Genomic DNA, 96958 nt, shown 5'->3' with positions numbered 1-96958 from the left:
GCCCAGAGCATCTACTTCCAAAACTCTCGCGACACGCGAGAAATAGCGGTGTGTTGCAAGACAAGATCATTCGTCTCGTTGGAAACAACGCCAGTGATCTTCCCATCGAACTGCGATTGGTCGTGTACAGAGACCCTGAAACTGGGATAACATATGAGTACCTGACAAATATCATTCACCTCTCAGCACTAACAATTGCGAAGATCTACAAATCACGATGGAACATTGAAACATTCTTCAAATGGATCAAGCAGAATTTGAGAATCAAAACTTTCATAGGTACCACCGAAAATGCCGTGCGGACTCAAATCTGGATCGCAATGATCACCTATCTCTTACTGTCTTATCTCAAATACAAAACCAGATGTCAGTTCACATTGCTCAAGATGCAGCGGTACATCCGCGAAAATGTCTTTGCGCGTGTTAGCCTCAATAGTATTCTACTCTCGGACTCGCGTGAAAGGATGCTTAGACGTTGCAGTCGACCAGCAGACCACAACCAAGTATGTCTGCAGCTCTAACCCAACTAAACCGGACAGCACTGACTTGAGATGTGATGTTAGTGAATTAGAGAAACGAGTTTTGAGCGATTCACGGATCAGAATGGGAAAAGTAAGGAGCGTTGAAGGGCTGCATAAAAACCTAGAAAGATGGAATTGTGCGGCGGTTCCGCGGGACAACTGTGTAACAGTCATAACAGACGGAAAAACAGCTTCGGAATGTGCGGAAGAAATAATTGGTTTGCTACACTTGAGCAAATAACAAAGGGTTCGGCCCGATAGGCGGCCATAGTGACAGGCATTCACATACCGGCGCAACCTAACATCTCGTTCAAGCCGAGGCTGAACTCTGTTGTTAGCAAAATTTGAGCGAAAGGAGTTTGGGCAAATAGGAAAGTGTCGTGAAGTTCAGAAAGATAACGTGGCTCGGTAGAAAGTAAAGTATTGTGAAGCGCTGGAAGACGGCATCGAGGTAGAAAAATGACTATCGTGAAAATCCGAACGTTTTTCATCCCCATTTTAAAAGCCGCAAGAAGGAAAGTGCAGAATGCCCATAACTATCACTCTCGAACAGGACGAAGCGCTGGTTCTATTTGAACTTCTTGCCTCAGAAAAACTTAAGGCATTAGTAGATACGCCAGAGAGAAATGCACTCTGGGCGCTGGAGGCGTTGCTTGAGAAACAACTTACCGAGCCGTTTTCGCCAGACTACTCACAGTTGTTAGAGAAGGCTCGTCATTCGCTGCTTGAGCGTTATGGACAGTAGCTTTTTGAGATCAAAAGATGTTCATTGAAGCAAGAAAGGATCGTGAAGTGCCGAAGGATAAAACGAGTCGGTAGAAATAAAATATCGTGAAGCCCAGAAGATAAAGCGGCTCGATAAAAAATAAAGTATTGTGAAGTGCTGAAAGCTTTTCACCCCATTTCAAAAACCATAAAAAACAAGGTGCGTGCAACGAACAATAGCGCGAATTGGTAGGAAATAAAATTAGTGAAGAATACAAAGCGTGAAAGAGAAAAAAGCAAAATCGTCGAAGAAAAACAAAAGTTGTACTGAAATTCGGACCAAAGTATCGTGGTAAATGCCAAACTATTTTTGCTAACATCGTTTCCAGCGGCTGCGGGGCAGTGGCATGAATTTCATATCGTGCGAGTTTCAACGCCTCGTCTTCGATCAAACTCTTTCTCGCCCCGCAGCCGCTGAAACTGGTGTTAGCAGCTACATGTCATTCACAGAAGATCGGGGGAGGGGTTCTTTGTTGCAATTGCTCTCCACAATGTTTACATTCGAATAGCTTTTAAAAGCGCGACCACTAAATTCCTGTCACCCGCTCACTGGGTTTTACTTTTTGCATGAAAACGATCGAAGAAATACACAAACATTTGGAGTCTGGCCAATTCGAGTTTAGTTTTCACGCATTCAAACGGACAGTTGAGCGTAACATAAGCGAAAGCGAAATACGTGAAATTGCAGAGAACGCAGAAATTATAGAGGACTATCCCGAGGATAAATATGCGCCGAGTTGCCTCTTGTTGGGATTCACGAAGTCGGGGCGACCTATTCATATACAAGTCACACGAATAGAGACTGACGAAGGATTGATAAAAATTATCACGATTTATCAACCTGAAGAAGATGAATGGATCAATAACTACTCTATGCGGAGATGATCATGTTTCATTGTCATATTTGCGGTTCAAACGAGACCCGCGAGGAAATCGTTGATGAAGTATTTAAACTCAACGGAAAGCACGTTTTGGTGGAGGGTATTCCAGCTAAAGTCTGTGCACGGTGTGGGGACAAAACTTTTAGCCGCGAGACGACAGAGAGAATTCGACGAATCGTGCATGGCCAGATGCACCCGGCGAAATCAGTTCCTATGGATGTGTTTGAATATGCGTAACATTCAAATTGAGCGAGGCGGCTGGCTCGAGCTATAAAGGCTGGCGCTAACGAGACAAGAATTCGTGCGGCGCGATAACCAGCACAGACCTCCGGAATGAGCACAGCGTGAGCCGCCGCATAATTCTGCGTTGAACTTATTTCTTCTTTGTAATGCCTGCTCGCCAGGCGAATAGGGCGCAGGGACATGCCCCGGGTGCGCAGAGAGCAGTCACACAGCGGCACGTTCCACAGCGCTGGTCGTATTCCCAAAAGGGTCTAACCGCAGGAAGGAGGAATCGTGAATCCAACTCTCAGAAATGTATTGGCGGTTATCGCCGGGGTGATAATCGGAAGCGCGGTGAACATGAGCCTGATTGCGATCAGCGGCAAGGTCATCCCACCTCCGGCCGGCGTCGAGGTGACGGATTCTGAGAGCTTGAAAGCTTCGCTGCATTTGTTTGAACCCAAGCATTTCATTTTCCCCTTCCTGGCACATGCGTTGGGAACCTTGGTGGGGGCTTTTGCCGCCGGTAAATTCGCGGCAAGCCACAAAATGAAATTCGCACTGGGAATAGGCGCGTTCTTCCTGATCGGCGGCATCGCAAGTGTTTTCATGCTTTCTTCGCCGGTCTGGTTTGCCGTCCTGGACTTGGTTGGTGCCTACCTGCCCATGGCATGGCTGGGCGGCAAATTGGCTGAGAGGCTCGGCACGACATAGAATCACAGGAACCGTGCGAGCAGGCTTTTGAGACCGCATCCGCCATCAACCCGAAAGCATTGGCCGCGGGCGGACGCTTACAACCGGAGCTCCGGCTGCACCGAAAGGCAGTTGCAATGAACAAGACCAAAGCAACCGAGGCCAGCGTGGAAGCGCATATCGCCGCAATCGCAAACGCAGAGCAACGCAAGGACTGCGAGTCTCTCGTCATACTCCTGCGGAGAATCACCAAGCAGGAGCCGAAAATGTGGGGTCCGACCATCGTCGGTTTCGGCATGTATCACTACCAGTACGAAAGCGGGCGAGAAGGCGACTCATGCCTGACCGGCTTCGCGGCCCGGGGGAAGGAAGTCGTTGTCTATTTGACGGCAAGTAGCCCAGAACAGCAAGCCCTGCTGGCCAGGCTCGGCAAGCACAGAATGGGCAAGGCCTGCTTGTATTTTCGCCGGCTTAGCGAGATCGATATATCCATCCTCGAGAAGTTGGTGAAAAACTCTCTGGCAGAGATCAAGCGACGCTATCGCTAAGCCCCAAATCACGCTTGCCATCACCCAAGCCGCATCTCCGCAGCGCTGCAGATAGGGATTCATAAGCAAGCCCACGTAACGTTTGAACCTCCGGCAAGACGGCCGGAAACGATTTGATTGCGCGTACAAGCTGCCGACGATCCTCATGAAAGCAGCTTTTTCTTTTTCCAGTCAGGGGTGGAATCATGAAACAAAGCCCGGCAAGGGACTTTCTGATCGCCCTCATGAACAATAAACGGGATTTTGGGATCGCTCGCGAGCAACACTGGTATCGCATTCCGGTGAAGCCCAAGCAGGTTCCCAAAAGTGTGATCGACGGAACCCTGAAGCATATAGTCAATTGAGTGGCTTGACCAGAAGATTTATCGCTGTTTGGATGACGGTTCACCGCAATTGCGGCTCTTTTGATTGCAAGTGCAGCAATCCATTTGAAAAGAAAGGTAATGACCAATCGCAGAAAGGAAAAGCGGATGGGCAAAACCGCAGGGCGCACAAAGGGCAAGGGTCTGAAGGAAGTCACGGCCCCTCGTTCCGTTTCGGGCATGGCAGCAAGACCGGAACTGTCGCCAGGACAACGCCAGGAACTACTCAGCGTGCTGCAAATCCGTTTTGAAAGGAATATGAACCGTCATGAAGGCCTGGCGTGGGCCAAAGTACAGGCCAGGCTGGAAGCGAATCCCGCGAAATTGTGGTCTCTCCACGAAATGGAAAGAACCGGCGGCGAACCGGATGTTGTTGGTTATGACAATAAGACGGACGAGTTCGTTTTTTATGATTGTGCCGCGGAGAGTCCCCAAGGCCGCAGAAGCGTTTGTTACGACCGGGAAGCGCTGGAGTCAAGGAAGGAACATAAACCAAAGGCCAGCGCCTTGAGCATGGCTGCCGGCATGGGCATCGAGCTTTTGACCGAAGAGCAGTATCGCGCGTTGCAGCAACTCGGCAAGTTCGATACGAAAACGTCGAGTTGGGTGCGGACGCCCGCTGATATTCGCGAACTCGGCGGTGCCCTCTTTTGTGATCGCCGTTACGGCCATGTTTTTGTATATCACAATGGCGCGGAATCTTACTATGCCGCCCGGGGGTTTCGTGGCGTGCTGAAGGTTTGAATAGTGAATGCCTGCAATTCCCCTCTCTTGCAAGGAGAGGGGGCAGTTGGTTCCTACAAAACAAAATAGGTGCATCAGAAGCAAAGAAGAATTCCAACTGATAGAAACGACCCAACTGATAAAACCCTTTTCCATCGGTTGGTTTGTGTCTATCAGTTGGCGATTTTTTTGAGTTGCAACTTATTGGCGGAACGCTGTGAGTTTTCCAACTTGGCATTGTCACGCTGAATATGAATCTCAATAATCCGCGCAGGATTCGCAATCAACCGCGCGCCGCCCGCAACTCACGTCAACCAGAGAAACTCGCCATTTAGCAGGAGGACAGCAGAAGATGGCAAAACACGCGTTGTGCATCGGCATCAACAATTACCCTGGCACCAGCAGCGACCTCAACGGTTGCGTCAATGACGCGAACGATTGGGCCAAGGAATTGACCAAGCGCGGCTTTGCGGTGACGAAGCTGCTGGACAAGCAAGCGACCGGGAAAGCCATGCGCGCGGCGATTCAGACAACCGTCGGCAAGGCGAAATTCGGCGATCTGATCGTGGTGCAGTATTCCGGCCATGGCTCATTCGTGCCCGATGAAAACGGTGATGAGCCGGACGGCACGGACGAGTGCTTGTGTCCCTACGATATCGGCAGAAACGGGCCCATTACCGACGATGAACTCTTCGACTTGTTCAGCGAACGGCCGCGCGGCGTCAAAATTCTCATGATCTCGGATTCATGCCACTCAGGAACAGTGGCGCGCTTTGCGCCGATAACGACACCGCCGACGACCACGGGCAAGCACGCGCCGCAGCGCAAAGTGCGTTTTCTGCCGCCGGCCGTCTTTCTCTCCAGGAGCGAGACCGCCAAGCTGGGGGTGCGGCGCGCGCTCCGCAGCTCCAGCCCGCCGGGCCGCTATGCCGCCTTGCTGCTCGCCGGCTGCCAGGATACCGAATACAGCTTTGATGCCTATTTCCGAGGCCGCCCGAACGGCGCCTTTACGTTCGTTGCGCTGCGGGCATTGTCAGGGCTGCCGGCGCAGGCAACCTATGCCGACTGGTTCAAGGCCATTCGCACGGCGCTGCCCTCGCAGCAATATCCGCAAGCGCCGAATCTCTATGGCTCGAGCAGCATGAAGAAGTGGAAGTTGTTCGCTTGAGGCGGCGGCCTGATGAAGTGGGCCGGCGGCGGGAAGCGGAGCCGCCTGCCTTGATCATTCGCCACCGCCGAGCGAGGCGAGTTTCTCAGAAACGAATTGCAGCTCGATGGTGCTGCGAGGCATCGTGCCCAGCGACCTCCCAACATTGACATGAGCATCCCCGTCATTCATCAAACCGATCTGTTTCGCCCGCCCAATGACCCTGATGATCATTGGGATGTGGCCTGCCTCTACGCGCTCGCCGCGGCGGGGGACATCGAGTTGAAGGGCATTGTCATCGACTATCCTCCGCCCCACCATCGCGGCGACCCAGATATCGTGGCGCTCGCACAGATGAACTATCTCACCGGCTTGCATGTGCCGTGCAGTATTGGCTCTCCCCTGGCGATGGCGTCTGCACGAGATTGCAAGCAAACGCCTCCGGGCGATGACGACGGAGCCGTGAGCATGATTGTCGAATTGCTCAAGAACGCCGCCACGCCGGTGGTCATTCACATCGCGGGTTCCTGCCGGGAGGTGGCGCGCGCAGGGACGCTGTTTCCCGAATTGTTTCGCGAGAAATGCGCCGGCATTTATCTGAACGCCGGGACGGGAAGCCGTCAGCTGGCGCGAAACGCAGAACTGGAGTACAATGTCAGACTCGATCCAATTGCATTCCAGGCGATTTGGAGGATACCGTGTCCGGTTTATTGGCTGCCCTGCTTCGAGGAGATCAACAATCAAGTTCAGGTGAGCGCATTCGGTTCCTGGTATGATTTCCTGCAGGCGGATATTCTCCCGCATTTGAGTGACAAAGCGCAACGTTACTTTGCCTGCGCGCTCGGCAAGATTGAGCAGACGAACTGGCTGGCTTATCTGCTGCGCGCCAGCGATGAGGAGTTGCTGAACGCGCAGGCGCGGCTGCGCCGCAACATGTGGTGTACCGCCGGGTTTTTCCATGCTGCCGGTCAATCCATTACGCCCGAGGGTGAGATCATCCCGCGCGATCACAGCGGCGGGAAGCAAGTCTTTACGTTTGATCCGATAGAAGTGCAATGCGACGCAAATTCCATCACAAGCTGGTCCTTTGCTGTCGCGACCACTGACCGGTCTATTTTGCACGTTCAGGATGCCAAGAACTATGACGCGGCCATGACCGCTGCCATGCGATCACTCCTGACCGGCGCGTTCCCCCGCGCACTGGGCTGAAAATGAAAACGCCTGCCGCAAGGTTCCTTGCGACAGGCGTCATGATGATGCGGAAGCCGGCTATTTCACCGCGCTCACTCTCGCCTTTTGCGCAGCCGCGCGGTGGGCCGCGATGCTGCGCAGCGTGTGGCGCATCATGTGATTGCCGTACAACTCCTGCAATTCCGGCAGCAGATGGTCGCTGCCGCGAATGATGCCGCGGCAATTGGCAGCACCGCAGCCGCACACCAACATGAAGCTGTCGTCGATTTCGCTGGTGGCATAGTCATAAGTGATTTCTTCACCGGGCGTGATGTCGCGACGCGCGGTCATGGCGTTGTCATCGACGAACCAGGTGTTGGGGTCACAACTGTGGTTGGTGAAGTCGGCCGGGTCCTGCGGCACCGTATCGCGCGGGCCGTAGTAGACACCGGCATCGATTTGATAGGCGTATTTGAGAAAATTGCGTTGCTTTTCTTCCGGCCAGGTTTCGATTTCCCGGCGGCTCACAATGAAGCGCCGGGCTTGTTCTTCGGCGGTTTCCCACCACACCATCTCGCCTGCTTCGATAAACTCCCTGGCGAAAATACCCAGGCCTTGAATACCGCTTTGTTTCAACTCCACCTTCGAATTCAACATTGGGAATTCCTTCCTCCATGGGTGAGGTACTTTTTTCTGCCCGGCCGCGGGAGGCCTCAAGTATCGGCGGATAACGTGACGTTGCCAGCTTGTCGGCCGGCAGGATGCCCACGCTCCCACACGCACCTAAAGCGTTACCCTGCCGCGGCAGGACGCGGATGAGAACAACATCACAGCCAAAATGGTGGCCGCGAACACGGCCAAAATCGCAAGCGGCGATTGCAGCTCTAAGGCCTGGCCCAGCTTGCGTCGCCCAGCAACAAGTCGCGGACGGGCACACCTTCCAGACCGAAGCTTTGCCAGGTTTGGCCGCCGTCGGTGCTGCGAAACACGCCCTGGTCATAGGTGCCGACAAAAACGAGCTGTTGTTCCGGTAGCGGCAAAATGCAAAACACCGTGCCCAGCCTTTGGCTGCCGGCAACCGGTTCCCACAATTCTCCCGGCGAAGAGGCGCGATAGAGGCCTTGGGCAAACAACCCGGCGTAAATGGGTTCGTTGGCGCCGCCGCCGGCGAGCGCATAGACCGAACTGCTGTCGTCATCCATGTCGACTTTGGCAAAGGTTTTGGCGCCGTCGAAACTCTCATAGAGGCCGTGGTATTCCGTGCCGACCCAGAAGATGCCGGGCCACGATTCCTTCTCGCGCAACAGCGCGCGCACGGCGATGCCTTCGAGTGCGAGCAGCCGCCAGTCCTGGCCGCCGTTGAGTGATTCATACAAACCGGCTTCGGTTGCGGCAAACAAACGGCCGGCTTGCTGCGGATCGACCAAGAGCTGGCTGACGAACGTGCTCGCCAAGCCCTGGCTGCGGGACTGCCACTCCTGGCCATTGTCCGTCGACACAAAGATGCCGTTGGCAGTGGCGGCATAGATCGTGCGCGGCGCCAGCGGATCGACTTCGACGTCGAGCACTTCAGTCAATTGCCAATCGGTGAGCAAGCGCCAGCCGGTGGGGTTGGTGAAAGGCCGCAAGAGGCCGGCTGGTCCGCCGACGATCAGTTTGGGTGAGCCACCGGCATTGGATGGGCTGAGGCAGCGGCCGGGCAGGCCCGGCCATGTGAGCATTTGCCATTGCGGGTGATTGAGCGGCGTCAGCAGCAGACCCATACTCTCCGTGGCGACGTCTTCCGCGCTGTTCATGTTTTTCGCCACCGCGGCGAACAACCGCTGAGCGCGCTGCGCAAAACCGGCGTCGGGAAAAAGCTGAGGCAGGGCAAGAATGAGAAGGAACAATCCGTGCTTCATGGCTGTGCGTCCGTTTGAAATGATCTTCCAAAGTCCTTTTGAAAATGGCGGCGCTGGCGTGCTCTCAGGGATTCGAAGGCCGCAGATCGATCTCGCTGATCATGGAGCGCTGTGGCAGTTTGAGCGCACACAGAATGGCCTCGACAATATCCTCCGGAAGGATGATGTCGCGCTGCGGCGGGCGCGGGGTGGCGCGACCGGAGCCGAATTCCGTGTCCACCGAACCGGGACAAATGGTGAGCACGCGCAGCCCGTGCTTGCGCTCTTCCAGCATCAGGCACTGGCTAAAGGCGCGCAAGCCCCACTTGGTGGCGGTGTAGCCGCCGCCGTTGACGAAGGTGTTCTTGCCGGCGAGCGAGGCCACATTCACGACAAAGCTCTCGCCGGCCCGGCGCAAATGCGGCAGGGCCGCGCGCGTGGCGAGAAAAACCGCGCGCAGATTGACGGCGAACATTTCGTCCCATTCGGCAGTGGTCAGATCTGCGACCGGTTTCAAATAGCCCAAGCCGGCGTTGTTGACCAGAATCTCGAGGCGGCCAAAGCGTTCGAGGGCGGTGCCGATCACCTTGGTGATCTCCTTCTCCTCGCGCAGATCAGCGCGCACGATTGCGGCTTCGACGCCATGCTGGCGCGCTTGTTCGGCGACTTGCTGCAACAAAGGCTCCTGGCGCGCAGCCAGTACCAAATGCGCGCCTGCGCGCGCCAGCCCCAGCGCGATCGCGCGGCCGATACCGCGGCTGGCGCCGGTGACAATTGCGACTTTGCCGGTCAGGTCCATAGCGACACTCCTCGAGTTAGGTAGCGATCAACCGAATCTTTCTTTGGCCAGGATCATGGCGCCGAGGCATTCGGGATTTTCCCGGATCATCGCCGGCACGATTTGCACGCCGGCGGCGCAGCCCGGCAACATGCGCTGGCCGGCATCACGCACAACCTGCTGGAAGAATTCAGGGCGCAGATAAATCGGCGCGCCGGTGATGACGACTTTCTGCGGATTGAGCAGATTCACCGCGCTGGCGAGGCCGGCGCCGAGATCAAAGGCAACGTCATCGAGCACCGCGGCCGCGATGGCATGCTGCTTCTGGCTGAGCGCAAACACCGCCTCTGCCGTCTCCGGCATGTCGCCCTCCTCCAGCTCGATCTCCGCGGCTTCCGCGGCGGCGAAGAAGCGATCCAAAATCGCATCTGTCGAGGCGCTCGCCTCCAGGCAGCCGAGATGGCCGCAGGAGCAGGGCAAATCGCTGTTGCCGGTGGCAAGGTGGCCGAGGTTGCCGAAGAATCCCTGCGCGCCGCGCACAAAGTTGCCGTGATGCCAGTAAGCCGCCTGGATGGTGGCGTCGATCTTCACGACCAACACTTCGCTTGCACCGCGGGCCGCGCCGACTTTCAGCTCGGCCATGGCCGCGGCAATGATTTCGGATTCCACCGCCACGGGCAGACCGAGTTCCTGCTGCAGCCAGCCCGCCACCTGCAAGCCTTCCCACATGGCATTGCGCTCGGTCGAGAGCGTCAAGCTGCCGTGCGCGGGATGGACATGCGCCGGCACCGCCAGGCCGGCCGCGACCAGGGGGCTGGTGAGATCGGCTGCGATCATGCGCGCACTTTCCAAAATCTGCCGCAGCGCCTGCAAGACTTCTTGCGCGCTGTCGACGTTGTCCAGCGGAATCCCGAGATCGCTCAATGAAATTTGAAAGCCGTCTCCCAACCCGGCTTGCAGGGCAGAGGCTTGCAGGTTGAGGCCGAGATAGAGCGGTGAGGAGGAAACTGCGTCCGTGCGTGTCAGTGTCATGGGCCGAATCGAATAAGGCAAGCGTTCAAACCGCAGGGCGCGCAGCGTTTTTGCATCAAAAAGGTCTGGATCGGCGTTCTCTGCGACTCTGCGGTTTCGGTGTTGACTTCGTGTAATTTCGTAGTGCTGCAAAGCAGTTGGGTGCACTGCTGCCCGCCGGGCTGCAGATCTCAGCTTATCTAAAATCTGGCGTAGGCGGTAAGGCGCTCAAAGTTAGAATAGAACTTTGAAAGATTCTTGACCACAAAGCAACCGCCGGCACCGCGGTGAGTGCGGAGTTCTAGAATCAAGAGAGTCCTTCTCCGCGTGCTTCACGTCGAGCTTCTGAGGTGAATGGCACGGGAGGGCGCCCAAATCTTCACGAGATCCTTACTGGATGACAGTGGTGGTTGCATCGTGCCATGCACGAATCGGGCTTATGGCTGCCCGCTGGCTTCAGGTTTCAGCTTCTCTGAAAGCCGGCGTCGATATTACATGTCACTCACAACCAGTTTAAACTCGGTATTCAATCGCCTCAGTTCAACATATCCGCGACCAGCAGGACCGGCGAGTCGGCGGTGGATTGCTGCAGCTCATGCCCGCCGAGCGAGACGATTTGGCTGACACTGACCAAGCCGGAGAAATCCACCAGCCGCGGCCCGATCGCCAAATGAATGCCGGGCAGCCACGCGCCGCTGTCACCATAGTGCGTGCATCTCTCCAGGAAATCCCGCAAGCGTTGGCGGCCCTCGCCGGCGGTCATTTCCATGAGTTCCGCGCGCTCGAAAGTGAGCCGCACCACGCCGTGCTGATCGACGATCACCACCGGTTGGCGCTTGCTTTTGAACAGGCCAAAGAAGCGGGGAATGGTTTTGACCGCGGAATAGGCGGTAAAGAAACCGGTATGCGCCAGCGTTTGAATATCCTCGATCTCGGTATCCAGCGCGCCGGCGGCCACGCTCACCCGTTGGTTGGCGGGAACCGGCCGGCGGATTCTCTCCAGCAGGCGGGCGTCGGTGGCGCCGGTGGCAATCGCGCGCACGAGATTGTGGCGCGTGTCCACTTCGATTTTAACCTCGACGCTTTCCATCGAGGCGCCCATGGCCAGCACGACGCGCTCCGCTTCCTGGCGCAGGCTGAGCAAATCTTCTTCGGTGGGATCGACCAGGCTGCGCTCGATGGTCTCCCGAATCATCGCGAGTGCCACCCCGATCGCCGAGAAAATGGCGCTGTTCAACACCACGGTGAAGGGCAGATTGAGCAGCTTGGCGACATAGGGCACCACCGTGGCAGCGCCGCCACCTGCGCCCAGCAGCCGGAGACTCTCGCGCGGCAGCTCGTTGCTGCTCATCAGGCTGCGCACTGCTTCGGCAATCTTCCGGCAGCCGGCTTGCATCACCGCTTCCGCGACCTTGTCCGGCGCTTGATCGAGCAACCGTCCGAGCTTGGCATAGCTCATCCCGACGTTTTTCTGGCCGCCGCGCGCATAATCATGGTCCGGGACATAGCCCAAGAAATTGGCGGCGCCGGTGAGCGTGAGGGCAAACTTTTTTTCCTGATGTTGCAGGAAGACGTAATCGCCGGGATCGCCGCTGCTGGGCGCGCCAAGCGTCGGCTCGGCGTCGTGGAGATCGGTGATCAGGCTGAAGGCTTCATAGGGCATCTTGGCAATGTGCGCGCTGCGCGGGCCGACGTCGTGAATCTGGCCGTGCTGCAGCCGAATCATGCTGCCGCCGGCCACGCCCACGGTGCGGGTATCGAGCGCCTTCACATAAAGCTGGTGCGGCCCGATGCGCGCCGTGCGCACCGCCACCTGGCCGCGATGAATCAGACTGAGGTCCGTGCTGGTGCCGCCGACTTCCAGAAAAATGCCTTCGAACAGCGAAGCGTACATCAAGGCGCCGGCAATACCCGCGGCCGGACCGGAGAGCAACGTCAGTACCGGGCGCTCGCGCATGCCCTTGACATCCATCACGCCGCCGTCCGAACGCATGATCATCAACGGCGCCTGAATGCCGGCTTCGCGCAGGCTGCGCTCCATCACGTCGGTGGTGGCGAGCATCACCGGCAGAATGCTGGCGTTGAGGACGGCAGTGCGGGTGCGCATGCGCAGACCGTACAACTGCGAGACCTGCTGGGTGGCCGTGGCAGGCAGGCCCATTGCGCGGGCGCAATCCAACACTTGCTGTTCGTAGCGGGGATTTTCGACGGAGAAGGCCTCGGCGGCGACAATCGCTTTTGCGCCCTCGGCCTGCAGATCGCGCAGGGCTTGCCGGATCACTTCATCGGAGAAATTCTGGCGCGTGTCGAGGAAGCGATGGCAGGTGGGCAGCGTTTTGCCCGGCGCCAGCTCCAGGTCTTTGATGTTGGTCTCGCGCCGCACCCGCCGCGCTTTCAAGCCGGTGCCCATACCGATGATTCCCACCTTCACCACGTCGCCCTCCAGCAGGGCGTTGGTGGCCTGGGTGGTGCTGTGCGCCACCAGAATGATTTCACCGGGATCGATTTCGCCTTTGCGCAGCAGTTTGCGCAACGCCGTAAGAATGCCGTATGCCACGCCGCTTTCGGCGTGATGCGTGGTGTGCGTCTTCGTGTGCGCAATGATGCTGAAACTCGAGGTATCGAGGGCAACGGCGTTGGTAAACGTTCCGCCGACGTCAATGCCGATGCGGATACGTCTCATGGTTTGTGCTCACCCGGCATGGTCAGGACTCGGTTTGCTTCTGCTCCACCAGTTCGATCAACACGCCCGCCGCGCTGCGCGGATGCAAAAAGGCAACCCGGCTGCCGCCCGCGCCGGCCGCGCCCGCGCCCGGCACCACCTCCATGCCGCCGGCCTGCACGTGCGCCAACGCGGCAGCAAGATCATCGACTTTGAAGCAAATGTGATGCATGCCTTCCCCGCGCTTGTCGAGAAACTTGGCAATCGCCGATTCCGGCGAGGTGGCGGCAAGCAGTTCGACGCGCGACGCGCCCACCGTGAACATCGCCACTTTCACCTGCTGCGAGGGAACTTCTTCCACGTGCGCCGGCGGCGCCGCCATCAACAGCGTGTAGCGCTTGACGGCCTCCTCCAGATCCCGCACCGCAATGCCGATGTGATCGATTTTTTCCAACACGAGCGACAACCTCCTGTAGATCAGCGCCTCCGTAATCAAATCGGGGCGAAAATACCAAAGGCAGGATTGAATTGCAAGGATTACCACGCCGCGGCAGTATCGCCGGAGTGACAGCGGGCAGCGCAGATGTCCGGTCTGCGGCAGGCGAGACGCCGGCGCTGGATTTGCCGCCGCGGCCGGGAGGATAGCCGTGACGCCGGCAATTGCGCGGCATTCTCAAAGGCGCGGGGGTGAGGCGGCCGGCCGCCGCGCCGAGGAGGCGACCTGCTTCCGCTGGGCAGCGGCTGCGCGGATTTTGGTGCCGGAATGAATGGAAATGCAACCGAACATCAAAGTCTCGAAACGGGCGTGATGCAGGCCGGCATCTTCCAGCCGCACGCGCAACTCTTCGGGCGTGATGAACACGGATACGGAATGCGGCAGATAACTGTAGGCTTCCTGCGCGCCAGAGATGAGTGCGCCCAGGCGCGGCACGATCGCACCAAAATACCAGGAAAAGAAACTGCGAAACCAGCGGCCGCGCGGCCGGGTGATTTCGAGGCTGGCGACCTTGCCGCCCTGTTTGGTCACGCGCACCATTTCGCGCAGGAAGGCGTCGAGGTTGGCGACATTGCGCAGCGAGAAGCCGGTGACCACCGCATCGAAGGTGTCATCCGGAAAGGGCAGCTTCAAGCCGTCTGCCACCGCGAGAAGGAGGCGGCGGTTGCCTTTGCGCGTTTTGTGGCGGGCATAGCCGAGCATCTCGCGGCTGAAGTCCGCGCCCACCACCTGACGCGCCCCGGCTGCTTGCGCCACCAGCGCGAGGTCGCCGGTACCGGTGGCGATATCCAGCACCACGGCATTCGCCGAGACTCCGGCGCGGCGAATCAGGCGCCGGCGCCAGGCTTGGTCCCGCCCAAACGTCATGATCCGATTCATCAGATCATAACGCGGGGCGATGCGATCGAACATCTCTTGAACGTAGGAGGATTTTTGATTGGGCGTGTCGAAGCGGAAATCTCGAACCGGCATAAAGAATGGTCTGTTGGAAGTGCTGATGATCTTGCTGCTGCCGCGGCTGTCTCCGGCACCAGCGCAAAGCCACAGGCAGCAGAGCAGGCGGATACAAGAGGCGGCGCTCGCTTAACGCGAACACGCTGCGCCCGACAAAGAAACAACCGCACCTGTGTGCGAAGCGACGCGAATGAAGAACCTCGACGTTGTTTGGCGTTTGACACGGCCTGCCGCGACCGCAAAAGACGCGCGCGTAACAACAACCTGACGGCCGACCAGCAGCGCAAGTTTTGGCCGCGCTTCTGCAGAATACAGCCGCGCCTCCGCTTTTGCGGAGAAGAAAGAACCTCACCGCGAAGTCAGCGGCATTGGGCGGGGTGCGCGTTTCACGGCTGCTCTTGTTCCGGCGGCGGCGGCTCAGGCGGCTGCTGTTCCGGCGGCTGAGCTTCGGGCTTTTGCTGTTCTGCCTGCGGCTCAGCCGGGCGCAGCTTTTTCTCCAGCTCTTCGACGAGCTGCAAGCGGCGTTGCACTTGCTTGTGCAGCTCCTGCACCTGGCGAAACTGCTGTCCCAGAGTCTTTTCGTATTCGTTGAGGCGGGCTTCGCGCTCGGACAGCTCGCGCATGCGGTCGGCGTAGTCCTTTTCGAATTCCGCGCGGTTCCAAAAGCCGCGGCGCTCGAAATAGCCCTTGAATAGCCAGTTGTGTTTGAGGGCCTCCATGTTTTCCGCAAAACTGAAGGCGCCGGCGCGGGCGAGACGGCTGAGTTCCATCAGCTCATCGTGCAGACGCGCGAGATTGCGCACGGAGGTGTCGAGCTCGGCCGCGAGCGTCTCATCGGAGATCACCTTGCCCAGCAGCCCGCGACCGCGCCGCATGTCGTGCAGCAATGCTTGCAGGGAGTCCTGGGTGGCGCTGACGGTCGCGTAAGTGAGATCGTAAAGATCATCTTTGTAGACCAGCGCGCCCAACGTGCCCTGACCGCTCTCCACGCGCTTGATCACGGAATCCACCGAGGTGGAAACTTTGGTGAGCAAATCGCCCAGCCGCCGGGTTTCGGCAAAAGCCGCGGCAAAAGTGGAGTCGCTGCGCTCGGTCATCAGAATCAAATTCTGGTAGAACTCTTCATCATAAACGAGCTTGCCGATGGTGCCCTCGCCGCTGCGGATTTTGGAGGTAATGCCGTCCAAGCTGGCGGTGACCAGCCGCATGTAGCGCGCGGTTTCATCGAAGCTGTCGAGAATGGCGGAGAGATCGACGGGGCTGCGGCTTCGGATGGAATCCTCGTCCGCGACGTGCGCCAGTTGCACGGATCCGCCTTTGATCGCGACGATCTTGTTGCCGACCAGGCCTTCGGTTTCGATCACGGTATAGGCATCGCGGCGGATGAGATGCTGCGCCGCCTCATCCAGCCGCATGGTCACCACCACTTTGCCGCCGGGTCTGGCCGGCAGGGCAATGGTTTCCACCACGCCAATGTCAATGCCGGAGAGGCGCACCGGTGAGCCTTCCCGCAAACCAGCGACGGTTTCGAACGGCGAGTGCAAATGAAATGTTTGCTCGAAGATTTTCTTCTTCGTGCCCAGCAGGAAGATGCCCCACACCAGCAGAATCATTCCACCGAAGGAAAACAGTCCCAGCCAGAAGAGTTTGTTTCTTTTCATGTGAACCTCACCCCGTGCGGGCATGAGCGAAGTATTGTTGGACGAACGGATGCGCGCAGTCACACAGCTCGCGGAAGGTGCCGCTGGCGACGATCCGGCCTTCGGACAGTACGGCAATCACATCCGCGGTGCGGCGGGCGCTTTCCAGGTTGTGCGTGATGGCGATCGAAGTAACGCCGGTTTCCCGATTCAAGCGAATCGCCAGTTCGTCGATCTCGGCCGCGGTCAAAGGATCAAGGCCGGTAATCGGTTCATCATACAGCAAGATTTCCGGAGAGAGCACCAGCGCGCGCGCCAGCCCCACGCGCTTTTGCATGCCACCGGAAAGCTCGGCGGGATACTTGTTCCAGGCTTCCGCCATGCCCACGAAGCGCAACTTCTCCAAAACGATGCGGCGGCGTTCCGCGGCGGGCAGTGCCGCCTGCCGGTCGAGATGGAAAGCCAGATTTTCTTCCACGGTCATGGAATCATAGAGCGCGGCGTTTTGAAAGACGTAACCGATGCGCCGGCGCAGGGCATTGAGCCTGCCCGTCGGCAGCCCCACCACTTCCTCCCCGTCGATCTTGATGCTGCCGCGATCGGGCGTAATCAAACCCACGAGGCACTTCAGCAACACGCTCTTGCCGCTGCCGCTGCGGCCGAGCACCACCAGCATCTGGCCGCGCGCCACGGCAAGTTGCACGCCGCGCAAAACCGGTTGCGTGCCGAAGGCTTTGTGCAAATCGGTGATCTCGATCATGTTCATCCCGGCCGCTCCTGCGCGCCGCTCCTATCCGAAAAAGATGAGGGTGAGCTTTACCAAAATCACGTCGGCCACGATGATGAGCAGCGAGGCGAGCACCACCGCCAGCATCGCGCTGCGGCCCACGCCGTGCGTGCCGCCGGAAGCGTGATAGCCCAGAAAAGTGGCGATCGCGCCGATGAGAAAGCCGAACACCGCGGTTTTGGCGAGCGCCGGCAGCACCGTGCGAAAGTCGAGAAAGCGGATGGCGGAATCGAAGTAAAGTTTGAGCGAGATGCTTTCTTCCACCCGCATGGCCAGAAACCCGCCGAACAGCGCCAGGGCATTGGCATAGACGGTGAGCAGCGGCAGCATCAAGATCGTCGCCAGCAGGCGCGTCGCGACGAGATAACGAAACGGATCGAGCGCGGCGACTTCCATGGCATCGATTTGCTCGGTGACCCGCATCGCTCCCAGTTCCGCGCCGATGCCGGCGCCCACGCGGCCGGCCACCACCAGTGCGGTGATCATCGGGCCGATCTCGCGCAGTACTGCCACCGCGATCATGCTGGGCAGCAGGCTCTGCCCGCCAAAGCGCGCCAACGTGCTGCTGGTTTGCATCGCCAGCACCATGCCGATGGCCAGCCCGGCCACGCCCACCAGCAAAATCGATTTGGCGCCGATTTCGTACATCTGCCGCAGCGTTTCGCGCCAGTCTTCCCGCGTGCGCCACAAGCAGCCGAAGAAACGGCCGCAAAACAGCACGAACCGGGCGATGTTCTCGAAAAACCTCTTCATTGAAATAGCAGGTCCGAGTTGGTGCGGCGACGCGAACGGCGAGACAAGCGGTGGGTCAACTGACTCCTTTGCGACACGTCACAGGGGCAGGCTTGTTTCATGAATGAATCAAATACCTCATCAAACTTTTCCGAACAACAGCATTTGGGTCAACGTGGGAGTGGCGCTGCCGCCGCGCGGTTCGCGCGTCACGGCAAACGCGGACAACGCGGCATCAGCGGCCGGCAGATTGCGGACTTCGAGCGCCGCGTAACCGGCCTCATCCACTTCAAAAACGCCGCCATCGACCGGGCCGGCATTGCCGATATGCCAGAGTTGATAATCGTACTCCTCCGCCAGCGGCGGCAGATCGAGCGCGACGAAATAGGCGCGCTGTTCTTCCCGATCAAGCAATACCGTGGCCTGGCCGGGTTGATTCGGCTGCGGGGAATGCAACGTCACGAGCAGCACCCGCGGCCGGTGTAATGCCCGCGCGAGATCATGATGCAGCGCCAGCGACAGTTTGAGTTGCGCCAGCTCTGCTTCTTTTTGCTGAATCTCCTGGCGCAAAGTGGCGGTCTCGCGGCGCAAGGCTTGCAACGCCTGTCGTTGCAGCAGCCAGGAGGCGGCGCCCAGTGCCACAACCAGAAAACCCGCGGCCAGCGCGAGCGTGCGCCGGGCAGGCGCAGAGATTCTGCGCACCGGCAGGCTGCGAACTGTTGCGTTGGTTGCCGCGGCCGCGACAGCTTGCAGCATCCGTTGCTTCAGCCCGGGAGGCGTTGGCTGCGCCGGCGAGGCAAAAGGCAGTGCCGCCACCACGCGCTGCGCTTGGGCAAGCGCGTCCGCGGCAGAGGCATCACCTGCGGCGAGCCGCCGGCTGAATTCCGCGGCCTCGGCCGGCTCCAACGCACCGAGCACGTAGGCATCGGCCAGAGCTTGTGTTCTTTCGTCAGGCATGAGGGCTGTTCGAGGTGGCGAAGGACGGCGGAGCCGATGCCATTGGCTTGGTGAACTTCATGCGCGTCACTTCGCCAAAACTTCACGCTGGTGCTGGGCGCGCAAGCGCAATCGCCGCGCCGCGGCCGCGCTTTCCGTCTGTACGAACGAAAGCATGCCTCAGTTTTTGTGCGCCGCGGCCCGTCCGGCAGCTTGCCCGGCCACATTGATTCGGCGGAGCCGAGCGCGCCGCCGCTATCGTTTCATGGAATCAGCTCGTCTGCCAAGGACGAAACGATAAACAGCAAGCATCCGCCGGCCGTACTTTGAATGCCGTGCGTCGATCCGCCTTCGGCGCGCTGATAATCGCCGGCGCGCAGCACCGTGTCCCCCACGTGCAGATCGCCCTGCAACACGTAGCACTCTTCGAAGCCCGCGTGGCGGTGGCCGGGATAGGAAGTGCCGGCGGCCATGCGCACGAGCATGGTGGCGTAGCTGCGGCTTTGGTCCACGAACAGCTTTTTGACTTCGACGCCGGGGACGGCCGTGGCTTCCCACTCACCTTCCTGGGCACGCTGCAGATAAAGCTCCGTCTGGCTCGCCGGCGCGGCCCACTTTTTCCAAACTTGCACACCGGGCTGCGGCGCGGCAGAACGGTTTGCGGCTTCGCCGGCGTCTTCCGCTGCCAGCGCGGCGAGCACGCGATCTTTGAGGCTGGGCGGCGGCGGCACTTGCGCCAGACTGTACGCCATGCCGGTGATGACACGAGCCCACTCAGCCATCGTGCCGGCAGCAGCGTCGCTGGACAGCAGGCCCGGCACGGCCTTTTGTTCCGGCTCGTCCAGTGCGCCCAGGGCATAAGCGCCCAACATTTCAGTGTAGTCGGTCGTCATCTTGCTTCACGAGTCATGGTGTTCTTGTCTCCTCTACCCTGCCACCCGCCCCGCTTGCTGCAGCGCCTCGCGCAGTTTGGACATGGCCTGACGCGTGCGCGTCTTCACCGTTCCCAGCGGCGTTTTCGTTTGCTCGGCGATTTCCGACTGGCTCAAACCGCGGAAATAGGCCAGCTCGATCACCTCGCGCTGCTCCGCAGGCAGCCGCGCCATGGCCTCTTGCAGCAAGCGGCCGTCTTCGAGCGCGAGCGCCAGATCATCAGGATTCTGGCCCGGCGCGATCAGCCTTTCGCCCACTGCCTCCAGTTCCACGTGGCGCGAGGCGAGGCGCATTTGGGCGCGATAATGATCGATCGCGAGATTGCGGCACAGAACAATCAGCCAGGTGCGCACACTGCCGCGCTTTTGTGAATACAATTCAGCCTTGCGCCACGCGGTGAGGAAAGCCTCCTGCACCACGTCCTGTGCCGGCGCCGTCCCGCCCAACACTTTGAGAGCCAGCGTATACAGCACGCCGGAATAGCGATCGTACAACTCGGCGAGCGCCCCGTGTTCGCGCCTGGCCATCGCCCGGAGCAGCTCATCATCCGAGCGAACGCTGACGGTCTGCTGCCCGGTTCCTGCGGCAGTCTCGACGTTTTGATTCATACTGAATTCCGTGTATTCCACTGCAAGGCGTAATGGACTTGGTGCGAACAGCCGAAAAAAGTGACGAAAATTGCCATAATTGCGCCACAAATGCAAGGTCATTTTCAGCGAGGGAGGCGACGGAAGGCGGAATGGCGGCAGGCGTTGGCAGGATGCCGGCAGCGTCGACACACGACGGCCAGCAGGCCGGAAAACAAGCCCCTAACCGAGCAATTGGGAAAGCCAATACATGACATTCAGCAAAAAGCGATAATTCTGCGGCGCTCGCGGCGAGTTCATGCCGACGGGCTGGCGGTTCGGACCGGCGAGCTGCGCGGAGAACATCGCGGCTTCGCCAAATACGGCGACGCGGCCTTTGCCGAATTTCAAAGTCGCGCCTTGCAGCCAGCCGGTCGCCGGGAGGCGCGGCGTTTCCGGCTTGAATTGCCAGGCGGTATCGGGCATGAGCAAAACCTGCGACGAATCGAGCACAAACAAAGGTTGTGCGCCGGCTTCCATTTGAAACGCCGATCCGGTAAACGTCATTACGGAATCGATGCGCTCCGCGGCGTTTCTGCCGTTGCTGATCGGATGTTGGATAAGCGTACCACCCGAACGGTGAAAAGCGAAGTTCGCGCCTCGGGATTGCTCGGCGAACGTTGCAAAGCAATTGCTGAAACGAATGCCGAATGCCGCCGCCAGCTTTTCTGCGGCGCCGGCAAACGGCATGTGATCCGCGATCAACAACAGCGCGCCCCCTTCCCGCACCCAATCGCGCACCGCGGCGATTTCATCATCCGCGAATGCCGAGGGATTGGGCAGCGACCAATTTCCCTGGCTGTTGATCTCGGCGAGTGCATTGGCGATGACGAGAATTTTCCCGCGTTGCAGGCTTTCTTTGTTGAAGCGTGAAGTAGAGGCTTGCACGATATAACCATCCCGGCGCAGCAATTGCGCAAAGGGCAGATAGCGCCCGGTCGCGGTGTGAAAATTGAAATGCGCCTCGTCCAGCATGACGACTGGGCCGGCGCCGCTGGCGTATGCCGGTTTCGCAATGGGAGGATTGAACGTAGTGTCGGCAACTTGTTGTGCCCGACTCGATGCGAGCAAAATCAAGATGGAAAAACACAGCACTCTTTGGATCATAGGAAATTCTCGGTGAATGGTTTCAAAATATCGCATTGGAATTCTGCGCCTCGTGGGATGCTGCTGGAACACGAAATTCGTTGCTTCGACGGCCGCCCAGAAGCGGCGGGGACTACGAATAAGCACTCTATTGTGGCGCGGCGTTGGAATCATGAAAAGCCACGCGCTGCCAGCGGCCTTCCCGTTTCACCCAGACGTTGGTGAAGCGCAAGTTCATTTTCCATGCCTTGCCGTCGCGCACACCGATGGTGGTGTTTCGTCCTGTCACGACGGCGGTGTTGCCATAGACTCGAATGCGGAGATCATCATTGCGATAGGTATCGATCCTTGCTTTTCCGGATTGCAAATCCTCGTGGCGGGTTTGGGCGAAAGCGAGCCAGCGCGTTTTATCGAGCACGCCGCCGTCGGCATTGGTGTGAACGTAATCATCTGCGAGCAGGCTGGTGAGCACGGCGGTGTCGGCTTTTACATAAGCATCGGCAAACCGTGAGAAAGCGTCGTGGACTTCCTGCTCCTGCGGTGAACTCTCACTTGGTGCTTGACCGCGCATTTGCGCCGGGCCGGCAGAAGGCGGCATGAACGCGATGATGGCAAAAAGGATGATTCTTCGCATGATTCGAAAATCCTGTTTCGCAAAATTGATTCACGGCACAATTCCAGCGTCGGGCATGCTGCCTCGTTTCACTTGCCTTGTCAATGGCCGTTATCTACTCGTTGACGAGGCGCACAAAATGCAACGCGTAGCCATTTGCTGCCGTCCCACTCCCACGTATCGCCGAAGACTCGTTCGCCGTCGTGGCCGCCAAAGAGCACGAGGCGCCGGCGTTTCGCTTCATAAACCAGCGCGCTGTGATTGCGCGCTTCCGGCCCGGCAACGTTGAGTTGTTGCCAAGCCGTTCCATCGAAGCTCCATGTGTCATCAATGCGAGTTTTGCCATTCCAGCCGCCGAAGCGCAGCACTTGCTGGCGCGCTTCATCATAGGCCATCACGCTGTTGAAGCGGCCTGGCGTAACGGCGGGCTTCACTTCACGCCAACTCTTGCCGTCCCACGTCCAGGTTTCGCCCGAAGGGCCGTTGCCACCAAAAAGAAGAACACGCCGGCGAATGGGATCATAAGTCATCGTCGCGCCGTTGCGAGGGGATGGTCCGCTCGTGCTGACTTGCAGCCAAATTCTGCCATCCCATTCCCACGTGTCGCCAAAACGAGTTCTTTTTCCGGCAACAACACTATGTCCTCCAAACAAAACGAGGCGGCGACGCGCGTTGTCATAAACCATGCACGCTTCCGCGCGGGCGGGAGGTGTCATGGTTTTAATTTCGTGCCACCTCGCGCCGTCCCATTCCCACATGTCCGCGAGAAAAGTGTCTTTGTCGTTTTCCGTTCCAAACAAAACCCGATTGCCGCCAAAAAGAACGAGGCGCTTGCGATCGCGATCATAAGCCATCGCCGGAAAAGTTCTCGGTGCCGGTCCGCTTGCTGACATTTTGCGCCAAACTTTGCCGTCCCATTCCCACAAGTCTCCCAGTACGCGGCGCTCATCAGCGCCGCCGAAGAGCATCACTTTGGCGCGGTCGCTGTCATAAGCCATGGCGTGGGCGTTTCTGACTGTCAAGGAATCAGTTTCCCCCGCCTGATTCCAATCACATTTTGATGCGGATGGGATGGTCAGATTCAGGAACAGAGCGAAGATCCCCGCGCGTGTGGAAAAGCTCCGGATTGAAAACATGCTCCGCTCTTCAATATTGAATCTGCATGCCGTTCATATCCTCGATGGCAGCGACAACGCCCCAGCCGCCGAAATTTTCCGAAACCGCCAGCCACAGCTCGTTGCGGCCTTTCTTCAACGGCAGATAAAGCGCGTCCCACAAGCCGACCGTGCCCAGAAAGCGATAATCGCGGGAGATATAGTTATCGTTTCCCGCGTAGAGCAAATGATCATTGAGATAGACGCGCACGCGATCGCTGAAGCCGAATTTGATTTCTTTGATCTGTTCGCGGTCTGAGTTGATGATGAGGCGCGCGAATGTCGTGTTGCTCTGCTCTCCGAGTGCGACCAAGCGCGAGAGATTGGCGATGCCGCTCGCTTCGCATTCCAATTTCTTCCAAGCCAATCCGGCTTTATCAGATTCGCCCAGTTGAAATTTGCCCTGCAAATTCTTTTCCGGGAAACCATTTGAAACCGACCACGCCGTGATCAAGCCCTGTGGCACGGGCTGCGGCGGCTTGGCCTTGCCTTTGAGCACCGGCGCGTCCAGCGAGGTGAATGAAAAATTCGAATAATGTGCCGGGTTATTGCTTCCGGCACTCAAACCGACCTGGCCGGATGCCGGCTCAAACTTCAGCTCGGGAATAAAGAGCGCGGGCGTTTCCATGTCCATGATGTAAACTTCCGCTTGCTTGCCGGCGACAACGATTTTGACGTGCATCCATTCATTGAAGCGATAGCGGGTCGGCGTCGCATAATCTTCACCATAGTAAAGCTGCCAGCCGGCATTATCATTGAAAACCGGCGTGTATTGATTGGCATCGGGATTGCCGGATTGATGCGGCCGGAAATAAAACTGTTCGTAGTTCTGCTTGTCCTGCACGCGCCAGATGGCGCCGACAAAAGTGCGGTCCGGTGAAAAAGCGATGTCGAACTCGATCACGCCGTTGAGAAATTTCGCATCTTTGACCAGCGCTAATCCGCCTTTGAGAAAGAGGCTTTGCCGGCCGAGATATTCTTCGACGCGGCTCTCTTTGGCGTCGATCTCCCAGCGCTTTGATTCAAAGGGAATCGTTTGCGCCTGCAAAGGCAAAGCAAAGCAGAACATCAACGCGGCGGCAAGAATTCGTCTGTGCATATTTTTTTCCAGTCATTGTTTCTTTCTGGCAAAAACGCGCTTGCTTGCAGCGGTGGATTCAGCGGTGTATTGTGAATTGATTTCAACACGCGCCAGAGCCGGCCTCAACCGCACGGCTGCCGGAGCAGATGCAACACCGGGAGCGCGGCGCAACGCCTTGGCCGGCACTGGCGCGTACAGGACTGGCCGGCGCTTACCAAATCCTGGCCAGCTTCTCTGCCGGCAGATACATGGCCTGTTCCGGCTTCACGTTGAAGGCCGCATGAAATTCGGGCATGTTGGAAAGCGGGCCGAGCACGCGGAAGTTGCCGGGCGCGTGCACGTTGGTGAGCACCTGCAGCCGCAGGCTTTCCGGACGGTAGTTGATACGCCAAACCTGCGCCCAATTGAGAAAGAAGCGCTGCTCGGGCGTGAAGCCGTCGATCAGCGGCCGTGGCTTGCCGGCGAGCGCCCTTTGCAGGCCGTCGTAGGCGATGCACAATCCGCCCAGGTCGGCGATGTTCTCGCCCAGTGTCAGCTTGCCGTTCACGTGCAGCGTGTCGATCGCCACGTAGCCGTTGAAATGCTCGACCAGCCGCTGCGCCCGCGCTTCGAATTGCTTGCGCACCGCCGGCGACCACCAGGATCTCAGGTTGCCTTCTGCATCATACTTGCTGCCTTCATCATCGAAGCCGTGGGTGATTTCATGACCGATCACTGCGCCGATGCCGCCGTAATTGACCGCCGCATCGGCGCTGGCCTCGAAGAACGGCGGCTGCAGAATGCCGGCGGGAAAAACGATTTCATTGCGCGTGGGACGATAGTAGGCATTCACGGTGGGCGGCGACATCTCCCACTCGCTGCGGTCGATGGGCTTGCCGATCTTGCCGAGCTGCCGGCGCCGTTCGAACTGCACGGCGCGTTTCAAATTCTCGAAGTATGAGGAACGATCGATTGCCAGCGCGGAATAGTCGCGCCAGACCTCGGGGTAGCCGATCTTCACGCCGAAGGTGGAGAGCTTCTTGAGCGCCGCCTGCCGCGTGGCGTCGTCCATCCAATCGAGCTTGCGCAGGCGTTCGCCATATGCCGCGAGCAGGGTGTCCACCATCGCCTGGGCGCGGGTTTTCGCTTCCGGACTGAAGCGCCGCGCGACATACAGCTCGCCGAGCGCCTCCCCCATCAGATTGTCGATCACCTCCTTCACGCGGCGCCAGCGCGGCCGCAACTCCTTGGCGCCGGTCAGCGTCGTGCCGTAGAATTCGAAGTTCTCATTCACAAAGGCCGCGCTCAGAGCCGGTGCCGCCTCAGCGAGCAGATGCCAGCGCAAGTAGGTTTTCCAATCGGAGAGCGCCACGGAATCGAGCAGCGCGGCTGCCCCCGACAAAAACTTGGGTTGGCCGACGTTGATTTCACCAGGCTCTGGAATGCCCAATTCGGTGAAGTAGCTCTGCCAATCAAAAGCAGGCGCAAGCGTTGCCAGTTTTTCCGCGGAGAATTTGTTATAGTTCTTCTCCGAATCGCGCAGCTCGACATTGGTCGAGGAGAATTTCGCCAGGCGGGTTTCGATCGCCATCACCGCCTGCGCGCCCGCAGCCGCAGTCGCGGAGTCATCGCCTGCCAGACGCAACATGGCGGCGACGTGTTGCACATAGGCCGCGCGGATCTGCCGCGTGCGCTCATCCTGATTGAAGTAATAGTCACGGTCGGGCAGGCCCAAGCCGCCTTGATAGATTTGCGCGATCACTTGTGTGCTATTCTTGTCGTCATCGCCGGAATCGAAAACAAACAGGGCCGGCACTGCCTGCAGATGAAACCAGGCCAGCTCGCGCTCCAGCTCCTGGCGTGATTGCAGGGCTGCCAGCCGCGCCAAGTCCGCGGCAATTGGCTGCAGCCCCTGGGCTTCGATTTTTGTGGAGTCCATGCCGGTGGCGTAAAAATCGCCGATCTTCTGCAGATTACTGCCGCGCGGCGCGTTGGTGTTTTTGGCCGCCTCTGCCAAAATCTCGTGCAACACTTGTTCGTTCTTCAAATTCAGCTCATGAAAACTCGTCCAGGAGCCGTAGGCTGCCGGCACGGGGTTCTGGTCCAGCCACTTGCCGTTGGCATAACGAAAGAAATCCTGCCCCGGCGCAACCGTGGTATCGAGGTTGGCCGGGTCGACCGGCTTGGCCGGAAGCGTCGCGGCTTCATGTTGCGCCTGCCGGCACGCCGCCATCATCATCATCATTGCCAACAACACTGCGCCGGCTTTCATCCCTGTCTTGCGTCGCATCATTTCACACCTTCTCCGTTTGGTTCGTTGCTGCAACGTGAAATCGTTGTTTCAAAATCAAAGCCTTCTTCAACAGATCGACACAACCCAACTGACAAAGAGCATTTTCATCTCTTGGGCCATGGGGCGCGCAGAATCAGAATAAGATTCTCAAAGGTTCTTGACCACAAAGCAAACGCTTGCACCGCGGAGCGGCGGAGAGCGCGGAGCTTTAGAATCAAGTGAGTCTTCTCGGCGTTCTCCGCGTCGCGGCGGTGAACTTTTGAGGTGAATGGCGCGGGCGTGTGCCTCAATCTTCACAGGATCCTTGCTGGATGACAGCCGGATGACAGTGGTGGATACCTCGTGCGAGACAATAGTGTGCGAATCGGCCTTATTGCTGCCCGCGGGCTTCAGGTTTCAGCTTGTCTGAAACCTGGCGTAGCCTAGTGACTGTGAAAACGGGCAAGTGTTCATTCAAAAAAGAAGGAACGCAGGAGAGTCATCGTGGGGAAAGAAACCGTCCGGGTGGCGTGCTGCGAGTGAGACAGGTTGAATGGACGAGCACCCTGAGGCTGAGGCTCCACCCGGACGGTGTTTTATTGCAGGAAGAGAGAAGAGTGTCCTGGCCGGCATGATCCTGATCGCTGGCTGGGCGGCGCGGCAATGGGAAGAGCGCGGGCCGATTTTTCTTTCACACTGCACTCACCGCGACCTGCTGCTGAGGCGCCGGCAAAGGGCGCGGTCGCAGCGCCGCGGTGAATTTCTGCCATGCCTGCTGCAGCTTGAAGGTCAATCGCCGTTTGACATCCGCCAGAAAAGGCATGGGATCAGACCAGGCGAAGTCGGCGTAGGTTTTGGGCCCACGCACCGACTGCCACCACTGCCGCAGCGTCAGATCGCCGCGCCGCCAATAGATGCGCGCCGAGCGCAGATCTTCCAGCAAGCACATCCATTTCATGCCGGTGTAGTGCTGCTGCCGCGCCGCGGGCAGAGGCAGGCCGAGCAAATCACAATACATGGTGTAGAGCAGCTCGACGCCACTGGCTTCCGCGAGCGCAGAGCGGCCCGTGGGCCGGCCAATATTCGGCTCGATGATGAAGTGCTTGCCGTTGCGTTCGTCGCGTTTCATCTCCAAATAGCCGAGGCCGTGCCACTGTTCCCGGCCAAACAGCGCGAGCGCGGCGTGCAGGACTTCATCGTTGCGGCATTCCTCGCCCAAGCTGGTGCTGCCGGTCTCCGGCGGCCATTGGCGCAGCTTGCGCGCCGTGAAAGTCACCAACGGCTCGGCCTCGCGATTGTAGTAGCAATTGCAGGAATAGAGATTGGAATCCGGTCCGGGAATCCACTCCTGCGCGATCAGCAGCTCTGCCCAGCCGGCGCACTGATCGTAGAGGCGCAAAAACTCCGCGGCTGAGGCGACTTTGTACGCCTTGCTGGTGGTGTGCTGTTCCCAGGCAACCGTCTTCATCGGCGGCTTCAGAATGCAGGGGAAACTCAAGGCGCGGCTGGCCTGTTCGGCATCGCGGCGGTGGCGCAACAAAAACGTCTTGGGGATGGGCAGATTCTCCTGCAACGCATACTCGAGAAAGCTGAGCTTGTTCATCAGCTTCTCCACCACCGCCGCCTCCGGCAAAGCCAGATGATAGTACGGCGCCAACTGCTCACGATGCCGGGAAACCTGCAGCACGCACAGATCCGTGCTGGGAAAAAGCACGGCCTTTTGCTTGAACAACCGGCCCAGCGCGGCCAGTCCTTGAATGAATTCTTCACGATCCGTGTTCAGGTAGACGATGTCCTGACAGGCGTTGGTGCGGCAGAACCACATGTGGCGATGGCGCGCAACGCCGATCACCGGAATGCCGCGCTGCGCCAGCAGCCGCGCCGTCTGCAAACCCGGATAATCATCGAGGCCGGCAACCACGGCGTAAGGCAGGGTATGATCAATGGCAACAGATTTCATGGAGGCACCTTCGAACGAATGTTAGTCGATTTCCCGCGGGGCGGCGCTAGCCTCGCCGCCCCGATTGTTCATGCGGCTTTGGGCATGGCCGGCTTGACGGGCAGGTAACGCTCTTCGGCGCTTTTCAACTCGGCGGCATTCTGCAGCCGGAAGATTTCCTTCACCGTCACGATTTCCTCTTCCACGGCCAGCAGGCCGCGCTCGGCGAAGATGCGGGCCGCGGTTTGTTGCATCGCGCGGATGCCAGTGCGCAGCATGTGATTCGCCCAAATCACCAGCCGGATGCCGGCCTCTTCGAAGCGCACCGTCGGCGTCTTGTAGTACATCGTGGGCACGATCACCAGCGGGCAGCGGTTTTGCCATTCCGCGGCAAACGCCAAGATCTCGTCGGCATTCGCTTTCTTGCTGTGGATGAGAATCGCGTCCGCGCCGGCTTGCTGATAGGCTGTCGCGCGCTTGAGCGCCTCGGCCAGGCCCCACCCCGCGATGAGCGCTTCCACGCGCGCCACCACGCAGAAATCGGGATCCTGCTGCGTGTCTTTTGCCGCTTTGATCTTGCCGCAGAATTCTTCGAGGTCCGCCAATTCCTGGTCTTCGCCGTTGATGAAGGAGTTGGTCTTGGGGAAGACTTTGTCCTCCAGGCACATGGCCGCGATTTGGCGCTGTTCCAGCTTGCGCACGAGACGGCGCACGTTGTTGAAATTACCGTAGCCGGTGTCGGCATCCAGAAGAATGGGGATGCTCACCGCGTCGCTCATGAACTCGATGACTTCCAGCACTTGCGTCCAGCTCGCTTCGTTGTTGTCGCGCACGCCCAACGCCGCGGAGATCGACAGGCCGCTGGCCCAGATACCCTTGAAGCCGGCCTCTTCCACGATTTTTGCACTCAGGCCGTTGTGCGCTTCCAGCAGAAACTCGGTGTTCGGCGAGCGCAACAGCCGCTTGAACTGCTCGGTTTTCCTCATCATGATCAACCATCCTGTTTTTCTCATCACAGCCAGCGAGGCGCGTGGGATTAGTGAGTTGCAACAGCAGCCTGCCGGAGCGGGATGACATGAGTATCCTAAAAGGCGAAACATTTGATCGGGCCAAAGCACACGCCGGCGCCGGCCAGTGTGCCCAACGGCCGGCTGGCGCGCAGCGGAGAGGACCCAAAGCGCGCCGGTGAAGGCGCCGGCCGCACCGGCGGCCGCTGCTCGGGTTGCGGCCGCTGCGCCGCCACGATTGCCACAATGCGCTCGCCGATCTCGCGCTGCGAGTCGATGGTTTGCGCGCCCACGTGCGGCGTGAGAATTACGTTCGGCAGGGCCGCCAGCGGCGACACCTGGCCCTCTTTTTCGTTTTGATGAACATCGAGGCCCGCGCCGCGCAGCGTCGTGCCGGCCAGCAGGGCTGCATACAGCGCCTGCTCCTCCACCACGCCGCCGCGCGCCATATTGATCAAATACGATCCGGGCTTCATGGCAGCGAGGACGTTGGCGTTGATCAAATGCCGCGTCGCCGGAGTGAGCGGCACATGCAGACTGAGAAAATCCGCATTGGCCACCACTTCTTCGAAAGTGGCGAGTTGCACGCCTTTCTGCGCCAGGGCGGCGGCCACTGCCGCGGATGGATGCGCCACGCAGCCGAGCACTTTCATGCCCCAGGCCGCGGCCATCTCGCCGGTGAGCGAGCCGATGTTGCCCGCGCCCACGATGCCGAGGACTTTGCCGCGCAGCAAATATCCGCTCAACTCATGCTTGGCGAAGTGGCCCTGCCGCAACAGCCGATCGGCCTGCAGCAGATGGCGCGCGAGGCCGAGCATCATCGCAAAGGCCAGCTCAGCCACGGCTTTGGCGCCGGGCTCGGGAATGCGCTCGAGGCGAATGCCATGCTGGCGCACGTAGTCCATGTCGATGTTGTCGGTGCCGGAGCCGGCACGGATGATGAGCTGGAGTTGCGGAGCGCTGGCCATGACGGCGGCGGAGATCGTCACGCCGCTGCGGCAGATGAGCATTTCACGGTCAGCCACCAGGGCTTTGAGCTTTTCCTCCGGCGCATTGAAGGCGCAAACCACATCGTGTTGGGTGCGCAGGCGGTCAATGGCCTCCGGGGCGATGGAACTGGCAATCAGAATACGCATGGCTACTTCCTTTCAGTGAGCGGGGCGCCGGAAACGGGTTGCACCGCCGCGACTTGGTTCGAATGAAAATTGAAACCGGTTTGTTCGAGATAATCGGCAAAGGCGGCGGAAAATTTCCGGGCGCCGGCATAGCAGAGATGATCACCGTCGAGAAAGTCTTCGTCCTGGAAATCCGCGAGCAGCAGGCTGTGGTCGCGATTGAACACCGGAACGCGGTACGTCCTGGCCATATTCTCCAGCTCCCGCTGGAATTCCTGATAAGCCGGTTTGGCTTGCATGCCGGCCAGGAATTGCGGATGCATCGGCAGATTGGCGATCACGCACGGAATGTTGCGCTCGGCCAAATAGGCCAGCGTTTTGTGGAAGAATTCCGTTTGTTGCGCGACCAGCGTCTCGCTGAAGAAGCCGCGATCCTTGTCGCAATCGAACTGGCTGGCGTCGGAGTAATGTTTGGGATTCTGCAGATAGCCGTTTTCCACGAGCTGAATCTGGCGCCGCGTTTCGCCGGGGACCTGGCCGGTGACGGCCCAGCGCAGCAGGCCGGGGAACAAGTACTTCTTGCGGCCGGCTTCGGTCAGCGCGCCGAGATTGCTGCTTTCGAAGAACAACGGAATCAGATTGACGGGCGAGGTGATGAACAGCGGCGCGTATTTGCCGTCGGCCACACGATAGCGAAACATCTGCGCATCGGTGCCGAGCACCACCAGCGCCGGCGGCTGTTCCAGCCGGTCGACCAAATCGCGCAACAGGTAGTACCCTTCGAAAGGCGAGAGCTGATAGACGCCGAAGTTGAAGGCGGAAGCGCCCAGGCGCTCGCGGAACACCGCGGGCACGAAACCATCGGCGGTCTGCGAGTCACCAAGGAACAGAATGTCGAGCTGCGTTAGGCGGTCGAACTCGCGCTTGCTGTCGACGAAGGCGGCGTAATCGGCGGGCCGGCCGCGGTCCAGCAGATACGACCAGCCGGCGTCAATCAGGAAAATGAGGGCGGCGAACAGGCCCAGCTTGCAGGCGAAGCGTTTCATGACCAATGACCTCTCCGGAACGTGCCAGGGTTGACGTGATTCAGAATTGAAAGTAAATGAACTGTTGCGCCGTCGCAGCGCCGAGGTAGAGAATGGCCAGCGTCAAGAGCACGTAGGCGGGCCAGCGCACCAGCGCCGGGCGGTGGGCAAACGTGCGGATGAACTCCTTGTCGGTCTCGCAGGAGTGCGCCAGCTCCAGCACTGCAATCAAAGCCAGATTCAGCAGCAACGTGCCGGGTGTGATAGTCTCGAACAGCGCGTGCAACGGCTCGAACACGAACAGGTTGTGCAGCAGCGTCAGCGCGTCAGCGAGATTGTTGGCGCGGAAGAACAGCCAGCCGATCAGCACCAACACGAAGGTCGTCAGCAGGCGGCCGGTTTGCAGCAGCGCCGGATGGCGCGTCAGCCCGGTCCGCGCAATCAGCCAATCCCGCTGCGGCCGCGAGATTAATGCGAACACCAGGTAGAAGCCGTGCAACGCGCCCCAAATCACGAACGTCCAGTTGGCGCCGTGCCACAACCCGCTGATCAGAAAGGTGATGAAGAGGTTGTAATACCACCGCCAGCGCACCACGCGATTGCCGCCCAGCGGAATGTAAACGTAATCTTTGAACCAGGTCGAGAGTGAGATGTGCCAGCGCCGCCAGAACTCCGAGATCGAGGTGGAGGAATAGGGCCTGTCGAAGTTCTTCATCAGATTCACGCCCAGCACGCGCGCGGCGCCGATGGCGATGTCGGAATATCCGGAGAAATCGCAGAAGATCTGAAACGCGAAGAACACGGTGGCGAGCGCGATCTCCAGGCCCTGGTATTCGGCGGGATGGTTGTAGACCGTGTTGACGTAAACCGCCAGCCGGTCCGCGATCACCACCTTCTTGAAGAAGCCCCACGCCATCAACCGCATGCCGTCGACCACGCGCTCATAGTCGAAAGCGCAGCGCAAGCTCTGCAACTGCGGCAGCAGATTGCCCGAGCGTTCGATCGGACCGGCCACCAACTGGGGAAAGAACGTCACATAGAGCGCAAATTTGCCGAAGTGCCGTTCGGGCGCGATTGCGCCGCGGTAAACATCGATGGTATAGCTCAAGGTTTGGAAGGTGTAGAAGGAGATGCCCACCGGCAGCAGCAGATCGAACGCCGGCACGCCGTAGAACAGATCGAACCGGTCGAACAGGGCGCGCAGGCTTTCATTGAAGAAGTTGAAATACTTGAAAGAGAACAACAGGCCCAGGTTCGACAGCAGGCTCAGCCAGAGGTAGCCTTTGCGCCGGCCGGAGTCGACGGTGGCGCTCATCCTGAGCGCCGAGAAATAATCGATCACCGTCGAAATCAAGATAAGAATGATGTACTCCGGTTTCCAGCACATGTAAAAGTAGCAGCTCGCCGCCAGCAACAGCAGCCAGCGCCAGCGGTAGGGCGTGGCGAAATAGAACAGGACCACCGCCGGGAAGAAGAGCAGAAACTGGAACGAATTGAACAGCATGGTGACACCTCAGCCTCGATGGATTTCGAATTCCTGTCTCTCGATTTCACGCCGCCAGCGCCAGCGCCGGGCGGGCGTACATGGGCAGCTCGCGTTTTTCGCGCACCGGGGCGGCGCGGCGCACAAAGAGTTGATACCAGTGCTCGACGGTCAACAGCCGGCCGATGATCTCGGCGTAATCGCCCTGCCGCTGCAGATGCGCCTGCAGCAAGTCCGCCAGCGCGCGCGGATCGAACAACCCGGAAGCCTGCGCGGCGCTGCCCACCAGTGTGCTGTGAATCTGCTCCTGCAGCAGCGGCGAGGTGCGAATCATTTCGTCGTAGTCGATCATATGGCCCCGGCGGCAGCCGCGACCGGGGCGGCGCCAGTATTTGCCCGCGAGGGTTCCCACTTTGCGTTGCAGCATGCGCGCCGCCCGCCGGGATTGCATTTGCCAGGGGCCGGCAGTCAACGGCAGGCCGTTGCGTTCCCAGGGCACCGCTGCCAGCGCCGGGGAGAGTTGCTGCACCGCGTGGCGTTGCAGCGGCTTGTCGGTGCTGCGCTGCCGCGGGGAAAGCCGGCCGATGAAGGCCAGCATGCGCTTGTCAAAAAACGGGCAGCGCACTTCCACCGCGCTGCGCAGAATCTGCGGGCCGTGGGCATAGAACCGATGCTGAAACTCTTCCAGCCAGAACAGATCAACCACGGCGGTTTCGCTGCCGACCAGCGGCCGGTTGCGCAGCACGAATTCCTGCACAAAATCATGCTGGAGCGCCGGCGTGAAGCGCGGCAGGGCCTCGGGATGAAGCAGATTGAGAGTCGCGCCAGTGCCGAGCGCAAAACGGTCAACCGGCTGCGCGCCGACTTCTTTGCGCAACCATTGCGTCGCTTCCGTGCGATGCAGGCGGGCGTGCCACCACAGGTCTTCGGGATCATAAAGCCCGTCCATGGCATTGATGCCGTCGAACACCAAACTCGCGCTCTCCACCAGGCTGGGCAGCAGCCGGCGGACGTTGGTATGCACGCAATTGAACAACCCGTCGGTGAGATAAACCGCGCGCTCCAGGCCGTGGGCCACTTCCTGCGCCACCACTGGACTGAAGAGATTCGAGCAGCTCGCCTTCTCCGCCAATTCATGCGCCAGCGTGGCATCACAGCAGCCGGGCTCACCCATGGTGAAGGTGAACACTTCTTTTTTCTCGGCCATCAGCGCCGCGAGAATCACGCGCGAATCCACACCGCCGCTGAGCGGCAAACCCAGACGGAAATTGCCCGCGGCTTGATCGCGCATCACCTCGACCCAGGTCTGCAGAAACTGCTCGTTGCTTTCCCGCTCCGAAAGTTCCGCCTGCTCGGTAAAGCGCATGCGCCAATAGCGTTGAATCTCCAAACGGCCGCCGCAAAAGCGGGCGTAACTGCCGGGCGGCAACACCCGCACGTTCGCAAAAAAAGTACGGCCGCCCAGCGGCAGGCCGTGGCGCAGGAAGCTCAGCAAGCCGTCATAATCGAGATTGCGCTTGACCCAGGGCAGCGCCAGCAACGCCTTCACTTCCGTTGCGAAAGCAAATTGCTCCGCCGCTTGGCAATAGTAAATCGGCCGCAAGCCACCGGGATCACACGCCACCACCAGTGCCTGCTCCGCCTCGTTCCACCACGCAATTTGAAAAAGGCCGTTGCAGCGCTCGAAGGCCGCCACGCCCCAGCGCCGCAGCGCGTGCAAAACGAGCGCGGCATGACTGGCAGCATCATTGCCGCCCGCCGCGAGGTTGAGCTGCTGCCGCAATTCCTGCGCATTGTGCAGCTCACCTTCAAACGCGACGATATGCAGGCCGTCACTGCTGGTCACGCAGCGGGGGTTGCGCGCCAAGCCGCCCAAGCTCACCAGACCCAAACTCACGCCGGTGGACTGCGCCGCCGCGCAGCGATACCACGGAAAATGCAGCAGCGGCTGCATCATGTCTTGCACCGCTCTGGCCCCTTTTTCCGGCGCCATCCCAGCACGAACGATTCCCAATATTCCAGGCATGTCTTCCTCGACCTTGCGCTTTAGCGGTTATTGGCTGCGGGTGAACCGATTGGCTTTCGGAACCCATGAGTAAATGACGCCTTCAGCTCAAGCAAGGACGGTGCCAGTGAGCGCGACTGGAATCAGCGGCCGCTGCAGCTTGAAATGACGGCGTTTAGACTCCCTTTTCCGGCCACACCGGCCAAATCGCAACGTTTTGTTGCACGCTCGCCGCTGCACAAAATCGCGCTGTGTAATGGAACGTATCGCCGCCGCCGCACGAGCAGGCGCTGTTTTGCAGGGGCAAAATCGGTTGTGAAAATGGTGGCGCTGGGAATGGCACAGGGATCAACAAAAATGCCCAGCACGCGTGCTCATCGCTTGGAAAGATGAGCAGCATGCCGGGCATCAACAAAAGCAAAAGGCAAAATGAACCCGACTGTTCTTGAACGCCACCACTCACACACTGCCGGCGCCGGAACCGCCGAGTCGTAGCGAACGCGGAGAAAGGTCTTTGTCTTGCACCCGTGCGCTAGGCGGGTCTGTGCGCCGGCCGGCACCACCATCCGGCCATGCGCTCGCGCATGAAGCGCAACTGGCCGCAGGCAATGGGAAACATGTTGAAGTAATTGAAGAACGCCGCCAGCCAGCTCATCGCACGCTTGCCGGTGGCGCGGTGGTAGTACCAAACCTTCTTGCAGAAAAAGATGGCCGGCAACACGAAAACGGCGGCCAACTCGCCGGCGGTGGGATGCAAAATCACGTGCAGCAACAGGCTGGCAAAGGCGAGCAACTGCACGTTCATTTTCCAGATGTACTCTTGCGGCAGCGGCCACGACCAGTGGAAATAGCGGGTGATCATCTCCATTTCCCAGTAGCCGTCACGCACGCCGCGCCGCCAAAACTGCCGCAGCGATTGCATGCCGATGTCATGGCGGGCCATGAGATGAGAAATCCGCAGGGTTTTGAGATTGCGGGCGCGCAGGCGGTAGCCCAGATCGATTTCTTCCGCGCCGAACAACGTGTCATCATAGCCGCCCAACTCGCGCAGCCGGTCGGTGCGAAACAGACCGCCGCCGCCGGGCGCGCCGATTTCGCCGAGCGGCGCGGTTTCCCACCCCAGATCAAAGAAACGGTTGTAGAGACTCTCCTGCGGCCGCACCTCGCGCAGCCGTCCCACCACTGCCACGACGCGCTCATCCGCGAATGCCGGTAACGCGGCAACGAGCCAATCGGGGTCCATGGTCATGTCACCGTCAATGAAGTGGACGAACTCGCCGGTGGCCGCCTGCAATCCCGCATTGCGCGCCAGGCCCGGCGTGGAGCGGGCCTGCTTGAGCGCAAGCGTGCGGATCGGAAACCGGCGCGCGATTGCGAGCGAACGATCGCTGGAATCATTGTCCACATAGATGATTTCCAGCTTGTCGCCTGGATAGCGCAGGTGTTGCAGCGAACGGATGCAATCGGCGAGATGTTCTTCTTCATTCCGGCCGATGATCACCACGGACACGCGGGGTTGCGTCTTCATGCCAATTCTCCCACAGGTTGCTTTCCCAAACAGTGCAGCGCGCGCCGGTCACCACTGTCGAACGGCCGCAACAGCAAATAGGTGACGGCATAGCTCGCCGCCGCCAGCAGGGTCTGAAGCAAGAGCGGCCAGCCGCTGGTCAACTCCAGGGCCGCCAGCAGGGCGAGCGCGGCCAGCGCAGGTTTGATGATGGGCGCCAGCGACCAGCGCAACGGCGCAACGGCACGCAGGTAGTAAATCTGCAGAACCACCGACGCGGCCAAAGACAGCAGCAGCGCCCAGCAGGCGCCCAACATGCCGAACTTCATGATCAACACGTAGCTCAACACCGCATTGGCCGCCAGCCGGTAGAGATTCACGCGCAGATCGAGATTTTGGCGGCCGGCAATCACCAGGCCGTTGGCAAACAGTTTGGCAAGCGTCAACGGCAGCGTGGCCCAGGTGAGCAGCCGCAGGCCGTCCACCGCGGGAGCGAAATCCGGTCCGAAGAACAACGCGATGATTTGGGGACTCAATTCGTGTACCATCACCGCGATCGGCAGATAGCCGGCGAGCGCATACTGCACGCCCTTGTCCAGCAACAGCCGGAAGTCTTCGCGAAAGTGATGAAAGAGGCGGGTCATGGCGGGATAGGTCGCCGTGAGAATGCTGCCGCCGGCAAAGGCGATCAAATCCATCAAGCGATAGCCGGCGCTGTAATGGCCCACGGCCTCGGCGCCGCTCAGCCGCGAAAGCAGTACGATGTTGAGACGCCAATAGACCGCGGCCAAAATGGCCATGGCGCCGAAGGTGGGCGTGGCGGCCAGTAAATCGCGAAACACGCGGCGATCCCACTGCCGGCCCGGCCAACCCAGGCGCCGGATTTGCGCCCAGCCGGCCACGAGCGCCGCAACCAACCGGCTCATAACGAAACTGGCCAGCAGCCAGTTCATTCCCAAATCCAGATAGACGATCAGCAAGCCGGCGGCCGTACGCACCACTGTTTCGATCACGAACGAGGCACTCGCCCAGGTCATTTCATCGAACGCATAGAGGAATGACACGGAGAGATAATGCAGCAGGCCGGGCAGCAGCGCAAAGCTGACGATGAACAAGCCGGCCACGGTTTCCTGGTCGTAGCCGACGGCGTGCGCGAACAGCAACATGGCAAGCTGCGCGAGCAGCGCGGCCGCCACGCCGAGGACGAGCGCGCTGTTGAGCAGCGCCCGCCACTCGCCGGGATTTCTGCCGATTTCCCGGATCAGATACTCACGCACGCCCAAACCGGCAATGTTCTCGAAGATCAACACCAGCGACAGCGCAAAGGTGTAGGCGCCCAGCCCCAGCGCGCCATCGAGACGCGCCAGCGCGATGACGAACACCATGCCCAACAGCGGATTGAGAACCTGCACCAGCAGCAGCGCCGAGGCATTTTTCAAGATTTTTCCCAACACAGAAATTGGCTCCCACGGTTAAGCGAGTTGAGGACAATGGCCATACTCACAGCACAGGCATGCCAGGATCAGCCGGCTGCCGGCCACGGTCACGCGGCGGATTCGCGGCCAACCGCGTCGGACCGGCAGTGGCGCGTGCGGCCGCGCGATACTGGCCGGCCAGCGCCGCCAGCAAGCCGATTTGAAACCACAGAATCGGGATGCGGGCGATTTCTTCATAATCCACCAGACCGTGAATGCTGAAAGCGAGCAACCCACCGGCGATGCCGATCGCCACCATGGCCGCATCCGGCGGCAAACGGCGGGAGAGTGACAGGCTCGTGGTGAAGACAAACGCCAGCAGCGCGAGAAACACGATCAAGCTCACCACGCCCAGCTCGGCGGCGACGAGCAAATAGACGCTGTGCACTTTCGCCTGAAAAGTAAACGGCACGGCCGGATCGCCGTACTTGGGCAGCCACAGGCGATAATTGCCGAAGCCCACGCCCCAGGGATGATCCGCGATGATCTGCAGGGCGATGTTCGCCATCGGCGCGCGCGTGGCAAAGGAGCCGGCATCCTGCGTGGTGAAGCGCGCGACAATGGTGTTGAGGTTGACCAGCACGAACAGCGTCACCGCGGCGAGCACCGCCCACAGACTGCGCATGGCGCGCACGCGCAGTGCCGGCCGCCGGATGAGCATGGCAAACACCAGCGCACTGCCCAGGGTCACGCCGATCCAGGCGGCGCGCGACAACGTCACCACCAGGGCGCCGCCGCCGATCAGCAGCGCGGCGCCGGCGAGCAGGCGATACTTGCGGCGCTCGCCGCCGATGGTCACCGCCAGTGCCAGCGGCAGCACCAAACCGAGGAAGCGCGCGAATTGATTGGCGTGGTTGAAAGTGCCGCCCACGCGGATCGCCGTGCCGCCGTTCAACTCCTGCGTGAGCACGTGCTCCGGCTCGCCGATCAACTTGATGCCGAGCTGGCCGCCGGAAATTCTCTGGGCATAGCCGAGCAAGCCTTCGGCGATGGTCATGAGAAAAAGAACCATGATCACGCGGTTCAAGCTCTCCCCCTCTTGCACGCACTTCGCCACCACCAGGGCGAGCACGATCATGCGGCCGAGGCGGATCAACTCAAACATCGTGAGCCTGGGCTCTTGCGCGAAATTCAAAGAGACCAGCCCCAGCGCGAACAAGGCCGCCATCAACACCGCCAGCTCGCGCGGCTGCAGGGCGCGGCGTTGCCCCGCCGGCCGGGTGAGCACATACTCGCCGGCGAGCGCCAGCAGCGCAAAATCGAGCAAGCTCGCGGCGATGCGGTGATCGCCGCCGAGCTTCTCGTTGTAATAGAGGCTGAAGTCGAAACCCACCAGCGGAATCGCGACCACCAGCGCGGTGAGCAGCAGTTGCCGGCTCTTGCCCATCCACAACAAACCGATGACCGCCAGCAGCAGACCCGCTGCCGCGCCGAGCCAGTTGTCCGGCAATTGCATCACCTGGTAGGCGATGCCGGCATAGAGCGCGAGCAACAGCCCGGCAAACAAGTGCCGCAGCGAAAGTGAAGCAGGAAGCCAGGAGTTTGCGTGCATGACGTCGATTTCGGTTTGTGGTTTGGCATTCGGTTGCATGCGAATGGCCTGGCGGCAGGGCTCCAGGGTGCAGTCGGTTGCGGTCCGGTCAGGGATCCGAGCAATTGATCAACGGACTTCCGGCCGTGCCGCGCCAGGCGCATTCGAGCAAGATCCGGCAACCGCGCTCAATAGGCGCCCGAGCCGAGCAGCACATTGAACGGGGTTTTGAACAGGATCTTCAAATCCAACAGCAAGCTTTGATGCATGGCGTAATACTTGTCCATCGCGACCCAGTCGCGGAAGGAGGAATCGCTGCGGCCGCTGACCTGCCACAAGCCGGTGAGGCCGGGCTTCACTTGCAGCCGGGTTTCCGACCAGGACGGCTCATACTTCAGCTCTTTGTAAGCCAGAGGCCGCGGGCCGACAAAGCTCATCTCGCCGCGCATAATGTTGAACAGTTGCGGAAACTCATCCAGGCTGAGCTTGCGCAGAATTTTGCCTACGCGCGTCATGCGTGGATCATTTTCGATCTTGAAGATCGGGCCATCGACTTGGTTGAGATGGCGCAGTTGATCCTGCCGGTGCGCGGCATCCTGCACCATCGAACGAAACTTCATCATCCAGAACTCGCGGCCGCCCAAGCCGGCCCGGCGCTGCCGGAAAAAGACCGGGCCCGGGCTGTCGAACTTGATGGCGAGCGCGACGAGCAGCATCACCGGCGCGAGCAGAATCACCAGCAGCAGCGAGAGCACGATGTCCATGACCCGCTTGCTGAAATCGAACAAGCGGCGGCGTTGCGGCCCCGGCAGCACCGTGGTGGCCGCGGAGGAGGCAATGGTGGTGATGTTGTAGTTTTTCGCCAGCAGATTCACCGCGGCCGGCCGCAATTGTTCCTTGACCACCACCGCGCCCTGCAGGCGCTGGCGCGGCCCCACCACGCCGTCGCGCGTGATCACCGTGCGTTCGATCCAATTGCCCTCCGCGATGCGGCACCGATTCCACACCGCGCATTCGCGCAGCACCGAGCCTTTGCCCACGAAGCAATCCGCGCCGATCACCGTGCCGCCCACGATCTGCACATCATCATCGATGATGGTGTTGTCGCCGATCACCACCGGCGGAATGAGATTGACGCGATTGCCCAGCCGCACGTTCTGGCCGATCCACACGTTGGGAGAAATTTGGTGTTGATAGGAGATGCTGCCCAACTGGCCGGCCAGCACGGTGTCATTGAGTTTCAAATAATCTTCCAGCGTGAAAAGGTACTGCCACTCGCCCGGGAGTTGATGGGCGATGACCGGCCGGCCGTTTTCCATCATGCGCTGCAACAGTTGCTCTTTGATGTCGAGAAAACTCTCGCCCTTGCGGAAAAAGTCGAACACTGAAGGCTGAAAACAGTAGACGCCCACCGGAAAGAAGCGAAAATCCGTGCGCGCCGTCTCGCCGCGATGCACGCGACCAATGCTGCCGTCCTCATTCACTTCCACGATTTCATGGCGGCCGGAGTCATAAGCGGCCGGCAATTTCGAAACCAGCACCGTGGCCTCGGCGCGGGAGCGCACATGTTGTTTCACCAAATCACGCAGATTGAAGTTGAACAGCACATTGCAGCCCATCACCAGGAAGGTGTCATTGGACAGGAGGGGCGCAAGCTGGCCGAGCGCGCCGGCGGTGCCGGAGGGGCGATCTTCGACCACGTAGCGGATCACCATGTCCCAGGGATCGCCGTTGCCCAACACCTCCATCAGCGCCGTTTGATCTTTGCTGATGCAAAAGATCAGATCCGTGAAGCCGCAGCGTTTGAGGTGTTGCACGAGATGAAGGGCCAGCGGCGTGTTCGCCACCGGCAACAACGGTTTCGGCGTAATCTGGGTAAGCGGCAGCAGCCGTGCCCCGCCTGCGCCTGCAAGGATTACAACTTTCATAATGCCAGTCTCCTTCTGGTAACAGCGGAAAACCACGTCCTCGTTTATATATCGACAATGAATCTCGTCGTCGGTCCGGCGGCCGAAGCCGGTTCAAAAGTGCATCGGCGCGGGATTCTTGGCTCGCAACGCAACCGGCGCGGCGGCGCGTTCCGGCGTCACAGCAGCGCCCGGCGGCAGGGCCGGCTTGCTCTGCAGAGCTGCCGCTGCTCGCGGCGCACCGGCGTGAAAGCCACGGCCGTTAATTCCGTTTTTCACAACGCCGTTGGCAGCATTGCCGTTGGCATGCGTGTCATGGGTCTGCAAATGGACGGCCTGCCGGCGGCGCGCCACCTCGGTTTGCAGCCGCAGATCAACGGTCACCTCCGCCATGGGCGCATCTCCGGCCGTGGTTAGGTCTTCGAGCAATTCTTCGATCGGGGTGGCACGCTTGATGCGCGCGGGCGGCAGCACCACGGTCTCGGGCATCACCGGCGGCTGCCACGCCGCGGCGGTGGTTTCAACCGTCACGCGTTCCGCCGCACGCGCCGGGCGCGCCGGTGTCGGCGTGCCGCGCAAGGCTTGGCCAGCCTGCTCACGCACGAAGGCGCCGGCAACTCCGGCCAGCAGGCCGAGCAGGATTCCCATGGCCAGATTGCGACCTTTGCGCGGGCTGACAGGTTCGAACGGCACACCCGCGGGACTGATGATCGCGATGCGCGACAGGCGCCGATCGGCGGCTTTCTCCACACTCATTTCTTCGCGCCGCGTCACCAACAGGGAATAGATCTTGCGGGTGTTCTCCGTGGCCAGTTCCAGCTCGCTCAACACCCGCTCCTTGGCCGGCAGGTTCTGCAAATCCGCTTTGACATTCTCCACCTTGCGGGACATCACGGCAATCTGCTCCTGCAGCGAGCGCCGGCGTTCTTCCTCCAGCCCGATGAGGCGGTCGATTTCGCTCACCAATTCCTTTTGCACGCCGGCGATTTGGCTGGCGAGATCGCGCATGTGGCGATGATTGCGCGTGTATTTGCCCAGCGCCGCGCGGTATTCCAGCCGCAAATCCGTGAGCCGGCTGTAAAGCTGGCGGATGGCCGGATGGGCATCCATGTCGGCATCAGGCACGATGAGCGAGTCGCGCGTGGCGTGCAGGCGGCGCAGCCGCGTGATCTTGGCCGTAAGCGTTTCCGCTTCTTCGCGCAAGCGCAGGATCTCGTAATCGGTCGAGCGATACTTCTCCAGCACGATGGCAACCTGTTTGTCATAGTCCACCAGGCCGCTGCTCATGCGGAAGGCATAGAGCGCCTGTTCCAGACTGTCCAGCCGGGTGCGGGCACTGCCGATGTGTTCGCTGAGAAAATTCTCGATCTCCGCGCCGCCGTGCACCTGGGCGTTGTAGGCGGCATAGGCATTGGCAAGCGCATTGGCATACCAGGCGGCGCGTTCCGCTTCCGTGTCTTCAAAACTGATGGTGATGACGTTGGCGCCGGTGACCGCTTCGACGGTGATACGGCGGCGCATGCGTTCGAGCGCCGGTTCCATCAAATCATCGCCGGCCTGCCAGGCCGCCGCATTCGCTTCCGAGCGCGTGCCGTCGGCCGCCGCCACCAGACGCTGCCGGCCGTTGACCAGTGCCTGCAATGCTTGCACTGACTCGGAATTCAACCCGTGAAACGGCCGCCGGCTCGCCAGAGCTTCACGCAACACATTCTCCAGAACAGGACGGCAGGTGGCGATTTCCAGCTCCGAGCGAATGTCCTCTTCCTGATTGAGGCGCGAGAAGTAGGGATTCAAGGCGCCCGGTTTTTCCTCGCGGCGCACCAGCACTTTGGCGGTGGCGCGGAACTGTTGGGCGGCGGTGAACGTGGCCACGGCCACCGGAATCACCGTGAGCAAGAACAACGTGATGACCAGGCCGCGATGCCGGGCAATCACTTCCACCCCGGCTTTCAATCGCAACATTGCGGTGCTTTCTTCCAACATGACTCTCTCCTGCGCACTGATTGAGGACTCATCCCTTTTGTTTCAATGATGCCCGTACCCGCTTGGCGCGGACCGTCCGGGCGCGGCGGCTTCATCTGCCGACCAACGTGTAAAGCCAGGCAAAGCCCGACAGCGTGCCCACGGGCAACAGTCCATCGATGTATTGATCCACGAATTGGTTGGCGCGGGCAATGCCCGATTTCGGGACATAGACGATGTCGAACGGATACAGTTCGACGTTGGCGGCGGCAAGGCGGCCGCGCAACGCACCGCGCACGTCATAGACCAGCGTGGCAACACTGCCGTTGCGAGGATTGCGGCGCAACACGACGATGGCCGAAGACTTGGCGGAAGATCTGAATCCACCGGCTTGAAAGACCGCGCTCATGATGGTCAAGCCGTTGTCGTAAGGCACCAGGCCGGGCGATTCCACTTCGCCGCCGACAAAGACTTTTTGCGAGGCCGAGCTTTTCACGATCACCGCCACTTCCGGATCCACCAAACGCTGGCGATAGCGCATTTGCAGCAGCGTGTCCAGAATCGCCGGCGTCAGGCCGCTGACTTTGATTTCTCCCACCAGCTCCAGCGAAATGTGGCCATCCGGCCGCACCCACACTTCGGTGTTCAGCTCGGGATGATAGTAGAGCCGGATGACGAGATTGTCGCCGGGCGCGATGCGATATTCCTGCTCATGATAAGCCGGCACGCGCGGCCGCAGCGGTGCAGCGGTTCGCTGCGTACCGGCGCAAGCCTGCAACAACAGCGCGGCAAGACCGGTGAGCAGCACCCGGGCCGCAAGCGCACGGCTGCCGGCGGGCCGTTGCATTTGATTCAAAGCAGATTGCGGTGGCAGCGAACAGCGTGACATGATGGCATCACCTGATTGGGTTTGATCTGACCGTGATTGATTGCTGCCGATCTCAAGACAAAGGCCATACCACGGTTCGGGCAGGAGCAAACGGCGGGGACGCCGGCGATCGCGGCAGAAGCAAAACAAAGGTTTGAAGGAAGTGAAAGAGAAATTGTGCGGCAGGCCTGCCGCGCGCAGGCGAGGTTTAGCAATGTTTTGTTGCACTCGGGCGCCGTACGATTTGATCGGAACGGCGTATTTCGTTACACCATTGATTTCGATTCCAAGCCAGGCTCACGTTTCCATCACTGCCGGCGCGGGCCGCTGCGCAGCCGCAGGCCTGGCTTTGCGCGCCGCCGCCGCCAGCGCGATTTGGCGCAGACTCGCCAGCGCTTGTTTCGCCATCAATTCGACCCAACCCACCGCAGCCTGCTTGCCGGTGATGACAATCAAAATCAAGCGGCCCGCGAAACTGAAGACGTAGCTGTTGTGCTGCCAGCCTTCCAGCAGCAAGGAGCGCACACCTTGGGTCTCGCCGAGTTGGCGGAACAGGGCGGCCGCTGCCGCCATGTGACTGGCTGCCAGCCGGCCGAGGGCCGCCGCGCCGGAACTCTCCGGCAGCTCCGGCGGCACATTTCCCACCTGCACGACCGGCCTGCCGTCTTGATCACACAGCATGACCACCTGCGCATGCGTGCGGTGCGCGAGCTGCTGCAAAACGACTCTCACTTCCGGCCAACCGCTGCCGGATGGGCTGCGCTGCGGCAGCACCGCGGGCTGTGCTGGTGGCGTCACCGGCACAGTGACTTCCGGCTGCCGTGGCGGTGAAGAACTCGTTGCCACCGCCGGCGGAGCCGGGCACGGCATAGCGGGCAGTTCGGCAGGCTGCGGACGATGCCACTGCCGCCGGGCGCGCAGATTGCTGATCTTTTGACGCAGCCCATGAACCAACGGCGCGACCGTCCAAGGGCCGCGGCCAACCTGCCACAGCGCCGCCAAGCCCAGCCCGCCAAGCAACAGGTTGGCGGACCACATGGCCAGCAGCGGCGGGAGACGCTCACGATCCGCCAGGCGCTCGCCGCCGATCATGCACGCCCAATAGATCAAAAAGAAGATCAGGCTGAGGCCCGAGCTGGTGGCAAAACCACCCTGCCGCGCCAGCACGCCCAGCGGCGCACCAATGAGCACGAAAACCACGCACGCCGCCGGAAAGGCGTACTTCTTGTGAATTTCAACCAGCAGGCTGTGCACGCGCTGCTGCAGTTCCTGCTGCCGCGACGACCAAACCTGCAGGAAGCCGCGCAAGCGATCGCGGCGCTCAGCCGGCAAATCGGCAGGCAGCGCGGTCAGCAGGGTTTCCCGCGGCGCGCCGCCCGGAGGCGCGGGCAGCTCGAGGCCTTCGCCGGCAAACACGGCGTGCAGCCGCTGCTGCAACTGCGCCAGCGCCGCCTCACTGGCGCTCACCTCCTGCCGCATTTGTGCCAGGGTTTGTTCGCGATCGGTGCGCGCCGTTGCAAGCAAGCCGGCAGTGCTGTCTTCCCAAAAAATGACGAACTCGTGCTTGATGAAACTCAGCCGCCGCAATTCCTCCAGCTCATTGAAATCGATTTCCTGAATTTCGCCGTCGAACAAAGTCAACGTCACCCGGCGGGCGGCGGAATCGGTTTGCATCAGGCCGGCGCGCGCCGCGATCATGCGCTGCACCTGCGGCGCGGAGAGATCCTGCACCAGCAGATTGGTCAATTTCGTCACGGCCAGGCTTTCTGCCACGGCGGTGGCCAGCAGGCGGTAATTGGGCAAATCGCCAAACCACACGCCGGGTTCGAGGCGAATGGCGGGTTTGTGCAGGGTGATGGCAGTGGCGAGGCGGCGCGCGCGGTAGTTGAATTCCGGCAGCACGCGATCGGTGAACCAAAACAGCATGAGCGCAAGCGCGGCGGCGGCGGCCAACACCGGCGCCACCAGGCGCCGCAGACTGAGGCCGGCGGCGTGCAGGGCGGTGATTTCCTCATCCGCGGCCAGCCGGCCAAACGCCATCAGCGTGGCCGTGAGCACGGCCATCGGCACGGCCGTGGCCATCATCCAGGCGAGGTTGCAGCCGAAAAATTCCAGGATGGTGGTGACCGGCAGGCCTTTGCTCAGCAGCCGGTTGAGCTGGCGAAACAACAGATCGAGCACGAATACAAAGGTGAGCACCGCAAAGCTGAAGCAGAACGGCCCGGTGTGTTCGCGCAGGAGATAACGTGTCAGGATGAATTTGCGCATGATTGAATGCGGCGGATGATGGCGCGGTTGCAAATGACCCTGCCAAACGCGGTGCGGAAGCAAGACCTGGCGTGCTCGCTCGGCGAGTCCCAATTGCCTGAATTATAAAACACTTTCCCGGCAGATGCGGAATCAATTTGGCTTTTGCGCAATACCTTTCCGCATCCGCCGTGAATGCCCTTATATTCGTGCATTGAATCGCGTTCACGAGGGACAGGCTGTGTGGCGCGGCGCAGGCTCTGAGGATGGGCTGTTCTCGAATGGCTTTGGTTTCTGCGGGGTCTTAGCTCTCGTACGGCCGTTTGGCCCAACCACATCCTCATCCGGCCATGACCGGCGCGGAAAATCGCCCCCAGGCAGGCGAGATTCCGCCTCCTTCCGAGATGCTGCCACCTCACACCAGGACGATTACCGACAGCAGCGGAACTCCCCCACATCAGACCTTCTCAACAAACCTCACAGTACCGACAGACTACTTGGATAACTCCCATGCTCTCACACTTGAACATGTGGCTCACCCGCCGCGGCCGGCTTGGGCTGGTCCTGCTGGCAGTTATGGCCTTCCTCAGTTGCAGCCAGCAGTCCGGACACCAACTGCCGCAAACCGCGGTGATCGGCCTCAGCAGCGATTTCGACACGTTGCTGGAGCTGGGAACCGCCAACGCCGACGCGCTGCACGTGATTGAAGAGATGCTGTTCTTGACCTTGTGCGAGCTGGACAGCTCGCTGGCCATGCAGCCGCGGCTGGCGCGCACCTGGGAAACCAGTGCCGCAGGCAGAGAGGTGACGTTTCATTTGCGTGACGACGTGTACTGGTCCGACGGCCAGCCCACCACGGCAGAAGACGTGATCTTCACCCATCAACTGGCGGTCAATCCGGCAACGGCTTATACCGGCCGTGACCGCTTCGCCGAGGTTGACTCCGTGGCTGCGCTCGATGCTTATACTGTCCGCTTCACCTTCAAGCGCGCCTATCCGGATGCCATGTTGGATATTCAAATTCCAATTCTGCCCAAGCACGTGCTCGCCAGCGTGCCGCCGGCGGAATTGCGGCGGGCGTCCTTCAATCGCATGCCGGTGAGCAATGGGCCGTTCCTGCTCCAAGAATGGCGGCCGAATGATCGCATCATCTTTGCCGCCAATCCGCGTTACTATGGCGGCAAACCGAAGCTCGACCACATCGTGTTTCGCATCGTGCCGGAGGAGAATACCCTGGTGGCCAACCTGCAGGCCGGCGAGATCGACTTGTTACCCTATGTTTCCGCCAACAAACTCGGCGAGTTGAGCCAACAGCCGCAACTGCGCGTGCTGACGTATCCCGATCGCGGCTACAGTTTTCTTGCCTTCAACTTGCAGCGGCCGATTTTTCAGGAGGTCGCGGTGCGCCAGGCCATCACCCAGGCCATCAATCGCCAAAACCTGATCGCAGTGCTGCTCAACGGCCGCGGCCGCGTCGTGCCCGGCCCGATCCCGCCGTACTTCTGGGCCTATGATGATTCGCTCGCCACCGAGCTTTACGATCCGGCGCAGGCGGCCACCCTGCTGCAACAGGCCGGCTGGGAGGATCACGATGGTGACGGCGTGCGCGACCGGCGCGGCCAGGCGCTGGCTTTCACCATGAAGACCAATGCCGACAACAAAATGCGCAGCGACGCGCTGGTCATGATACAGGCGGATTTGCAGAAAATCGGCGTGCAGGCCCAGCCCGAGTTGCTGGAATTCGGCCGGCTGGTGGAGGACGTGTTGCAAAAGCGCGATTTTGACACCGTGCTGCTCTCCTGGAAAACCGGATACTCCGTCAATCCCTCCCAGGTTTGGCATTCCGAGGCGATTGCAGACGGATACAATCTCACCTCCTATCACAATCCGCGGGTGGACTCGCTGCTGGTGGCCGGCCGCCAGGAGAATGACCGCGAGCGCAGCCGCCGGATTTGGCGTGCGTTTCAGCGCCTGGTCGCCGCCGATTGCCCATATGTCTTTCTCTACATGCAGGAGAATCCCGCGGTGGTGCATCAGCGGCTGCAGCAGGTCAAAATGGATGTGCGCGGCTATCTGATCAACGTCGAGGAGTGGACGCTGGCAGCGCCCGCCCCATGATTGGCATCGCCGCTCCTCCGCGGCGGTGCGCGAGCGCGGAAAATAGTTCTCTTTGATTTACGGCAGCACAGAGTTTTGCGAGTATAGTCAGGTGGATTCTCTGCGAGGCACTGTCCGTTCTGGCAGTTTGAGATGACAAGGACGTGCTCGTTTGCACGGCGGGCGGCCATGGCCGGCCCCCGTGCCGGGAGATTCAACAGAACGTCGATTCGGGCCGGAGATCGTCCCGCAAGAAGAGGCGTAATCGCAACACTCAGGAAAACCGGTGCACAGGAGTGTTACGATTGCGCCTTTCTTTTTGTCAGGGCGTCCTGGCATGATATTGCAGGGAGCAGTGGTGGCACGCCCCTGTGCGAATGTGCAGAGGGATTCGGCATATTTGAACTCGGGGCAGGGGGCAGCCCCAAACCGATCGCACAGGAGAACATCTATGCAAGGAGAAAGACTTGAAATTCCAAGTTCTCGTGGCCGGCGGCCGTGAGCTGCAAAACGCCGTGGCAACTTGTTTCGCCGAAAACCCTGAAGCCGCCCTGTGGCAGTGCAGCACGGAAGAAAAGCTGAAAGAGGCGCTGGCACGCACGCACGCACCGGACTTGATTCTGATCGACTTCGATCTGCAACAGCTCAAGCCGCTCAAGCTGCTTTCCCAGTTGCTGGCCACGGGAGAAAAACGCAATGTGGTGCTGGTGGCGGCCGCGCCCGCCATTGAAGACGTGGTAAAGTGCCTGCACTTGGGCGCCAGTGATTTCCTGCAGTATCCCAAGGAAAAGGTCAAGCTCCACACCGCCCTGCGTGACTACTATGCCCGTTGGGAAAAAAATCAAAAAGGCGCGGCCTTTGGCGCGCAGTTGCATGATCGTTTCGATGTGCAGGGCTTGATCGGCGAAAGCCCGCAGATGCAGCAGGTGGTGCTGACCATCAAAAAAATCACACACCGCCGCTGGGTGACCGTGTTGATTCGCGGCGAAACCGGCACGGGCAAGGAGCTGGTGGCGCGCGCGATTCACTATGGCAGCGCCGAAACGCCCGCCAATGCGCCCTTCGTCGAAGTCAACTGCACCGCCATTCCGGAGAATTTGCTGGAAGCGGAGTTGTTCGGCTATGAAAAAGGCGCATTCACCGACGCCAAATTCAGCAAGAAAGGGTTGTTCGAGATTGCCGAAGGCGGCACGCTGTTTCTCGATGAAATCGGCGACATGAGTCTGCTGTTGCAGGCCAAACTGTTGAAGGCCATCGAAGAAAAACGCATTCGCCGGCTGGGCGGCACGCAAAGTCTGGAAGTCAAGACGCGCATCATGGCGGGCACGCATGCCCATCTGGAGAAGGCCATCGAAGAAACGCGCTTTCGCCGGGATTTGTACTACCGCCTGAACGTCATCACGCTCACGCTGCCGCCGTTGCGCGAGCGCGGCCGGGACATTCTCGTGCTGGCGCACCATTTTCTTGCGGCCTATGCCCGCGAATATCAAACGCCGGCGCAAAAACTCACGCCCGCCGCCGAACAAGCTTTGATGCAATACGACTGGCCCGGCAACGTGCGCGAGCTGAAACACGTGCTCGAGCGCGCCGTGCTGCTCAGCGAAAACGCGGCCATCGACGTTGCCGATATTCACGAAGCCCTGGGCGTGGAACCTCAGCCGCGGGCCGCCTCGCCCCGGCCGGCCGAAGGCGCGCTCCCGTGGAGCCGTGCCATCGAAATCCCGCCGGAAGGCTTGTCCTTGCGCGACGGCGAATGCCGGTTGATCGAGGAAGTCCTGCGCCTGACGAAATGGAACAAGACGCGCGCTTCGCAAATCCTGGGCATCTCGCGGCCCCGGCTGGCGCGCAAAATCGAAGAGTATAAAATTCAGGCGCAACCTCGGAAGGCTTTTGAGCTCACCGCAGTCTAAGGCACTGTTCCCAGGGCAGCATGGCGCTTGATCAACCACTCGAAATCGTGATTGCCGGCGAAAGCCAGTTCCAGCAGCGCCTGGCACAGGCGCTGCCGGCCGACAGCTTTGCCTGCCGCACAACCGCCGGCACAGCGGAGATGATCGACTTGCTCGCCGAACGGCCGGCGCGCGTCGTTCTTCTGCAATTCGATGCGCCGGAAGCCGATCCGCTGCAAATCCTCGAACGGCTGCAGCAGGAACAGGAGGACCTGGCCGTTATCATGCTGGCGCAAGACCCGCCGACCGAGGCGGTCGTGCGCTGCCTGAAGCGCGGGGTGCGTGACTTTCTGAAATTTCCAGAAGACCTGAGCCGGCTGCCGGAGTTGATACACAAAATAAGCCATTCCTCCGGTCCGGAAGAGGTGCCGGCCGCAACCGATGCCGGCCCGCTCGGGCGGGATGGCATGCTCGGCGCCTGCCCGCAGTTGCAGCAAATCCGTAAACGCATCCAGCGCCTCAGCCGGGTCAAGTGGGTCACGGTTTTGATTCTCGGGGAGACCGGCACCGGCAAGGAAGTGGTGGCGCGCGCGATTCACAACGCCTCCACCGTGCTCTCACACGAGGGCAACTTCATCGAAGTGAATTGCACCGCCCTGCCGGCAAACCTGCTGGAAGCCGAGTTATTTGGCTATGAACGGGGCGCCTTCACCGACGCCAAGACGCGCAAGCAGGGATTGTTCGAGCTGGCGGAAGGCGGCACGCTCTTTCTCGATGAAATCGGCGACCTGAGCCTGCTGCTGCAGGCCAAACTGTTGAAGGCGATCGAAGAGAAGCGATTCCGGCGGCTGGGCGGCACGGTCGACTTGCAGGTAAATACCCGCATCATCGCCGGCACCAACGCCGATTTGCGGCGGGCAGTGGCAGCAGGCCAGTTTCGCCAGGATTTGTTTTACCGCTTGAACGTCGTCAACCTCGAGCTGCCGCCTTTGCGCGAACGGGGCGCGGACATCTTGCTGCTCGCCCGGCATTTCTTGCGGCAATTCCGGCAAAGTTATGAAATCGCCGTAAACGGCTTCAGCCCGGAGGCGGAGGATTACCTGCTGGGATATCCCTGGCCGGGGAACGTACGCGAATTGAAGCACGCCGTCGAGCGCGCGGTCTTGTTGGGCGAAGGCGGGGAAATCACGCTGGCGGACTTGCGCTCGGCGTTGGGATTGGCGCCGCCGATGCAGCCGGTCAGCCCTCAGGCTTTTCTGCCAACCACTGATCCGCTCGCGATTCCAACCGATGGTTTGAGTTTGAAGGAAGGTGAGCGCCGGTTGATCGAGGAGATTTTGAGGCTCACCAAGTGGAATCGCACCAAGGCCGCGGAAATCCTGGGGATTTCGCGGCCGCGCTTGAAGCGCAAGATGGAGGAATATCGCCTCGGCAATCCGCACGAGGAAGCAGAGTTTTAGTCACTAAATAGTAAACTCGTTGCAATAAAAGCAAAGACTTGTTCGGTGGCTGCTATCTTGATCTGTATTCATGCGGGTTTCGTATCACTTCTGAAAATCTCCGGCTTTTTCCACTTTGGGCGAAAAAATCACGCAGAGACGCAAAGGTTCGCAAAGATTTCCTAATCATTTGTTGCTCGCAATCACCAAAGACAAAACTCGAATCGTTTCTTTGCGTGCCTTTGCGTCTCCGCGTCTTTGCGAGCGCTTTTGCCTTCTTTGGTTCCGGCTCGTTCGGGTTGGGACGCGGCGAGGAAACCGCCCGCCCATGCGGCGGCGAGGCCTCCTCCCGTTTATTACCCCAAAAGAATCTCGCCTGTCGCGGCAACCACCGGCCGGCATCACACCGCCGTCATTCCTCCTCTTTGAGCAGGCCGCCTTGGCCTTTCACGACGCGTTTCAATTTCAAACGCAACACATCCAGTTCCTCGGAGGGAAAAACATGCTTGATTCGTTCCAGCACGGAGATGGCCTCGAAAATCACATCCACCAGTTCCATGTAACGGGTGGTGCTGCTCTTGTGACCATCGTCCTGCTCCAGACTGCGGACCGCCAGGGTTTCGACCATGTGCTTCATATCGGCGAGGTGATGCACGATCATGCGAAAGGTTTGCGTCATGAATGCGTCGATGCCGGGCAGTGCAGTTTCCCCCGCGGTTTGGCTGATCATCCGGCGCACGCTGCCCAGTTCCAGCCGCCAATCCTGCACGTGCGCCGGCGCGCCGGCCACCGCGCGATAGGTGCGGGAATATTCCACCGAGATTTTGGCCTGCTCCAGCAACTGGTCGAAATCGACCGGCTTCACCAGATAGGCCACCACCGGCAGTTCAATGGACTGCGCCGCTGATTCCAGCGAGGGGTAGCCGGTTACCATGATCACCGGCATGCCGGGCGCGACCTGCGGCAAAGATTTGATCAACTCGAGATCGGTGTTGCCCGGCATCTTGATATCGGCAATCATCAAGTCATACTGCTGGCTGCGCAGCTTGGCAAGCGCGCCGGGGGCGTCGTTCACGCAATCGCATTCGAAACCGCGGCGGCGCAACAAGGCCGCAGTGGATTGCAGAAAAGTCTCCTCATCATCAGCCATCAAAATTCTGCCCAAAGGCTCCATGGCGGTCTCCGTATTGGGATTTCAAGACGTTGTTGTAAAAATGGCGGTACCGGCGCGGCCCGCTGCCGGCGCGGTTCAATTGTCTTCAGACCGGGTTGGTGCGCTGCCCGCGAGCGGCAGCAGAATGTGAAACGTAGTGCCCAGCCCCTGCTTGCTTTCAAAGCGAATTGCGCCGCCCGAAGCCTCCGCCAGGTTTTTGGAAATGGAGAGGCCGAGGCCCAGCCCGCCCGTTGCCGATCCGCTCTTGGTGGTGAAAAACGGCTCGAACACTTGTGACTGAATCGCCTCCGGAATGCCGCAGCCCTGATCCGCCACGATGAGGTTCAGCCAGCCGTCGCGCGCCGCGGCCTGCACCATGATCGCACTGCCGCGCGCTGACGCTTCGATGGCATTGCGCAGCAGATTGAACAGCACCTGGCGCAAGGTTCCTTCGGAATTCACCCGCGCCTGGCCGGCCTGCTCGATGGCAACCGTGATCGTGACGCCGGCCTCCTGGGCGCCGGATCTGGCCAGCGCCACCACGTCGCGGATGGCTTCGCTGGCGGGATATTCCTTGGTCATATTACGATCCGGCCGGTAGAGCGTGAACATCTGCTGCACGATGCCGGCAATGCGGTCGATCTCCCGTTCCAGCCGCGGCACGAATTCATAGTCCGGATGATCGCGCGGCACGTGATCTTTGATCAGCAGAAAAGAATTTTTGATGCCGGCGAGCGGATTGTTGATCTCATGCGCGATGCGCGCCGCCATGCGGCCGGTGGCCGCGAGTTTCTCATTCTCCAGGCGCTGGCGTTCGAGCTGCTGCAGCCGCGCGGTGCGCACCCGCACCAATTCCTCCAGTTGTTCGTTGTAGCGGCGAATCTGATCTTCCGCCTGCTTGCGCTCGCTTACATCGCGGAAGACCAGCACCACGCCGATGATGTTGCCGCGCTCGTCGCGAATGGGCGCGGCGCTGTCATCGATGGGAAATTCGCGGCCGTCCTGGGCGAGCAAAATCGTGTGATTGGCCAGGCCGGTAATCACGCCTTCGCGCAGTGCGCGGAGCGCCGGGTTTTCCGCGGGCTGGCGCGTGGTCTCATTCACGATGCGAAACACCGCGTTCAGTTCCACGCCCACGGCGGCTGACTCCGGCCAGCCGGTGAGCGCCTGCGCCACTGCATTCATGAACACGACGATGCCCTTTTCGTCGGTGGCAATGACGGCGTCGCCGATGCACTTCAGCGTGGTGGCAAACCATTGCCGGCTTTCCTTGATTTCGCGCTCCAGTTTGTGCCGGTAAAGCCCCATTTCGATGTTGGAATGCAGCTCGCGCTCTTCAAAGGGCTTCAACACATAGCCGTAAGGCTCGGTGAGCTTGGCCGCTTGCAGTGTTTTCTCATCGGCATAGGCGGTCAAAAAGATCACCGGCAAGTCGTAGCGGCTGCGAATTTGCTCTGCAGTTTTGATGCCATCCAACTCGCCCGCCAGCATGATGTCCATCAAAATCAAATCAGGCAGCACGGCGGGCACCTGCGCCAGGGCTTCCTCGCCGCTGGAACAAACCGCCACGACCTCGTAACCGAACTTCCGCAATCGGCTTTGAATGTCAAGCGCGACGATCGTTTCATCTTCGACAACCATGATTTTCGTAGCCGGACTCTGATTCATGTGACTACTTTCTCTTACCTGGCATGTCAATTCCTGAGGGCGGCAAACTGCGTGCGGCCGTTATTGTTTCTCTCGCTGCCGGGCCTCGCGTGCGAAACCCGGCGACTGCGCAAATCCGGAAGCTGCACGGCAGACTTCTGCGCAGCCCGGAGGGCGTTCTCATTCAATCACCTTGGCCAGCTTCAACAATTGCGAGCTGAACTCCACACCCTCGGCTTTGGCGGCGGACAAATTCACGATGACGCGGGGATTCTCGCCCTTGCTGCCGATGCCCACGGTCAGCCCGGCCTCGACATAAGCGGGCACGCCGGTAAACGTGAGAATCTTGCGGTTGCGGCTGACGGCGGTAATGGTTTTCAATTCGACGGCGCGCAAGGGCGCCACATAGAAAATGTCGATGCTGTTGCGGGCAGCGGCCTCCGCCAGATTGATATCGTCAGTGAGCGCAATCGGCACATGCCGGATCGGCAAGTCCACCAGCTTGTCGATCTGCGATTCTGCCATCACCGCGACGAAGTCATCCTTGCAGGAGAGCGAACTGCGAAAGGCGGTTTGATACAAGATGCCAATGACCAACTCGCTGCCGGCCCGCGCCTTCAGGTTGCGATCGAAAGCCAGAATCTTGTGCAGCAAGGCGTATTGCACCTCGGCAGGCACTTCCATCTCCTGGGCCTGGCCCAAAGGGGTCGCCAGCAGAAACAAGCCGATCACAAGCAGCAGGGTTCGCATGGTGGGCAGTCGTCCGGGATCTAGAGCTTGACGCGCAATTCCGCCTGGTAATTCCGCCGGTTCTGTGTAATGCCCGCCTGGCGGTGCTCGACGCCGCCCGGCGTCTGATAACTGGCGTCGAAAACATTGTTGATCGCCACGGCCGCATGCACGCGGCGCAGCCATGCCGGTGCGGCCGCACCGGCGCGCGAGCTGAGGCGCAGATTGGCGAGCAGATAGCCAGGCGTGCGCGAACGGTAAACCGTGAGCCGCGAGGTTTCATATTGCATTTCCAGCGCGGTTTCGAGAGGCCGCGGCACCGGACAGACCAGGCCGAGCTTGGCCAGGTGGCGCGGTGAATTGGTCAGGAACTTCCGGGTGCGGCTGTCGTCGCGCGCGCTTTGATAAGAGTAGCTGGCAGAGCCGCGCGGCCCGTTTTGCGGCCGCAGACTCACTTCGAACTCGGCGCCATGGGCTTGGGCGCGGCTGACATTGCGAAATTGTGCCAGGCCGTCGAGCGGATCAACCACCGGGTCGATCAAATCCCGCATGAGGTATTGATAAAGCGAAACCGTACCAAACCACGCCGCGGTCAGGCGCTGTTCGCCGACCAGTTCGATTGTGGTGATGTGCTCGGGAGCAACCGCAGGATTGGATTTGTAGGAAACCCCATCATCGGTGTTCACTTCCCAGGGCGAAGGCGCACGAAAGGCTGCGCCATAGAGCAGCTTGAGGGTCGTGCTTTTATGGGGATGAAAAACCAATGCGGCGCGCGGCGCCTGCGCGCTGCCCACGGTGGAATAGCGATCCCAGCGCAGCCCCAGCGTGAGCGCGAGATTCGCGGCAGCTTGCCACTCATCCTGCCAATACCAGGACATGAGGTGAAAGGGAAAGTCACCGTCGAAAAACGTCTGGTGCCGGTCCCACGCGCGATAGCGGGCTTGCAAGTGCTGTTGATATTCCACGCCGGCGGTCACGCGGTTGTTGGCACCGGTGTCCCACAGCAATTGTGCTTCGCTGCCCACCCAGGTGCCGCGCGAGAGATCACGGTAGGTTGTCGCATAGGGATATTTTCCGGCATAGGCATAGTGATCGTAGTAGCCGCGCAGCAGGAAACTCTTGTTGCCGTCAAAGCTGCCGTTCCATTTGAGCTCGAGGAAGCGCCGGCCGTCAGAGGTTTGGGCTTCGCGGTTGAACACAATGGCGTAGGCACCGGTCGGAATGCCCTTGTCGCGGCCGGTGAACAGGCCGGAAAACCCGAGGTTTTTGTAAGCCAGCGCGGCAAACAGACTGCGGTATTTGTCCCAGTCCAGATTTTCAGCAATGCCGTTGTTGGTCGCGGGATCATCATATTCGAGATAGTAAAGATTCCGGCCGTCGCTCTCGGCCCACTGGCCGGCAACAAACAGATCCAAGCCGTTGGCGAATTCCTTGCCGAAGCGCAGGCCGGCGCGGCGCCTGCCCAGGCTGCCGAACGCCGTGGTCAGCTCGCCGCCCTCCACTGCTTTGCCCGGCTTGGGCACGAGATTGATCACGGCGAACATGGCATTGGTGCCATATAAGGCCGAGCCGGGGCCGCGCACGATTTCGACGCGCTCGAGCGCGGCGAGATCGAGCGCCAGTTCGGTGCCGATCATCGCCGAACCGTAGAAATTCTCGTTAAGCGTGTGTCCGTCGAGCAACAACAGGATGCGATTGTTGTAGTCCGTTGGCCGGCTGAAGCCGCGCACGCCCACATAGCTGTAATTGCGGTCATTGCTCACATAGAACCCGCGCACGCTGCGCAGTAATTGTTCCAGCGTTTCGAAGCCATAGGCCTTGATTTCGGCGGCGGTGAGGATGGTGACCGCGGCCGGTGCTTCGCTGGCGGTTTGCTCATATTTGGCGGCGGTATTGATCCTGATGTTGAGCAATTCATCGAGCGAGCGGCCGAGCAGCTCGTCCGGCTCCTGCGCCAACGCCGGTACGGCGAGCAGGAGGAGGCTGCCCAACCAGCAACGCGGCCGGTGTTTCTGTGAGAGTTTCATCATGCTGGAAAAACCAGTTGGAATTCCGTGCCCGCTTCCGCGCGGCAAGTGAGCGTGCCCTTGAGCTGCTTGGTGAGCATCTGCACCAGCTTCAGCCCCAGGGATTTGGTGTTCTGAATATCCAGGCCCGGCGGCAGGCCGACGCCGTTATCGCGCACGATCAACACCAGCTCGCTCGCGGTCAAGCGCGTGAGCCGAAGGCTGATCTCGCCGCGCCGGCCGTGGGGAAAGGCGTATTTGAGCGAATTGGACACCAGCTCGTTGAGCAGCAAGCCGCAGGGAATGGCGGTATCGACATTGAGATGCAAGTCTTCCACTGCGAGCTGGAGCTTGATCAAGCTGGCATTGACGACATAGGAGCGGTACAAGTGATTGGTCAGGTTGCGCACATACTCGGCAAAGTCGATGCGGGCAAGATCTTTGGATTGATACAGCTTCTCATGGATGAGCGCCATGGATTTGATGCGATTCTGGCTTTCGGTGAACATCGCGGCCACCGCCGGCTCGGTGAGCGAGGCGGATTGCAGATTGAGCAGGCTCGAAATCACCTGCAGATTGTTCTTCACGCGGTGGTGAATCTCCTTGAGCAGCACTTCCTTCTCGCGCAGCGAGGCCTTGAGCGCCTCGTCCTGCTCGTGAATCTGCGCCAGCATCTCGTTGAAGCTGTCGATCAACAAGCCCAGTTCGTCGTGGCTCTCCTTGCGGGCGCGCACGGAATAATCCTTTTGCTCGGAAACCGCGCGCGCCGTCGCCACCAAATGCAGAATCGGCCGGGAGATCACGTGCTGCAACTGCGAGGAGAGCAAAAAGGCGGCGATCGAGGAGGCCAGCAGCACGGCGAGCATGATGCCGGCATAGCGCTGCAGCCGTTCGTCCATCGCGCGCAGGTCACTCTGCAGCAAAATCGTACCGATGGGCTGCTTCGCCATGAGGATGGGACGGGCCAGCAACAAGTGGTTTTGCCAGAAGAGATGGCCGTTGTGCAGCACGATCATGGGCAGCAGGGACTGGTCGCCGGCCCGCGTGTAGCGGGCGAAGGCAGCGGGCGCATCCTTGCGATAGATCACAGCCGCGATAATGTGCGCCTCGGCAGCCAGCGCGGCCATGGTTTCCTCGGCGGCTTTTGGGTCGTTGAACACCAGCGCGGCCGTCGAGTTGGCGCCGATGACGTCCGCCAGGATCGACACGTTCTGCACGATGGTGCTGCGAAAGGTGATCAGCTCATAGCCGAGAAAGGCGGCGCACGCCAGCATCAGCGCCACGGTGCTCGTCAGCATGATGATCAGGGTCAGTTTCCGCTTGATCGAGAGATGGGCCAGCAAGTTCATGACGAGCTCAGGTTGTCCCGCAATGTGGCAGGGCTTTGATTGCTATAACTACCATGCAAATTGCCGGACGCGGAAACCATTGCGGCGCGGCACCGAAAGTCCGCCGTGGTGCAAATTCCGGACATTTCAACACGCCGGCAGCGTTCGGCGGCCACAAACGCAGGATTGATATACGGCTGCGCAGCGACGCAGTCCGGCAAACCAGGGCGGCCGGCAAACCGCTCTGCAACGAAACGTTCCGCTGCGCTCATGCCGTCGCTGGCCGGCGCAACAAAACGTTGCAGTCCAGCCCGCGCCCTCACCCGGCGGCGGCCATGCTAAAGCCCGTTTTTTCAGCCTCGCCCTGCCGGTGCAGCATGCGGGCGGCGCATGGCATGGCGGTTGCCGAAACGTGGGCATTGTCATGCCGAGACCAGCGACGGTCTCCACCTCATGCTGCGTCACTTTCCGTTCTTCTCACCTTCCTGTTGCTTCGAGATCCGGCTGAACTCGAAACACTCAAATCAATCATGGATGAATCGGGCACTGTGTGAACAGAACTGGCTCGGAGGAGCTGCAATGAAGCGGTTGCGTGTTGGAAACTCATCCTTCTGGAAGGCCATCTTTCTCGCCGGCATTGTCATGACGGTGGGCTGCGAGCAAGGGCCTGCCCCTGCCGGCCTCTCGCCCCTGCAACCCGCCCATCCTGCTACGCTGGCAAAAGGCGGAAATGGCATTCCTGCAAACGGCAGGATGAACCTGAATGGCAAGGCTGACAAGCGCATCAAGAGAAAAGACAAGAGCTGCACCGGTACGGTAAGCAAAAGAATGGGGCCGTCCGGCGGCTTTCTCGAGCACTGCGACTATCGCATGGATGTGCCGGCGGGCGCGCTTGCCGAAGTGCGGGAGATGTCGATCACGATTCTCGCAACGGACGGCGATTTCTACGACGCCAAATTCCAGGCGGTTGATTTTGGCGCCGACGGCTGGTTCCTCAAACCGGTCAAGATCACCATTTGGTATGACCGGGCTGATCTCACCGGCGTGAATCCCGGCGACTTGATCATTGTGTGGTACAACGAAGAGACCGGCGAGTGGGAAGAGGTCGAGACCATAGTCGATTTTCATGCGCAAAAAGTAGTGGCGCATGTCTGGCATTTCACCCAGTACAGCCTGGCCGCGCGCTGAGCGCCGGCTGCCGGCAAGATCTCAGCCATGTTGCAGAGATTTCTCACGCCCGCCCACGCCGCGATGATGCGGGTGGTGGCGAAAGTCCAACTGAACAGGAGCGAAATCATGTTTAAACACGGAATGATTTGGGGCGCACTGGCCGCGTTGGCGGTTATGGCAATCGGTTGCGGCGAAGTGCCTGCTCCTGCGCCGCTCTCGCCGGTCACCGCTCCAGAAGTCAAGTCGCTGGCCAAGCCCGGGAACACGGATCCGACGCCGACAACAACCATCACGCCGGTGTCGAGAAGGACACGCAGCGTCAACGGTTTTGGCGGCACGGCTTCGAAGGTCATGACCTCGAGCTCCGGCGGTTCGCTATCCTACATGGGCCACAGCCTGGAGGTTTCGAAATATTCCTTCAGCGAACAGCAGAAGGAATTCTACATTACGGATGTGAGCAGCAACTACATTCAGGCCAACTATGGACCCGACGGCTGGTTTCTTGTGCCCATCAAAGTCACGATTTCCTTTGCCGACGCCAATCTCAAAAAAGGTGAAATCAACCGTTTGACCATCGCGTGGTATGATGAGACTTTGGACAGATGGGTCGATGCCGGCGGCATCGTCGACCAAGTGAGCCAGACGATCACGACCTATGTCTGGCATTTCACCCAATACACCCTCTCCGTAAAATGAGCTTGCAGTAGGTCGCCAAGGCGATAGTGAATAGTACGACTGGAGCGTGTCATGCGGCATAAATTCTCCTCCACTTCGGTCCGGCTGCTGCTGATGGGTTTTCTCGTGGCGGTGCTGATGAGCAGCGGTTGCAGTGATGATCAGACGCCTTCCCCGGTTGGTGCGGAGCAAGCGCCGGCCGTGGCCTCCGGGCACAGCCTAAACAAGCCGGTGGCTTCAGCTCCCGATTCCCGGGTGGCCCGCGAATCCACTCTGGCGCTCGCGCTCTGGGAGAGTTGGTCAGTCTCCCGCCTGATTCGTGCCAGCGAAGGCGGCAGCGTCAGTATTGATGCCTTCTCCATCAATATTCCAGCGGGCGCGCTCGCCCAAGACACGGAAATCAGCATCACCTGTGACAGTGACACCTATTTGCAGGGCGAATTTGGTCCGGACGGCACGCAATTCAAAATTCCTGCCCGGGTCACCATCAGCTACACCAACGCCAAACTCAATGGTATCAAACTTTCGAATCTTTCCATAAGCTGGTTTGATCCGGCGAGCAACAAGTGGGTCAATCTCGGCGGCACGATCGATACCAACACCAAAACCGTGTCGGTGCCGGTTTGGCATTTCACGCAATACGCCCTGTCCAGCAGATGATCTGGAGTCATTGCAGGAAGGCTTCTGCAAAGCCGCTTCACCAAACCAAGACATAAACAACAAACCATTCATCCACTCCCGCAGGAGGCCCATCATGACGCGCATGAAAAGGTTGTCTAGGCTGGCGACCCTGGCTGGCGCAATCAGCTTCGCACTGCTCATCGTCGGCTGCAATGAGAAACCGATTTCACCGATCGGAAACAGCGATCCGGTATTGCCGGAACAGGCGAGCCAGATCAGCCGGCAGACCCGCAAAGTTCTCGATCCCAGTCGCATGAAGCTGCTCCGGCCCAAAGCGCCGAGGGCGCTGCAGAAGGGCCATGTGTGCAGCGGCACGAAATCCAAGTTGATCAAGCCCGACCGCAAGGACAATATTGATCTGTGCCACGAAAAGCTCGAGTTCCCGGCCGGCGCGGTCAATCAAGAGACCGAGATATCCTTCGTGGCCGTGAACGACCATCTCGTCGAGCTGGAGATCGGCCCGAACGTCACATTCAACGCCGCGGCAACTTTGACCCTGCATCTAAAAGTGGTCAACCTGATCGACGTCAACATGGCGGCCCTGACCATCAGCCGTTACGATGCGGCCTCCGACAACTGGATCGATCTGCCCAGCAGCATCGATGACAAGCAGGAAAACATCTCCGCGAACATTACGCAGGCCGGCCGCTATGCGCTGACCTGGAACGTCACGCCGGAGGAGAAGGAATTCATCGCCTGGCAGGGTGAGAACTGGGGCGGCAGCCGTGCAAAAAAGATGCACCGGTCGAAAGGCGGGCGCCTGGAGTTTCGCGGCCATGAAATGGAAATCCCCACTTTCGCTTTGCGCGGCGACTTCAAGATGGTGATTACCGAAGTCGACAAGGAAGCCGCCCAGGTTGATTTTGGCCCCAGCGGACACTTCGATCAGCCGGTGAAAGTGACGATTTGTTACAAGAATCTCGACACCACCGGTCTGGATCCCAGCACCTTTACCGTTACCTGGTTTGATCCGGTCACGCGCCAGTGGATCGACGTGGGCGGTACGGTCGATGAGAAGGGCAAGAAGATTTGGGTCTACGTCTGGCACTTCACGCAATACAGCCTGGCGAGCCGGTAACAGAAGTCCGGCGCGCTGAAGGAATTGTCATGTGATCGCACGTGGACGTGCGGGCTGTAACGTAACATTACGATTCCGGCGGGCAGCGCAGCCGATCCTGCGCGTGAATGCCCGAGGTCTGCAGCAAAACCGTTGATTTGATTAACCCAACGCCAGGTCATCCGACGTGGTATGCCACTTGCAGTTGTGCAATGGTAGGTAGGTCATATGCCGAAGAAGAAAAGGACAGAGAGCCGCAAGCCCCGGGAGCAATACCGGGCGCTGGCCAACAACCTCGCGGCTTTCATCAAAATGACGGAACACGGCGGCCAATCCGATTCCGAGACCTTTGTTGACCTGAGCTATAGCATGGAAAAGCTGGCGCGCAGACTCCAGACCGAAGACGACAAGGCCAAGAGTGCAGCCTATTTCAAGCTGGCGGTGGAGCACCTCAAACAGCACGCGCAAATCAAGCAGGACCAGGCCCAGGAACTCACCCTCTGTTACAGCGCCGGGCAAACCTACGCGCTGCTGGGGCTGGTCGAGGAAGCGATTCAGAACTACGAACAGGCGCTCAAGCTGAGCACGCTGCTGCAGGATTACAAGCTCCAAGCCCGCACCTTGCGCCAAATCGGCAATCTGAAGCTGCGGCAGAGCCGGTGGAAAGAGGCTCATGCGCTTTTCGAGCGCAGCCGCAAAATCTGCCTGGAGCACGGCGAAGCGCTGGAAGAAGCCTATGCGTTGAACAGCCTGGCCACCGGCTATTTTCAGGCCGCGGCCTGGCGCAAAATGGAGACCGCCTGCGAGCACGCCCGCGCGATCGCCGAGCGCATGAACGACGACGAACTCACCGCCTGCGTCTACAACAACCTGGGCGCGATGTACAACCTGCAGGGGCACAGTGACAAGGCCCTCGCCGCGCTGCAGAAGAGCCTGCCGTTGTTCGAGAAGCTGGGAGACCTGCGCGGCCTGGCGGAAACCTACAACAACCTCGCCACCGCTTATCGCGACAAGGAGTATTGGAACGAGGCCGGGAAGTACTATGCCAAGAGCCTGCAACTCGCCCGCGAGATCGGCGACGCCGTGGTCGAAGCCCAGGCCAGCCTGAATCGCGTCGAGCTTTATTTGTTGATGCATGATCTGGAAATGGCCGAGAAGCAGTGCCAGATCGCGCTGCGCGTGTTTCATGGCTTGGAGCACAAGTCCGGCGAAGCGGATGCCTGCCGTATCATGGGCGTGGTCTACACCCGGCAGGAGAACTGGGGCCTGGCCCTCAGATACCTCGACGAAGCGCTGGCGCTCGGCAGCCAGTACGATCTGCGACTGGTGCTGGCTGAGACGCACCGCAGCTTCATCGAGTATTGGCTCGCCAAAGGCGACCGGAAGAATGCCACCAAGCACTTGCAAGAATCCCTGGAGCATTATCGCCAGCTCAAGGCCAGCCGCGAGATTCGCAAGCTGGAAAAGCTGTTGCTCGACCTGCGGACGCAAAGGTAAAGCACGCCGCCGCGTGCTGCTCCCGCCGGTTGCGGCGGAGCAACGCAACGGCGTGCCTTTTCTTTCTGCCGCCGCTGCCGGGCGGCACTACTTCTAAAAACTCCACCGCTCATGCTCACCTTTTTGGCGCGCCGCATGTTGCAGGCGCTCTTGCTCGTTTGGGGCGTGTTGACCCTCACTTTTTTCCTCATGCATGCCAGCCCCGGCGATCCTACCGCGCGCTTCCTTTCACCACAAATTTCACCGCCAACGCTGGCACTGTTGCGGCAGCAATTCGGCTTCGATCAGCCGCTGCACTGGCAATACCTCAAGTGGCTCAGGCAATGCCTCGCCGGTGAATGGGGATATTCACTCACGCAAGGCCAGCCGGTGTCCGCCATTCTGGCCGAGGCCATTCCCGCGACGCTGCAGTTGACCATTCCCGCTCTCCTGCTCATTTTTGTTTTGGGAATCACGCTGGGCACGCTCGGCGCCCACTATCGCCAGCGCTGGCCCGACGTGTTCATCAATCACGCCGGCCTGGCATTCTACTGCATGCCGAGTTTCTGGCTGGGATTGCTGCTGCTCTCGCTCTTCGCGCTGAAGCTGGGTTGGCTGCCCACTTCGCACGCCGCTACGCTGCGGTTGGCAGAAGCAGGCTTCTGGGAAACCTGCCGGGATCGCCTGGCGCATCTGGTGCTGCCGGTCTTGACGCTCGCGCTGCCCGGCGCCACCGCCACCGCGCGCTACGTGCGGGAGAATTTGGTGAATGCCATGGACTCGACTTTCATTCGGCTGGCGCAGGCCAAAGGCCTGCCGCCCTGGCGCATCATGATCCGGCACGCGTTGCCGCACGCCCGGCTGCCGCTGCTCTCGCTGCTGGGCTTGAGCTTTCCCTTCCTCTTGGGCGGCGCCTTTCTCACGGAAACCGTCTTCGCCTGGCCCGGCATGGGCCGCGTCACGTTGGAAGCCATCTTTGCGCGCGACTATCCGGTGATTCTGGCCGCCACGGCGCTGTCCGCAATCATGGTCATCGCCGGTAACCTCATCACGGATGTTTGTTACCGGCTGGCGGATCCGAGAATCAAAGCACCGGCATGAGCGTGAATTCCCCTGCCCTCGCCTTCTGCTCTCCTGTCCCAGTCGCGGCCCGCCGGCGCGGCAGAAAATGAAAAACTCGCGGGCTTTCCCGCAGGACTTGCGCATGCCGAGTTTCCTGCAAAACTTCTTCCGCCACAAGCTGGCGTGGACCGGTGCGATGGTGGTGTGCGGCTGGCTGCTGGCCGGCGCACTGGCGCCGCGGCTGGTGCCGCATGATCCTTTGGTGCAGGTGATTGCGCAGCGTTATCACCCACCCAGTTGGCAGTATCCGCTCGGCACCGATCAATTCGGCCGCGACGTGTTGAGCCGGCTGATCCTGGGCGCGCGCGTCTCCCTCACGCTCGGCTTCTCCGTCACGGCTCTCGCTTTGCTGTTGGGCGCAACCCTGGGCGCGCTCGCCGGTTATGCCGGCGGCCGCCTCGACGGCGTGATCATGCGGCTGGTGGAATTGCTGCTCGCCTTTCCCGTGGTTTATCTGCTCACCGGTTGTGTCGCGCTGTTCGGCACGGACTGGCGCAAGCTCGTGCTGGTGATGGCGGCCACCATGTGGATGGACATTGCCCGGCTGCTGCGCGCTGAAGTCATGTCGCTCAAGCAACGGGATTTCATCAAAGCCGCGCAAGTGCTGGGGCTGAGCCGCGGTCGCATCATCCTGCGCCACCTCCTGCCCAACGCACTGCCGCCGGTCATTGCTTTGATGGCGCTGCGGCTGGCGGATGTCATTCTCATCGAATCGAGCCTGAGCTTTTTGGGATTGGGCGTGCAGCCGCCGGAAGTGAGTTGGGGCAGCATCATCCGCGATGGCCGCGACGTGCTGGCTTCGGCGTGGTGGATCGTGACGTTTCCCGGCCTGGCCATTACGCTCACTGCCATTGGCCTGCATTGGATCGGGGAGGGCTTGCGCCAAGCCTTCACGCCTTGACCGCGGCACGCCGCAAGAAACAAACCGCGTCCGCTGGCGCTGTTCAATTCATCAAAATCGCACTGGCGCTTTGTTACTCTGATTGGCATGGGTGACTCCGCAGGTCATTCGTCAGGAATCTTGTGAGGTACATGGCATGGTGCTCTAATCTTCACGGGATCCTACAGGATGACATGGGTGGCAGCCAGTGTCAGTTCAGCAATGAAGAAGCCGCCCGGACGGCGGTGTTTGGGACAGGCACCAGTGATGCAATTCCACAATAACACACCAATCGGAATGAACCAGCCGGAATTGCTCAGAATCGAAAATTTGGAAATTCGCTTTCAGCGGAAGGACGGGGCCGCGGCGACGGTGGTTCGCGGTTTCAATCTGTCGCTCTTTCCCGGAGAAACGCTGGCGCTGGTGGGAGAATCCGGCTGCGGGAAGACCACGGTTGCGCTGGCGGTTCCCCGGCTAATCGCAGCGCCGGGGCAGATTACCGCTGGAAGAATTCTGTTTGCCGGCGAGAATCTATTGCAGGCCTCGGAGCAACGGCTGCGGCAAATCCGCTGGCGGGAGATCGCTTTGATCTTTCAAGATCCGGCGGCGGCATTGAATCCCTTGCGCCGGGTGGGCAGCCAGGTGGCGGAAGTGCAGCGCCTGCATCTCGGCTTGGGGCGCAAAGCGGCACGGCAGCGCACGCTGGCGCTTTTCGAAGCGGCCCGCCTGCCGGAAGTCGAACGTTGTTATGCGGCTTATCCGCACGAGCTGAGCAGCGGCATGCGGCAACGCGCGTTGATCGCCATGGCCATGGCCTGCCGGCCGCGCTTGATCATCGCGGATGAGCCGACGACTGCGCTGGATGTTGCAACTCGCGATGAGGTGCTGGCCTGCCTGCTGCGGCTGCAGCAGGAACTGGGCGTGAGCCTGCTGTTCATCAGCCATGATTTGGCGCTGGTGGCGGGTTTTTGCGATCGCGTTGCCATCATGCATGCCGGCGGCATCGTGGAATGCGGCGAGACGCGGCGAGTCTTGCGCGCGCCGCAGCATGTGCAAACCCGGCAACTGCTGGCCGCAGCCCAACGCTTTGCGCCGCAGGGCTGGGAATCGAGTCCTGCAGTCAGGGACGGCAAAGCCATTTGGACTGAGAAGATGGATTGGAAAGAGACGAACACGGGCATTTGAATCATTCCGACACTGATTCTCTCAGCATTTGGAATTTCGGTTCTTGGAGTCTTCTCGTGAATCTGCCCCCGCCCAATCTTGACCCTGCGCTGTTTGCCGCGACCGATCTCGAGCTGCACTTTCCCGCCCGTGCCTTCGGCCAGCAACCGGTCCGCGCCCTCGCCGGCGTCACGTTCAGCATCTTTCCAGGCGAAACGGTCGCGCTGGTGGGTGAATCCGGTTGCGGCAAGACCACCCTGCTGCACTGCCTGTTCGGACTGCTCACGCCCACCAGCGGCAGTGTGCGCTTTCGCGGGCAGGAGATTTCCGCGCTGCGCGGCGCGGCTGAGCGGCGCTTCCGGCGACAAGCCCAGCTCGTTTTCCAGGATGCCGGGGCGGCGCTCAATCCGCGGCTCCGCATGCGCGAGGCGATCAGCGAGCCGCTGCTGGCCCATGGCCTGCTGGCTCGCGACGCCGCACACTGCCGCGCGCAAGAATTGCTGGACATGGTCGAAATTCCGCGGCGCGAGCATGAGGCGCTGCCCTCCCAGCTTAGCGAGGGCCAGCGCCATCGCGTGGTGCTGGCGCGCGCGCTCGCGCTCGCACCGGTTTTTCTGGCTGCCGATGAGCCGCTGTCGTCACTGGATGTTCTCACCAAAAGCCGCATGCTCGATCTGCTCCTCCGCCTGCGCGAACAGCAGCGTCTGACGATGCTGATCGTCTCGCACGATCTCGCGTTGGTGCGTCAATTCTGCACCCGCACGCTGGTGATGGCCGCCGGCAGACTCGTGACGGCCCAGCCGTGAACCCGGCAACGGCAAACGCCCCGCCGTAATGCCCCAGCTATTGGTGGGGATGATCCGCCACGGTTGTGCCGTGGCGTCACGACGCCCGGCTCCGGGCGCCAAAAGCAACGGTGCAACCGTTGCTGATCAATATGACACCACCGGTAACCGAGGGATTCCGCCCGGCCGAGCTTCGATCTTGACTTTGGCGCGGTTTGGTAGCATACTCCAGCAGCATTGCATTTCATCAGCAACTTGCCGAACCCGAACGCTTCGCCAGGATCAAACATGTCAGAGCGCCGCCCTGTTGCCCCGCACACGCTGTATCTCATTCATCACTCCCACACCGACATTGGCTATACCGAATTTCAGGCGCGCATCGAGCGCTGGCAAGTGGACTTCATCCGCCAGGCTCTGCGCATTCTGCGGGATTCCCGCCACCGCCGCAATCAGCATTTCGACGGCTTCAAATGGACTTGTGAGACCTTTTGGCCGGTGGAGAAATTTCTCCAGCAGGCCGGCCGCGAGGACATACAAGCCTTCGAGCAGGCGCTGCAAGCCGGCGATTTTGGCCTCTCTGCCAGCTTTTTGAATTTGACCGAATTGCTGGACCACGAGGTGCTGTGCAGCATGATCCGGCGCGCAGCCGATTACGGCAGAAAAATCGGCGTGCGCATCGACAGCGCCATGACTGCCGACATCAACGGCTACAGTTGGGGCTTTGCCCAGGCGCTGCTCGACAACGGCGTCGAAAATCTCTTCAGTTGCGTGCACACCCATCACGGCATGTTTCCCGCCGGCCGCAAGCAATTTCCGTTCTGGTGGGAAACGCCGCAAGGCGGGCGCGTGCTGGTGTGGAACGGCGAGCATTACCACTTCGGCAATGATCTCGGTCTGGCGCCGGGCGCAGCCTCGACGTATCTCATCAAAGATGAATTGCCGCTGGCTGCGATGTATGAAGACGTCTGGCCGATCGCCACCACGCGCATTCCGCGCTACTTTGCCAGGCTGCGCGACGAGGGTTATCCTTTCGGATTTGTGCCGGTGATGGTTTCCGGCCTGCGCAATGACAATTCGCCGCCCAGCGCCCGCATCATTGAAATGATCCGGCGCTGGAATGAAACGCACGGCGAAACCCTCCGGCTGCAGATGGTGACGCTGAGCGAGTTCTTTGCAAGCGTGCGGCGCACCGAGGTCGAGCTGCCAGTCTATCGCGGCGACTGGCCGGATTGGTGGTCGGACGGCACCGCCAGCTGTCCGCAACACACCAAAATATTCCGGCAGGCGCAACGCGATCTGCGCTATTATCGGCAGTTGTGCCGGCGCTATCCGCAGTTGGCGCGGGCGGACTGCAGCCCCATCGAATACAATTTGACCATGTTTGCCGAGCATACCTTTCAAGGATCGGAGTCGGTCTCCCATCCCTGGAACTGGGTGCCGCTGATCGTTTCCGCGCGCAAGAAAGCCTTTGCGATTGCCGCTTACGAAGGGATTCAAGTCCAGCTCGAGCAGGCGCGCAGCCAGCTCGGCGCAGTGGGCATGCGGCCGGAAATGCCGCTGCGCTACAAGGCCGTAAATCCCAATGGCCATGCCATAAGCGGCCTCGCGAAGATGATGGTGCATCACTTCGAGTTTTTCGAATTGCGGCTCGATCAGGGCGTGGAGGTTTGGGACTTGTCCACTGCCACGCGGGTGGCGCATCAGATGGAAGAAGTGCCGCGCGGGGTGATAATCGGCGTTCCCTGCACGCTGCCGGCTGGTGAGGAAAAATTATTCGAAGTGCGTGCCGTGCAAGCGGCGACCGGCAACACGACCAGCAGTTTCCGGCTGCAAGGCGTGGAAGGCGTCTTCGACGTGGCGCAAGCCGAGGCCGGCGTGCAACACGGCAGCTTCTTTTTGGAGACGCCGTTCGTGCGCCTTGCCTGGCAGGAAGAGCGCGGCATCATTTCCTGGTTCGACAAGCAGAATCGAATGGAATTACTCGATCGGCGGCAGGAACAGGGCGCGTTCACGCCGGTTTATGAAATCACAGCGGTGCCGGACCGCAGCCAAATGACGATCGTGCGCCAGCGAATGGGCCGCAATCGCAAAGGCCTGGCAGTGCAGCGCGCCGTGGGCAAGCTGGCAGCAGTGGAATCATCCAGCAGCGGCAGCGTGTGGGCCGCAGCGGAACTGCGCTACTCTCTGCCCGGCACCAGTTTGTTCTTGCTCGAACTCCGGCCGCATGCGCATGCGCCCCGCGTTGACGTGATCGTGCGCCTCAACAAAGACCACCGCTGGGAACCGGAAAATCTCTATCTCGCCCTGCCGTTTGCCAGCGCGGACCGGCCTTTCCAACTCTGGCTCGACAAAGCCGGCGCGCAGGTGCGGCCGCGCATCGATCAACTCCCGGGCACGTTGACGGATTTCTACAGCATCCAGGAGGGCCTGGCCTGCGTGGCCGAGGACTACGGCATTGCGATCGCCACGCCGGATGCCAATTTGATTCAACTCGGCGATCTGCGCGTCAAACCGCGGCTGCTGCAGGGCATGCCGGGATTGGAAAACGAACCGATGCCAATCTACGCCTGGCTCATGACGAACTACTGGGAAACGAATTTCGAGGCCGGTTTGAGCGGCTTTCATGAATTCCGCTTCGCGGTGCAATGGGGCCCCGAGCTGAACAGCGAACAACGCGCGCTGCAATGTTGCCGCGACCTGAACGCCGGCATTGATTGCTTTCGTTTGGAATCGGAGGTGTGAGATGCGAATGCTAGCTTTCCTGCTTGCCATGCTTTGCCTGAGCTGCGGCCCTTCGCCCTCGCAAGAACCGGCCGCGCCCGCCGAATTGCGCGGCGTCTGGCTCACCAATGTCGACAGTGAAGTGTTGGACAGCCGCGCGGGCATTGAGGAAGCCATGCGCTTTCTCGCCGAGCACAATTTCAACATTGTCTATCCGGTGGTATGGAACAAGGCCATGACCACCTATCGCAGCGCCGTGATGGACAGCCTGTTCGGCCTGGCCATCAATCCGCGCTACGGTGACCGCGACCCGTTGCAAGAGTTGATTGAGGCCGCGCACCGGCACGGCCTGACGGTCATTCCCTGGTTCGAGTTCGGCTTTTCCTCCTCTTATCAGGAAAACGGCGGCCATTTGCTGCGCCGCAAGCCGCATTGGGCCGAGCGCGATCGTGACGGCAATCTGCTCACCAAGAACGGCTTCGAATGGATGAATCCCTATCATCCGGAAGTGCAGGAATTCATGCTGGCGCTGGTGTTGGAGGTTGTGCGCAATTATGAGGTCGAGGGCGTGCAGGGCGATGACCGGCTGCCGGCCAACCCCAGTGAAGGCGGTTATTCCGCCTTCACCGACAGCCTGTATCGCGCCGAGCACAACGGCGCCGCGCCGCCGGCAAATTTCAAAGACCAGGCTTGGCTGCGTTGGCGCGCGGACAAACTCAATGACTTTGGCCGCCGGCTTTACCATGCCGTCAAAGCCGTCAAGCCGGAGGCCATCGTGTCGTGGTCGCCCAGCGTCTATCCCTGGGCCTATGAGGAATACTTGCAGGACTGGCCGGCCTGGGTGCGCGGCGGCTATGCCGATGTGGTGCACCCCCAAGTGTATCGCTACGGCATTGCCGACTATCGCCGCACGCTGGATGAGATGGCGCCCCGGCAAGTCGGTCTCACGCCCGAGCAGCAACGCCTGCTCTATCCCGGCATCTTGATCAATCTCGGCGACTATCGCATCCCGGTTGATTACTTGCTGGCGGCGCTTGCTTACAACCGGCGGCAGGGTTATGCCGGCGAGGTGTTCTTTTTCTATGAAGGCCTGCGCCGCAATCACGACGAGTTGGCGGACACGTTGAAAGCGACATTCTACCGCACGCCCGCGCGCCTGCCGTGGCGTGCGCAATAAGGCCCGGGCTTATGGCGTTTTTCGTTTGCCTGAGGAGTCGTGGTCGCCGTTGTCAGGTTGCACGCTTCCTCCCTGGCGCGGGCAGGGCCGCGCAATTTGAAACGTGACTCGGCGCCTGGGGAGATTCGCGTCGTACGACAAAAGGCGGGGTTCGCTTGATCCGCTGGAAAATGCTGTAGCGCGGCACCACCAAATTTCGACAACAGGACTCGCTGACAGCGAGTTCTGCTCACGGCATCTTTTGATCGTGGGGAAATCAGCGCATTTGGAATGTTGGTGGGAATTTTTCCGGGCGGATCACCGCGCACGGGCAGGAGCAGGCGAGGGGGCGGCCCGCTGGGGAGAATCCTTGAAGAGATTTTCCAGCACCAGCGTGGCGGCGCCCACCAGCACGGCATTCTCACCCAGCATGCCGGTGCGAATATCAACGGCTTCGACCGGCGAGCGCAAAATGCCATGGGCGACGTGTGCGCGCACTTCATCTGCCACCAGCGGGCTGCGATAGAACAGCGGGCCGTGCAGAATCATCAAGGGCGGGTTGAAACTGTAGATGAGATTCACGCACACGGCGCCGAGCAGCCGGCCGAAATCTTTGACCAGATGCAGAGCCAGGGGATCGCCGGATTCGGCAGCAGCGAGAATGTCCACCACTTCGCCATTCGTCGGCAGGCTGGTGGTCCAGCCATCCTCGCGGCCGCGCTTGGCGGCCTCTTTCAAATTGGAGTGCGAGAGAATGTCGCCCCAATCGTAGTGTTGCGGCGAGATCAAGAGTGAGCGTGCACCGGCTTGGCCGAGCGCCAGCTCGTTGTAGCCGATCTCGCCGGCGCTCGAGGTCGCGCCGCGCAACAACTGGCCGTTGACGATGATGCCGGCGCCGATGCCGTCTTCCACCCACAGGCAAATCAAGTCGCGCACCAGCCGGCCGCTGCCGAACTGAAATTCCCCCAGGGTCACAGCCTTCACGTCGTTTTCAAGCTGCACCGGCACCGCCAGAGATTTGCTCAAGTAGCTCTGCACCGGAAAATCCTGCCAGCCCTGCAGCGTGTACGCCTCCCGCAAACAGCCTTGTTCATAATTCAGAATGCCGGGCAAGCCAATGCCCATGCCGAGAATGCGATCGGCGGGCACGCGGTGGCTGCGCAGCATCTTTTGCATGCCCTTGATCAGGCGATCGAGCACCTGCGCCGGCGGTGTGCCCAACGCATAACTCTGCGTTTCCTGGTCGATGCGGCGCGCGTTGCTGTCCAGCAGGCCGAAACGAAAGAAATCGCGTTCGAGCTGCGCGGCGAGAATGAAACCGGCGCGCGGGCTGATGGCCAACAGCACTTCGCGGCGGCCGCCGCGTTCGGTGGAGGCGCCTTTGCCCACCGTGGCCAGCAAGCCCCGCTTCGCGAGTTTTTGCGTGATGAGCGTGACCGCAGCGCGCGAGAGGTTCAAACGGCGCGCCACCTTGGCCCGGGAAATCGGACCGGATTCGAAGATCGTGCGAAACACCCGAATCTCATTCAACCCGGAGAGCTTGTTTTCCAGCACGGGAGTCATGGCAGGCGGCATACCAGGCCTTATCTGAGCAACAGCAGTTTGCGGGTTTCACTGCTCTCACCCGCTTGCAGACGATAGTGATAGACGCCGCTGGCGGCGGCCGCGTCCTGCCAGCGCACTTGATAGTTGCCTGGTGACAGCATACGATCGAGCAACTGCGCGACGGCCTGGCCGTTCGCATTGAACACGGTCAACCGCACCGGCGTGGTCTGGCGCAGGCTGAATTCGATCAACGTTGCGGCATTAAAGGGGTTGGGATAATTCTGCGCCAGCGCAAAAACCGGCGCGGCCGCGCTGCGCTGGGTGAGGCTGGTGATTTGGCCGGCAAAGTGTTGCGCAGCTTCAGCCAAGGTCATGAACACCAAATTGCCGCCATATTCGGCGCGCAGCGAATCGAGTACTTCTCCAGCCCAGCGCACCACCAGGCCATTCTCATAACCCTGCCGCATGAAGGGATCATGGAACAATAGGCAGAAGTAACCGTCGGCGCGGCCCAGGGTGCGCACGTCTTGCAACGCTTGCCGCAGCCGGTCTTGATAGCTTGCCGGCGCCATTTGCCAGGTGTATTCGCGGTGTGGGGGAAGATTCATCAACCCCTCGGCGATTGGTGCCTTGGTCGGTCCGGTGGTCGAAATCCAACGAAAGCCTTGCTCGACCAGAACCTGAAAGGTGGTGGAATCCGCATGATGGCCGGGAGGCACGAACGAAACCGCTTGCACGCCGAGACTGTCGGCGAGAATTTGCAGGCCGTCGCGCACCAGCTTCTCCTGCTGGGCATACGTGAACGGCAGATTGTGCGTGGTGCAAAACATCTCGTGACTGGACTGGCTGCAACGCTGGCAAATGTGCGTGTAACCGTGCATGGCGATTTCGTGGCCGCGGCCCGCGGAAGCAATCAGCTCGCGCCTGAGCTTGCCGTCCTGATTGGCGGATTCGATCAGGCGGTGCGGGATGGTGACCCAGGTCACTTTGGCGCCGCGGCTTTCCGCCGCCTGCTCGAAGGCAGTGAGGCTGCGCGGCAGAATCGCCGTGTTGCGCGACATGATGTCGTCAACGCGCAGAAGAAAGATCAGTTTTTGCGGTTGCGCGCTGGCAGCCGCGGCGGTGATCAAAAGCAACAAAAAATGCAGAACTCTGGTCATGTGACACATTCCTGTCTGGGTTGCAAACGATTCACGCGCCGGCGATTGCCGCTGCCCGTTGGCCGGCAGCCGCGCCGCTGGCAAACGTGTGCGGCGCCAGGCTGGTCCAAACCGAGTCCGACGGCAGGAGCAGCGCATGCCGGCCGGCGGCAAGAAGATTTCCCGAATCGGTGGTTTCCGGCAAATGGCCCGGTCGCCGCAGGCCCACCTGCGCCGGCGCCATGAGAATGCGCGCCGCTTCGTAGCCGGCTGCATTCTTCCGGAAGTATTCCACCAGGCGATGCGAGAGAGTCTGTCCCAACACCTCGGCGTGCGTGAGCGCGGCCGTATCTTCCGGCGGCGCTTCCGGCGCGAGCATCAGATGCACGAGCAACTCACCGCTGCGCCATGCCGGATCAACACGAAGCTGTAGAATCTCGCGAAACGCCGGTTGCTCGCTGTGCAGCCGCGCCAGCCAGTTGTTCATCGCCGCGTGGCCCAAGGCCTCTCGTTCCCGCAGAAAACTGGCAAGATAACCGGCCAAGCCCTGCTCCCTGCTGCGCAGCCGCGGAAGATTCGCCAGCACAAAGGAATAAGTCAGGGGCACCGGTAAACTTGCGCGGCAAAAAACTCCTGCACCCGTCGCATCGATGAAAGCTGCGGCATGCACGGCCACACCGCCCTCCCGGCAGTGCAACGTGGCCTCCACGATCTTTTCCTGCGCGCGGCGCAAGGTAATGGCTTTTGCGTGCAATAGCAAATCGACGCCGGCCGCCAAAACATATTCTTGCAGAATGTATTTGATCGTCTCTGGGTCGATGATGATCATCCGATACCGAGCTTCTTCGGGATCCGGAAAAGGTTCAGCGCAAACGCCAAGGTTGCGGCAGCGCGCCAGAATTTCTTCGAATTCCGGCAGCAGCGCCGGGAAATCCTGCCGAAAACGCCAGGGCAATGCCAGCGCCGCGGTGGCCATGCCGCCGAGAAAACCGTACTGTTCGATGAGCAGCACGCGTGCGCCGGCGCGTGCCGCCGCCAGGCCGGCGCCCACACCCGCCGGCCCACCGCCAAGCACCGCAACCTCCGTCGTGATTGTGCGAACGGCTTTCATCTCACTTTGCAGAAACAGGTCTGGATCACAAGAATGGCGTAACCGTGCCTCACCGCACCAGCACGAGTTTGCGCGTTTCCGAAAATCCCGGGGCCGACAAGCGGTAGAGGTAAACGCCGGCAGGCAAATGCCCGGCTGCGAAGGTAATGTGATGCACGCCGGCGGGATAGTCACCCGCGGCCGCCGACGCCACGCGCCGGCCCTGCAGATCAAACACCTCCAGCCGCAGCGTGGTACGGCGCGGCAGCGCGAAGGCAATCGTGGTGGCGGGATTGAAGGGATTGGGATAGTTCTGCCACAACGCGAAAGCGGACGGCACCGCAGGTTCGGGCCGATCGGCAACGGCGGTCACCACGACTTCCGGGCTGAGTTGGCGATTCAATATCAACATCAAGCCATCGGCGGCCACGGTCTGCGTGGAGGGCACGCCGGCGGTGGTCAGCTCGGCGAGGGCTTGCAGCCCGGTTGGCAGAAAACTCGTTCCCACCAGCGTCCAGCCGCGCGTGACCGCGTTGGTCTCATTCAGTTTGATTTGCGCGCCGCTGCCATCGAGCAGGCGCACCGTGACTTCGCGCGCGAGCTGCGCGCCGTACGGCTGGTACAAATAGACATCGTAGTCTGCCGCAGTGGTTATTTCAGCGGAATAACGCAGCGCCGCGCCCGAGCTGCCGCGCGCGGTCAAAATCTTGTCGTCAAAACTGAAATAGCTCGAATCACCCTTGCCGGCCTGCAAAGTCCAACTGCCCACACGCTCCACGGTGGCTGCCGTTTCCGCAATGAGGGTGGCCGTCGGCCGCCACAGCGTGTCGCGAAACGGCGGGGCAGTGAGTTGCTGAAACACCTGCTGCCGCAACGCCGACGCAATCGGCGGGATGCCTTCATAGTAGAAAAACACGCCGCCCGCCACGCTGCTGCGGCGATTCTGTTCCACGAAACTCACCGCCAGGCTGGCCGGCGCCTGATAGCCGCCGCTGCGAATGAGCATGCCGGAAAAGAAACCGTTGTAGCCGGTGGGAATGCGGCTTTTGGTGTTGATCAACTCATTGGTGTAGGAAGAGAGATCGGTGCGGTAAACTTGCGGCACCACGAAATCCGGCCGGCCCTGGCGCACTCCCGCCGGCCAATCCTGCATGAAGTAGGTGTAGCCGTAAGGATAAACCACGGGCGCGTTCGAAACCAGCACGTGGGGATTGGTCTGCTTCACCGTATCGTGGACCGCCGCGGTGAATTCATTCAGCAAACCGGCACGCCAACGCCGCCAATTTTCGTCGTCGGGATTGGTGGGCGGATCGGCGCCGTTGTGCTCGGCGCGGTAGCGCGCGAGATGCGCATCGTCATAACCGAAATCGGAGGCCAGAATCTGATTATTGGGATTGCGGCCGAAGTGTACGCGGCCATAGCGAATGCGATCGAGATGCACTCCGTCAATATCATAGTTCTCGACCACCTCCAACATCAGGCTGATGAGAAACTCCCGCACTTCGGGATGCGCCTGGCTGAGCCAGTAGAAGCCGCCGCCCGTGGCTTCATCATCGGTGGCGCCGCCGGTGGAGAGGCGCTTGCCGGCCCAACCCGGATTCTGCGCCAGAATCGGGCCGCCGTTGTTGCCGAAGGAGGCCGCAAAACCATATTCGAACCAGGGATGCACTTCGAGGCCGACGCGATGCGCCTCGGCGATCAACTCGGCCAACACGTCCCGGCCCTGGAACGCCGGATCGATCGGCGTGCCGGTGACGCTGAGCATGACGAAGCTGGGAAAGAGCGTGACGCCGTTGTTGTACATCACCGGAAAAATCGCATTCAAGCCCGCGGCTTTGAGCGAATCCATCGCCGCGGCAATGCTCGGCTTGCTGCTGAGCACCTGCGAAGCCACATTGGTCACCCACACGCCGCGCAGTTCGGGGGACTGCGCCGCCAGCGGCAGGGTAGCCGACAGCCAGAGGGCCGCCAACCACGCAGGCAGAACTCGAGGGTCGCGAATTGGCATGAGAACCTGATTCGTTTGGAGGTTAGGGCAATGCCAAGCCGGCGCGCACGCCAGAGCGCGGCTCAGAAGTCGACGCCGACCGAAAAATACCGCGGACTGTTCAAGCGGCCGCGGTCGGTATGAGCAAAATCGATGCGCACGTTTCTGTAGTTGAAGCCGACGCCGGCGGCCAGGCCGCCTTCGGCGTCATCGAGCATGAGCTGGCGATAGCCCGCGCGCAGAAAGAACATGTTGTTGAGGCTGTATTCCGCGCCCAGGTTCAGATAGTTGTCGTTGTTGTTGGGATAAAGCAGATCGCCGCTCAGCAACACGCGGTTCAGGCGCGTCTCCAACACGCGATAGGCGAAACCGGCGCGAAAGGTCACCGGCAAATCCCACGAGCGTGTGCGCATGTCCGCCACGATGCCGTCGTTGTTGCCGCCCACGCGCGGATCGGGGTCGTAACGCACCGCGGTGTTGGTGCCGGACAAACGCATTTCACCGCCGAAGTTGGAAATGCTCATGCCGATCGTCACCGGGTTGAACGGCGTGCGATAGGTGAGGCCGACGTCGAGGCCGACGGTGGCGGCCGACATGTCCCACAGCGCCTGCCGGATCAGCTTCACCGTGCCGCCGAAATTGAAGCGATCGGTCAGGCCCCGACTGTAGGTCAAGCCGAGCATGAGATCCTGCACGGTGAACAATTCGCCGGTGCCCTCCTCGCGCTCTTCCGTGGTGATCTCGAGCTGGCCGGAATTCAAGGAATAGAAGGAAAGCGCGAATTGGCCGAGGTCATCGAAATGCAGCATCACCGCGCCGTAGTTGACGTCGATGTCGGCGAACCAGGTGGTGTGATTGAAATAGGCCTGGCCGCGGTTGAGGCTGGCGGCGAGCGCCGGATTCCAATAGATCGCGGAAACGTCGGCAGCGCTGGCCACCGCGGTTTCACCCATGGCCGCGCCCCGGCCGCCAACGCCAATTTGCAGAAAGGCGCCAGCGGTGGTGCCGACTTTGGTCTGCGCGCCGGCGGCGGCGGCGAGCAGCACGAGCAAAAAACCAACTCTCTTTATCATGATCAACTCCACCGATTGGATGTGATCCTGCTGCCAAATGGCGGGATCAGTTGATAATCGCAAACTTGCCCACGTGCTCGCCGATGCCCGGCGCTTCCAAGTGATACACGTACAAGCCGTACGCCACTTCCAGGCCGTCTTTGGTCGTCAAGTCCCAGCGCTCGGTGCCGTTCGCAAAACCGTTGTGCTCCAGTGCGCGCACGAGGTCACCGTTGACGGTGTAGATGCGAATGGTGCATTGCGCCGGCAGATTGATGAAGCGGATGAAGCGCTCGCCGCGGCCCGAGAGATAAGGCTGTTGTTCGAGAATCGAAGCCACGACATAAGGATTGGGCACCACCCGCACATTGCTGAGCACCGCGGCCGTGGCATTGGCGCGGAGCTTGCCGGAAATCGTGCTGAAGCCAAAGCGGTCGCGCTCACTGAAGGGAATGCGATTGCGCACCACGAAGGTGTCGCCCTGGCGCGGCAGCACCCATTCACTCTCCGGCAGCGGCAAACCGTTCTCGTCGAGCGGCGGATCGAACTTCACCGCCCAGGCGGGATTGTAGCGCGTCGAGCTGGGCGTCGGTTTGAAGACGAGATAAGCCACCTCGCCGGCGGTGATTTTGCCCTCCTCCTGCCCCACTTTCTCACTGATCACGAAATCCAGCGGCGTGTTGGAGTTCAATTCATACACCTTGAAATTCACCGGCCGCGTGATGCGCCCGGTGTTCGAAGTGAAGGCGGTATCCACGCCGACCTCATCGCTGAATTCCAGCACGAACGACACCGGCCACAACGGCGAGGTGTCGAACAGCGGCGCCACCGAAGCCACCAGGTTGGTGCGCCGGCCTGCTTCCCATCCTGATTCGCTGAGCGCCAGCTCGCGCGTGGGAAATTCGTTCTCGAACGTGAGCACGAAGCCCTTCTGCAAAAATTCCGTGGTCCAGGCGCGCTGATACTTCGCGGTGCTGATATTGAGCGGAATTTCGCGGTTGGCGGCCAGCGTGTCGCCGGTGGATTCATTCACCACGGTGACCGTGCTGGTTTCAAACTCGACCGCGGTGGTGCCACGCACCGTGCCGAAGCTCACGCGGAAGCTCTCGTCTTTGAGCAAATCCGGCGCGACGATTTGAATGCCGATCTCGCCGGTGGCCGGGCCCGCGCTGTGATGCAGCAAGCTGCCGACGTCGGTGCTGCCGGGATCCAAATTCGAGGCCGGCGGATTGGGCGTAACGACTGCGGTGTTTTGATCGACGCGCGTAATTACCCCGTCCGCCACGGTAATCGCGGCGGGCGATTCGCTGGGGGTGATGCGAAACAGGAACGGGCTGTCGGCCAGGCCGCGATCGAAGAAATCGTCATCATAGCCCTTGTCATAGGAAGTCAAAGCATAGTAGTAGGTGCGGCCGTTGATGACATCTTCATCGATGAAATAATGCTGCAAGCCGGTATCGTCGCCCATGTAGAAATGAATGCCGGTGGGCGCGCCGATCTCCTCGCCGTACTGCAGCGGATGCGGGCCGGTCAGGCCGTTGGCGAGATCGAACTGCGCGATCGGCTGCCGGAACAGGGCGTTGCCGAGCGCATCGGTGATTTCCTTGGCGTCGCGGAATTGCGGATCGGTCGAACGATAGAGACGGTAGCCTTCGAAATCACGGCTGTAGATCGGATCGCGGCTCAGTTCGGCCAGCTCATCCCAAATCAACGTGACTTTGCCGTTGCCCGGGATGGCGGTGAGCTTGGGCTGGCGCGGCGGCCGCGCAAAGCGGTAGTCCGAGTCGTAGATGCGCTGCGCCACCTCGGCGCTGCGGAACAACGCCACTTCATCGGCGCCAAACACCCAGCAGGTGGAAAAACGCTCGGTCTTGCGCGGCGGCAGATTGAACGGGCCGCTGCCGAAGATCCAATATTGGTTGACGGCTTGTTGCGGCACGGTGAAATAGTCGGGTTGAATGCGCGGCCACATGCCTTCTTCATCGGTGACGTTGACCGTGCCGAAGAGCGGGGCGGTGAAGCTGGTCAAGCCGACTTGATCGCTTTCATCGTTGTCGGTCTTGCCGAAATTCGGCTCGCCCTGGTCGGGCCGGCCGTTGCCTTCGGTGCCGTCCGCATCCGGGCCGGGATAGCCTTCATCCAGCGGGCCGGCGCCGTCGCTACCCACGTCATCCACGCCCGCGTTCCAGTCGCCGTCTTCGTCGCCGCTCCAGTGTTCTTTCGGGTCGCCGTATTTGCCCACTGGGCCAAAAACCAAGTTGCCGGCCTCGTTGTCACGGCGTTCGTCGAGCAGGCCGTCATTGTCGTTGTCGACGCCGTCATCGCCCAGGCCAGGGGATTCGAGAAACTTCCAGCCCAGGTAACCCGGCGGAATCTCGCGGTTGCGCTGCCACACGCCGATGTTGTCGTTGTCCCAGCCATAAACCAGATTGAGATCCTGGCGAAACGCGGCATTGTCATCGGTGGTGCCGCGGCCGCCCGGCCCGATATCGGCGTACCCGCCGAAGAAGATCTTGCTGTCGTTGATGTTGTAGGTATGTTCGCCGATGTTGGAAACTTGATAGTGGATGAAGAGAATGTCCTTGGCGAGCGGATGTGCCCATTGAAACAGCCGGGTTTCGATCTGCATGCCCAGGCCCTGCCAGTCGGGACGATCGACGAACGGATAGAACTGGAATTCCTTGTTCCAACTGTCATCCATCACATAAAGCACTTCCTGGTCGGCAAAGATTTGATTGAGGCCGAAGTAGCCGTTCCAGCGACCGCTCCAAGTTTGATCCTTGCCCGGCCAGGCCTCCGGCCAGGAACTGGGATTGAGGCTGTTGGCGAGATCATCCTGTCCCGGCGCGACCTTGAAGTAGCCCGGCAGCGGATGGAATTTGTAGGAGATGTTGGTCACCGGATCGATCTCGCCGCCGGAGCCGCCGGCATCACGATAGCCGTCCGAGATGATGCGGATCGCTTGGCCGTTCTTGTCCACCACTTCCGCGGCAATGAAGCCGGTCATTTCGTGAATATGATCGTGCCCGGTGCCGCGCGGCCACACGCCGCCGATGGGGCTGTCGTTGCCGCGCGCGATCGTGCCGTGATTGGTGATGTCCGTCTCGACTTGGTTGGCGTTCATGATCATGGCGCGGCGCAGCAGCCGGTCGCTGCGATTGGGGTCGAGATAGACGCCGCCATTCTGTGCCCATGCCGGGACAGCGAGCGCCCAGGCGCTCAGCAGGACGGACACCGCACAAATGAGTTTCCGTTTCATCATCGAATCAACCACCTTGGGTTTGATGCGCAGCCAATTGCTTTCAAGTCACCTTGAGGAATTCATCCTGCTATGCTCCGTCATTCCACCAGCAGGTGGTGCCGCCCGCGCGGCTTCCCAACGCCCCGCATGCTGCGGAATGACTTTTCAACTGAACGATTCCGACAAACTGCGGCAGCAGCGCATTAGAAATCGACTTTCACGCCGAATTTCACCTCGCGCGGCACGGGCTGTGATGCCGGGTTGAGGGCGAATTGATAGCGCGTGTTGATCAAATCAAGGCCGTTGGCGCTGTGCGCGGCCTCGTCGCGCGGATCGACTTGCGGCAGCAAATCGCGGCGGAAGCTGTCGAGTAGATTGTCCACCTTCACGAAGATTTCAGGCCGGACCGTGCCGAAATTGAAGCGCTTGTAGGCGCGCAGATCGAGAAAGAGATCGCCTTTGTAGCGGCCTTCGTTGCGCAATTCGATGAAGCGCGCGGGCGTGAAAGGATATCCGGAATTCAAGCGGGCGATCACGCTGCCGCCCCAGGAAGCATGTGCCCAATTCAAATAAGCATTGCCGTTGTGGCGCAGGTCCCAGTCCAGATCCGCCAGCACGATGGCGCTCTCGTTGCGGCCCTGGGCATCGAAGAAAGTCTGGCGCGGGTCGCTGGCAATGCCCTTGGCCACTTGATAGGTATAATCAAAGCCGCCGGTGAGATGATGCGACGGCAGGCGAATTTCCGCCGACAGCGTCACGCCGCGCACGCTGCCGTAATCGGAATTGGTGTAGCGGCCGTAGAGATCCGCGGCATAGGTTTCGTGCAAATCCGTGCCGAGCAGATTGCGCACATCGCGATAGAAGCCGGTGATATCCACCGCCAGGAAGCTGGTGAGCTGCTGCTGCAAGCCGACTTCATACATGTCGGTGCGCTGCGGATCCAGATCAGCGTTGCCGATGATGCTGTTGAAAGCGCCGACCACTTCGAATTCGGGGTTGTCGTACAGACGGCTGAATTCGGGAATCTGGAAGAATTGGCCATAGGAGGCATGAATCACGCCCTGGGCAGTAATCGGAAACGCCAGACCCAGGCGCGGCGAGACTTGCGTTTTGGCCTTGACGTTGCGATAGGCGAGTGCTTCCTCCTGAATGAAGATCTTGTTGCCGGGATCGCGCAAATCCACCGGCACGGTGGTGCGGGCATCGAAATAATCGAAGCGCAGGCCGGCGTTCACGATCAAGTCCTTGATCTCGATCTTGTCCTGCACGTAGGCCGCGAATTCGAGCGGATCGCGGTCATAGGCATCGTGGTCGAAGGAACTCAGCGGCGGGATGCGCACGGCGTAGTCGCCGTACTTGCGCGGGTTGACTTCGATATTGAAGAATTCATTCTTCAGCTTGTGATAGCGCACCTCGGCGCCGGCCTTGACCAGATTGGCATTGTTGACCTGCATGGTGAAGTCGCCGCGCAGCGCGTAGGTTTTGCCGTTGCGGTAGAAATGCGCCGGACTGACGCCGCCGGTGGAAAACACGAACTGCGGTTGAATGCCGCGCTCAAAGGTCGCGCGATAACGCGGGTCGAACGGATCTTTGTAGACGTAGCTCTTCACGTCATTCTCATAGGAGGCGAGATTGAGCGTGTAGAACGCGCGCCGGCCCAGCACGTGATCGACGCGCAACATGTGATTATAGGCCCTGGTGTAGCTCGTCGGCCGGTAGTCGGGATTGAAACGATAGAAATTGCTGAAGCTCTGGCCTTCGCTGGCGTTGGCGAGCAAGTTGTACGACAGCTTGATTTTCGCAGTGAGGTTGTAGGTGAGCTTCACCTGGCCGGACAGGCTTTGATAGGGATTCATCGCCACCGCAGCAGAGTCGCCGCGCCGTTCGAGGTAATACTGGCTGGGATCGGTGGCGCGAAAAGAGGAAGAATCGTTGGGCAAAAACACGCGGCGGCCATAGAGCCAGTTCTCCTGGTCGGTGAAACGGCCGGAGGCAAAGAACTTGAGTTTGGGCGTGAACAGCGGGCCGCTGAAGTCCGCTTCAGCGTACTTTTGCGCCAGCGGATCGATCGCGTCGATGTTGTAGAAAACCTCATCGCGGCTGGAAAGGAAGTCACCGGAGTAAACCGAGAAACTACCGCGATAGCTTTCGGAACCTTCGCGCGTGACGATGTTGACGATGCCGCTCATCGCCTGGCCGTATTCGGCATTGAAGGTGCCGCTGATCACCTCCAGCTCTTGAATCGCATTGTTTTCCACCGGCACGGCCAGGCTGTTGCTGAAGGGATTGGCGATGGCGATGCCGTCGACATAAAACTGAATCTCGCTGCTGCGGCCGCCGCGAATGTGGAGATCACCGCCCAAGCCGCGCGTCACGCCCGCCTGCAAAGTGAGCACCTCCTGGAATCCTTCCACCGGCAGGGCTTTGAGATCTTCGCCCGAGACTTTGGCGGAAGAGGAAGTCAAATCCTTGACCACCAGCGGCCGCTCGGCGGTGACCACGACTTCCTCGCCGGCGAGCGCTTCTTCACTCAAGGCAAAATCAATGGTGCTGGTGCGATCGACTTCGACGCGAATGGGCCGCTTCACCACGCGTTGGTAGCCGATCACCGAGGCTTCCAGCACGTACTGTCCGGGCCGCACATTAATGAGAAAATAGCGGCCCTGGCCATCCGCGCCGGTGCCCTGCACGGGTTGCAGCGCGGTTTCACGGCCGTCAACAATCTGCGCGCGGATGATCACCGTGGCGCCCGGCAAAGGCTCGCCGGTTCTGGCGTCGGTCACCTGCCCGGCGATCTTGCCGGTCGTGCCGGCCATGGCCGCCAGAGGCAACAACAAAACGCCGATCAAGGCACGCGCCAAACGCTCTGGAATCGCGGGGGAAATGCGCATAACCGACCTTTTCAGTGAAGAGATGAACACACTCGCAGGGAATCACGCTGCCACGCGCACCTGCAGGTGCACGTGCAGCACGGCGCCCGGCCGCTGCGGCAAAACGTCGTCGGTGCAAACTTCGCCGTTCACCAGCAGGCGCCGCGGGGTTTCGAACTTCGCGCTTTGCTCGATTTCGACTTCATAGATCGTGCCGCGAAACTCGCGGCGCAGCCGCACGCGCGGCCAGGCGGCCGGCAAATGCGGATCCAGCTTGAGGCCCTGATAAGTTGGCTGCAACCCCAGAATCACGTCCGTGCCGATGCGCAGCATCCACACGGCAGAGCCGGTCAGCCAGGAATGGCTCGCCTCACCCGCGGTGGGATGCTCCGGGCTGGTGAGATACTCGGCAAAGACGTACGGCTCGGTTTTATAGCGATCCTGCCCGGCGCGGCTGCTGCTGTTGATCGGCATCATGTCGCGATAGGTTTGCCAGCCGAGTTCGGTTTCGCCATGCAGCAGCTCGGCGCAAACATACCATGCGGCGGCATGATTGAACACCGCGCCGTTTTCCTTTTTGCCCGGCACGCAGCGCGTCGCCAGGCCAATCGCCGGATCGACCGTGCGATAAGCGGGGAAGACGATTTGCGGACCAAAAGGCGTCATGAGTTTTTCGCGCACCGATCGCAACGTCTGTTGCGCCCGTGCGCCGGTCGCCACGCCGGAGAGCACGGCCCATGATTGCGGCTCGATGAAAATCTGTCCTTCGCGATCGCGGTGTGAGCCGAACGCTTCACCGTTGTCCTTGAAACCACGCACGTACCAGTGGCCATCCCAAGCCAGCGCGTTGATCGCAGCCTTCACCTGCTCGTAGACAGCGCGATAGTGCCGTGCCGTTGCGCGGTCACCGAGATGATCAAACAGCACCTCGGCCTCGCGCAGGAGATAACACAGGAAGGCCGCGCCCCAAGTGGTTTCACCGGCGCCGCCGCGGCCGACATAGTCGAGCGTGTCGTTCCAATCGCCCGGTCCAAACCGCGGCAGATGCCGCGCCGTGAGCTGGCTGATGACATAATCGAGCGCCAGCGTCAGATGCCGCCGCAGCGCAGCCGCACCGCGATCGCAAAACGGCACGCTCTCTTCGAGCAGGGAAAAATCGCCGGTTTCTTTGAGATAATTCATCAGCGCGAAAGGCAGCCATAGCGGCGTGTCGGAATGGCCGGTGCGCTCGCCGGTGCGCGCGAGGCGGAAATAATTGTGCAGGGTCGAGCCGTCGGCGAATTGGTAGGAGGCGACTTCGATCAAGCGCGCCTTTACTGCCGCGGGTTCGGCGAGCAGCGGGCCCCAGAGATCCTGGCATTGATCGCGAATGCCGGTGCCGAACAGCAGGCCGCCGTGATAATAGCCGGCATTGCGCGCCATGTCGAATGTGACCGCGGTTTGATAGCGCGTCCAAACGTTGATCAACGCATTGAAGGCAGCATCGGGCGTTTCGACCTGCAGCACGGAGAGATGCTTGTGCCAATGGGCTTTGACCTGCGCGAGGGCGGCCGCAACCGCATCGCCCTGGCGATAGCGCTGCAGGAGAGGCGGAACCTGCTCGTCCGCAGCAGTTTTGTCGGCGACACCGAGCAGCACCGCAAACGTCAGCGCCGCGCCGGGAGCGAGTTCCAGGCCATGTTGCAGCGCGACGCAGGGATCGCCGTGCGTGATCTCGGAATCAAAACAGCGCCGCCGCTGCACCGCTTCAGGATTGGCCTCCGAACGCCAGCGGCCAATGAAATGATCCTTGCCGCCGTCGAACCCGGCTGGCGCCTGCGGCAGGGTGGTGGCGAAATAGACGACGAACGGCCAGTCTTGATTGGGTTGCTCCACCGACACGCCGCGCGTGTTCTTCCAATAGTTGCGCGTGGCAGCCAAGGCGCGCCATTCGCGGCGAAAACGCACCTCACTGAAATGTTTGTCATTGGGCTGATTGATCAGATCATTGAGCGCATTTCCCAGACAAAGCTCGGCATAGGCAAACAGATCGAAGCGCTTGTGCTCGTGGCCGCGATTCTCGAGTTTGACCAGCCAGCATTCCAGCGCCTCGCCGCGCGGGACGAAGAAGGTGACTTCGCTCCACACGTCTCTTCGCGCCGTGGCGATGGTGGTGTAGCCCAGGCCGTGCCGGGCCTCGTAATGATCATAGGCCAGCATTTGCGTGGGCACCCAGGAGAGCGACCAATACTCATGGCCGTCGTGCAAATAGAGATAACGGCCGGGTTGATCCCAGGGCAGGCTGTTGTAGCGAAAGCGCAGAATGCGATTGTCGCGCGGATCCTGCACGAAGGAGAAACCGCCGCCCACGTGGCTGATCAGCGCCTGGTAGCGTTCATTCCACAAATAGTTCACCCAGGGCGCGGGCGTGTCCGGGCGGGTAATGACGAATTCACGATGCTCGGGCGTGAGGTGGCCGTAGGGGTTGTGCGGGAGGGAATTCTGGTTGTGATCAGACATGCGGGCCGCAATCGGTTTGATTGACCTGCTGATCCACGGTAACGGCTTGGGATTTGTTGGTTCTGTCTCCTAACAAACGAATTTGCCATCCTGTCGCGGTGGGCGCGGCGCAGCCGCAGCGCCGCCGCCGGCCGGGCCGGAGGGGCGCCGGGGCAGTGGCAACGGACGGCCGCTATTTCAAAGGGCGAAAATATAGCAAAGCCGGATCATTGTCAAGCCCTTTCGTGGCGACGACGCCGGAATCTTCTCGCCTCCCGCCGGAGAAAGAGCTTGACAATGAGAAAGGATGCGGTATATTTGTTCAGGCAATCAATTAAAACATCAACGTCCCGGACTGCAGCAACCGTGCCCAATCAGCACCGGCCGGCAAGCGTTACGTCGCCGTTCCCACCCCTGATGCGAAGGAGCATGCTTATGAAACTCGTGAAGACTTTGTTGTGGCTGGCTGCCTTTCTGTTCTGTGTGCCGGCATGGCCGCAAGATCTGCCCCCGGCCACGGCCAACCTCTATGTGATTGCCCTCAACGGCCAGCCGGTAACGATCGATGGCGTGCTGCAGGACTGGCGTGATGCCGAGTTCGTCTATCTCAGCCAGGACGGACCGACCCACGGCCTGTTCACCGGCGCGAAGCCCACCACTTCGCCCGCGGACTTCAGCGGCCACGTTGCCATCAAGATGGACAACGACAACATCTATTTTGCGGCACACGTGCGCGATGAAGGCGGCATTCTCATCCATCCGCCCCGCACGCGGCAGAATGCCAACCTGACTTTTGCCCTCGACCATTTGGCCGTTTACCTCGGCCTCTATGACATCGAAACGCTGCCTGGCAGTCCGCATCGCAACACGGTTGACATCATCGATCCGGCCAGCGGCCAGATGGTGCAGGGCGGCAGAACGTATCGCATCAAGCCCGGCACGGACAACGATCCCGACAACGCCACCCGGGGGCCGGACTATCAGTTCGGCGTAAACTTTCAGACCTATGACAAGACGCTGGCCAACGGCGCCTATTCTGCCAGCGGCGATGAAGTGATCAACTTCAACTGGGGCTATGTCGATACCCTGATTGCCAACACCGAACTCGCGATCAAGCCGTGGAGCAATGAAAGAGGCTTCACGCTGGAATGGCGGGTTCCCTTCGCCTCCCTGGCAGGAAAGATCGCGCGCGCCTCCAAGCCGCAGGCCGCCATCGAATGGCCGCTCTACCGGCCCCAAGCCGGAGATGTCATCCCCTTTGACATCGACCTTACCGATGACGACCGGCTGGCCGCGCCGGAAGATTTCAACAACAATTTTCTCGGCCTGGGCCGCGGCAGCAATCTCTGGCGTGATTCTTTTGCCTGGGAAGGCCGTGGTGTGGTGGTCGACGTGAGCGGCGGGAAGAATGCCGGCAACTACTGCCACGCCGGCTTCGCGCCCGCGGCCGCCGGCGTGACGGTCGACGGCGACCTGGCGGAGTGGGCGACTTCGCAATTCATCGGCATCAGTCAGGACAGTCCGAATCATCAGTACATTTTTCAAAACGGCGACGTACTCAGCTCGCCGGCGGACTTCGGCGGCTATATCGCCGTGCGCCTGGATCAAGACAACATCTACTTTGCCGCGCGCGTGCGCGATGAACCGCAAGGCACCGGCGCATTTCAACATGCACGCCGCACGAAGAATGACGCCAATCTCATGTTCACCCAGGAACATCTCGCCATTTACCTCGGCCTGTATGACATCGGCGATTTGCCGCGCAGTCCGCATGTTCGCGATGTCAACATCATCGATCCCGCCACCGGACAAATTGTGGCCGGCGGCCGCACGCATCGCATCAAGCCGGGGACGGACGATGATCCCGACCAAGCCACCCGCGGCGCGGATTTCCAACTGGGCGTCAACATTCAAACCTATGACAACACGCTGGCAAACGGCGCTTTCTATGCGCAAGGCCTCGACGTCATCAACTACGCCTGGAGCTACGTCGATACGTTCCTGACCAATACGGAGCTGGCGCTGCTGCAGTGGACCGACGAAAAGGGTTATGATTTGGAGTGGCGCCTCCCGCTGGCCTCGCTCGCCGGTAAGATCGCAAAGCAAGTCTCCCCGCAGAAGAACATCGAATGGCCGCGCTACGTGCCGCAAGACCGGCATGTGATCCCCTTCGACATCGATCTTACCGATGAAGACCGGGTCAATAACCAGGACGGCACCAACAGCTTCCTGCGCATGGGCCGCGGGCTTGATTTGTGGCGCGACGCCGCCGCCTTCGGCATGCGGCTGAAAGTGATCGGCTCGCCCGGCAGTATCACCGCGGTCGAGCAAACGCCTGCCGCGGCCTTCGTGCGCGAATACCGCCTGCTGCAGAACTATCCGAATCCCTTCAACCCCGGCACCACCATCGCCTTCGAGCTGCCGGCGGCAGCGCCGGTCAGCCTGAAAGTTTTCAACCTGGCAGGCCAGGAAATCACGACGCTGGTCAATCGCTCCCTGGTGGCCGGCCGCTATCAAGTCACGTGGACACCGCGCAGCGAACCCAGCGGCCTCTACCTCTATCGCCTGCAGGCCGGCGATCACGTGCAAACGGGTAGAATGCTTTATCTCAAATAGCCTTCGCTTGCCGCTCTGCCGCGGCAGAGCGGCGCGAGGTTTCAGGAATGCAATCGCAACAGGAAGGCACAGCATGTTCGCTGCACTGCAAAACGGTTTGATCGTGTCCTGCCAGGCCACCGGCGACGAGCCGTTGAATCGTCCCGAATATCTTGCGGCACTGGCGCGCTGCGCGGAGATTGGCGGCGCCGTGGCGATTCGCACGGAAGGACTGGAAAAAATCCGCGCCCTCAAAACGGCGGTCAAGCTGCCGATCATTGGCTTGATCAAAGGCACGTTTACGGACGGCGCGGTCTTGATCACGCCGGATTTTTCGGACCTCGAAGAGATGATCGCTGCCGGCGCGGACATCATTGCGCTGGATGCCACCGATCGGCAGCGCCCCAATGGCTGGCATGGCTTCGATTTCCTGCGCGCGGTCAAGCAGCGCTATCGCATCCCGATTCTGGCGGACATCGCAACGCACGCCGAAGGCGTGACAGCGGCGGAACTGGGCGCGGAAGCGGTGGCCACGACCATGTCCGGCTACACGCCCGCCACTGCCGGCCGGCAGGATGAAGAACCGGACTACGCGCTGATTGCTTCATTGCACCGTGCGGTCAGCGTGCCGGTCATCGCCGAGGGCCGCATCTGGGAAGCGCAGCAAGCCCAACGGGCCCTGGCCGCAGGCGCATTTGCCGTGTGTGTCGGCAGCGCGATTACCCGGCCGCAGTTGATCACCCGGCGTTTTGTGGCGGCCATGCAGAAACGGTGAGCGCTCCGGCGGCCGCAGCAGAGAAGCCGAAATCAGTTTGCAAATGACCACACATGATCTCGGGACCCAATCAGCTTTCCCCGCGCCAAAGCCATGAGGTGATCGTCGTGGGCGGCGGCGTTGCGGGCATTTGTGCCGCTGCCAGCGCCGCCCGCCTGGGCGCACGCACCTTGCTGGTGGAGCGTTACGGCTTTCTCGGCGGCATGTCGACTGCGGGCATGGTCACGCCCTTCATGAAGTTTTGGATCGAAACCGAGGACGGCCGGCGCCAGCCGCTGGTGGGCGGCCTCTTCGAAGAGCTGACGCAGCGCATGGCGGCCATCGGCGGGATGATCGAAAACGGCTTCAGCGCGCTGGCGTTCAAGCGCGTCGCCACCGAGATGCTGATCGAAGCCGGCGTCGAGCTGCGCCTGCATGCGCTCATGCTCGGCGCACACGTGGAGGACCGCACGGTGCGAAGTGTGCTGCTGCAGCACAACGGCGCGCCCCAGCCTCATTCCGCCGCAGTCTTCATCGACACCAGCGGCGACGGCGAACTGCTGCTGCACGCCGGCGCGCCCTGGCGCAAAGGCGATGAGCAAACCGGCCTGCTGCAGGCGATGACCATGTTCTTTCGCATGGGCGGCATCGATCTCGAGGCCGCCGTCGCGCACGTCGCCGCGCACCCGGAACAATTTTTTGCCTGGTCCACCAAGGAATATCATCACGAACGCATTGTTGCCATTGCCGGGTATTATGACATCATTCGGCAGGCCCGGCAGCGGGGATTGCTCCCCGAAGCCGTGGAATACTTCTTTTTCACTTCCCTGCCCGCTTACGGTGAAGCGGCCTTCAACACCACCAACATTCTGGGACTAGACGGTTCCTCCTCTTTCGATCTGACCGCCGCGGAGATCGAGGGCCGCAGGCAGGTGTTCAATATTGCCAACCTGTTGCGCGCACGGGCGCCCGGTTTCGAACGCTCGTACTTGATTGAAACCGGCGTGCAAGTGGGCGTGCGCGAAACCCGGCGCGCGGTGGGCGACTATGCCGTGACCGGCGAGGATGTGATGGGCGCGCGCAAATTCCCCGATCGCATCGCGCGCGGCTGCTACGGCGTGGACGTGCACGGCCAGAAAGGCGAGAAATCGCGCATGGAACATTTGCAGCCGGGGCAATACTACGAAATTCCACTGGGGGCAATTATCGTGCAGGATTGGGAGAATCTGCTGGTAGCCGGCCGCTGCCTGTCGGCGACGCGCGCCGGCCACGCGGCGCTGCGCATTCAAGCGACGTCCGCCGCGGTGGGTGAAGCCGCCGGCGCGCTGGCGGCGCTCGCCCGGCCGCATGGCGGCCGCGTGCGGCAGGTGGCACCGGCGCTGTTGCAGGCCCATCTCAGCAAAGCGGGAAACATCTAATGGAACGCACCCGCAGTCATGCGCTCGATGCCCTGCGCGGCTTTGCCATCTTGACGATGGTGCTCTCCGGCGTAATTCCGTATGGCGTTCTGCCGGCGTGGATGTATCATGCCCAAGTGCCGCCGCCCGCGCACAAGTTCGATCCCACCCTGCCGGGCCTCACCTGGGTTGATTTGGTTTTTCCGCTGTTTCTGTTTTGTCTGGGCGCGGCCCTGCCGCTCGCGCTTTCCACGCGCCTGAGCCAAGGCGCCGCGCGCTGGAAAATCGCCGGTGGGATCTTGCAGCGCGGTTTCTTGCTCGGCTTCTTTGCCATTTATTTGCAGCACCTCAAGCCCTACGCGCTCAGCACGCAACCGACTGCAACACACTGGCTGCTCGGCTTGCTGGCTTTCGCCTCGTTCTTCGCGATCTTCACCCGGCTGCCGAAGTCCTGGCAGCCCACAGCGCGCTATGCCGTGCGCACCGCGGGCTGGCTCGTTGCGATCGCCTTGCTCGCCACCGTCCGCTATCCCGACGGCAGCGGCTTCGCACTCACCCGCAGCGACATCATCATCATCGTGCTCGCCAACATGGCGGTGTTCGGCAGCCTGGTCTGGCTCGTCACGCGCTCTCGTCTGATTCCGCGTCTGGGAATTCTTGGCGTGTTGCTGGCGTTGCGTCTGGCCGGCGCAACGCCGGGCGTGGTGGCATGGCTGTGGCAGGCCACGCCCGCGCCGTGGTTCTACAAACTGTATTACCTGCAATATCTCTTTCTCGTGATTCCCGGCACGATTGCGGGCGACCTGCTGTTGCGCTGGATGAATTCTCCTCGCGAAGAAGAAACGCCGATGCGCACCTGGAACAAAAGCCGGCAACTTGCCCTGGTGGCCATGATGATCGGCCTGGTCATCTTCCTCTTGATCGGATTGCAGGCGCGCTGGCTGACCGCCACCGCGGTGATTACTTTGGTTGTGCTTCTGATCGGCGCCTGGCTGGTGCGCCGTCCGCGCAACCGCACCGAAAGCCTGCTGGCCAAGCTGTATAGTTGGGGCGCTTACTGGATGCTGCTCGGGCTTTTGTTCGAACCTTTTGAGGGCGGCATCAAGAAGGATCATCCGACACTGAGCTACTACTTCGTCACCGCCGGGCTGGCAATCTTTCTGCTGATTGCGCTCATCATTCTCATCGAAGTTTGGCAGCGGCGGCGCGGATTTCAGCTTCTCATCGCCAACGGCCAGAATCCGATGCTGGCCTACATCGGCGTGTCGTTTGCGATCATGCCGGTGCTGCAACTCACCGGCCTCTATCCGCTGCTGCAGGCGGTCACCGCCGCGCCGTGGCTGGGATTTCTGCGGGGCTGTTTGCTGACCTGGCTGCTCGCGCTCATGGTGAATTTTTTCACCAAGAGAAAGATCATCTGGCGGACTTGATCTCGGCTGCGCGCGACCAGCGCATTCTTCGCGTCCGCCAGGAACCTGATGACACGATGCGCATGACTCTGCCCGATTACCTGCACGCGCTCGGCCTGCGGCCGGGCCTGCATGTGCTGCTGCACTGCTCGCTGCGGAAAATCCGTTCGGCCTTTCCCGCGAGCAATGCGGAAGCGCTGATTGCGGCCCTGCAGTCGCTTCTCACCGCGGACGGCTCTTTGATCATGCCGGCTTTCTCCTATTGCTTCAAGAAGACCACCGGTGATTCGACGCCGTTCCGACCGGCCGACACGCCCGGCGATACAGGCTACGTCTCCGAGAGATTCCGCCGCAGTGCGGGCGTGCGTCGCACCGCCGCGCCGACCCATTCGTTCGCGCTGTGGGGAAAAATCACCGAAGAAGTTGAGGCGGACAACTCTCCCACCTGCCCGCTCGGCGAGGGCAGCGTGCTCGCCTGGCTGCAAGCCAAAAGCGATTCAGCCATCGCCCTGCTGGGCGTCGATTTTTCAGCGCTGACGTTTGGACATTATTTGGAGAGCAAAGCGAAGCTGCCCTGGCTTGCGGTGTTCCCCTGGGCGCATGAAGGCATTCTACCAATCGCAGTTTCCGCACGCGGTGAACAGCCGCTGCAGGAAGTTCCGGGCTGCAGCCGCTCATTCATCAATTTGGAATATCATTTGTTGGCGCAACGCCGTCTGATGCCGCTTCAGCACGCCGGGCTGCGCAGTTATCTGATCCCGGTGGCGCGCTTGTATGAGGAGGGTTTGGAATTTCTCCGCGAGCATCCCGCCGGCTTGCTGTGCGCGCCGGGCACTTGTCCGGCCTGCGACGCCCGACGAAAGGCATGTCATGTCTCTTGAGCGCCATTCGGCAGTCTCGATCACGCTGCTGGTGCTGCTGGCCGCTGCGCCGATGAGCGCGCAACCGCTGCAGGAATTGCGCGGCGTCAAGCTCACCAACGTCGACAGCCAGGTGCTTTTCTCCGATGCCAACATTGCGGAGGCCATGGATTATCTTGCCGGCGCCGGGCTGAACGTAGTGTTGCCGGTGGTGCTCAATCGCGGCCACACCCTCTATCCCAGCCTGGTGATGGATGATTACTTCAACGCGCCCATTTTGCCTGAATTTGACGGTCGCGATCCGCTCGGCCGCGTGCTCATCGAAGCGCATCGCAACGGCCTGGAGGTGCTGCCCTGGTTCGAATACGGCTTTGCCGCTTCCTACTCGCAAAACGGCGGCCACATTCTCGCGCGCTATCCCGATTGGGCCTTGCGCGACAGCAGCGGCAGGCTGGTGGTCAAGAACGGCTTTGATTGGATGTCGGCGATCAATCCCGAAGTGCAGCGCTGGATGCTGGCGCTGGTCACCGAGATTCTCGATCACTACGACGTCGACGGCATCGAATTCTCCGACCGCATTCCCGCCCTGCCGGTGGAAGGCGGATACGAGGCCGCGACGGTCGCGCTTTACCGCGCCGAACACAACGGCGCCGCGCCGCCCGCGAATTTCCGAGACACGGCCTGGCAGCGCTGGCGCGCCGATCAACTCAATGCCTTCTATCGCACCGTGCGCGACAGCATCAAGGCGCGCGGCGAGCATCTCCTGGTCTCCTCCAGTCCGAGTGTTTACCCCTGGTCGTACGAGGAATATTTGCAGGACGGCAAGACCTGGGTGGAACAGGGCATTGTCGACAACTTCATCCCGCAACTCTACCGCTACAGCTTTTCCGATTATCTCTTTGAATTGAACAAATCGCTGAGCTACGTGCCGCTGGATCGCCGGCGCACGTTTTATGCGGGCCTGCTCGCGCAGGTGGGCAGTTATCTCATCACCCCGGAGTTTCTACTGGCCTGCTTGCGCGCCAACCGCGAACGCAACGTCAGCGGTGAAGTGTTCTTTTTCTACGAAGCGCTGCGCAGCCGCAACAATTTGCTGGGCGACACCTTGCAAGCAACCTACTATGCCCAGCCGGCGTTGCTGCCGGAACGCAACGGCCAAGTGTGGCGGCCCAAAGCCACCATCGTGAACGAAGATGAGGCCGGCGCAGCGGTGACCGGCGCGTGGGCCGCCGCCAATTTCAATGGTTTTCGCGGCAACGTGCTGCGTGCCGCTGCCGGCAGTTTGGCCACGATTTCGTATGAATTCAATGTTCCATTCGCGGCCTGGTTCGGCGTGTATGCTTATTTCGTTCCTGCGAGCACCAACACCAGGCAGGCGCGCTTCACCGTCTTCTCCGGTTCCGACTCGAGTTCTTTCGTGCGGGATCAAACCGACCTCGCGAGCGCCGGCTGGCAGAAGATTGCGGATATTTATTTGCCGGCCGGCATGCGGCGCGTTCTCAAGCTGGATAATACACTGGCGGCGCGCGGTGAGAACTTGATCGCAGACGCCGCGATGATCATGATCAACCGCAAGCTCTCACCGCAGGTCGTGGTCACTGCAGTTGCTCAGCGCGAAACCGTTTCCGCCAGCCGCCCGGATTTCATGCTGTCTCCAAATTATCCCAATCCCTTCAATGCCGCGACCCGCATGCAATTCTCGCTGGCGCAAGCGAGCCACGTCCGCCTCAAGATCTATGACGCCAACGGCAAGCTGATCACGACTTTAATCGACGCCTTCAAGCCTGCCGGCAGACATGAAATCACTTGGCAGGCGCTGGAGCTTGCCAGCGGTTTGTATTTGGCTCAACTGGAGGTGGGCGCGCAACGCCTGACCCGCAAACTGCTGTTGCTTCGATAACCCTTGAGACTGATGATGCAAAACTCCGGCAACCACTTTCGCTCGGCTGCGGCGGCACGCGCCCCGGCTGAATCCCAGCCACGCCGATCCTTGCTCACCAGGCTGGTACGCTTGGGCTGCTTGGCGCTGCTGTGCGCACTGCCGACAACCGCCGCAGACCAACCCAAACAGATCACGATTTGGGGACTCTCGCCGCACACGGATGATCTTGGCCTGGTGCGGGTCTTGGAACGATATGCTGCCGGCCAACCCGGGATCGCCTTGAAAATCGTCACGGCGGGCAAAGCGGAAGTTGCGACCGAGGGCAGCGGCTTCAGCCAGAAATTCATGACCGCGCTGGCCGCCGGCAAAACACCTGATTTGGTTTTTCTCGATCGTTTCACGCTGGCAGGCTGGGCGGCGCGCGGCGCGCTGCTGCCGTTGGATGATTACGTCGCCAACTCCACTGTCAATCCTGCTGACTTTTACACCGCGCCACGGGCGGAATGCACTTTCGACGGCCGGCTGTACGGCATTCCTTATGGCACTGACGCCCGCGCCTTTTTTTGGAACAAGAAGCTGTTTCGCGCCGCCGGCCTGGATCCGGAACGGCCGCCGCGCGACTGGGAGGAACTCATCGTCTATGCGCAACGCCTGACGAAATACAATGCCCAGGGCCAGGCCGAACAACTCGGATTCGCGCCGATTCTCGGCAATTCCTGGCTCTATCTCTACGGCTGGCTCAACGGCGCCCGCTTTCTGAG

74 protein-coding genes (1 of these 74 running past the window's edge) are annotated in these 96958 nt (G+C 60.5%); 30 read left to right on the top strand and 44 right to left on the bottom strand.

Features of this window, described 5'->3' with window-relative positions; genetic code table 11:
* Positions 1-1047 precede the first annotated feature (1047 nt).
* From L6R21_17595 to L6R21_17555, 9 genes are all read left to right on the top strand, one after another.
* Entirely contained in the window at positions 1048-1266 is a 219-nt protein-coding gene (locus L6R21_17595) for a hypothetical protein (protein MCK6561014.1), read from the top strand.
* Between the two features lie 587 nt (positions 1267-1853).
* Entirely contained in the window at positions 1854-2171 is a 318-nt protein-coding gene (locus L6R21_17590; GenBank protein ID MCK6561013.1) for a DUF4258 domain-containing protein, read from the top strand.
* A 2-nt stretch (positions 2172-2173) separates the two neighbouring features.
* Complete coding sequence (locus L6R21_17585) at positions 2174-2404, top strand: YgiT-type zinc finger protein (protein ID MCK6561012.1); 231 nt, start codon at positions 2174-2176, stop codon at positions 2402-2404.
* Positions 2405-2683: 279 nt separating this feature from the next.
* Positions 2684-3103, top strand: coding sequence for a hypothetical protein (locus L6R21_17580; GenBank protein ID MCK6561011.1), 420 nt, complete (start codon positions 2684-2686; stop codon positions 3101-3103).
* 116 nt (positions 3104-3219) lie between these two features.
* Positions 3220-3630: a DUF1801 domain-containing protein gene (locus L6R21_17575; protein MCK6561010.1), complete on the top strand. Its 411-nt coding sequence runs from the start codon at positions 3220-3222 to the stop codon at positions 3628-3630.
* 185 nt (positions 3631-3815) lie between these two features.
* Positions 3816-3974, top strand: coding sequence for a hypothetical protein (locus L6R21_17570; GenBank protein MCK6561009.1), 159 nt, complete (start codon positions 3816-3818; stop codon positions 3972-3974).
* A gap of 198 nt (positions 3975-4172) precedes the next feature.
* Positions 4173-4736, top strand: coding sequence for a DUF4256 domain-containing protein (locus L6R21_17565; protein ID MCK6561008.1), 564 nt, complete (start codon positions 4173-4175; stop codon positions 4734-4736).
* A gap of 331 nt (positions 4737-5067) precedes the next feature.
* On the top strand, positions 5068-5883 hold the full coding sequence (locus L6R21_17560; GenBank protein ID MCK6561007.1) for a caspase family protein: 816 nt from the start codon (positions 5068-5070) through the stop codon (positions 5881-5883).
* 150 nt (positions 5884-6033) lie between these two features.
* Entirely contained in the window at positions 6034-7071 is a 1038-nt protein-coding gene (locus tag L6R21_17555; protein MCK6561006.1) for a hypothetical protein, read from the top strand.
* 60 nt (positions 7072-7131) lie between these two features.
* Here the strand turns inward: L6R21_17555 and L6R21_17550 are convergent, their stop codons facing one another.
* From L6R21_17550 to L6R21_17400, 31 genes are all read right to left on the bottom strand, one after another.
* Complete coding sequence (locus L6R21_17550; protein MCK6561005.1) at positions 7132-7689, bottom strand: SET domain-containing protein-lysine N-methyltransferase; 558 nt, start codon at positions 7687-7689, stop codon at positions 7132-7134.
* Between the two features lie 227 nt (positions 7690-7916).
* The gene (locus L6R21_17545) at positions 7917-8933 is read right to left on the bottom strand and encodes a hypothetical protein (GenBank protein MCK6561004.1); all 1017 of its coding nucleotides are present in this window, start codon (positions 8931-8933) and stop codon (positions 7917-7919) included.
* A 64-nt stretch (positions 8934-8997) separates the two neighbouring features.
* The gene (locus tag L6R21_17540; protein MCK6561003.1) at positions 8998-9711 is read right to left on the bottom strand and encodes an SDR family NAD(P)-dependent oxidoreductase; all 714 of its coding nucleotides are present in this window, start codon (positions 9709-9711) and stop codon (positions 8998-9000) included.
* Positions 9712-9738: 27 nt separating this feature from the next.
* Complete coding sequence (locus tag L6R21_17535; protein MCK6561002.1) at positions 9739-10722, bottom strand: ROK family protein; 984 nt, start codon at positions 10720-10722, stop codon at positions 9739-9741.
* 514 nt (positions 10723-11236) lie between these two features.
* Positions 11237-13384, bottom strand: coding sequence for a hydantoinase/oxoprolinase family protein (locus L6R21_17530; GenBank protein MCK6561001.1), 2148 nt, complete (start codon positions 13382-13384; stop codon positions 11237-11239).
* Positions 13385-13406: 22 nt separating this feature from the next.
* On the bottom strand, positions 13407-13820 hold the full coding sequence (gene mce / locus L6R21_17525; protein ID MCK6561000.1) for a methylmalonyl-CoA epimerase: 414 nt from the start codon (positions 13818-13820) through the stop codon (positions 13407-13409).
* A 216-nt stretch (positions 13821-14036) separates the two neighbouring features.
* Positions 14037-14831, bottom strand: coding sequence for a bifunctional demethylmenaquinone methyltransferase/2-methoxy-6-polyprenyl-1,4-benzoquinol methylase UbiE (ubiE, locus tag L6R21_17520; GenBank protein ID MCK6560999.1), 795 nt, complete (start codon positions 14829-14831; stop codon positions 14037-14039).
* A 368-nt stretch (positions 14832-15199) separates the two neighbouring features.
* Positions 15200-16474 (bottom strand): MlaD family protein, encoded by a 1275-nt coding sequence (locus tag L6R21_17515; protein ID MCK6560998.1) that lies wholly within the window; start codon positions 16472-16474, stop codon positions 15200-15202.
* 7 nt (positions 16475-16481) lie between these two features.
* Positions 16482-17219, bottom strand: coding sequence for an ATP-binding cassette domain-containing protein (locus L6R21_17510; GenBank protein ID MCK6560997.1), 738 nt, complete (start codon positions 17217-17219; stop codon positions 16482-16484).
* Between the two features lie 24 nt (positions 17220-17243).
* A complete protein-coding gene (locus L6R21_17505; protein ID MCK6560996.1) occupies positions 17244-17993 on the bottom strand; it encodes an ABC transporter permease in 750 nt (249 codons plus the stop codon).
* Positions 17994-18113: 120 nt separating this feature from the next.
* On the bottom strand, positions 18114-18929 hold the full coding sequence (locus L6R21_17500) for an anti-sigma factor (GenBank protein ID MCK6560995.1): 816 nt from the start codon (positions 18927-18929) through the stop codon (positions 18114-18116).
* Positions 18930-19171: 242 nt separating this feature from the next.
* Positions 19172-19801: a cupin domain-containing protein gene (locus tag L6R21_17495; GenBank protein MCK6560994.1), complete on the bottom strand. Its 630-nt coding sequence runs from the start codon at positions 19799-19801 to the stop codon at positions 19172-19174.
* A gap of 33 nt (positions 19802-19834) precedes the next feature.
* The gene (locus tag L6R21_17490) at positions 19835-20449 is read right to left on the bottom strand and encodes a sigma-70 family RNA polymerase sigma factor (protein ID MCK6560993.1); all 615 of its coding nucleotides are present in this window, start codon (positions 20447-20449) and stop codon (positions 19835-19837) included.
* Positions 20450-20650: 201 nt separating this feature from the next.
* Entirely contained in the window at positions 20651-21574 is a 924-nt protein-coding gene (locus tag L6R21_17485; GenBank protein ID MCK6560992.1) for a DUF4350 domain-containing protein, read from the bottom strand.
* 127 nt (positions 21575-21701) lie between these two features.
* Positions 21702-22187: a nuclear transport factor 2 family protein gene (locus L6R21_17480; protein MCK6560991.1), complete on the bottom strand. Its 486-nt coding sequence runs from the start codon at positions 22185-22187 to the stop codon at positions 21702-21704.
* Positions 22188-22267: 80 nt separating this feature from the next.
* Positions 22268-23188 carry a hypothetical protein gene (locus L6R21_17475; protein MCK6560990.1) on the bottom strand — a complete coding sequence of 307 codons (921 nt, stop codon included), beginning with the start codon at positions 23186-23188 and terminating at the stop codon, positions 22268-22270.
* A gap of 124 nt (positions 23189-23312) precedes the next feature.
* Positions 23313-24419: a hypothetical protein gene (locus L6R21_17470; GenBank protein MCK6560989.1), complete on the bottom strand. Its 1107-nt coding sequence runs from the start codon at positions 24417-24419 to the stop codon at positions 23313-23315.
* Between the two features lie 193 nt (positions 24420-24612).
* Positions 24613-26673, bottom strand: a complete 2061-nt coding sequence (locus L6R21_17465) for a M13 family metallopeptidase (protein ID MCK6560988.1) — start codon at positions 26671-26673, stop codon at positions 24613-24615.
* Positions 26674-27343: 670 nt separating this feature from the next.
* A complete protein-coding gene (locus L6R21_17460; protein MCK6560987.1) occupies positions 27344-28612 on the bottom strand; it encodes a carboxylate--amine ligase in 1269 nt (422 codons plus the stop codon).
* A 68-nt stretch (positions 28613-28680) separates the two neighbouring features.
* A complete protein-coding gene (gene aepX, locus L6R21_17455) occupies positions 28681-29580 on the bottom strand; it encodes a phosphoenolpyruvate mutase (protein MCK6560986.1) in 900 nt (299 codons plus the stop codon).
* A gap of 95 nt (positions 29581-29675) precedes the next feature.
* Positions 29676-30734 (bottom strand): hydroxyacid dehydrogenase, encoded by a 1059-nt coding sequence (locus L6R21_17450; protein ID MCK6560985.1) that lies wholly within the window; start codon positions 30732-30734, stop codon positions 29676-29678.
* A 2-nt stretch (positions 30735-30736) separates the two neighbouring features.
* Positions 30737-31759, bottom strand: coding sequence for a hypothetical protein (locus tag L6R21_17445; protein MCK6560984.1), 1023 nt, complete (start codon positions 31757-31759; stop codon positions 30737-30739).
* Between the two features lie 40 nt (positions 31760-31799).
* The gene (locus L6R21_17440) at positions 31800-33242 is read right to left on the bottom strand and encodes an MBOAT family protein (protein MCK6560983.1); all 1443 of its coding nucleotides are present in this window, start codon (positions 33240-33242) and stop codon (positions 31800-31802) included.
* 46 nt (positions 33243-33288) lie between these two features.
* The gene (locus L6R21_17435) at positions 33289-35178 is read right to left on the bottom strand and encodes an asparagine synthase-related protein (GenBank protein MCK6560982.1); all 1890 of its coding nucleotides are present in this window, start codon (positions 35176-35178) and stop codon (positions 33289-33291) included.
* A 580-nt stretch (positions 35179-35758) separates the two neighbouring features.
* A complete protein-coding gene (locus L6R21_17430) occupies positions 35759-36754 on the bottom strand; it encodes a glycosyltransferase (protein MCK6560981.1) in 996 nt (331 codons plus the stop codon).
* The gene (locus L6R21_17425) at positions 36751-38172 is read right to left on the bottom strand and encodes a flippase (protein MCK6560980.1); all 1422 of its coding nucleotides are present in this window, start codon (positions 38170-38172) and stop codon (positions 36751-36753) included. Before L6R21_17425 ends, L6R21_17430 begins: the two co-directional genes overlap by 4 nt.
* Positions 38173-38233: 61 nt before the next feature.
* Positions 38234-39799, bottom strand: a complete 1566-nt coding sequence (locus L6R21_17420; GenBank protein ID MCK6560979.1) for an O-antigen ligase family protein — start codon at positions 39797-39799, stop codon at positions 38234-38236.
* Between the two features lie 128 nt (positions 39800-39927).
* Positions 39928-41667 (bottom strand): sugar transferase, encoded by a 1740-nt coding sequence (locus tag L6R21_17415; protein ID MCK6560978.1) that lies wholly within the window; start codon positions 41665-41667, stop codon positions 39928-39930.
* Between the two features lie 93 nt (positions 41668-41760).
* On the bottom strand, positions 41761-43629 hold the full coding sequence (locus L6R21_17410) for a hypothetical protein (protein MCK6560977.1): 1869 nt from the start codon (positions 43627-43629) through the stop codon (positions 41761-41763).
* Between the two features lie 91 nt (positions 43630-43720).
* Positions 43721-44497, bottom strand: coding sequence for a polysaccharide biosynthesis/export family protein (locus L6R21_17405; GenBank protein MCK6560976.1), 777 nt, complete (start codon positions 44495-44497; stop codon positions 43721-43723).
* Between the two features lie 276 nt (positions 44498-44773).
* A complete protein-coding gene (locus L6R21_17400) occupies positions 44774-46744 on the bottom strand; it encodes an LptF/LptG family permease (protein ID MCK6560975.1) in 1971 nt (656 codons plus the stop codon).
* Positions 46745-47233: 489 nt separating this feature from the next.
* On the opposite strand from L6R21_17400, the gene L6R21_17395 reads away from it, so the two are divergent.
* From L6R21_17395 to L6R21_17385, 3 genes are all read left to right on the top strand, one after another.
* Positions 47234-48841 (top strand): ABC transporter substrate-binding protein, encoded by a 1608-nt coding sequence (locus L6R21_17395; GenBank protein ID MCK6560974.1) that lies wholly within the window; start codon positions 47234-47236, stop codon positions 48839-48841.
* 446 nt (positions 48842-49287) lie between these two features.
* Positions 49288-50730, top strand: a complete 1443-nt coding sequence (locus tag L6R21_17390; GenBank protein ID MCK6560973.1) for a sigma-54 dependent transcriptional regulator — start codon at positions 49288-49290, stop codon at positions 50728-50730.
* A 20-nt stretch (positions 50731-50750) separates the two neighbouring features.
* Positions 50751-52169 carry a sigma-54 dependent transcriptional regulator gene (locus tag L6R21_17385; protein MCK6560972.1) on the top strand — a complete coding sequence of 473 codons (1419 nt, stop codon included), beginning with the start codon at positions 50751-50753 and terminating at the stop codon, positions 52167-52169.
* 391 nt (positions 52170-52560) lie between these two features.
* Here L6R21_17385 and L6R21_17380 read toward each other — a convergent pair whose 3' ends face one another.
* The 5 genes from L6R21_17380 to L6R21_17360 all read right to left on the bottom strand — a co-directional run bounded on the left by L6R21_17380 (position 52561) and on the right by L6R21_17360 (position 59032).
* Positions 52561-53322: a response regulator gene (locus L6R21_17380; GenBank protein MCK6560971.1), complete on the bottom strand. Its 762-nt coding sequence runs from the start codon at positions 53320-53322 to the stop codon at positions 52561-52563.
* Positions 53323-53397: 75 nt separating this feature from the next.
* The gene (locus L6R21_17375) at positions 53398-54969 is read right to left on the bottom strand and encodes an ATP-binding protein (protein ID MCK6560970.1); all 1572 of its coding nucleotides are present in this window, start codon (positions 54967-54969) and stop codon (positions 53398-53400) included.
* A gap of 159 nt (positions 54970-55128) precedes the next feature.
* Complete coding sequence (locus L6R21_17370) at positions 55129-55698, bottom strand: YfiR family protein (protein MCK6560969.1); 570 nt, start codon at positions 55696-55698, stop codon at positions 55129-55131.
* Positions 55699-55718: 20 nt separating this feature from the next.
* Positions 55719-57707, bottom strand: a complete 1989-nt coding sequence (locus tag L6R21_17365; protein MCK6560968.1) for a TonB-dependent receptor — start codon at positions 57705-57707, stop codon at positions 55719-55721.
* Positions 57704-59032, bottom strand: a complete 1329-nt coding sequence (locus tag L6R21_17360; GenBank protein MCK6560967.1) for a HAMP domain-containing protein — start codon at positions 59030-59032, stop codon at positions 57704-57706. Before L6R21_17360 ends, L6R21_17365 begins: the two co-directional genes overlap by 4 nt.
* Before the next feature lie 558 nt (positions 59033-59590).
* Here L6R21_17360 and L6R21_17355 point away from each other — a divergent pair.
* From L6R21_17355 to L6R21_17305, 11 genes are all read left to right on the top strand, one after another.
* Positions 59591-60199, top strand: coding sequence for a hypothetical protein (locus tag L6R21_17355; GenBank protein ID MCK6560966.1), 609 nt, complete (start codon positions 59591-59593; stop codon positions 60197-60199).
* Between the two features lie 108 nt (positions 60200-60307).
* A complete protein-coding gene (locus L6R21_17350; GenBank protein ID MCK6560965.1) occupies positions 60308-60877 on the top strand; it encodes a hypothetical protein in 570 nt (189 codons plus the stop codon).
* 51 nt (positions 60878-60928) lie between these two features.
* Positions 60929-61516, top strand: a complete 588-nt coding sequence (locus L6R21_17345) for a hypothetical protein (protein ID MCK6560964.1) — start codon at positions 60929-60931, stop codon at positions 61514-61516.
* A gap of 94 nt (positions 61517-61610) precedes the next feature.
* Positions 61611-62615, top strand: coding sequence for a hypothetical protein (locus tag L6R21_17340; GenBank protein MCK6560963.1), 1005 nt, complete (start codon positions 61611-61613; stop codon positions 62613-62615).
* Positions 62616-62822: 207 nt separating this feature from the next.
* On the top strand, positions 62823-64091 hold the full coding sequence (locus tag L6R21_17335) for a tetratricopeptide repeat protein (GenBank protein ID MCK6560962.1): 1269 nt from the start codon (positions 62823-62825) through the stop codon (positions 64089-64091).
* A 111-nt stretch (positions 64092-64202) separates the two neighbouring features.
* Positions 64203-65171, top strand: coding sequence for an ABC transporter permease (locus tag L6R21_17330; protein MCK6560961.1), 969 nt, complete (start codon positions 64203-64205; stop codon positions 65169-65171).
* 103 nt (positions 65172-65274) lie between these two features.
* A complete protein-coding gene (locus L6R21_17325; protein MCK6560960.1) occupies positions 65275-66093 on the top strand; it encodes an ABC transporter permease in 819 nt (272 codons plus the stop codon).
* Positions 66094-66369: 276 nt separating this feature from the next.
* Complete coding sequence (locus L6R21_17320) at positions 66370-67257, top strand: ABC transporter ATP-binding protein (protein ID MCK6560959.1); 888 nt, start codon at positions 66370-66372, stop codon at positions 67255-67257.
* A 56-nt stretch (positions 67258-67313) separates the two neighbouring features.
* Positions 67314-68042, top strand: a complete 729-nt coding sequence (locus tag L6R21_17315; protein MCK6560958.1) for a dipeptide/oligopeptide/nickel ABC transporter ATP-binding protein — start codon at positions 67314-67316, stop codon at positions 68040-68042.
* Between the two features lie 267 nt (positions 68043-68309).
* Entirely contained in the window at positions 68310-70763 is a 2454-nt protein-coding gene (locus tag L6R21_17310; GenBank protein MCK6560957.1) for a glycoside hydrolase, read from the top strand.
* A 1-nt stretch (position 70764) separates the two neighbouring features.
* On the top strand, positions 70765-71919 hold the full coding sequence (locus L6R21_17305; protein MCK6560956.1) for a family 10 glycosylhydrolase: 1155 nt from the start codon (positions 70765-70767) through the stop codon (positions 71917-71919).
* 297 nt (positions 71920-72216) lie between these two features.
* Here the strand turns inward: L6R21_17305 and L6R21_17300 are convergent, their stop codons facing one another.
* The 8 genes from L6R21_17300 to L6R21_17265 form a co-directional block, all read right to left on the bottom strand.
* Positions 72217-73473 (bottom strand): ROK family transcriptional regulator, encoded by a 1257-nt coding sequence (locus L6R21_17300; GenBank protein MCK6560955.1) that lies wholly within the window; start codon positions 73471-73473, stop codon positions 72217-72219.
* A gap of 8 nt (positions 73474-73481) precedes the next feature.
* Positions 73482-74603, bottom strand: a complete 1122-nt coding sequence (locus L6R21_17295; GenBank protein MCK6560954.1) for a DUF2334 domain-containing protein — start codon at positions 74601-74603, stop codon at positions 73482-73484.
* Positions 74604-74634: 31 nt separating this feature from the next.
* Complete coding sequence (locus L6R21_17290) at positions 74635-75693, bottom strand: FAD-dependent oxidoreductase (GenBank protein MCK6560953.1); 1059 nt, start codon at positions 75691-75693, stop codon at positions 74635-74637.
* Positions 75694-75742: 49 nt separating this feature from the next.
* The gene (locus L6R21_17285; GenBank protein MCK6560952.1) at positions 75743-77680 is read right to left on the bottom strand and encodes a family 10 glycosylhydrolase; all 1938 of its coding nucleotides are present in this window, start codon (positions 77678-77680) and stop codon (positions 75743-75745) included.
* Positions 77681-77742: 62 nt separating this feature from the next.
* Positions 77743-78732, bottom strand: a complete 990-nt coding sequence (locus L6R21_17280) for a PorV/PorQ family protein (protein MCK6560951.1) — start codon at positions 78730-78732, stop codon at positions 77743-77745.
* Between the two features lie 46 nt (positions 78733-78778).
* Complete coding sequence (locus tag L6R21_17275; protein ID MCK6560950.1) at positions 78779-81973, bottom strand: hypothetical protein; 3195 nt, start codon at positions 81971-81973, stop codon at positions 78779-78781.
* Between the two features lie 182 nt (positions 81974-82155).
* Positions 82156-84843, bottom strand: a complete 2688-nt coding sequence (locus L6R21_17270; protein MCK6560949.1) for a TonB-dependent receptor — start codon at positions 84841-84843, stop codon at positions 82156-82158.
* 42 nt (positions 84844-84885) lie between these two features.
* Positions 84886-87321 carry a glycosyl transferase family 36 gene (locus L6R21_17265; protein ID MCK6560948.1) on the bottom strand — a complete coding sequence of 812 codons (2436 nt, stop codon included), beginning with the start codon at positions 87319-87321 and terminating at the stop codon, positions 84886-84888.
* 414 nt (positions 87322-87735) lie between these two features.
* On the opposite strand from L6R21_17265, the gene L6R21_17260 reads away from it, so the two are divergent.
* From L6R21_17260 to L6R21_17230, 7 genes are all read left to right on the top strand, one after another.
* The gene (locus tag L6R21_17260; protein MCK6560947.1) at positions 87736-89916 is read left to right on the top strand and encodes a T9SS type A sorting domain-containing protein; all 2181 of its coding nucleotides are present in this window, start codon (positions 87736-87738) and stop codon (positions 89914-89916) included.
* 73 nt (positions 89917-89989) lie between these two features.
* Entirely contained in the window at positions 89990-90670 is a 681-nt protein-coding gene (locus tag L6R21_17255) for an N-acetylmannosamine-6-phosphate 2-epimerase (GenBank protein ID MCK6560946.1), read from the top strand.
* A 53-nt stretch (positions 90671-90723) separates the two neighbouring features.
* Positions 90724-92067, top strand: a complete 1344-nt coding sequence (locus tag L6R21_17250; GenBank protein ID MCK6560945.1) for an FAD-dependent oxidoreductase — start codon at positions 90724-90726, stop codon at positions 92065-92067.
* Positions 92067-93476 carry a DUF5009 domain-containing protein gene (locus L6R21_17245; protein ID MCK6560944.1) on the top strand — a complete coding sequence of 470 codons (1410 nt, stop codon included), beginning with the start codon at positions 92067-92069 and terminating at the stop codon, positions 93474-93476. Before L6R21_17250 ends, L6R21_17245 begins: the two co-directional genes overlap by 1 nt.
* A gap of 56 nt (positions 93477-93532) precedes the next feature.
* Positions 93533-94336 (top strand): AAC(3) family N-acetyltransferase, encoded by an 804-nt coding sequence (locus tag L6R21_17240; GenBank protein ID MCK6560943.1) that lies wholly within the window; start codon positions 93533-93535, stop codon positions 94334-94336.
* Complete coding sequence (locus L6R21_17235) at positions 94326-96215, top strand: family 10 glycosylhydrolase (protein ID MCK6560942.1); 1890 nt, start codon at positions 94326-94328, stop codon at positions 96213-96215. The genes L6R21_17240 and L6R21_17235 overlap by 11 nt, the downstream gene beginning before the upstream one ends.
* A gap of 12 nt (positions 96216-96227) precedes the next feature.
* On the top strand, positions 96228-96958 hold the beginning of the coding sequence (locus tag L6R21_17230; GenBank protein MCK6560941.1) for an extracellular solute-binding protein. The gene runs 1693 nt beyond the window's last position; 731 of the gene's 2424 nt are visible here — the first part of the coding sequence; the start codon lies at positions 96228-96230; its stop codon lies beyond the right edge, outside the window.

This window comes from bacterium, assembly GCA_023150945.1.
GTDB lineage: Bacteria > Zhuqueibacterota > Zhuqueibacteria > Zhuqueibacterales > Zhuqueibacteraceae > Coneutiohabitans.
This window is presented reverse-complemented; position numbering and strand designations above follow the sequence as displayed.

Bases quoted from the DNA above. Each gene is read 5' to 3' on its own strand.
- L6R21_17590 (MCK6561013.1), top strand. From the start codon at position 1,854: ATGAAAACGATCGAAGAAATACACAAACATTTGGAGTCTGGCCAATTC.
- L6R21_17285 (MCK6560952.1), bottom strand. From the start codon at position 77,680: ATGCCAATTCGCGACCCTCGAGTTCTGCCTGCGTGGTTGGCGGCCCTC.
- L6R21_17355 (MCK6560966.1), top strand. From the start codon at position 59,591: ATGAAGCGGTTGCGTGTTGGAAACTCATCCTTCTGGAAGGCCATCTTT.
- L6R21_17440 (MCK6560983.1), bottom strand. From the start codon at position 33,242: ATGCTGTTCAATTCGTTCCAGTTTCTGCTCTTCTTCCCGGCGGTGGTC.
- L6R21_17255 (MCK6560946.1), top strand. From the start codon at position 89,990: ATGTTCGCTGCACTGCAAAACGGTTTGATCGTGTCCTGCCAGGCCACC.
- L6R21_17570 (MCK6561009.1), top strand. From the start codon at position 3,816: ATGAAACAAAGCCCGGCAAGGGACTTTCTGATCGCCCTCATGAACAAT.
- L6R21_17335 (MCK6560962.1), top strand. From the start codon at position 62,823: ATGCCGAAGAAGAAAAGGACAGAGAGCCGCAAGCCCCGGGAGCAATAC.
- L6R21_17370 (MCK6560969.1), bottom strand. From the start codon at position 55,698: ATGCGAACCCTGCTGCTTGTGATCGGCTTGTTTCTGCTGGCGACCCCT.
- L6R21_17495 (MCK6560994.1), bottom strand. From the start codon at position 19,801: ATGACGACCGACTACACTGAAATGTTGGGCGCTTATGCCCTGGGCGCA.
- L6R21_17540 (MCK6561003.1), bottom strand. From the start codon at position 9,711: ATGGACCTGACCGGCAAAGTCGCAATTGTCACCGGCGCCAGCCGCGGT.
- L6R21_17410 (MCK6560977.1), bottom strand. From the start codon at position 43,629: ATGTTGGAAGAAAGCACCGCAATGTTGCGATTGAAAGCCGGGGTGGAA.
- L6R21_17265 (MCK6560948.1), bottom strand. From the start codon at position 87,321: ATGTCTGATCACAACCAGAATTCCCTCCCGCACAACCCCTACGGCCAC.
- L6R21_17435 (MCK6560982.1), bottom strand. From the start codon at position 35,178: ATGATGCAGCCGCTGCTGCATTTTCCGTGGTATCGCTGCGCGGCGGCG.
- L6R21_17545 (MCK6561004.1), bottom strand. From the start codon at position 8,933: ATGAAGCACGGATTGTTCCTTCTCATTCTTGCCCTGCCTCAGCTTTTT.
- L6R21_17270 (MCK6560949.1), bottom strand. From the start codon at position 84,843: ATGCGCATTTCCCCCGCGATTCCAGAGCGTTTGGCGCGTGCCTTGATC.
- L6R21_17375 (MCK6560970.1), bottom strand. From the start codon at position 54,969: ATGAATCAGAGTCCGGCTACGAAAATCATGGTTGTCGAAGATGAAACG.
- L6R21_17325 (MCK6560960.1), top strand. From the start codon at position 65,275: ATGCCGAGTTTCCTGCAAAACTTCTTCCGCCACAAGCTGGCGTGGACC.
- L6R21_17235 (MCK6560942.1), top strand. From the start codon at position 94,326: ATGTCTCTTGAGCGCCATTCGGCAGTCTCGATCACGCTGCTGGTGCTG.
- L6R21_17505 (MCK6560996.1), bottom strand. From the start codon at position 17,993: ATGAAGAGGTTTTTCGAGAACATCGCCCGGTTCGTGCTGTTTTGCGGC.
- L6R21_17290 (MCK6560953.1), bottom strand. From the start codon at position 75,693: ATGAAAGCCGTTCGCACAATCACGACGGAGGTTGCGGTGCTTGGCGGT.
- L6R21_17470 (MCK6560989.1), bottom strand. From the start codon at position 24,419: ATGCACAGACGAATTCTTGCCGCCGCGTTGATGTTCTGCTTTGCTTTG.
- L6R21_17565 (MCK6561008.1), top strand. From the start codon at position 4,173: ATGGCAGCAAGACCGGAACTGTCGCCAGGACAACGCCAGGAACTACTC.
- L6R21_17445 (MCK6560984.1), bottom strand. From the start codon at position 31,759: ATGAAACGCTTCGCCTGCAAGCTGGGCCTGTTCGCCGCCCTCATTTTC.
- L6R21_17350 (MCK6560965.1), top strand. From the start codon at position 60,308: ATGTTTAAACACGGAATGATTTGGGGCGCACTGGCCGCGTTGGCGGTT.
- L6R21_17395 (MCK6560974.1), top strand. From the start codon at position 47,234: ATGCTCTCACACTTGAACATGTGGCTCACCCGCCGCGGCCGGCTTGGG.
- L6R21_17595 (MCK6561014.1), top strand. From the start codon at position 1,048: ATGCCCATAACTATCACTCTCGAACAGGACGAAGCGCTGGTTCTATTT.
- L6R21_17245 (MCK6560944.1), top strand. From the start codon at position 92,067: ATGGAACGCACCCGCAGTCATGCGCTCGATGCCCTGCGCGGCTTTGCC.
- L6R21_17380 (MCK6560971.1), bottom strand. From the start codon at position 53,322: ATGGAGCCTTTGGGCAGAATTTTGATGGCTGATGATGAGGAGACTTTT.
- L6R21_17250 (MCK6560945.1), top strand. From the start codon at position 90,724: ATGATCTCGGGACCCAATCAGCTTTCCCCGCGCCAAAGCCATGAGGTG.
- L6R21_17460 (MCK6560987.1), bottom strand. From the start codon at position 28,612: ATGAAATCTGTTGCCATTGATCATACCCTGCCTTACGCCGTGGTTGCC.
- L6R21_17430 (MCK6560981.1), bottom strand. From the start codon at position 36,754: ATGAAGACGCAACCCCGCGTGTCCGTGGTGATCATCGGCCGGAATGAA.
- L6R21_17585 (MCK6561012.1), top strand. From the start codon at position 2,174: ATGTTTCATTGTCATATTTGCGGTTCAAACGAGACCCGCGAGGAAATC.
- L6R21_17420 (MCK6560979.1), bottom strand. From the start codon at position 39,799: ATGCAACCGAATGCCAAACCACAAACCGAAATCGACGTCATGCACGCA.
- L6R21_17310 (MCK6560957.1), top strand. From the start codon at position 68,310: ATGTCAGAGCGCCGCCCTGTTGCCCCGCACACGCTGTATCTCATTCAT.
- L6R21_17400 (MCK6560975.1), bottom strand. From the start codon at position 46,744: ATGCGCAAATTCATCCTGACACGTTATCTCCTGCGCGAACACACCGGG.
- L6R21_17465 (MCK6560988.1), bottom strand. From the start codon at position 26,673: ATGATGCGACGCAAGACAGGGATGAAAGCCGGCGCAGTGTTGTTGGCA.
- L6R21_17575 (MCK6561010.1), top strand. From the start codon at position 3,220: ATGAACAAGACCAAAGCAACCGAGGCCAGCGTGGAAGCGCATATCGCC.
- L6R21_17485 (MCK6560992.1), bottom strand. From the start codon at position 21,574: ATGATCCAAAGAGTGCTGTGTTTTTCCATCTTGATTTTGCTCGCATCG.
- L6R21_17300 (MCK6560955.1), bottom strand. From the start codon at position 73,473: ATGCCGCCTGCCATGACTCCCGTGCTGGAAAACAAGCTCTCCGGGTTG.
- L6R21_17550 (MCK6561005.1), bottom strand. From the start codon at position 7,689: ATGTTGAATTCGAAGGTGGAGTTGAAACAAAGCGGTATTCAAGGCCTG.
- L6R21_17515 (MCK6560998.1), bottom strand. From the start codon at position 16,474: ATGAAAAGAAACAAACTCTTCTGGCTGGGACTGTTTTCCTTCGGTGGA.
- L6R21_17490 (MCK6560993.1), bottom strand. From the start codon at position 20,449: ATGAATCAAAACGTCGAGACTGCCGCAGGAACCGGGCAGCAGACCGTC.
- L6R21_17340 (MCK6560963.1), top strand. From the start codon at position 61,611: ATGACGCGCATGAAAAGGTTGTCTAGGCTGGCGACCCTGGCTGGCGCA.
- L6R21_17365 (MCK6560968.1), bottom strand. From the start codon at position 57,707: ATGATGAAACTCTCACAGAAACACCGGCCGCGTTGCTGGTTGGGCAGC.
- L6R21_17275 (MCK6560950.1), bottom strand. From the start codon at position 81,973: ATGATGAAACGGAAACTCATTTGTGCGGTGTCCGTCCTGCTGAGCGCC.
- L6R21_17535 (MCK6561002.1), bottom strand. From the start codon at position 10,722: ATGACACTGACACGCACGGACGCAGTTTCCTCCTCACCGCTCTATCTC.
- L6R21_17500 (MCK6560995.1), bottom strand. From the start codon at position 18,929: ATGCCTGACGAAAGAACACAAGCTCTGGCCGATGCCTACGTGCTCGGT.
- L6R21_17450 (MCK6560985.1), bottom strand. From the start codon at position 30,734: ATGCGTATTCTGATTGCCAGTTCCATCGCCCCGGAGGCCATTGACCGC.
- L6R21_17385 (MCK6560972.1), top strand. From the start codon at position 50,751: ATGGCGCTTGATCAACCACTCGAAATCGTGATTGCCGGCGAAAGCCAG.
- L6R21_17560 (MCK6561007.1), top strand. From the start codon at position 5,068: ATGGCAAAACACGCGTTGTGCATCGGCATCAACAATTACCCTGGCACC.
- L6R21_17530 (MCK6561001.1), bottom strand. From the start codon at position 13,384: ATGAGACGTATCCGCATCGGCATTGACGTCGGCGGAACGTTTACCAAC.
- L6R21_17345 (MCK6560964.1), top strand. From the start codon at position 60,929: ATGCGGCATAAATTCTCCTCCACTTCGGTCCGGCTGCTGCTGATGGGT.
- L6R21_17305 (MCK6560956.1), top strand. From the start codon at position 70,765: ATGCGAATGCTAGCTTTCCTGCTTGCCATGCTTTGCCTGAGCTGCGGC.
- L6R21_17405 (MCK6560976.1), bottom strand. From the start codon at position 44,497: ATGTCACGCTGTTCGCTGCCACCGCAATCTGCTTTGAATCAAATGCAA.
- L6R21_17510 (MCK6560997.1), bottom strand. From the start codon at position 17,219: ATGAACATGATCGAGATCACCGATTTGCACAAAGCCTTCGGCACGCAA.
- L6R21_17240 (MCK6560943.1), top strand. From the start codon at position 93,533: ATGCGCATGACTCTGCCCGATTACCTGCACGCGCTCGGCCTGCGGCCG.
- L6R21_17295 (MCK6560954.1), bottom strand. From the start codon at position 74,603: ATGACCAGAGTTCTGCATTTTTTGTTGCTTTTGATCACCGCCGCGGCT.
- L6R21_17555 (MCK6561006.1), top strand. From the start codon at position 6,034: ATGAGCATCCCCGTCATTCATCAAACCGATCTGTTTCGCCCGCCCAAT.
- L6R21_17480 (MCK6560991.1), bottom strand. From the start codon at position 22,187: ATGCGAAGAATCATCCTTTTTGCCATCATCGCGTTCATGCCGCCTTCT.
- aepX (MCK6560986.1), bottom strand. From the start codon at position 29,580: ATGATGAGGAAAACCGAGCAGTTCAAGCGGCTGTTGCGCTCGCCGAAC.
- L6R21_17320 (MCK6560959.1), top strand. From the start codon at position 66,370: ATGAACCAGCCGGAATTGCTCAGAATCGAAAATTTGGAAATTCGCTTT.
- L6R21_17330 (MCK6560961.1), top strand. From the start codon at position 64,203: ATGCTCACCTTTTTGGCGCGCCGCATGTTGCAGGCGCTCTTGCTCGTT.
- L6R21_17415 (MCK6560978.1), bottom strand. From the start codon at position 41,667: ATGAAAGTTGTAATCCTTGCAGGCGCAGGCGGGGCACGGCTGCTGCCG.
- L6R21_17260 (MCK6560947.1), top strand. From the start codon at position 87,736: ATGAAACTCGTGAAGACTTTGTTGTGGCTGGCTGCCTTTCTGTTCTGT.
- L6R21_17280 (MCK6560951.1), bottom strand. From the start codon at position 78,732: ATGATAAAGAGAGTTGGTTTTTTGCTCGTGCTGCTCGCCGCCGCCGCC.
- L6R21_17360 (MCK6560967.1), bottom strand. From the start codon at position 59,032: ATGAACTTGCTGGCCCATCTCTCGATCAAGCGGAAACTGACCCTGATC.
- ubiE (MCK6560999.1), bottom strand. From the start codon at position 14,831: ATGCCGGTTCGAGATTTCCGCTTCGACACGCCCAATCAAAAATCCTCC.